Annotated in this window: 77 protein-coding genes, 1 pseudogene and 1 riboswitch; of the genes and pseudogenes, 34 read left to right on the forward strand and 44 right to left on the reverse strand. The window is 41.3% G+C overall.

The window, feature by feature from the left end:
- Positions 1-173: 173 nt before the first annotated feature.
- The 3 genes from FD724_RS20595 (at position 174) to FD724_RS20605 (ending at position 4,067) form a co-directional block, all read left to right on the forward strand.
- Positions 174-1,079 (forward strand): hypothetical protein, encoded by a 906-nt coding sequence (locus FD724_RS20595; RefSeq protein ID WP_179073918.1) that lies wholly within the window; start codon positions 174-176, stop codon positions 1,077-1,079.
- Between the two features lie 14 nt (positions 1,080-1,093).
- Positions 1,094-3,016: an Hsp70 family protein gene (locus tag FD724_RS20600; RefSeq protein WP_179073919.1), complete on the forward strand. Its 1,923-nt coding sequence runs from the start codon at positions 1,094-1,096 to the stop codon at positions 3,014-3,016.
- A gap of 226 nt (positions 3,017-3,242) precedes the next feature.
- Entirely contained in the window at positions 3,243-4,067 is an 825-nt protein-coding gene (locus FD724_RS20605) for a zinc-dependent peptidase (RefSeq protein ID WP_179073920.1), read from the forward strand.
- Between the two features lie 251 nt (positions 4,068-4,318).
- Here the strand turns inward: FD724_RS20605 and FD724_RS20610 are convergent, their stop codons facing one another.
- On the reverse strand, positions 4,319-4,774 hold the full coding sequence (locus tag FD724_RS20610) for an EVE domain-containing protein (RefSeq protein ID WP_179073921.1): 456 nt from the start codon (positions 4,772-4,774) through the stop codon (positions 4,319-4,321).
- A 134-nt stretch (positions 4,775-4,908) separates the two neighbouring features.
- Entirely contained in the window at positions 4,909-5,553 is a 645-nt protein-coding gene (locus FD724_RS20615) for a class I SAM-dependent methyltransferase (protein WP_179073922.1), read from the reverse strand.
- Positions 5,554-5,690: 137 nt separating this feature from the next.
- On the opposite strand from FD724_RS20615, the gene FD724_RS20620 reads away from it, so the two are divergent.
- The 6 genes from FD724_RS20620 to FD724_RS20645 all read left to right on the forward strand — a co-directional run bounded on the left by FD724_RS20620 (position 5,691) and on the right by FD724_RS20645 (position 13,287).
- A complete protein-coding gene (locus FD724_RS20620; RefSeq protein WP_179073923.1) occupies positions 5,691-7,349 on the forward strand; it encodes a glycosyltransferase family 39 protein in 1,659 nt (552 codons plus the stop codon).
- A 74-nt stretch (positions 7,350-7,423) separates the two neighbouring features.
- On the forward strand, positions 7,424-7,891 hold the full coding sequence (locus FD724_RS20625) for a MarR family winged helix-turn-helix transcriptional regulator (protein WP_179073924.1): 468 nt from the start codon (positions 7,424-7,426) through the stop codon (positions 7,889-7,891).
- A 157-nt stretch (positions 7,892-8,048) separates the two neighbouring features.
- Positions 8,049-9,497, forward strand: a complete 1,449-nt coding sequence (locus FD724_RS20630) for an HlyD family secretion protein (RefSeq protein ID WP_179073925.1) — start codon at positions 8,049-8,051, stop codon at positions 9,495-9,497.
- A gap of 119 nt (positions 9,498-9,616) precedes the next feature.
- Positions 9,617-10,876 (forward strand): MFS transporter, encoded by a 1,260-nt coding sequence (locus FD724_RS20635; protein ID WP_179073926.1) that lies wholly within the window; start codon positions 9,617-9,619, stop codon positions 10,874-10,876.
- Positions 10,877-11,094: 218 nt separating this feature from the next.
- Entirely contained in the window at positions 11,095-12,675 is a 1,581-nt protein-coding gene (locus tag FD724_RS20640) for a DHA2 family efflux MFS transporter permease subunit (RefSeq protein WP_179073927.1), read from the forward strand.
- A gap of 48 nt (positions 12,676-12,723) precedes the next feature.
- The gene (locus FD724_RS20645) at positions 12,724-13,287 is read left to right on the forward strand and encodes a Uma2 family endonuclease (protein WP_179073928.1); all 564 of its coding nucleotides are present in this window, start codon (positions 12,724-12,726) and stop codon (positions 13,285-13,287) included.
- A 156-nt stretch (positions 13,288-13,443) separates the two neighbouring features.
- Here FD724_RS20645 and FD724_RS20650 read toward each other — a convergent pair whose 3' ends face one another.
- The gene (locus tag FD724_RS20650; RefSeq protein WP_179073929.1) at positions 13,444-14,670 is read right to left on the reverse strand and encodes a lipopolysaccharide assembly protein LapB; all 1,227 of its coding nucleotides are present in this window, start codon (positions 14,668-14,670) and stop codon (positions 13,444-13,446) included.
- 105 nt (positions 14,671-14,775) lie between these two features.
- Between FD724_RS20650 and FD724_RS20655 the strand changes: the two are divergent.
- Positions 14,776-14,880 (forward strand): annotated as a pseudogene (locus FD724_RS20655) (IS1 family transposase); the annotation flags it as partial.
- A gap of 113 nt (positions 14,881-14,993) precedes the next feature.
- Here the strand turns inward: FD724_RS20655 and FD724_RS20660 are convergent.
- Together FD724_RS20660 and FD724_RS20665 are read right to left on the reverse strand one after the other, a co-directional pair.
- Positions 14,994-17,498 carry a GNAT family N-acetyltransferase gene (locus FD724_RS20660; protein WP_179073930.1) on the reverse strand — a complete coding sequence of 835 codons (2,505 nt, stop codon included), beginning with the start codon at positions 17,496-17,498 and terminating at the stop codon, positions 14,994-14,996.
- A 204-nt stretch (positions 17,499-17,702) separates the two neighbouring features.
- Positions 17,703-18,167, reverse strand: a complete 465-nt coding sequence (locus FD724_RS20665; RefSeq protein ID WP_179073931.1) for a hypothetical protein — start codon at positions 18,165-18,167, stop codon at positions 17,703-17,705.
- 199 nt (positions 18,168-18,366) lie between these two features.
- Between FD724_RS20665 and FD724_RS20670 the strand changes: the two genes are divergently transcribed.
- From FD724_RS20670 to FD724_RS20680, 3 genes are all read left to right on the forward strand, one after another.
- Positions 18,367-19,266, forward strand: a complete 900-nt coding sequence (locus FD724_RS20670; protein ID WP_179073932.1) for a YihY/virulence factor BrkB family protein — start codon at positions 18,367-18,369, stop codon at positions 19,264-19,266.
- A gap of 87 nt (positions 19,267-19,353) precedes the next feature.
- The gene (locus FD724_RS20675; RefSeq protein WP_114081746.1) at positions 19,354-19,860 is read left to right on the forward strand and encodes a DUF4112 domain-containing protein; all 507 of its coding nucleotides are present in this window, start codon (positions 19,354-19,356) and stop codon (positions 19,858-19,860) included.
- A 19-nt stretch (positions 19,861-19,879) separates the two neighbouring features.
- Positions 19,880-20,833, forward strand: a complete 954-nt coding sequence (locus FD724_RS20680; RefSeq protein ID WP_179073933.1) for an alpha/beta fold hydrolase — start codon at positions 19,880-19,882, stop codon at positions 20,831-20,833.
- On the opposite strand, the gene FD724_RS20685 is transcribed toward FD724_RS20680, so the two are convergent.
- The gene (locus tag FD724_RS20685; protein WP_114081747.1) at positions 20,813-21,478 is read right to left on the reverse strand and encodes a class I SAM-dependent methyltransferase; all 666 of its coding nucleotides are present in this window, start codon (positions 21,476-21,478) and stop codon (positions 20,813-20,815) included. The two genes, FD724_RS20680 and FD724_RS20685, sit on opposite strands and share 21 nt — an antisense overlap.
- 242 nt (positions 21,479-21,720) lie before the next feature.
- Complete coding sequence (locus tag FD724_RS20690; protein WP_179073934.1) at positions 21,721-23,253, reverse strand: hypothetical protein; 1,533 nt, start codon at positions 23,251-23,253, stop codon at positions 21,721-21,723.
- Positions 23,254-23,983: 730 nt separating this feature from the next.
- Between FD724_RS20690 and FD724_RS20695 the strand changes: the two genes are divergently transcribed.
- The 6 genes from FD724_RS20695 (at position 23,984) to FD724_RS20720 (ending at position 30,753) form a co-directional block, all read left to right on the forward strand.
- Positions 23,984-24,169, forward strand: a complete 186-nt coding sequence (locus FD724_RS20695) for a hypothetical protein (protein WP_114081749.1) — start codon at positions 23,984-23,986, stop codon at positions 24,167-24,169.
- 378 nt (positions 24,170-24,547) lie between these two features.
- Complete coding sequence (locus tag FD724_RS20700) at positions 24,548-26,425, forward strand: NAD(P)H-quinone oxidoreductase subunit F (protein ID WP_179073935.1); 1,878 nt, start codon at positions 24,548-24,550, stop codon at positions 26,423-26,425.
- A 61-nt stretch (positions 26,426-26,486) separates the two neighbouring features.
- Positions 26,487-27,212, forward strand: coding sequence for a carbonic anhydrase (locus FD724_RS20705; RefSeq protein WP_179073936.1), 726 nt, complete (start codon positions 26,487-26,489; stop codon positions 27,210-27,212).
- 108 nt (positions 27,213-27,320) lie between these two features.
- Complete coding sequence (locus FD724_RS20710) at positions 27,321-28,817, forward strand: NADH-quinone oxidoreductase subunit M (RefSeq protein ID WP_179073937.1); 1,497 nt, start codon at positions 27,321-27,323, stop codon at positions 28,815-28,817.
- 36 nt (positions 28,818-28,853) lie between these two features.
- The gene (locus tag FD724_RS20715) at positions 28,854-29,444 is read left to right on the forward strand and encodes a CDP-alcohol phosphatidyltransferase family protein (RefSeq protein WP_179073938.1); all 591 of its coding nucleotides are present in this window, start codon (positions 28,854-28,856) and stop codon (positions 29,442-29,444) included.
- A 1-nt stretch (position 29,445) separates the two neighbouring features.
- On the forward strand, positions 29,446-30,753 hold the full coding sequence (locus FD724_RS20720; RefSeq protein ID WP_114081753.1) for a CO2 hydration protein: 1,308 nt from the start codon (positions 29,446-29,448) through the stop codon (positions 30,751-30,753).
- Positions 30,754-31,038: 285 nt separating this feature from the next.
- Here the strand turns inward: FD724_RS20720 and FD724_RS20725 are convergent, their stop codons facing one another.
- From FD724_RS20725 to FD724_RS20735, 3 genes are all read right to left on the reverse strand, one after another.
- Complete coding sequence (locus tag FD724_RS20725) at positions 31,039-36,702, reverse strand: PAS domain S-box protein (RefSeq protein ID WP_179073939.1); 5,664 nt, start codon at positions 36,700-36,702, stop codon at positions 31,039-31,041.
- Positions 36,703-37,872: 1,170 nt separating this feature from the next.
- A complete protein-coding gene (locus tag FD724_RS20730) occupies positions 37,873-38,745 on the reverse strand; it encodes a glycosyltransferase family 2 protein (RefSeq protein WP_179073940.1) in 873 nt (290 codons plus the stop codon).
- A gap of 416 nt (positions 38,746-39,161) precedes the next feature.
- Positions 39,162-39,518 carry a Rieske (2Fe-2S) protein gene (locus FD724_RS20735; protein ID WP_163928064.1) on the reverse strand — a complete coding sequence of 119 codons (357 nt, stop codon included), beginning with the start codon at positions 39,516-39,518 and terminating at the stop codon, positions 39,162-39,164.
- Positions 39,519-39,806: 288 nt separating this feature from the next.
- On the opposite strand from FD724_RS20735, the gene FD724_RS20740 reads away from it, so the two are divergent.
- A complete protein-coding gene (locus FD724_RS20740) occupies positions 39,807-41,654 on the forward strand; it encodes a VWA domain-containing protein (protein WP_179073941.1) in 1,848 nt (615 codons plus the stop codon).
- Between the two features lie 100 nt (positions 41,655-41,754).
- Here FD724_RS20740 and FD724_RS20745 read toward each other — a convergent pair whose 3' ends face one another.
- The 3 genes from FD724_RS20745 to FD724_RS20755 are packed head-to-tail and all read right to left on the reverse strand — an operon-like array spanning position 41,755 to position 44,228.
- Complete coding sequence (locus tag FD724_RS20745) at positions 41,755-42,453, reverse strand: DUF6745 domain-containing protein (protein ID WP_179073942.1); 699 nt, start codon at positions 42,451-42,453, stop codon at positions 41,755-41,757.
- Complete coding sequence (locus FD724_RS20750) at positions 42,453-42,785, reverse strand: hypothetical protein (protein ID WP_179073943.1); 333 nt, start codon at positions 42,783-42,785, stop codon at positions 42,453-42,455. Before FD724_RS20750 ends, FD724_RS20745 begins: the two co-directional genes overlap by 1 nt.
- 24 nt (positions 42,786-42,809) lie before the next feature.
- Positions 42,810-44,228, reverse strand: coding sequence for a DUF4157 domain-containing protein (locus tag FD724_RS20755; RefSeq protein WP_179073944.1), 1,419 nt, complete (start codon positions 44,226-44,228; stop codon positions 42,810-42,812).
- Positions 44,229-45,274: 1,046 nt separating this feature from the next.
- On the opposite strand from FD724_RS20755, the gene FD724_RS20760 reads away from it, so the two are divergent.
- Both FD724_RS20760 and FD724_RS20765 read left to right on the forward strand, forming a co-directional pair.
- Positions 45,275-46,348 carry a glycosyltransferase family 4 protein gene (locus FD724_RS20760; RefSeq protein WP_179073945.1) on the forward strand — a complete coding sequence of 358 codons (1,074 nt, stop codon included), beginning with the start codon at positions 45,275-45,277 and terminating at the stop codon, positions 46,346-46,348.
- 12 nt (positions 46,349-46,360) lie between these two features.
- Positions 46,361-47,146: a WecB/TagA/CpsF family glycosyltransferase gene (locus FD724_RS20765; protein ID WP_179073946.1), complete on the forward strand. Its 786-nt coding sequence runs from the start codon at positions 46,361-46,363 to the stop codon at positions 47,144-47,146.
- 1,018 nt (positions 47,147-48,164) lie between these two features.
- Here FD724_RS20765 and FD724_RS20770 read toward each other — a convergent pair.
- The 6 genes from FD724_RS20770 to FD724_RS20795 all read right to left on the reverse strand — a co-directional run bounded on the left by FD724_RS20770 (position 48,165) and on the right by FD724_RS20795 (position 58,552).
- Complete coding sequence (locus FD724_RS20770; protein WP_179073947.1) at positions 48,165-48,545, reverse strand: hypothetical protein; 381 nt, start codon at positions 48,543-48,545, stop codon at positions 48,165-48,167.
- Positions 48,546-49,268: 723 nt separating this feature from the next.
- A complete protein-coding gene (gene aroF, locus FD724_RS20775; RefSeq protein ID WP_163928081.1) occupies positions 49,269-50,357 on the reverse strand; it encodes a 3-deoxy-7-phosphoheptulonate synthase in 1,089 nt (362 codons plus the stop codon).
- A gap of 246 nt (positions 50,358-50,603) precedes the next feature.
- On the reverse strand, positions 50,604-51,557 hold the full coding sequence (locus tag FD724_RS20780) for an SDR family oxidoreductase (protein ID WP_179073948.1): 954 nt from the start codon (positions 51,555-51,557) through the stop codon (positions 50,604-50,606).
- A gap of 56 nt (positions 51,558-51,613) precedes the next feature.
- Positions 51,614-52,318 carry a DUF4386 family protein gene (locus tag FD724_RS20785; RefSeq protein WP_179073949.1) on the reverse strand — a complete coding sequence of 235 codons (705 nt, stop codon included), beginning with the start codon at positions 52,316-52,318 and terminating at the stop codon, positions 51,614-51,616.
- A 133-nt stretch (positions 52,319-52,451) separates the two neighbouring features.
- Positions 52,452-53,432 (reverse strand): hypothetical protein, encoded by a 981-nt coding sequence (locus FD724_RS20790; protein ID WP_179073950.1) that lies wholly within the window; start codon positions 53,430-53,432, stop codon positions 52,452-52,454.
- A 176-nt stretch (positions 53,433-53,608) separates the two neighbouring features.
- The gene (locus FD724_RS20795; RefSeq protein WP_179073951.1) at positions 53,609-58,552 is read right to left on the reverse strand and encodes a non-ribosomal peptide synthetase; all 4,944 of its coding nucleotides are present in this window, start codon (positions 58,550-58,552) and stop codon (positions 53,609-53,611) included.
- Positions 58,553-58,868: 316 nt separating this feature from the next.
- Between FD724_RS20795 and FD724_RS20800 the strand changes: the two genes are divergently transcribed.
- On the forward strand, positions 58,869-59,141 hold the full coding sequence (locus FD724_RS20800; RefSeq protein WP_179073952.1) for a hypothetical protein: 273 nt from the start codon (positions 58,869-58,871) through the stop codon (positions 59,139-59,141).
- On the opposite strand, the gene FD724_RS20805 is transcribed toward FD724_RS20800, so the two are convergent.
- The 7 genes from FD724_RS20805 to FD724_RS20835 all read right to left on the reverse strand — a co-directional run bounded on the left by FD724_RS20805 (position 59,094) and on the right by FD724_RS20835 (position 80,640).
- A complete protein-coding gene (locus FD724_RS20805; protein WP_179073953.1) occupies positions 59,094-66,731 on the reverse strand; it encodes a type I polyketide synthase in 7,638 nt (2,545 codons plus the stop codon). The genes FD724_RS20800 and FD724_RS20805 overlap by 48 nt on opposite strands.
- Positions 66,732-66,874: 143 nt before the next feature.
- Positions 66,875-72,472 (reverse strand): type I polyketide synthase, encoded by a 5,598-nt coding sequence (locus FD724_RS20810; RefSeq protein ID WP_179073954.1) that lies wholly within the window; start codon positions 72,470-72,472, stop codon positions 66,875-66,877.
- Positions 72,469-74,460: a long-chain-fatty-acid--CoA ligase gene (locus tag FD724_RS20815; RefSeq protein WP_179073955.1), complete on the reverse strand. Its 1,992-nt coding sequence runs from the start codon at positions 74,458-74,460 to the stop codon at positions 72,469-72,471. Before FD724_RS20815 ends, FD724_RS20810 begins: the two co-directional genes overlap by 4 nt.
- A gap of 145 nt (positions 74,461-74,605) precedes the next feature.
- Complete coding sequence (gene hutH / locus FD724_RS20820) at positions 74,606-76,297, reverse strand: histidine ammonia-lyase (RefSeq protein WP_179073956.1); 1,692 nt, start codon at positions 76,295-76,297, stop codon at positions 74,606-74,608.
- 1,055 nt (positions 76,298-77,352) lie between these two features.
- Entirely contained in the window at positions 77,353-78,522 is a 1,170-nt protein-coding gene (locus FD724_RS20825; protein ID WP_256874327.1) for an MFS transporter, read from the reverse strand.
- A gap of 186 nt (positions 78,523-78,708) precedes the next feature.
- A complete protein-coding gene (locus FD724_RS20830) occupies positions 78,709-79,485 on the reverse strand; it encodes a thioesterase II family protein (RefSeq protein ID WP_179073958.1) in 777 nt (258 codons plus the stop codon).
- Between the two features lie 567 nt (positions 79,486-80,052).
- Positions 80,053-80,640 carry a hypothetical protein gene (locus FD724_RS20835; RefSeq protein ID WP_179073959.1) on the reverse strand — a complete coding sequence of 196 codons (588 nt, stop codon included), beginning with the start codon at positions 80,638-80,640 and terminating at the stop codon, positions 80,053-80,055.
- Positions 80,641-80,989: 349 nt separating this feature from the next.
- Between FD724_RS20835 and FD724_RS20840 the strand changes: the two genes are divergently transcribed.
- Positions 80,990-82,978 (forward strand): S8 family serine peptidase, encoded by a 1,989-nt coding sequence (locus FD724_RS20840; RefSeq protein ID WP_179073960.1) that lies wholly within the window; start codon positions 80,990-80,992, stop codon positions 82,976-82,978.
- Positions 82,979-83,187: 209 nt separating this feature from the next.
- Here FD724_RS20840 and thiC read toward each other — a convergent pair whose 3' ends face one another.
- From thiC to FD724_RS20855, 3 genes are all read right to left on the reverse strand, one after another.
- A complete protein-coding gene (gene thiC / locus FD724_RS20845) occupies positions 83,188-84,561 on the reverse strand; it encodes a phosphomethylpyrimidine synthase (RefSeq protein ID WP_179073961.1) in 1,374 nt (457 codons plus the stop codon).
- Positions 84,562-84,568: 7 nt separating this feature from the next.
- Positions 84,569-84,665, reverse strand: a riboswitch (TPP riboswitch).
- Positions 84,666-84,989: 324 nt separating this feature from the next.
- Positions 84,990-86,255 (reverse strand): calcium-binding protein, encoded by a 1,266-nt coding sequence (locus FD724_RS20850; protein WP_179073962.1) that lies wholly within the window; start codon positions 86,253-86,255, stop codon positions 84,990-84,992.
- A gap of 906 nt (positions 86,256-87,161) precedes the next feature.
- The gene (locus FD724_RS20855; protein ID WP_179073963.1) at positions 87,162-87,641 is read right to left on the reverse strand and encodes a beta-lactamase hydrolase domain-containing protein; all 480 of its coding nucleotides are present in this window, start codon (positions 87,639-87,641) and stop codon (positions 87,162-87,164) included.
- 288 nt (positions 87,642-87,929) lie between these two features.
- Here FD724_RS20855 and FD724_RS20860 point away from each other — a divergent pair, with 288 nt between their 5' ends.
- From FD724_RS20860 to FD724_RS20870, 3 genes are all read left to right on the forward strand, one after another.
- The gene (locus FD724_RS20860; RefSeq protein ID WP_179073964.1) at positions 87,930-88,094 is read left to right on the forward strand and encodes a hypothetical protein; all 165 of its coding nucleotides are present in this window, start codon (positions 87,930-87,932) and stop codon (positions 88,092-88,094) included.
- Between the two features lie 42 nt (positions 88,095-88,136).
- Positions 88,137-88,694 carry a GNAT family N-acetyltransferase gene (locus FD724_RS20865; RefSeq protein WP_242060630.1) on the forward strand — a complete coding sequence of 186 codons (558 nt, stop codon included), beginning with the start codon at positions 88,137-88,139 and terminating at the stop codon, positions 88,692-88,694.
- Between the two features lie 121 nt (positions 88,695-88,815).
- Positions 88,816-89,445 (forward strand): TetR/AcrR family transcriptional regulator, encoded by a 630-nt coding sequence (locus FD724_RS20870; protein ID WP_179073965.1) that lies wholly within the window; start codon positions 88,816-88,818, stop codon positions 89,443-89,445.
- 131 nt (positions 89,446-89,576) lie between these two features.
- Here the strand turns inward: FD724_RS20870 and FD724_RS20875 are convergent, their stop codons facing one another.
- Complete coding sequence (locus tag FD724_RS20875; RefSeq protein WP_179073966.1) at positions 89,577-90,290, reverse strand: gamma-glutamylcyclotransferase; 714 nt, start codon at positions 90,288-90,290, stop codon at positions 89,577-89,579.
- 163 nt (positions 90,291-90,453) lie between these two features.
- On the opposite strand from FD724_RS20875, the gene FD724_RS20880 reads away from it, so the two are divergent.
- A complete protein-coding gene (locus tag FD724_RS20880; RefSeq protein ID WP_179073967.1) occupies positions 90,454-91,236 on the forward strand; it encodes a hypothetical protein in 783 nt (260 codons plus the stop codon).
- Between the two features lie 73 nt (positions 91,237-91,309).
- On the opposite strand, the gene FD724_RS20885 is transcribed toward FD724_RS20880, so the two are convergent.
- On the reverse strand, positions 91,310-92,059 hold the full coding sequence (locus FD724_RS20885) for an SDR family NAD(P)-dependent oxidoreductase (protein WP_179073968.1): 750 nt from the start codon (positions 92,057-92,059) through the stop codon (positions 91,310-91,312).
- A 50-nt stretch (positions 92,060-92,109) separates the two neighbouring features.
- Positions 92,110-93,549 (reverse strand): DHA2 family efflux MFS transporter permease subunit, encoded by a 1,440-nt coding sequence (locus FD724_RS20890; protein ID WP_179073969.1) that lies wholly within the window; start codon positions 93,547-93,549, stop codon positions 92,110-92,112.
- Positions 93,550-93,900: 351 nt separating this feature from the next.
- Here FD724_RS20890 and FD724_RS20895 point away from each other — a divergent pair, with 351 nt between their 5' ends.
- Positions 93,901-94,350 (forward strand): hypothetical protein, encoded by a 450-nt coding sequence (locus FD724_RS20895; RefSeq protein WP_179073970.1) that lies wholly within the window; start codon positions 93,901-93,903, stop codon positions 94,348-94,350.
- Positions 94,351-94,412: 62 nt separating this feature from the next.
- Here FD724_RS20895 and FD724_RS20900 read toward each other — a convergent pair whose 3' ends face one another.
- Complete coding sequence (locus FD724_RS20900) at positions 94,413-94,838, reverse strand: ester cyclase (RefSeq protein ID WP_179073971.1); 426 nt, start codon at positions 94,836-94,838, stop codon at positions 94,413-94,415.
- Between the two features lie 455 nt (positions 94,839-95,293).
- Here FD724_RS20900 and FD724_RS20905 point away from each other — a divergent pair, with 455 nt between their 5' ends.
- Together FD724_RS20905 and FD724_RS20910 are read left to right on the forward strand one after the other, a co-directional pair.
- Complete coding sequence (locus FD724_RS20905) at positions 95,294-96,313, forward strand: Npun_R2821/Npun_R2822 family protein (RefSeq protein WP_179073972.1); 1,020 nt, start codon at positions 95,294-95,296, stop codon at positions 96,311-96,313.
- Between the two features lie 70 nt (positions 96,314-96,383).
- Positions 96,384-97,331 carry a glycosyltransferase family 2 protein gene (locus tag FD724_RS20910; protein WP_179073973.1) on the forward strand — a complete coding sequence of 316 codons (948 nt, stop codon included), beginning with the start codon at positions 96,384-96,386 and terminating at the stop codon, positions 97,329-97,331.
- 239 nt (positions 97,332-97,570) lie between these two features.
- Here FD724_RS20910 and FD724_RS20915 read toward each other — a convergent pair whose 3' ends face one another.
- Positions 97,571-98,287 carry a chromosome partitioning protein ParB gene (locus FD724_RS20915; RefSeq protein WP_179073974.1) on the reverse strand — a complete coding sequence of 239 codons (717 nt, stop codon included), beginning with the start codon at positions 98,285-98,287 and terminating at the stop codon, positions 97,571-97,573.
- Positions 98,287-99,663 carry an AAA family ATPase gene (locus tag FD724_RS20920; RefSeq protein WP_179073975.1) on the reverse strand — a complete coding sequence of 459 codons (1,377 nt, stop codon included), beginning with the start codon at positions 99,661-99,663 and terminating at the stop codon, positions 98,287-98,289. Before FD724_RS20920 ends, FD724_RS20915 begins: the two co-directional genes overlap by 1 nt.
- A gap of 227 nt (positions 99,664-99,890) precedes the next feature.
- On the opposite strand from FD724_RS20920, the gene FD724_RS20925 reads away from it, so the two are divergent.
- Positions 99,891-100,262 (forward strand): zinc ribbon domain-containing protein, encoded by a 372-nt coding sequence (locus FD724_RS20925; RefSeq protein WP_179073976.1) that lies wholly within the window; start codon positions 99,891-99,893, stop codon positions 100,260-100,262.
- A 67-nt stretch (positions 100,263-100,329) separates the two neighbouring features.
- On the opposite strand, the gene nblS is transcribed toward FD724_RS20925, so the two are convergent.
- The 4 genes from nblS to yidD all read right to left on the reverse strand — a co-directional run bounded on the left by nblS (position 100,330) and on the right by yidD (position 106,999).
- Positions 100,330-102,276, reverse strand: a complete 1,947-nt coding sequence (gene nblS, locus FD724_RS20930) for a two-component system sensor histidine kinase NblS (RefSeq protein WP_179073977.1) — start codon at positions 102,274-102,276, stop codon at positions 100,330-100,332.
- Between the two features lie 287 nt (positions 102,277-102,563).
- Positions 102,564-104,735: an aminodeoxychorismate synthase component I gene (pabB, locus tag FD724_RS20935; RefSeq protein WP_179073978.1), complete on the reverse strand. Its 2,172-nt coding sequence runs from the start codon at positions 104,733-104,735 to the stop codon at positions 102,564-102,566.
- A gap of 628 nt (positions 104,736-105,363) precedes the next feature.
- Positions 105,364-106,380, reverse strand: a complete 1,017-nt coding sequence (locus FD724_RS20940) for a sulfate/molybdate ABC transporter ATP-binding protein (protein ID WP_179073979.1) — start codon at positions 106,378-106,380, stop codon at positions 105,364-105,366.
- A 94-nt stretch (positions 106,381-106,474) separates the two neighbouring features.
- Positions 106,475-106,999, reverse strand: a complete 525-nt coding sequence (yidD, locus tag FD724_RS20945; protein ID WP_179075568.1) for a membrane protein insertion efficiency factor YidD — start codon at positions 106,997-106,999, stop codon at positions 106,475-106,477.
- A 204-nt stretch (positions 107,000-107,203) separates the two neighbouring features.
- Here yidD and chlP point away from each other — a divergent pair, with 204 nt between their 5' ends.
- The gene (gene chlP / locus FD724_RS20950; RefSeq protein WP_179073980.1) at positions 107,204-108,424 is read left to right on the forward strand and encodes a geranylgeranyl reductase; all 1,221 of its coding nucleotides are present in this window, start codon (positions 107,204-107,206) and stop codon (positions 108,422-108,424) included.
- A gap of 243 nt (positions 108,425-108,667) precedes the next feature.
- Here chlP and FD724_RS20955 read toward each other — a convergent pair whose 3' ends face one another.
- On the reverse strand, positions 108,668-110,179 hold the full coding sequence (locus FD724_RS20955) for an FAD-binding oxidoreductase (protein ID WP_179073981.1): 1,512 nt from the start codon (positions 110,177-110,179) through the stop codon (positions 108,668-108,670).
- A 30-nt stretch (positions 110,180-110,209) separates the two neighbouring features.
- Between FD724_RS20955 and FD724_RS20960 the strand changes: the two genes are divergently transcribed.
- Positions 110,210-111,544 carry a pentapeptide repeat-containing protein gene (locus tag FD724_RS20960; protein WP_179073982.1) on the forward strand — a complete coding sequence of 445 codons (1,335 nt, stop codon included), beginning with the start codon at positions 110,210-110,212 and terminating at the stop codon, positions 111,542-111,544.
- A gap of 205 nt (positions 111,545-111,749) precedes the next feature.
- Here FD724_RS20960 and FD724_RS20965 read toward each other — a convergent pair whose 3' ends face one another.
- The 4 genes from FD724_RS20965 to FD724_RS20980 form a co-directional block, all read right to left on the reverse strand.
- On the reverse strand, positions 111,750-112,364 hold the full coding sequence (locus FD724_RS20965) for a Uma2 family endonuclease (protein WP_179073983.1): 615 nt from the start codon (positions 112,362-112,364) through the stop codon (positions 111,750-111,752).
- A 145-nt stretch (positions 112,365-112,509) separates the two neighbouring features.
- Entirely contained in the window at positions 112,510-113,130 is a 621-nt protein-coding gene (locus FD724_RS20970; protein ID WP_179073984.1) for a Uma2 family endonuclease, read from the reverse strand.
- Positions 113,131-113,371: 241 nt separating this feature from the next.
- On the reverse strand, positions 113,372-114,148 hold the full coding sequence (gene map / locus FD724_RS20975) for a type I methionyl aminopeptidase (protein ID WP_012410086.1): 777 nt from the start codon (positions 114,146-114,148) through the stop codon (positions 113,372-113,374).
- Between the two features lie 20 nt (positions 114,149-114,168).
- Positions 114,169-115,164: a Gfo/Idh/MocA family protein gene (locus FD724_RS20980; protein WP_114086236.1), complete on the reverse strand. Its 996-nt coding sequence runs from the start codon at positions 115,162-115,164 to the stop codon at positions 114,169-114,171.
- Between the last annotated feature and the right edge of the window lie 179 nt (positions 115,165-115,343).

Genomic DNA, 115,343 nt, shown 5'->3' on the forward strand with positions numbered 1-115,343 from the left:
TCTCAACTATATACAAGATTTCTACATAACATTGAGCGTAATTTTCCACTAACAAAATGCTGGAATCACCAACCTAGATTAATTACATCAGTCATCATGTGATTACAGGTTGAAATAAGCAGTTGTCTATTTATTTCACTCCTATTAATAACGTTAAAGTCTTAGTCAACGCAATGAAAACAATCACCTCACTTTTTAGCGAAGAACGCAACCAACTCCAGACAGATATTGATAACACAACCAACATCGATGAGATAGTTAAGTTGGTTCACAATCGACTTGATAATCTCGAAAGAGTTTACATTGAAAAGCTTAATTTAGCTCAAGTTCGTCTCGCTTCCTTTTTCCTAGATACCTTGCGGCAGTCCATCGCCACTCTCGCTGCGGCTAACTATTCTCAAATTGCTCCAACAGAGCGAAAGCAATTTACTAACTCAGGTACAAAGTTTTTTTCCAGCAGATTAATTCTAAAACTGCTAAAGGGACTAATTTATATAGGCATCTTAGGTTCGTTATTCTCTTTAACTAAAATTACCCCAGGTGCATGGATGGCTATCTTACTAACCTCTGTACTTCTAGGGGTAGAAATTGTACTTCAACTCGACTTAAAGAATCAGCAAAATTCTATATCTTCAGAGCTATTGGAATTACCCAAACCTCTGCTCCGGGTTGATAGCAAAGTATTTTTAGATCATCTTGGTGATGCCCTCAACACTATCGACCTAGCAGTAGCTAGAGTAGAAGATGGGAATAAACATGAAGGCGATTTAGCAATAGAAGAACTACCAGAGCTATTGAATTTTCTGCAAAGGCTAATGGGCGCATCAAAACTTGATAAACCCCAAATGGCTTATGAACTTGCAAAACTTCTGCCACAGATTTTAATGTCTCAGGGAATTAACACTCAAATTTATCGACCAAATGACCCTCACAGCGATCGCAATTATTTTGACTTTGAGCCAAGTATCGACCCCGATACTAAAGAACACGTGACTCTAACTCCCGCTTTGTTAAAAGGCGATCGCTTAATTAGGCGCGGTCGAGTAATTGAGCCAGCATATTCCGCTTCTAGAGAATAATAGACAATAAGGGTATGGAAATTTTAGAAACAATCGGTTTTGATTTGGGACACGGTGAAACGGCTGTAGCTAAAGCGATAGTGGAAAGCATCGACCCTCCCCAGATGCTGGAGATTAATAACAAGAAGAACCAAATTACAGCCCTGGGTTGGCATCCTAAACTCGGTTATCTTGTCGGCGAACAAGCATTAATTCAAGCTGGCGTTACCCAACTGACAATTTCTTTTAAGCAAAAACCCAATAACGATCCCAAATATCGGGAAACAATTAGCACTTTTGTGGCAACATACTACCGCCTTTTGAAAGAAAGCAAACAACTTGAAGGTGGGAAAGGTAGCTATTTTTACATAGGTTGCCCTTCAGGATGGTCAGTTAGCGATCGCACCGAATACCAAAAGCTACTTCAAGAAGCTGGTATTCCCCAAATAAATGTTGTACCCGAATCGCGGGCTGCTTTCATGCAAGCCAAGGAAGCCGGGAAGTTGGAGTATGACAAACTTGTTGCATCGGTGTTAATTGTCGATATTGGTTCTTCAACCACAGATTTTACTTTGGTTAAAAGCTTAGAAGAAATCCCGATAGATTTCGGGAGTAATACTTTAGGTGCATCTCTAATTGACAAAGCTATTTTTGCTCGGACTCTCGCCAACCACGAGCAAAAAGCATTACTCGAAAAAGTATTTAAGGAATATCCCCATCACCAAGCTCGTTGTGAACTTGCTTGTCGCAAAGCTAAAGAAGATTACTTTTCTAATGAACAGCTATATAGCGATCCTGAATCCTTTGCGCGTGGCTTCGAGTCGATCAACGAACAGATTTATTTTATTCCCCAAGTAAATAAATTGATGATGGAGGAAATTTTAAACCAGCCCTTACCTGAATTAGAGCATCATAGTTGGGTGCGATCGTTTAGCGACTCTTTAACTGAGGCGAAAGAAAAGCTGGAAAAACTTGGAATCGTGCCGAAACTTTTGCTGATGACTGGTGGTGCATCTCGCATGAAGTTTACGCACTTGCTTTGTCAGGAAATGTTTCCCGAACCAGAAACGCTACTTCGCCCCGATCCAGAACCGGAACGGTGTATTGCACTGGGTTTAGCACGAGTAGGACGATGGGATCTGCGTGCTGCTGCTTTTAAAGAAGAAGTCAACAAACTATTTACCTCGAACAAACTTAAAGGTTTGATTGAGAGGCATATCCCGGAGTTAATCGAATCATTAACTAAGCCTTTGACAGACGGCTTGCTCGTGAATGCAGTTAAACCAGCTTTAAAAGATTGGCAAAAAAACAAAATACGGACTTTAGCCGATTTGGAAACATCTTTAATCAGTCGGGCAGAACAGTGGCTCAAAAGCGATCTAGCTGTGCAGATAATTAATCATCAATGCGCTTATTGGTTTAGCAATAAAATCCAACCAGATTTAGCCGCACAAACCGATCCAATATGTCGAAAGTTTCAGATACCTAGAAGCAGCTTAAGGTTCCAGGATAGTATTGACCCAAATTTTGTTAACCCAGAGTTACGAATTGGAGATGCTATTTTGGCTGAGACAGTGGGCTTTATTGTCAATGTAGTAATTGGTGGAGGCACTGTAGCTAGCATCATCACTCTCATCCTAACTGGACACTTAACCTGGCCTATTGCATTAGTATATGGGGCTTCGGTTATGGCAGCAGGAATGGAGCTAAATCGTAAGAGTGTTCAAGAAGTAATCAAGACAAATGTAGACGTACCTAGTTGGGTTCGTTCTAGTTTTTTGAGTGACAAAAAAATCGATGATATGTGTGAGCAAATAAAGCCTGAGTTAGAGAAAGTTCTTCAAGAACAATTGACAGCAGATCGAGAGGCTTTTGATAAACTGATTAGCAAAGTTGAGCAAGGGCTTCAAAAAACCCTTTCTACCAAGGTTCAATCTTGCATAATTCTGATTCAATAGCAGTAAATATAGTTTTTATAATCTCAGCGTTCTCTGTGCCTCTTCGGTTTAAAAGGAATTTATTTAACCGCAGAGGCACAGAGAACACAGAGAGAAGAGGTTAAAGAATAATTTATAGACTAAAATTTTCACCCACCTTGAAATGGCTAGTTTTATAACAGTAAAAAAAGAGGTGAGCTTAGAGACAAAAGTCAGTTAATTAAATATATAAATCACTAAAAATTCAATGATTCAAACAATAGTTATTTTTCTCATCATTGGACTAATTATAGCTGGCATTTTAGCCAATCCCATCCTAATCAAAAGGCGAAGAAACCGTCTTAAATACCGTCCTTTTCCTCCACTGTGGAATGCAATTATTGAGAATAATCTTCCTATTTATCTGCGTCTCTCTCCCGATGAAATCAGACGACTTCAGGGACATATTCAAGTATTTTTAGCAGAAAAGCAATTTATTGGCTGTAGAGGATTACAGGTGACGGAGGAAATGAAAGTTACTCTTGCTGCGATCGCCTGTTTACTTTTATTAAATGAACGTGGGCAATACTTCCCTAGACTTCGTTCAATTCTGGTGTATCCCAATGCCTATTTTGTTCAAGAAACAACTTCCATCGGAAAATATGTTGTTGAAGAAAGGCGTGTGGCAAGACTAGGAGAATCGTGGACAAATGACCAATTAGTACTGTCTTGGGAACAGGTAAAACAAGATATTAATAACTGGAGAGATGGACGTAACGTTGTGCTTCATGAATTCGCCCATCAGTTAGATCAAGAAGATGGTAAAGCTGAAGGAGTTCCGATACTGCAAAGCAACTCAGACTATGCTATTTGGGCGAAGGTGATGACAGAAGCATATCAGCAACTTTGTAATGATGTTCTACAAGGCGCAAAGACGGTAATGGATAGCTATGGGGCAACGAATCCCGCAGAATTTTTTGCCGTAGCGACTGAGACATTCTTTGAGAAACCACACCAATTGCTGTCTAAGCATCCGGCACTTTATGAGCAATTGCAACGTTACTATCAATTAGATCCTTTGCAATGGGTATAAACTAAATAAATAGGCAAGAATCACATTATGTCCCAATACGTTTGGGTTAAACGCTACTTGTACAAAATTGTGGGTTTTGAGACGTGATAAATTGCCGTCTCTACAAGTGTTTTGGTTTTATCTGAACTGTATTGTATTATGTCCAGCTAATCAATCTTCCTTTCAAAATATTTAACGAATTACAAATTACGTTAGCGTTCGCGTAGCGTCTCGTAGAGAAGCGGGGCGTAGCCCATTACGAATTATTTCAACTAGGAGCCTTTCATTGCTAGAATTTTTAAAGCTACTGCTTCAGGGACGGGCATAACTGATAATCGATTTCCTTGTCTCACCAACATTAAGTCTTCGGCGCTAAACTTTTCTTTGAGTATTGATAGCAAGATAGGGTTAGAAAAAGTCTCAACGAATTCTACTACAACTGTTTGCCACCGAGGTGATTCAGAAGTTGATTTCGGATCGTAATATTTACTTTCTGGCTCAAACTGGGTCGGGTCAGCAATATCTTTTTTCACTACACGCATTAACCCAGCAATATTAGGAGGATTAGCATTCGAGTGATAGAAAAAAGCTAAGTCCCCTTCCTCCATTTGGCGCAAAAAGTTGCGAGCTTGATAATTGCGAACACCGTCCCAGATAGTCTGGCTTTGTTGTTGAAGGTCAGCAATGCTATAGGCTTCTGGTTCTGATTTCATTAGCCAATAATTCATCTACAAAAATTATCTATGTACAAAAGCATTTTAATTTTGAGCAGGTAACTAAGTTCGTAGTAAGGACTTTAGTCCTTATTTTTTAAGCACTAAAGTGCTTACTACAAGCCTTCTTGCACTAGTGAATATTTGGCTTAACTACGATAAGCTATAACGGCATAAAATGGATCTCCTCCAGCTGCACCCAACCACTGAAATAAATTCGGTAATGTTGATTTATGAGCTATAACTTCTGCGGTTGTAAATCCTGGGACTGAGGCGAAGTAAGCTTTGACTAATTCCACTCGCTGTGATTCTGAAGCCTCCCGCCAAGCTTGAATCGCCTTTTCAAAAAACATTCGGTTAGAAAAGCTGATAATTGCAACACCACCAGGTTTCAGGATGCGGTAAATTTCAGAAAATATTGCTTCTGGATATTGCATATATTGCACAGATACGCAATTGAGAACAGCATCAAAATCTCCATCTGCTAAAGGCAGCTGGGGATTTTCGTTAAGATTTTGCACAAAGTAATGATTTAAGCGGGGATTTCGTGCTAATTCCTCAGCGTTGAGTCCGTGTCCTTCCACATGGTCAAACTGCATCTCTTCTGGCAGATGAGACACCCAGCTGCTCATCATATCAAGAATGCGGGTGTTCGGTTTGAGGCGATCGCGGTATAAATCCGTTAGCTGTTGAATAAATCCTTCATCGACATGGGTTACAAAGCGGGGATAGGCATAGAACAGCTTATCGTCTTTGTCGTCTAATTTCTGGCGTTGATTCGGTCTTAATTGCATAAATCTCTGTTTTGGAGTACTTTTTTCAAAAAATGCGGCAATTTCAGGTATTGTTCAAAAAACAGTATGTAACATATTTTAATAACAGCAAGACACATAGACGAGTCTAAATAGCAGCATTCAATTTTATCAATTCAATGTTTTATAAATTACATATATTGCGGCATATTTGGCGACAAACGCGCCTAGTGGGATTATTACCATATTTGAGCTTGTTACTTTGGATACTTCCCTTATTATTATTTACTTCTGGGCACAATAGCCTGATGGCACATGATGAAGCGCTTTACGCTTCGCGTGCGCGTCTGATGTTTGATTCTGGTAATTGGATAACTCCTTGGACAACGGCACATCATAAAACCCCTGGCCCTTATTGGTTAATTGCCAGTTTCTACAAGCTGTTTGGGATGAGTGATACTAGTGCGCGTCTTCCTAGTATGATTGCTAGTATTTTTAGCTTATGGCTTGTGTATGAAATCGGCAAAATTATGCTGGGCAAAAAATTAGCTTGGCTTGCTGCTGCTATTTTAAGTGTGGAATTTCTCTGGCTGCAATACTCTCGCTTAAGTACACCTGATATACCGATGGTTCTATTGGTACTTTTAGCTATTTTGTCTTTAATAAAAACAGAATCATATCCTAAATATCGCTATTTTTGGAGTTTTATAGCTGGTTTAAGTTTAGGTTTAGGCTTCTTAGTCAGAAGCTTTATGATTTTTTTGCCAATCATCGCTTTATTCCCTTATTTAATTTGGGAACATCGCCGTCATCATCATCTTACTAACCCATTTTTGTATTTAGGCTTTTTCGTCGGTTTAATACCTACTGGTGTTTGGCTGTGTTTAAGCTGGCTGCACTACGGAAATCAGAGTTTTGAAGAGTTGCTCAAGTTTGTTATGCAGCTAGGTTCTGAAAATAATTATAGAAATGATCGGCTGTTTTATTTATGGAATATTCTTTTAAAAGCATTTCCTTGGGCTTTTTTCGGACTTTTAGGTTTATTTTTAACTGTACGTCGTCCTATTCCTCGTTATCAGTTAATATTAGTTGGCTTTCCACTTATCCTATTTTGTGAGCTTAGTCTTTTTAGCACTCGTCTCCCTCATTATAGTCTTTGCCTTTATCCGTTTATAGCTTTGTTTGCATCTGTGGGTTTAAACTGGTTAGGTAGTATTTACCAGACAGGAATTACCCCCCCATTACCTCTTGAAAAAGATAAAATAAATGTATTAAGCCTTTTTGCCAAAAAAAATCTTCCTCGAAATCTCAGTTATGGCTTTGGTGGGTTCGGTGTTTTACTTGTTATAGCGAGTATTGGCATTTTTAGTTGGGGTAGTTTTGATTTTCGCAAGTATGCAACTATTGGCTTGGCTATGGGCTTGGGTTGGTTAATTTTACCTGTAGTGTGGATTAGTCGTTACCACTTTGGCAAGAAGTTTCTCACAGTGCGTTATTGGATTGCAGGTTGGTTAATTCCCTGTTGGCTAGCTTTGGCGACGATTGGTAGCATAGGTCTGTTAAGTGACTATAACCATGTTTTGAAAACTTTTTTACAACAAACTGCGATCGCCTCAACTCTCCAATCTCATCCTACCTACTATGTGGAAATAGACCAAAAAACCGAAGTATTATTTGAGTTCTATCTTCCTATCCATGCCCAGCAAGTAGCCTCTATTTCGCAAATACCAGCTTTGAGCTATGCTTGGATCTATACTGACCAATCCCTTAAATTATCTAGACCTCACCGTATTCTCGGCACTGTCAAAGAGTACCAGTTGATCCAATTTCTTCCCTAAGATAGATGCAAAGTACCTGTTGCTAAAAAATGTTGATTTATATATAATAGTACGTACACTAAGTATTTTGCTAAATGGTTTCTACATCTAATCATTCCCCAGCTTTAGAGTCGTGGCAGCAAAATCTGGCACCATACAATTTGGGCTACAGAATCAAATTAGTTTCACAATTGCTCAGTCGCAAGTTTACAGATAAGCTAGAACCCTTTGGACTTACACCATTTCACTGGTTGGTGTTGTGCTGTTTGTGGCAAGAAGATGGTTTACCTACTTCTAGTATTGGAGACAAACTCAAACAAGTGGGAGGGACTTTAACAGGCGTACTAGATCGGATGGAAGAACGCGGTTTGGTGCGTCGAGAACGCGACACTCACGATCGCCGCATCTGGCGGATCTGGCTAACGGATGCAGGTAAAGAACTAGAAAGTATTTTACCCCCAATCGCCGCCGCAGTGCGGGATGAAGCAATGGACGGTATTTCTTTTGCTGACCGAGAACTGTTTTCCCAAATCTTAAATCGGGCGATCGCTAACCTCTCCTAAAGATAATCTCACAATCACCCGACTGGGGGAGGTACTGTGAAGATTTGTTTTGAGATAATATTACGCATACTAAGGAAATAAGATTTTTTTCAGTAAATACTACGCATTCTAAATAAAAGACTATCAATCAAATCATCGAACAAGTGAGTTAAGAATCATGAAAACCAATACATTTAACGGACGCAACCAAAACAAAACCATAGTTATCGAAAAAGAATTGATTCCTAATTCCGAGACTTTAGAAGCTGTAACCGCCGAAGCGCCTGTTGTAACTCCTGAGATCGAGAAAGAAGTTCCACCGAAGCGGAAAAAACCAACTGGTTTGATTTTGGCAGGATTAGGTGTGGGTGCGATCGTCGCAGGTACTTTTGGTTATAACTATTGGCAATACGCCTCCACCCATCAGGAAACAGACAACGCCACTGTTGCGGGAAATATTCACCAAGTTAGTAGCCGCATTCCCGGAACTGTAAGTCAAGTGCTTGTGAATGATAACCAACTGGTGCAACCGGGACAATTGTTAGTGAAGTTAGATCCACGAGACTATGAAAGTAAGGTGCAACAGGCACAAGCAGCCTTAGAAAATGCACGTGGACAGGCCCAAGCTGCCCAAGCAAATATTGCTTTAACTTCACAAACCACCACTGGTAAGACAACTCAAGCGCAGGGAGATGTTAGTGGTGCGGTAGCAGCAATTTCCACAGCCCAAGCAGCAGTACAAGAAGCGCAAGCTGGGATACCAGCCGCGCAAGCTGAAGTCAGATTAGCCGAAGCAGGGATTCCCGCCGCCCAAGCGCAGGTAGCGCAAGCAAATGCGAATTTGGAAAATGCCCAAGCAGATTACAATCGCTACAAGGAATTGTATCAATCAGGTGCGATCGCTCGTCAGCAGCTAGACGCAGCCAAGGCCGCTTTTAATGTAGCGACGGCACAAAGAAACGCTGCTGTTCAGGGAGTAGAACAAGCTCAAGCGAAGTTAGCCTCTGCGAGAGTTGGTGTTGCGAAAGCCCAGTCTCAACTAGCACAGGCACAAGAAAATGTCACCAACGCCCAAGCGAAATTGGCAGCATCCAAGGGCGGATTGCAACAAGCTACCGCAGGCGGACAAGATACAACAGTAAAACGTAGTCAATACGAAGCGGCAAAAGCTGCGATCGCGCAATCAGAAGCATCGCTCAAAGACGCGCAATTGCAACTATCCTACGCCAATGTTACCGCCCCCAGTGCCGGACGAGTCGGTAGAAAAAACGTCGAAGTTGGCAACCGAGTTGCAGTAGGAACACCATTAATGGCGATCGTGGATAACGAGTATTGGGTAATTGCGAACTTCAAAGAAACCCAATTAGAAAAGATGCGCCCAGGCGAGACAGCAGAAATCAAGCTCGATGCTTTCCCTCATCATACCTTTGTCGGTCGTGTTGAAAGTCTTTCGCCAGCTTCCGGCGCTCAGTTTGCCTTATTGCCACCGGATAACGCTACAGGTAACTTTACCAAAGTTGTCCAACGCATCCCAGTTAAAGTAGTTTTTGACCAAAAGAGCATTCAAGGGTACGAATCGCGGATTACTCCGGGGATGTCTGCGGAAGTAGCTGTGGAAGTCAAGTAATACCAAGTTGTCTGCAAACCTCTTTCTTGTTATGACATTCTCATACATCTATAGAGAGGCGTACAAAGATGAGGTGAAATGATATTTGTGAGAGCAGATTGGTATAAAACAAACCTGACATGAAAAAACCATTACTACCTGCTTTAAGGTCAAAAAACTACCAGTTGTTTTTTGCCGGACAAGGTATTTCCCTAATTGGGACATGGATGACGCAACTTGCGACGATTTGGCTAGTTTATAACTTGACAAACTCCGCATTAATGTTAGGAGTTGTGGGATTTTCGAGTCAAATTCCGAGCTTTTTTCTAGCTCCCTTTGGTGGAGTATTTGTAGATCGATTTTCTCGATATCGTACCTTAATTGGTACACAAGTCTTGGCGATGATTCAATCATTAACATTAGCAGTACTGGCACTGACTGGTGTGATTGAGGTATGGCACATCATCGCCTTGAGCTTACTCCAAGGATTTATTAACGCCTTAGATGCGCCAGCCCGCCAAGCATTTGTCCCAGAACTGGTTGAACGCAGAGAAGATTTAGCCAATGCGATCGCCATCAACTCTACCATGATCAACGGTGCTAGATTGATTGGCCCTGCGATCGGAGGTTTACTAATTGCTAGAGTTGGAACTGGTTATTGTTTTTTAATAGACGGTTTAAGCTACATTGCTGTACTCGCTGCTTTATTGGCAATGAAAGTTAAGCCTTGGAAAAATGTGGTGACAGACGGTAATCCCTTACAAAAAGTCAAAGAGGGATTTGTATATGCCTTTAGTTTTCCACCCATTCGCTCGATTTTATTGCTATCAACTTTAGTCAGTCTCATGGGGCTGCAAAACACTATTCTCGTACCAGTTATTGCAGAACAAGTACTCAAAGGTGGTGCAGAGAGTTTGGGTTTTTTGATGGCTGCATCTGGGGTTGGAGCTTTAACTGGTGGAATTTATCTCGCTACGCGCCAAACAATCTTAGGAATTGGTAAATTGATTGCTTTAGCTCCAGCAATTTTAGGAGTTGGTCTAATTGCCTTTTCTTTATCTCGATATTTACCACTTTCTTTATTTACAATGTTATTTGTTGGCTTAGGTACAATTCTCCAGATTGCTGCTAGCAACACATTTTTACAAACAATTGTTGATGATGACAAACGTGGGCGATTGATGAGCTTATACACAATGTCATTTTTGGGGATGATTCCCGTGGGCAACTTGTTAGGAGGTGTATTAGCAAGTCGTATTGGCGCACCCAACACTTTAATTATTGATGGTATAGCTTGTATTTTAGGTTCTATAATTTTTAGCAGACAGTTGCCTACTTTAAGGCAGATAATGCGTCCAATTTATGAGCAAAAGGGCATTGTAATAAGTAATAAAGCTTAGGATAAAAAGACGCAAAGAGATGGTATAAATTGGAGAATAATTCCTAACACAGAAAGACGTTCGCGATTCGCTATCAGAACCAAGACGCTGTTTGTTTATTTGCCAGTTGCACAAAATTAATTCTGTAGCTTGCTTCCCTGAAAGGGATTCTGGCTCCAAAGTCCTGAATTCTGTTTGATAATAATTTTGTTACTTAACCTTGAAACTGGAACAACACTATGGCTAATACAGGTGTAATTCATCAGCAAGCACCACCAGAACGCGTACCGTTAAGAACTTGGATTGGTGTATTAGCCAGTATGCTTGGTGCATTTATGGCGGTATTAGATATTCAAATAACTAATGCTTCACTGCAAGACATTCAAGCAAGTTTAGGAGCAACTTTAGAAGAAGGCTCTTGGATTTCTACCGCTTATTTAGTAGCAGAGATTGTGGTAATTCCTTTAACAGGATGGTTGTCGCGAGTGTTTTCTCTGCGACGTTATCTGTTAGTGAATACTGCACTATTTATTTTCTTTTCTATATGCTGTGCTTGGTCATGGAATCTCAATTCCATGATTTTATTTCGCGCCTTGCAAGGTTTTAGTGGAGGAGTCTTAATTCCCACCGCTATGACAGTTGTATTAACGACTTTACCCCAATCTAAGCAATCAATTGGACTGGCTGCTTTTGGGTTTAGTGCAGTTTTTGCACCATCAATTGGCCCAACATTAGGAGGTTGGTTAACAGAAAATTTTGGTTGGGAATACAACTTTTATATAAATGTAATTCCAGGCGCATTAATGCTAGCTGGAGTTTGGTACGGAATTAAGCAAGAAAAACCCCAAATTAATTTACTGAAACAAGGTGATTGGTGGGGAATTATTGCAATGGCAATTGGGTTAGGTTCCCTGCAAGTTGTTTTAGAAGAAGGTAGCCGCAAAGACTGGTTTAGTTCAGCGCTGATTCTGCGGTTAAGTGCGATCGCAGTAATTTTTCTGGCGATATTTTTCTTTATAGAATTAACTCGTAAGCAACCATTTATTAATTTACGACTTTTGTTTAGGCGGAATTTTGGTTTAGCTAGTATTGTTAATGTGTCCCTGGGGGTTGGATTGTATGGTTCAATTTATATTTTACCGTTGTATCTTGCCCAAATTCAAAAATACAATGCGCTACAAATTGGTGAAGTATTAATTTGGGCTGGTATTCCTCAACTTTTTATTATTCCACTCATCCCCAAATTGATGCAACGCATTGATGTACGGTTAATGGTAGCTATTGGCGTAACATTGTTTTCCATTAGTGCGTTTATGAACTCTGGAATGACTAATCAAACTGGATTAGATCAGTTACGCTGGTCGCAATTTGTGCGTGCAATGGGACAACCCCTAATTATGGTACCCCTAACTTCTATTGCTACTGCTGGGTTGAGTCCACAAGAAGCAGGTTCAGCAAGTGGTTTATTTAATATGATGCGGAATATGGGCGGTTCTATAGGAATTGCATCTTTAGCTACTTTATTAACTAACAGAGAGCAATTTCACTCGAATAGATTGGGTGATGGGATATCTTTATATAACCCAGAAACTCAACAGCGAATTGACCAAATGACACAGTATTTTGTCAGCAAAGGAGCAGATTTGAGTACCGCGCAAAATCAAGCGATCGCATCCATATCTAATATAGTCCGCCGGGAAGCTTATGTAATGGCTTTTAATGATTGTTTCTACTTTATTGGCATTGCATTATTACTCAGTGGACTTGCCGTTTTATTCTTCAAAAAGGTGAAGCCAAGTGGTAATACTGTCGCTCATTAAATTTGTTGTATGAGTTAAAATATTTGATAAAACTACTAAGGTACTAAAATGGTCATCAGCCAAAGTGAGTACTATATCTCTCCAGAAGAATATCTAGAAGGCGAGAAAGTAAGTGAAATTAAACACGAGTATATTGATGGACAAGTCTACGCGATGGCAGGGGCAAGTGATGCTCATGTTACAGTTAGCATGAATGTATCTATGCTGTTACGAAACCATCTCCGGGGTAGTGGATGCCGTGTCTATATGTTGGATATGAAAGCACAGATTGATGTCATCAACCGCTATTTCTATCCTGATGTCATAGTAACTTGCGATACACGAGATAGAGAGTCTGAATATTTTAAGTCCTATCCTTGTTTAATTATTGAAGTACTTTCTGAGTCAATAGAAGGCTATGACAGAGGCAAGAAATTCGCTAGTTATCGGCATTTAGAATCACTACAAGAGTATGTGCTAATTTCATCAGATCGAATGAGTGTAGAATGCTTCCGCCGTAATGAACAAGGACAGTGGGTACTTTATCCTTATGAACAAGAACAAGAAGTGCATTTAGCTAGCGTTGATTTTCGGTGTGCGATCGCCGAAATATATGAAGATGTATTAAGCTGAAAAGCATCTAAGTTGAATAAGTAAGTGAGCGTAAATAATTGTCGTTGGGATAAGGCAATAGGCAATAGGCAATAAGTATAAGGGTTTTAGCCTAGTTGATTTTTCCTTACATAGTTTGATTTTATTGTGCCAACTTCCTTAATCAATTAATAGGTATTATCGATTAGATGATATTTTTTCAATTTGCTTAGTAAAGTATGCTTCTTCATGTTTTAGTTGTTGTGCTATTTCCAACCCTTTTTTAAAAGCTGTTAATGCTTGAGGAAAATCTTTCTGTTCTAGATACAATTGCCCAATTTGGTCATAAGCTTGCATTGTCCCGTAAAAGTTAGCAGATTGCGTCTGTGTCTGTACAAGGATTTGGCTAGCCTGCAAAGCCTCGTCTATTTGTCCTTGAGAACGGTACAGTGCAATTAACTTCTGCAAAGCGTCGCCAGCACGAACATACTCGCGTAATTGCCAAGCAGTGGTATAAGCTTCTTGATAATTTTGAAAAGCTTCTAGCAGTAAGTTAGGATCTTTCTTGGCTAGAGATTCGTAATTTGCAGCGATCGCTAGCTTTAATTCTGGGATTACAGTAAGATTATTTTCTCTAGTGTAAATTTCTACTAGTTTATTAAGTACATTCAATGACTGCTGGGGTTGTTGTGTCTGCTCATAAATGTAAGCCAGCCTTTGCAGATATGTTACCTCATTTACACGTTCACCTTGAGAAGTAGCTAAACTCAATAATTCCTCGTAGACTGGGGCGGCTTTAGTATAATCAAACCAAGTTAAATGCAATTCCCCAATTGTCTTAAGGATTTCTACTACTGCTGCTGTATTTTTTTGCTGCCGCACCACTAACAAAACTTGGTCGTAAGCTTCTACAGCTAGTTTAATTGATCGCACATTTTGGTAAGCTTGGGCTAGCGATCGCCATAATTCCAGATCAACTTGGGCAGTTGTTTTCTGAGATTGTGCCTGATTTTGAATTGCTTGCAATCGCTGCGTAATATATTGTACTTCTTCCCCATCATTTTGCTTCCAAGCGATCGCCCCGACTCGTGATAGTGCTTGCACCTCTGCTAAGGAACCTAAAAAGCGCCGCAAGCGAAGTTCTCGGTTCCAAATTTCAAACGCCGCCACCTGCTCCCCTGCTTGCAATTTCGCTGCTGCTTGTTGATTTAAGACATCCAGCGCTGGTTCTAAGTTTTGCTGTTCTTGGAGAGTTAATGGCTGTTTATCTTTGGGCAAACGTGGTAGCAGTGGATCGGGTGTGGTAATTTCTAAGGGATTAGGAGGGAATTTATCCGGTGGTTTGGGCTTTTTAGTCTGTGCCAGCGTTAAGGAGTTGCTAAAGAGAATAGCGGCAGTAACAATCATAATTAAGCGCCTGAGCATGGGTACTTTACCTTACCTTGAGTTATTTGCATGAGTTAATTATCCCCATGCCCTATTATTTTTACCTTATTTCAGCAATTCCGAGGCGTAATACTAATTCACGAGCATCGCAAAACACTATGTTATTCTAAGTCCTTAGAAATGCTGAAATACTCTATTCGATTATTACTTCACTACTTGAAGTATCGTTTTATTCTGGTGTTCAATTAATTCATACCGCACTCAGCAACGCCAGCATTAAGGACTTCCAAATAAAAAAATATCCCATTTTGTGTTTACACCGTAGCCTTAAAGGAGAGAGGTTTTTAGTATGCTCACGATTTTCACAACATTCTCAAAGTGTCTAAATATGTGATTGTCATTGTTTTGCCATCAGACGCAACACTGACAATAATTTTGCTGTTGGGGCTGAGTACAGTATTACGAACTAATCCATGAATATCTGTAATGTCTTTATTATTTATCCAGTCCCAAAAATGGGCTTCACAACAACTATCAAAAATAACTGTTTTAGCATCGGGGCTGAGAATTAATTTGTAGATTGAACTAGAATTTCCTTGTAATGTTTTTAATAGTTTTAAGGTTTGAGCATCCCAAACTTTTACCATCCAAATATTGCTCGAAATTCCACCTTGACTTATTAGGCTATCTGTCCCACCACTTACTAATAATTTGCTATCTGTACTAACAGCAATCGCATCGATTTCACGAGAATGAGCAGCTAAATTATCTACAAGTAATTTACGATCTAAATGCCAAATCTGGAGTGTGCCAAACAAGCCAATATAGATAGTTTGGCTATCTTGACTGATTGCTAAAGACAGAATATTATTAGCACCAGTATTAAGAGTATGTTGAAGTTGACCCAGGCATAAATCCCAAACTTTTACCACTGAATCATTCCAACTCCCACTAACTAACTTTTGACCATCAGAACTAATTCTTAGTGCGATGATATTTCCCAAGTGGCCAGGAGAAAGTATTTTTTTAATTGTGCCATTTTTATAATTCCATACTTGAATTGTGCCTTTTGATGTGCCAATAACTAAAGTTTCTTTGTCTGGACTGACTACCAAAGATTGAATTTTACCAGAACCAAAAGGCAGGCTGATAGTTTTTTCCAGGCTTTGATTGCTCAAATTCCAAATTGTGATAGTTTCATTTTCATTACCACTAATTAGGCTTTGATTATCGTATGCAATCGCTAATACCCCTATATTTTCTGGCGCTACTAAAGTTTTTCCAATCTGTTTATTACTAGAATTTTCTATTTGAGTTTGTTGCTTAAGTTCAGCATACATTTGAGGGAGTTGGAAGACTGGCGCAATCATGAATGCTATAAGTAAATTAGCTAAAAATCGAATCAAGTTTTTCTTGATATTACGTAGGGTTTTAAATTGTATTTTTTGATGATTAGTTGATAAAATACTGTAATTACAATTAATTAACTCTATGATTTTAGGCAGTTGTGTAATTAAGTTTCTGGCTGCCTGCTGTGTAAGTTGAAGAGGTATTTGATTAGTCAGTTGGAGAATTTTTAATTCAAATGGTAGTCTATTGCGATTAACTGGTGTAAAACCCAATCCAGTAAAAAACTGCCTATTTGGACGTGGGCAATTGAAGTATAAAGGTAGTGCTATCTGGCGGCTGAGACGAGCTAACAACAACTTACTAAAATTGTCTAGCTGCTCTTGTGGTTCAACATACAAATTGTATAGTATGGAACACTCTGCTTGTTGAGAAAAGTGAATGTAGCCGATCGCACGACCATCCTGTTCAATAATCCACTCTTGCCATCTGACAGAAAACCACATCAAAATCATCAGTTCTAAATACAACCAGACAGCTATGGTAATTCCTAAAAATTGAATACCCAAAAAATAAAAATCAAAGTTAGCTAACCATGTTAAGCCAAATATTGCTCTGAGACTGCCAAAAATTACGCTGACTAAGACAAAAGCACTGCTTGACACGAAGGCGATTAAGCTAAAAACATAAAGCCGAGAGTTTCTAAATTGTTTTCTGTGCCAAAAACTATTGTAAAAATTGAATTGTTCTTCAAAGTTTTGGAATGGGCGAATTAAAATCCCAGATGGTAAAGATACATTAGCTGATGGCTGGTTGGTGATCGGTATTGGTTTACCCAATAAACCCATACAGGGTATTTTAGACAACCGCATTTCTTTAGGCACTTGCTCTTTGAGAAGCGCAACAAAGCCAAATCGAGCGTAAAAAGATTGAAGTTGAGGAACACAGATCAGATAGGCTGGTTGCCCAATATTCTTTAAACAATTCAAGATTAGATATGAGCCAACACCCCGCGATCGGTGTTGGGAAGTAATATAAAGTGTAGAAAGTATAGTGTAGTTCGAGCGTTGTAAAAGTATTGCCCATCCAACAATTTGCTGTTCATATTCAGCTACCCACACGGTGCGATTGGGAGATTCTGATGCTAACAACCTGGGAATTAGATGCTTAAGTGTAACTCCAACTAAAAATCCAGTAATAATTCCAGATCCCATTACCAAAATAAACGACCAATTAACTTCGTTTAATGATGGGAGAATATATTGCAAATCTTGAAAAAAGATATTATCTGGTAACTTTCCATATTCAAATAAATAAGCTTTATGAATGATAGATAATTTATTTAGCCACGCTTCCAGAAGTGAACGGATGCTAATAACTAGCCACAAGAAAGCTATAGCAGCAATCCAAAATGAAGCATTAAAGTTATACGATTGGATATCTTGTAAAGTGCCACGCCGTAACGAGTAACCCGACGGTGGTTGGTAGGATTCAACAGGTGGTTCTCCAGATGAGGACATTGATTAATGACGCTTTGAGTAAAGTGAAAGCATAAACACTACTTTGTTAATGCTCCTAGCTTTTCACGCCGCTTAAATTATCGAGAACCGCAATTACACTGAAAACAAAGCTTTAGTCGTTGGGCGATAAGTAGCTCAACCTTATATAGCAGTCCTAAATCAACAAGAACCCTGGTTTCTTTAAGAAACCGGGGTTTAGGCGGGTCATTGACTTTCTTTTTCTCCTTTGGCTCGTTCCTGTGTCAAACTGTCAATTGCATCACCCAAAGCAGTAGTAAGGCTATTGCGGGTTTGGCCATGATTATCTTGCTCAGTTTTCAAAGCTTGCAAAAGGCGATCGCGTTCTTTGATTAGGGCGATGAGTTTAGTTTGTAACTCCTCCACAGATTTTAGTTGTTCTATCTCTTGTTGAATCGCTGTTAGTGGTGTCCCAGCAGCCAGTGTCTCGACCTCAAGACCCCGGAGTTTATGCAAGTCTGCCTTGAGTGATGCGATCGCCTGTTGGGACAGTTGGGCATCTGTGCGGCGTTGTTCTGCCTCTGTGTTGTAAAGCTGTCGCCATTTTTGGGCACTTTCCCAAGCCGTATCGCGATCGCTCTGAAGTGCCGCCATCTGCTCTCTGAGTTCCTGGATTTCTGTCAACCACTGTTGTGTAAAATCTTGATTCATAAATTAAATAGTCATTTGTCATTTGTCATTGGTCATTAGTCATTAGTCATTTGTTATTCTCCCCCTGCCCCCCTGCCTCCTCTGCCCCCACTCTCCCCACTCTCCCCACTCGGTATTATTGCGGTAAAAAGATAAATGCGATCGCTACGCAAAATTTGGCACAGTAGTTAAGAAACCTAACCAGTTTTAACTCTAAATTATGCCAAAGCCTCGTTTTTTTCGCTTTTTTTACTACCTCAATTGGCGCACGCTCAAAAAAACTTTTGCTAGGACAATGGAAAGACGACTTTTGGGACTAGCCTCAGAAATCGCCTTCAATGCGATGTTATCGCTGTTTCCAGCGATTCTTGCTGTCCTCACAGCCATTGGTTTATTGGCAGAATCTTTACAAGCTACCTTTAAACAACTAGCGGCCCAACTTAGTCAAATTCTACCCGAACAAGCCCTGGTTCTAATTCGTGATTTTGCTACCACAGAAATTACCAATTCTAGAAACAGTGGCTTATTTTCTTTGAGCTTTGTATTAGCAATTTGGACTGCTTCTGGGGCGGTGAATACCGCTATGACAGCCCTCGACCAAATTCATCAAATTCCTTCAGAAAATATGCGCCCCTTTTGGAAAGCCAAGCTCGTCTCTCTGGGATTAACAGTTGGTACTATGTTGCTTTTAGTGCTGGCTTCTTTCTTAGTGTTTACCAGCGATTGGCTTTTGGGAATGGTAGTACGCGAAAATGGTTCCTTGATCGTCTTATTACATCTTTGGCAGCTGTTACGCTGGCCTTTAGCTTTAAGTATTGTTGCTGTTGCTTTTGGCTTTGTCTATCGCTATGGGCCAAGTGTATGGAACTCAGGCACGCCAATGATGCCTGGAGCAATTTTGGCAGCTGTTTTCTGGGCAATATTATCTGCCCTATTTCGGCTTTATGTGGCGAATTTTGGCAATTATAATAAAGTATATGGTGCTGTAGGGGCTGTGATAGTTTTAATGCTCTGGCTGTCGATGAGCGCTGCTGTACTGTTAATCGGCGATCAGTTGAATGTGACAGTCGGTGAAGATATGCGTCTAAAAGCGCAGTCACAATCTAACGAAAAATATTAATTTGTAAATCCTTGAGAAAACTTTTGCAAAAGCTCAGTAGGGGAGTAGAATATCTAACGATTCAATGCAAAATTAGCGATCGCCTTCATGCCAGATTCTCCTACTCGGTTTTCTATGATTGAACCTGATGCTAAAGCACCCACCTTGAAGCGCCTGCGTCAGTTAAGTCGGCTGCTAGATAATGTTATTACCATTCCTGGTACGAAGATTGGTTTTGGTCTAGATCCAATTTTAGGACTTATACCTATTGGTGGTGATTTTTTGGGAGTCATGTTTTCTAGCTATATCATCCTAGAAGCAGCGCGGCTGGGTGTCTCTAGAGCCACTTTAGGTAAAATGGTTGTAAATGTGATCGTTGATGGCTTGGTAGGCACTGTCCCCGTTTTGGGAGACTTTTTTGATTTTGCCTGGAGAGCTAACACTAATAATATCAAGCTATTGGAAGAATACTTAAAGTTTCCTAGCGAGCAAAAGAGTGCAGACAGGTTATTTATCATTGCTCTTTTGGTTGGATTGTTGCTGATATCCATTGTTTTAGTAGCATTACCCGTGATCCTAATTAGAATATTCTGGAACGCTTTAACTGGTGGTTAAATTATTGATAGATAATGGAATGAAAGATTGGTGGCAAGCTACTTTTCCCAAAGGACGACAAACTTTAATTATTACTGATGCTAAAGGCTATCCTGTACAAATTTCTTATGGCGAAAAAGGTAGAGGGAAACCGCTAATTTTATTACATGGCATGGGTAGTTGGAGCTATAATTGGCGACACAGTGTAACAGAATTATCTAAATATTTTCGGGTAATTTGTTTTGATGCCAAAGGTTTTGGCTTTTCTGAAAAACCATTGTCTCGTCGAGAACACAACGGTCATCAAGTTATTGAGTTTCAAAGAATTATTCAGGCATTATGTAATGAACCCGCAGTGATTGTAGCGGAATCTCTGGGGGGATTAGTTGCCCTTGCTCTTGCTCAAGAAAATCCGCAGTTAATCGGGCAGCTTGTAGTAGTAAACGTGCCTGTTTTTGCCCAACGTCTACCCCATTGGGCTATGGGATTACTTGCCCAAACTCCTCTAGAAATCATCCAAACAATTGACTCCTTACGTCTGGCATATTTGTTTGCACCTCTATTAAGAGAAATTATGGCAATAGAAAGACGTGGGGTATTATTTGATCCGTCAATTTTGACAAAAGAAGATGTCTATTGGATAACTTATCCGTTTGTTCAATTTCCTGGTACGATTGTCAAAGTTGCCGAAGAGTTACAAATAGCAGCGCGAGAAATTGAGAATTGGCAAGCAAATAAGCCAAATATGCTTACCAAAATTCAAAATAAACTAAGTGCAATTAAGTGTCCTACACTAGTTTTGTGGGGCGATCAAGATAGTTGGTTTCCTGCTACTCATGGTGAAAAATTACATCAGCATATCCCAAATTCCAAATTAAAAATTTTGTCTAACTGCTATCATGATGCTTCAAGTGGTGCTTCTAAGGAGTTGAATGCAGCGATTCTGGAATTTTTACGGGATGGTGAAACTGTACTAAGACCGCTTGATGGCTAAAGTAAGTCCATCGGCAATGGGGACAAGGGAGAGTGTTACCCGTTCATCATGATGTAACTTCTCATTGAGTGCGCGAATTGATTGGGTGCTTTCATCTTGATTTTCCGGGTCAGCAACTTGTCCTGACCATAAAACATTATCAATCGCAATCAATCCACCTGGACGCAATAATTGCAGCGATCGCTCATAATATCCATCATAATTTTCTTTATCAGCATCAATAAAAGCAAAATCAAATGTCTCGCCTTGTCCAGTTGCCAACAGCTGATCTAAAGTTTCTAAACCTGGGGCCAATCGTAGATCGATTTTATGGGCAACTCCGGCTTCTTGCCAATATCGGCGAGCGATCGCAGTAAATTCTTCACTCACATCAGCAGCAATAATTTTACCATCATCAGGAAGTGCTAAAGCCACTGAAAGCGAGCTATAACCTGTAAATACACCAACTTCTAGGGTTTTCTTGGCTCCAATCAGCTGTACTAGCAGTCTCATAAACTGCCCTTGTTCTGGTGAAATCTGCATTGTGCTTCTGGGATGATTGGCAGTTTCTTGGCGCAACTTCAAAAGAATCTCTGGTTCCCGCAATGAAACGGATAAAAGGTAATTATAGAGTTGATCGTCAAGACCTATAGACTGTTTTGGCATGGTAGATGAGAGAATTTCAATAATCTACAGTTATACTATCGCCTAAAAGTGGTTTATCAAACATCAGACAAGAGGACTTTTAAAATATCCTCTAACCCGGATTTCTCACGCATAGTGTAGGCTTCAGGGGAAGGGGAGTGTGGGGAGTGTGGGGAGTGTGGGGAGTGTGGGGGGTAAGACTTCTTCCCCATCCTCCCACACCTCCCACACCCCTTGGATTTCTCACTTGTGAGAAATCCAGGCTAAATTCTCACTGCGGAGTCTTCCTTCAAGATATACCAAATACCATTATTATCTTGAAGTAAAATCTGATATTTTTGCTCAACAAATTCCAGTAGATTTGGAAATTTTTCTTTGATTATAGCCTGCGGTTCGTAATCAATAAAAATATAAGGAGGCTTTGATGAATCCAACTGCTTTATCAGTGCTGACCATTGCTCAGATAAAAAATATTCAAGAGCCCAACCACGTAGTATTGTAGCTTGATTCCGACCAGAAAAATAGTAGATAGATGGATCGCCAGCTACATAAATATCACCAACAATATTTCCTGGTTGAGATATAAAATTAGCTTCTGAACGAAGAGATGGATATTTTGGTCTAAAGACAGCCTGATATTGCAATCGTGTATCTTCAGTTAAAGCAAAATTATTATTAACCAAAGTAATACTCTTTTTTGCGAGAGTGAAAGAGAAAGGTAAGAACAATAAAAATACCAGCAAAATAGTTGGGATTCGAGACTTTAATCCTTTTAAGGAATCCCACAATATATCTAATCCCTTAGTTGCTAAAATACCTATAGGTACAAACAATAGTAAATAATGGTATTCCCACAATGCTGTTCCCTGTAAAAGAATAACAGACAAAGCAAAAATACACCAAACAACAAGTAGCAAAGTCAATATATTCTTAGACTTATACAATGATACATATACTGCAACAGCAGTCATTAAAATTAAAGAATAAAAATTCTGTAATAACCATTTTATTCCCAAAACAAAATTAGTCTGATTAAATGCAGCATTAGCAACAATCATCGGTGGATATATAAAAAATGTCTTCAACACTATCGCAAAACTATTAACCGAGATAAAGTAGCTGGCAACAACCAAAAGAGGAAATGTAACTCCTATAAAAATTGGGATAAAAATCTCAATGAAGTTTTTTTGAATACTGTGGCGTTTTATTAGTATAGAATACATCAATATAGTTAGCCAGAATGAAACCAAGATCAGCAGAAATAAGAATTTAAATAAAAGAACAATTCCGCCTAAAAAGCCTGACATTAAAAGCAGGTAAAATCTTTGCTTTCCTTCTTTTGTAAAAGATTTAAAAGTAACCCAAAGACAAAGGAATAAAGGAAAACCGACCAGTGCTTCTACTTGAGTCAGATGCCAAGCACCGGAAACAATATAGTAAACGCCAACTGTTAACAAAGGTACTAGACTTGCAATTATCTGATGTCGAAAATAGCTTTTTAGAGTCAGCAGCAATATTATCGAAAAAAATACCATGTAAATAAGTTCAAATACATGGATACCAATCTCATTAAAACCAAACAAACTTCCTGCTAAAAAATAAAATGAAAAAATCCCCGGTTGTTTAATATCCCAAAAATCCCGATAAAGTACTTTTCCTTGTTGCATCTCCAAAGCACCTAGCCTAAAAAATGCTTGATCTCCGTCAAATGGAAAAGGTAAATGTATCAGACCAATAATGACAATAGCAATCAAAACTATAAAGTCAATTTTATTTAATTTAGCAATACTAATCATGGAAATTTAAATTTATATTTAAGTGACTATTTCGCAGTAGTTAATATCCTAATAAGATAACAGAAATTCTGTCTTTTTTTATTACTCATAATGACTAAAAACTGTAATTAAGAAAGATTATGAGTCTATTAGCACTTAATTTTATGCTTAAGTTTACTATGTTTTTTCATACCTTTTAGAGTTTGCAAATGTTTGCATTGCAAGCAAAACTCTATCTTCATATATGATTGCAATAAGTAGGTGGGTATGAAACAATTGAACTATGTAAAGATACAGTATTTTGCAAATAATTTAGGTACAAATGCAGAACTCACGCATCAGATAAATTTTCTATCTCTTGCCTTCTCCCAAGGGGAGACGCTAAAAGCGATCTGTCTGCTGCCGTAACGCTGCACTATCCTGCCTCAAAACCTGTAGCTCTAAAAGAAAACTGCTGTAAATAGGTAGGTGCAACGTACTAAATTATTGCTTTGAACAACTATGAGTATATCGGTAACTATGTGGTGTGTATGTGAAGTATTAATGTAGATATAGGCTAATACGTTTGGTTTCGTAATATTTTGTCCAACCCAGACCACTCATTTACTTGAATTGGAGGAACCTCTGACTTCGCAGACTCACTAACGCTTTTAACGTCTTCTCTTTTTAAGGAGGATTAGGAAGATCAAGCCTTAACTAGAACTTATTGGGATATAGACCAGCACAATAACTTTAAATATAGGAAATACTGATGGAACGTTCAAAATTAATTGCTATTCTTACAGGTGCGATTTCGGTTATTTTAGCGATCGCTTACTTGATCTTAGTCCAACTGCTGGACTACCGAGACATGAAACCCGCCCCTATCAGCCAATTTGACCAAGCGCCTGCGATTATTTCTGTTTTTTGGCAGATTGACAAAATTACCGAAGTGTAATTCATATTTTGTTTTGCTGACTTGTAGAGACGCAATTGATTGCGTCTCTTGTCATTTATGTCAATAAGTAAAAACTCATGATGATTATTGATCAAACCAACGATTGATTCATAGATAAAAAACAATAGCTATTATTCATTACTCAAATGGTTGATTATTATATAAGATTTTTTTAGAGCATTTATCTCAGATTTGTTTAGATAAAGTAATTCCTTTTTGACAGATATAACGGTAAGCTGTTTCTAACAAGATTAAATAAAGATAAATTTGTCTTATCTGCATAGGCGTAGCCTGTCGTAGATATCTCTGGGTTAACAGGGATCAACGCAAGTTGAACTAAAACCCCAAATTTTTGATGAAAACTATAGAGGTGAGTTGATGGCTCAGTTTCTACTTGAGACTGTTTGGCTAGTTCCTTGCTACGCCTTAATAGGTGGCTTGTTAGCAGTGCCTTGGTCGCCGGGAATCATTCGGAAAACGGGGCCAAGACCGGCGGGTTATATAAACTTGGTGATGACATTTTTGGCGTTTGTACATAGTGCGATCGCCTTACAAGCAACTTGGAATCAACCAGCCCAAGAAGTATTTATTCCTTGGTTATCTACAGCTGGTTTAGACCTCACTATTGCTTTAGAAATATCCTCAGTGAGTGTCGGCGCTTTAGTTGTGATTACTGGTTTGAATTTGCTGGCGCAGATTTATGCCATCGGTTACATGGAGATGGATTGGGGTTGGGGACGCTTCTATTCCTTATTAGGATTATTTGAAGCAGGACTATGTGCCCTGGTTCTGTGTAATAACTTGTTCTTCAGCTATGTAATTTTGGAAGTCCTCACACTGGGAACCTATCTACTAGTTGGCTTATGGTTTAGCCAGCCGTTGGTAGTCTCAGGTGCCAGAGATGCTTTCTTAACCAAGCGGGTAGGAGACTTATTCTTGCTGATGGGCGTGTTGGCATTATGGCCCCTAGCTGGAACTTGGAGTTATCCAGAACTAGCTAAGTGGGCGGCGACTGCTAACGTCAACCCGACAACAATGGCACTGGTAGGTTTAGCCTTAATTGCCGGGCCAATGGGTAAATGTGCCCAGTTCCCACTGCATTTGTGGTTGGATGAAGCGATGGAAGGCCCAGTTCCCAGTACAATTTTGCGGAATTCGGTAGTGGTTGCTAGTGGGGCATGGGTGCTGATTAAACTGCAACCAGTGTTAAGCCTGTCGGCCATAGTTTCCTCCGCTATGGTGGCCATTGGGGTAGTGACAGCGATTGGTGCTTCTTTAATTGCGATCGCTCAAGTTGATCTTAAACGCTGCCAATCCTATTCTGTCAGTGCATACATGGGTTTAGTATTCATTGCCGTGGGAACGCAACAAGATGAAGCAGCACTGTTGTTAGTACTTACTCATGCTATATCCGCAGCCCTATTGGTGATGAGTACCGGCGGAATTATTTGGAATAGCATCACCCAAGATGTCACCCAATTAGGCGGATTGTGGACACGTCGCCCGATTTCAGCAATAGCCTTTATCGTCGGGACTTTGGGATTAATTGGTTTTCCACCATTGGGTAGTTTTTGGGCGTTAGTGAAACTAGCAGATGGGTTGTGGGAAACGCAACCTTGGTTAGTGGGAGTAGTGATAACGGTGAACGCTTTGACAGCCGTGAGTTTAACCAGAGAATTTGGTTTAATTTTTGGTGGTAAAGCTACACAAATGAGTCAGCGATCGCCTGAAGCACACTGGCCAATGATTTTACCAATGGTAATTTTACTTGCCTTTAGTCTACATCTTCCTTTAGTGTTGCAAAGCTTATCACTTTTACCTGATTGGGCAACTTTAAACAAAGATGTCGTACTACTTTTAATTTGGTCGAGTATTTCCGGTTGTAGCATCACTGGTGTGGTTTATTTAGGCAATATTCCTAAACCAATTCGCCTCCCTTGGAAAGGTCTACAAGACTTGTTCGCATACGACTTTTATACCCCCAAACTCTATCGAATAACCATTATTTTTGGCGTTGCCAAAATTTCTCAACTTGCCGATATGATTGACCGCTTTGTTGTCGATGGCATCGTTAATTTGGTTGGTTTATTTTCGCTATTAGGTGGCGAAAGTTTAAAATACAGCACCTCTGGACAAACCCAATTTTACGCCTTAACTGTCTTACTAGGAGTGAGCATTTTAGGAATATGGGTAGCTTGGCCATTTTGGGGAGTGCAGTTTTTAAATGTGATTTCTCAAATTTCGACAGTTGGGTAGCTAAACACCCTTTGATTACAAGCAAACAGACAGTTTAGTTTAATATTTACAGGAGAATTTCATGAGCATACGACATCCCCAAATCAATCTTTCTAGAAGGGGTTTATTGAAGTTTGGTGCAGGTGCGATCGGTACAGGTGTACTGACAGCCGGACTTGGTTCAAACTTACTTGCAGCCGAAAAAAAAGCCCCAGTAGCGCCAGCAGAAGATGATATTACCCCCGATAAGGCACTACAAGAATTATTAGACGGGAATGACAGATTTGTTAAAGCAAAACGTCGCAATCCTCACCAAACACATTCGCGTTTAGTCGAAGTTGCCAAAGGTCAAAAGCCCTTTGCTTCTATTCTAGGCTGTGCAGATTCACGAGTACCTTCAGAGATTGTCTTTGACCAAGGACTTGGAGATTTATTTGTCTGCCGAATAGCTGGTAATATTGCCACAACACAACAAATTGGTAGCTTAGAATTTGGCAGCTTAGTATTAGGCTCCAAAGTCATCATGGTAGTGGGACATGAAAGATGTGGTGCAGTAGATGCAGCAATCAAAGGCGCTCAAGTACCAGGACAAATTGGAAGTTTACTTGAAGCAATTAAACCAAGTGTAGAAAGCTCCAAAGGAGCATCAGGAGATAAGTTAGAAAACGCTTGTAAAGCAAATATTTTGGCACAAGTTGAAAAATTGAAATCATCCACAGTTTTATCTGAACTAATCAAGGCAGAAAAGCTGAAAATAGTCGGTGGATATTACGATTTAGATACTGGGAGAATCAGTGTAGTAGATTAGTTTTTTATCCTTTGTCATTAGTGATTGATCATTGGCTAAGAGTAAATCATAAATGACAAAGGACAAACGACGAAGGGCAAAGGAAAAAGGACAAAGGACAAAAATACCATGTTAAGTGTTTTGATTTGGCTCCCTATTTTAGCCGCCGCTCTGATAGCAATATTACCTGCAAGTTTCCCTAAGCATCGTATTCGTTTAACAGCATTAATTTTATCAGGTGTAGTTCTTTCTTGGAACATATTTATCCTGCTAAAGTTTGATATTGTCAACCCAGGAATGCAATTTAAAGAGTATTTGCCCTGGAATGAAACCCTGGGTTTGAGTTATCAAATAGGTGTGGATGGGCTTTCTATATTAATGTTAGTGTTAAATAGTCTACTCACCTGGATTTCTATTTACACCAGTAGTAAAGAAACTGAACGTCCCCGGCTGTTCTACTCCATGATTTTATTAGTGAGTGGAGGGGTTGCAGGTGCTTTTCTCGCGGAGAATTTGCTGCTATTCTTCCTATTCTACGAATTAGAATTAATCCCTTTCTACTTACTAATTTCTATTTGGGGAGGAGCAAAACGGGGTTATGCTGGGATGAAATTCCTGATTTATACTGCGGTTTCAGGAGCATTAATTCTGGCGACATTCTTGGGTATGGTATGGCTGAGTGGTTCTACCAATTTTGCTTTTGATTCAGTCTCTACAGAAAATCTGTCAACAGCAAAACAAATCCTTTTACTAGCAGGAATAGTCTTAGGTTTTGGGATTAAAATTCCCTTAGTTCCCTTCCATACTTGGCTACCCGATGCTTACGTTGAGGCTTCAGCACCAATTGCCATTCTTCTCGGTGGCGTGTTGGCAAAGCTGGGAACTTATGGATTGCTGCGATTTGGGTTGGGGATGTTTCCCCATGCTTGGAGCATTATTGCACCGACTCTGGCAATTTGGGGAGCAATCAGCGCTATCTATGGGGCAGTAATTGCGATCGCTCAAAAAGATATCAAGCGCATGGTAGCATACAGTTCCGTCGGCCACATGGGCTATATTTTGTTAGCTGCTGCTGCTAGTACTCCCTTAGCACTCGTTGGTGCAGTCGCCCAAATGTTTAGTCACGGTATCATCCTGGCGATTCTCTTCCACTTGGTGGGAGTTGTAGAAGCCAAAGTCGGAACGCGCGAGTTAGATAAACTCAATGGTTTGATGAGTCCCATACGCGGCTTACCTCTAATTAGTGCCTTACTAGTTTTAGGCGGGATGGCTAGTGCAGGTATTCCCGGTTTAACAGGATTTATTGCCGAATTTATCGTCTTTCAAGGTAGTTTCTCTGCCTTTCCCATCCCGACAATTTTGTGTGTAGTGGCTAGTGGATTAACCGCAGTTTATTTTGTCATCCTTCTCAACCGCACCTGTTTTGGCAGACTCGATAACTTCGCCTACTATCCCAAAGTCCTTTGGTCTGAGAAAATCCCAGCTTTAATTTTGGCAGCTTTTATCATCTTTTTGGGAGTACAACCCACTTGGTTAGTGCGTTGGAGTGAATCTACAACTACAACAATGGTGGCTGCAATTCCCTCTTTGGAAAAAACCGTAATCTCTGAAGTAGCGCTGAAGTAATCAATAAGAGAGTTACGCATCGATAAAGGAGGAAGGATGAATCTCACATTAATTCCCGGTGGTCTTGTTCTATTTCGCTTTTTGATATCTCCATTCCTCCTGTTAGATGCCTGGGATGGCAAAACCAGTATTTGGTTCATAGTCGGTTTTGTTGCAGCCTTTCTCTCAGATATTTTTGATGGCATTATTGCGCGAAAACTAGGTGTCAGTACTGCCCAATTGCGCCAAGCTGATAGTTGGGCTGATGTCTGCCTTTTTAGCTGTATCTTTGTGAGTGCGTGGATAGTTCATCAAGATATTCTCGTTACTTATAGCGTACCTTTGCTAATGATTGTTTTTGCTCAATTGCTGTGGTGGGCGGTGAATTTAGTGAAATATGGTAAACCCGCTAGCTATCACACCTACTCTGCAAAATTTTGGGGAATCACTCTTTTTATTGCGATTATTGCCCTGTTTGGCTTTGATTACGCTGGAGTTACCTTATGGCTGACTTGTATTGCTGGCACAATTCACAGCCTTGAAGAAATTGCTATGACGCTAATATTGCCAGTTTGGACACATGATGTTTTAAGCATTTTTCATGCCCTGAATATTCGTCAAGAATCACTAACACCAATTACTAAATAATATGACAGCAATTAAAACAGCAATTAAATTACCTCCTTCAACGCACGAATTTGCCGATGTAATTCATCGCTTAGAAGCAGGCGGTGCAATGTTACCCGATACTCCAGAAAATTTGATGCAAATCATCGGTTTATATAAAGCTTATGCTGTGCCGATGGATTTTTACTGGCGCGACCTACTTTATATTGCTGAAAACGAGTTTTTAAACCCGGTTCCCTTCTTTAAATACTTCTTACCCAAAGAGTATTTAGAACTGCATAATCATTATGCTGGTGATGATGCTGATTTACGAATTTGGCGCGGCGAAGCTACTGCACATCCAGAACTTTTGGCATTTATGGAGAAGGGTGAAACCTTCAAAATGCCGAAGTTATTGCATCACTTGTTCCACGATCGCATTAACATGGAGTTTGCTGAAGCTTGTATGCGGGCGATGTTATGGCATAGAGGGATGGGTGGACAATTTGACCCTTACCTAGATTCAGACGAATACAAAGCTAACGCTGACCGAGCAATAAAAGCTTATTTCCAAGGAAACCCAGTAATGCTGGGGCTTTACAAGCTGTTCCCCGATATGTTTTTGGAACAGTGCCGCCAGATGTCATACTACGCTAATCTGGGCTTATTCTGGGAAGTCATGGCCCCGGTATTCTTTGAAATGTCCGATCGCTACGATGAAGGTACAATTAGCACCGTCCCAGAGGCAATGAGCTTCTTAGTTAATGGTATATTTGCGATCGCAGGTCGTCCCATTTACCATCACGTTTATATTCGTGGTGAATGCTACGAAATTATCCCCAAATCCAAGGGTTTCATGTGGCTATACGAAGCCGCATTACCTTACGTAGAAGCTGTTTTCTACCGCACCGCACCCTTCCGAGGGACAAAATCTTATAATGCTCAAGCGCGTCAAGTGCCAGAAGACCAGAAAGACTTTCACTTTGGTATTCTTTACGCTGATGTATTTCCAGTGGGTACTGCTGGCATTCCACCGACATTATTAATGCAAGATATGTTGCATTTTTTGCCCCCGTATCTTGTTGATTATTACAGCCAACATTGCCGGGGTGAAGAAGATATGTTGATTCAGTTGGGAGTTAGTTTTCAACGCTCAATGTACTGTGTTACTTCTGCGGTAATTCAAGCTTTGAGAACTGCACTTTTATATCCTTTAGATGACCAAAATCCCAAACATTTACAAGCCAATCGAGATTTTTTTGAAATGCAGCTAAATCGCTTTACTCGATCCGACTATAATATTCGTGATGCCGCTCGTTTAGGGAGTATTCAAAAGCAAGATTATCGATAAGAGATCCCCCCAACCCCCCTTAAAAAGGGGGGCTTTTTCTATCATTTTTTTGCTATTAGTGTATTTACTGTTTCAGGTTACAACACTGTGGACTAATATCAATGATATTTTGCCCCGGAAGAAAGAGCTTGCCACCCCCTCGATATATTTGGGTACAAAAACCCTCAAAGTCCTCATTTTTAAGGAGGATTTAGGAGGATCTACAACATTTTGGTTTTGTAGAGAGATGTGTGTAACCTTAGCTTTTTAAAGGGTATCTTATTACTACTCAGTTAATAATTGTTATTAACTAGATAATACTCCTGCAATACTCGTCAATTCCATAATTTTCTCAAACTGGAAATTATGAGCTAAATTCTGAATAAAATTGCTCAATATAGCATTTTCTGAAGGAATTTGTTCAATCAATTCTAAAATTAAGTCATCACTACATTGGGCTGCGGCAGTATACACCTGTTTCACCCATTCAGGCGACATTTCAGACAATAGAGGAACTAAATCTGTAAGCTTCAAGATTGATTCTGTTAATTGTTGTTTTGCATTCTTTATCTGATAGTTATCTTCTTGATAAATATATTGAACTTCTAAATATTCACTCAATTTTTCTAATAATTCTTCTTCACGGAAAGGCTTGTTAATATAATCATCACAACCAGCTTTGATTGTTGCCTCTCGCTGTTCTTCAAAGGCGTTAGCAGTTAAGGCGATAATAATGGTTTTGCGATTTGGAATTGAAGTTTCTTCTCTAGCTTTAATAATTTTGGTGGCTTCGTAGCCGTCCATAATTGGCATCCGCATATCCATAAAAATTAAGTGTGGTTGCCATTGTTGCCAAAGTGCGATCGCTTCCGTGCCATTTGCCGCTTCCTGGACTGCAAAACCGATAGATGTCAGGATTTTTACTAGTACTAAACGGCTGTCTGTGGAGTCATCAACCACCAAAATGCGGTATTCGTTTTGAGCAGGCGCTAAACTCAGAACTTGTCGTCTAATTTGTTGGATCTGGATTTCGCTGGCTGCGGCTAGATCAATTTGAATATCAAAGGCAAATGTACTTCCCTCACCAATAATGCTGGTAACGCTAATGTTTCCTCCCATTAGTTCCACATATTTGCGGCTAATTGCTAAACCTAGTCCAGTTCCCTGTTGCGATTTCCTTCCAGTTTCAGTTTGCCCAAATGCTTCAAACAGCAAGTTAATTTCCTGTGGCGCAATACCGCGACCAGTATCTGTAACCTCGAAGAAGAGATGAGGAGGATGAGGTAAAATTTTATCCCCCATATCCTCCATCGCTACGCGTAACATTACTCTTCCAGTATCGGTAAATTTGATTGCATTTCCCAAGAGGTTAAGCAATACTTGACGCAGTTTACTTTCATCAGCTTGGATATACTGCGGAAGGTAAGATGTATATTCAAAATTTAATTCTAAGCCTTTGGAAGTGGCGCGGAAACGCAACATCTCTTCCAGGTTTTCTAAGAGGCGAATTAAGTCAAAACTGTTGAGATTTAATGTTATTCTACCGGCTTCAATTTTAGACATTTCCAGAATGTCGTTGATTAAGTTGAGAAGATGTTCGCCAGCACGATTGATGATTGCTAGATTTTGCTGATGTTCAGTAGATAAAGCATGATCGTGACTCATGATTTGGGTAAAACCGAGGATGGCGTTGAGTGGGGTACGCAGTTCGTGGCTCATGTTGGCGAGAAATTCGCTTTTGGCGCGGTTGGCAGCATCAGCTGTGATCACGGCCTCTTGCAATGCTTGTGACTGCCTTTGAGTTTGCGCCAGTAATTGTGCCTGCTGTAAAGCCACACCCAACTGATTGCCAATTTGAACTACGATGTTGATTTCTCCTGGTTTCCATTGACGGGAATCGGAATTTTGATAACTCGCTAGTAATCCCCAAATCTGACTACCATATAAAATGGGGACAATGATGTAAGCTTTTGCCTGAAAGCGTTCTAAAAGGCTGATGTAAGAGGAATGAAACTCAGCATTGTAAATGTCTGGGACGCAGCGAAAAGTTGCGCCTTGTGCGTAAATGCCATCTTGAATTGCTTGCATATCAGCATCTTCCGCTTGATTATCCTCGCTATCCAAAATTTTTGTTAGGCAACGTCCCTCTTGTAAGACACCTTCTGTAAGATTAGGATCGTTGTTATGTTCTTCTATCAGAGAAATCCAACCATTACCTACAGACTCAGAGACAAATTCGCCACTCCATTGGGGATTGAAACGATAGACAACAACCCGATCGCAATTGAGTACTTGCCGTAATTCTTGGGTTGTAGCCGCAAATATAGTCTCTAAATCCAATGTTTGGCGCATCCTTTGAATCACTTGAGCGATCGCTCTTTCCCGTTCTGCACTCTCACGCAGGGCTTCTTCTGCCAATTTTCTCTCGGTAATATCTGTAATCGTACCGATATAACCTTTTATTTCTCCATCATCTCGAAATTCTGGCAAAGCCTGACAAATTACCCAGACAACTGTACTATCATCACGCAAAAATCGATGTTCGTACTTATACGCTGTTTTAGCAACTCTTGCTTGATTCCATGTCAACAATAGCTGCTCGCGATCGTCTGGATGTACGGCTTTTGTCCAACCTGTTCCTAGAGATTCTTCTAAACTGCATCCACTAATTTCACTCCAGCGTTGATTAAAATATAAGACATTACCATCCACATCAGTGTGAAATATACAAGCTGGTGAGGTTTCTGCTAGCAGTTGATATCGCTGCCGACCTGCTTGTAAAGCTAATTCTGCGAGTTTAGCATCGTTGATGTCTGCCCAATAACCGACACATTCTATAGAGTTTCCAGCTTCGTCACGAATTAACCTCATCTTTTCGTAAAACCAGTGATAAGTTCCGTCAGCGTGTAACCACCGATATTCATAGGAAGTGTATTCTTGCTCAACCAACTGGGAAAATTTTTCTGAAATCAGTTCAATATCTTCTGGGTGGACATGATGCAGCCAGAAATTAGGATTTTCGACAAATTCCTGGGCTTCGTAACCAACCATTGCCTTAACGTTCTTACTAATAAAGGTAGTGCTAAAATTGCCTAATGTTTTTTTGCTGCTATAAATCACCACAGGGCTAGAAGTAAGCAGATATTGAAGGCGCTCGTTAGCTAAACGTAGTTCTTGTTCGACATGTTTGCGTTCGCGTAGCGCGGCTTGCCGTTCGCGTAGTGCTGCTTGCAGTTCGCTAATTTCTACTAAAACCGCGCCCACACCAGAGAGGCGATCGTCCTCACCAGGAATCGGAAAATAAGAAACTAAGAAGTGGCGGATAATATCTGGTTGTTTAATTGATGCGGCGCTTAATTCTTGATTGAGGATGGGTTCACCTGTCAACAGAACCTGTTGATAAAATGGTTCTACGACACTGGCCATTTTGGGTAAGGCTTCATGGATGGTCTTACCAATATGAGCTTCCTGGGATATTCCATTAATTTCCGCTAGTACTTGGTTGATTTGCACAAACCGCAGTTGGTTATCTACAATATTCATACCAACGGGAGCCCCCGTAAAAAAGGCATTGAGACGAGCTTCTCTGAGTGCTAATTCTTGTTCTAGGGTTTTGCGCTCAATCAACCCACCTAACTGAGCAGCAACGGCATTTACTAGCAAAAGCAAACGTTTATCTACCAATACTGAACTACGTTTAAAAAACACTAAAACAGCTAATACTTCGTTTCCAGCCAGTATGGGAACACCAAAACCAGCTTTTAATCCTACCTTTGCTGCTTGTTGCGATCGCAAAAAAATCGGCTCTGTAACTTCTGAAACATCTTCTATCCATTCTGGTTCCTGATTCTGCCAAACTCTTCCTGGTAGTCCCACTCCCAGAGGAAATTTCACAATTTGACTGTGGCGGCAAAATTCTTCTAAATTGCTTTGTTCACCATACCAGCCCAGGCTGTGTTCTAAAGCAGCACTATCTTCATTAGGTATCCATGCTTCACCAAAATCCCAGCCAATAGTATGACAAATTAAGCGCAAGACCAGTGCTAAAGAGCTATTGACATCATTGGCGCGAGTGATGGCTTGGGTTGTCAACAGTAACAAACGGCTTTCATTTTCTGCCTGCTTGCGTTCAGTAATATCTTTCGCTGTGCCCAGTACGTACCATTTCCCATCAATCTCGATCATTTCCGCACTCAACAAGGTTGTCCTGATTTCCCCTGTGGACGTGCAGACATCTACCTCATAGTTACGAATAGCTTTCGTTTTTTGCAGCATCCGGGTGAGAAAGTTATATTCTTCTGGATTCGCCCAAATATTCAATTCTTGATCGGTGCGATCGATAACTTGAGAACGAGAATAACCAAAAAACCGACAAAAACTGTCGTTAACTTCGACGAAGCGTTTGTTAGGAACAGTAATTAAGGCAATGGGATCGGGAGATGATCGAAAAGCTGATGCTAACTTTTCTTCAGAAGCCCTCCGCGCGGCTTCAGCGCGTTGGCGTTCTTTTGCTTCCAGCACTAAGGATACTAAATTGCCCAGAGAGCGAGCGAAATTTTGGTCTTCTAGCGTCCAATGATGAGCAACTCCCACAGCCTCCAAACATAAAACCCCTACGGTTTTTCCCTCCTGTCTAATGGGTGTATCGAGTATAGAGGTAATATTTAATCTTGAGTAAGATGGAGAAAATTCTCTAATTCTGGGATCGGTATGGGCATCATCTGCGGCGATTGGTTGATCTTGTTGCAAAGCTGCGAAATAAGCTGGATAGTCGGCCTCTGATAAAACAAATCCTTCGCTATGTTGATTGCGACTGCCCTCAAATAGGTCAAAACACTCGATTTTCAAGCCTGTTTCGTCATACAACCAAACACTGGCTCGTTCCATCCCCATATTTTTGACAGCTGTTTCTGTAATTTTGCCCAAAGCTGCTTTCAAGTCACCCTGATAAAGGATTTGATTTTGTGCCAGTTGGGTTAGCACTAGGTTATGATTGCGGAGCTTAATCGCGCTTTCTTGTAGTAGTTTTTCTATACCTCGGCGCTGTGTAATATTACTAGCAGTGCCTGTCATACCTATGACTAAACCCTCTTCGTTGCGTAATGCGATCGCATTAAACATTAAATAAAGTAAAGTACCATCTTTAGCTACACAGGTAGTTTCATGTTGAAATATCGGCTTTCCCCGGAAAACACGCTCAAAGGCTACTTTATCTTTAGCAACTTGCTGAGGTGAGATAAAATCAGTCAAGGTACGCCCGATCATCTCCTGGGGTTCATAGCCATAAATCTGCTTGACTGCCGGATTAACAAAAGTAATTAGTCCATCAATATCTACCGACCAGATCATATCCTGGGATGTCTCCACCAGGTGGCGATATTGACTTTCACTTTTCTTGAGAGCAGCTTCGACTAAAAGGCGTTCGTTTTGGTAAACTTCTCTACAAAAGGCTTTGCTAAGGCTAACAGGAATTTCTGTGAAAATTTCTTCTATCTGTTGGTTCCGAAGATTTAACTCAACAGCAACCCGTTGACGTTCTTTAATCTCCTCTTGCAGTTGGGCATTTTGTTCTTTTAACTGTTTTTTCAGCCTTTGGAGAGTTAGTTGATTTTGTATGCGTAATAAAACTTCTTTAGCTTGGAATGGTTGAGTAATATAGTCAACATCGCCTAAATCACAAATATTTACTTCTTCCGATAATTCATCTAAAACACCAAAAAAAATTATCGGAATCTCTTGAGTTTTCTGATGAGATTTTAAATTTTGATAAACCTCATAACCATTCATTTTTGAAATGAGAAAGTTTAGTAAAATCAAATCAGGAGGAAAAGCCAGCGCCCTATTGATTGCCAATTCTCCAGAAAGGGCACTTTGTACCTGATAAGCTTGATTGTGAAGGATGTCTGATAAAAAATGCAAATTTTCTAGCTTATCATCAACTAATAAAATTCTGATTTTTTGAGCATCCATATCAGTCACTAAGCTAATTTTGAATCAGGAATAAATTGTTGAATCAAACTGAACATGAAATCAGAAAGCAAAACCTTATTAAAAGATTGTAAATATAATGATCTTTGCTTACCACCATACTTCACCTTAGAATCTAGGTGTGTCAAGTTAAGGCAATACTCTCTGTAACTGTGGATCAAACTCTGTAAGAACAACAATTACACTGTAATACAGAAAGTAACTTTTATACAAAAACTATTTGGAAGTGATTATACTATGGCTTAACCTCAATTCTGCATCAGGATTCTAAAATACATGAATGAGCGCATTGTAGGTGATACCAAACAAAACTGCACGACTCAACTCCCCTCTTTTTAAGGCGAGAGTACGCTACAACGTGGCTAGAGTATTTTTTTACTCACAAATTTGAAATCTGCTGTAAGTAAAAAGTAATTTTATCAGGTTCTACTATACTTGTAAGGCTTACGTAAAAATACATACGATAGGGACAAATACCCTATGGGTGATGCTTGAACCTATCTATTATGACCAAGGTTGGGACGGTCTAATACTATTTCTAAGATACAAGGTTGGGTGAAGCGGAGCGCAACCCAACATATATCAGAATGTTGGGTTACACAAAGCCTCCACCAAACCTACAATTTTTTGCTAGCAATTCCTATTGGTCTCGGTCAGGTTACTGGAGTATGCTTTACTCATCGTTCTCAATGGTGCTGTCTATACGTATTTACAGCTTATGTATGCCCTGAGAGCTTTTTTACTCAACTTGAAACTTTTCAAACATCCTCTTAACTCGACTTTATCCATTTTTTTTGCAACGTGAACGCTATAGCTGAAACCTTTGTGGAATCGTAGTTTTACTTTTTTAACTTCATCCATAATCTGTGACGTGGAAAAAGTATTTGCCAAAAAGCCAGGGTTTTTGCCGAATAAAGAAAGCCAAGTTTTTAATTTTGGATAAAGTCGAGCTTAAGGGGGATCTCAAAATGCCTAAAGTCACAGCAAAACAGTGTTCAAACAACCTCTAAGAAGAAAATCAAGCTTTGGGCTATTTTTTGCGTAATCCGGATTTCTCACGATACTGTAGGCAGGGGAGTGTGGGGAGTGTGCGGGGTCAGATTTCTTCCCCATCCTCCCACACCTCCCACACTTCCCACACTCCTGGATTTCTCACTTGTGAGAAATCCAGGGTAAGTCCTGTTGAGCTAATCGCTGCTTAATAGATTCAAGCAATCGTTCTGGATGATTGGAAAAATAAAAGATTTTTAAGAAGGTAAAATTTATATTCCTAGCTAACCAAATTTTCCATTGTTCCATCAAAGATAGCGTTTTAATATAATCATTAAATATTTTTTCAATTCGCGCTGAATTGCTTCCTGTTGCAGAATCATCAAATGTTTTAGTTCCTGGATAATATCTAAAGTTACCCCAAGCTTCATTGAAATATTTAACATTAGATGAACAAACAGCTTTTAAAAGGAAATCTATATCCATTGAATAATGATCTTCTACTTTATAGAGTCCAATTTTTTGATGTAATGATTTATGATAGAAGTAAGCAGATGGATTTACTGGAAAAGAAGCATCGATAATTCCATCATCATTAAGTCGTCTTCCTAATAGTAAATCTATTGTTCGTAATTGGCTAGGTTTATTAATAAACATTAGCTGCTCTTTCTGATTAATGATATTACAGTTACCAACAATCAAGCTATGTTTTGGTAAAGTTTGGAAAATCTCACAGATGCGGTTAAGAAGATTTATCTCATAAAAATCATCAACATTTAAAACACCAATAATCTCTCCTCGTGCCATAGCAATTCCTTTGTTCATAGCGTCAGATTGTCCTTTGTCCTTTTCACTAATCCAACGTATATGGGGATATTGATTGGCTTTATCTTTAATAATGTCTACTGTCTTGTCACCTGAACCTCCATCAACAATGATATGCTCTACTTCTAAACAATTTTGGTCAATGACAACTTGAAGGCAAGATTCTATAAATTTCTCACCGTTATAAACTGGTGTAATTATACTAATCATTAGCAAGGGTCTTTTATGCGTATTGCAAACAAAAATAATTCAAATACTTGAATTGATCTCCGATCATATAGTTCCCAATTGGCACAAGTCTATAACGTGACTAGCATCAGTGTAAATACGTAAATTGTGTTCGCGTATGTAAGTGATAAATGGAAATTTGTCTAAGGGTATTTCTGATCAATGACAAGATACAACTATTTGATGAAGTGTAGCGATCAATAGAATTCTTGAGATTTAATTGAGGCATTGAGAAGGTCATAGAAACGGAGGTTGTTTTTTGCCAATCCTCCGTTTCTGATATTTCTATTGTCACTCAAAAATGAATAGGCAAAGTGCTGCAAAAAGTTTAGGTAACATTTTGTAGCCTACTGGCAACTTCTGATGTTTGTCCAATGGTATTAAATCGAGAGAGGGTGCTATTCCTCTTGTACATCAACCCAGATACTACCTTCTTCCACACGAAGAGGAAACACTGGCAACGCCTTTGGTTGTGAAACCAACGAGAGTACCTTGCCTACACCAGGTGGCCAAGAACACCAGTCTTGTACTTCACCAGTCCGCAGGTCAAAAGCACTGTGATGAAAAGAACAAACAATTGCTCCATCTTTTATTTTGCCACTTTTCAGAGGTAATTTTAAGTGAGGGCAGGTGTTATCTACAGCATAAAGCTGATTTTCGTGATTCAAAAGCAGAATTTTACGGTTGCCAACTTTCACCACTTCTCGCGTACCTGGGGAAAGTGCTTCGACTGCAAGAACTTTAGTCCAGCTCATTAGGTTCTCCTCTCCTAATATATCTGCTTTCAGTTTCTCGCAATTGTGACCAGTGCGATCGCCTTTCAGTACCAAGGAAAAGTCAGTAGATTGCAAACTTCTCCCGAAAAAGCGATATCTACGATGAGCTTTGCTAACCTTGGCGACATAGAACCGCTATAAAATCTTACAGTAAAATTCATTTACACACTGAATAAACTGGTTTCTGGGTAAACTAAAAAAAGCACTTTCTATCCTTGCGTCATCAAGCTTGTAGCTCATAACAGACAATATTGAGGGATATAAAAAATGATTAAGACAAGTTACGAATTTGACCAGTCTATTCTTCCCGCCGGATTTTCATTAAAGACTAATATTCTGCTACGTTTTCGTCCTGATATAGCTGAATCTCCTCGACGAAACCTTAACCTTTCTCTTGTAATTGACCGTTCCGGCTCTATGGCAGGTGCTGCCTTACATCATGCACTCAAAGCTGCTGAGTCTGTGGTAGATCAACTTGAGCCAGATGACATTCTCTCAGTAGTTGTTTACGACGATGAAGTAGACAGCGTTGTACCACCACAAGCTGTAACTAACAAAGCCACACTGAAAGATTCTATCCGCAAAGTTAGAGCAGGCGGTATTACCAACTTATCGGGGGGATGGCTCAAAGGCTGTGAACACGTCAAAACGCGACTCGATCCGCAAAAAATCAACCGTGTTCTCTTACTTACCGATGGTCACGCCAATATGGGCATTCAAGACCCCAAGGTACTAACGGCAACATCAGGGCAAAAAGCTGAGGAAGGTATCACCACAACTACATTAGGTTTTGCTCAGGGTTTTAATGAAGACCTGCTGATTGGTATGGCAAGGGCCGCCAGGGGAAACTTCTATTTCATTCAAAGCATCGATGAAGCAACTGAAGTGTTTAGTATTGAGCTAGACAGTCTCAGAGCAGTAGTAGGACAAAACCTCACAGTGAAACTTGAGTTGGCTGAAGGTGTTAGTCTTGTTGATACTTTAAGTCTTGCAAAAGTTAGCCAGAATGACGCTGGTCAGGCTGTTATCAGCTTAGGAGAGCTTTATGAGGGCGAAGACAAACTTCTCGGTTTAAGTTTGGTGATATCAAGCGCTCAAGTTGGTGAGTTACCTGTGATGAAACTGCATTACAGCGCTGACGTTATCCAAAATGACCTCATTCAAAACGTTTCAGGCACAGCAGATATCATCGCCAAAGTTGGCACTGTTGAGGAAGCCGCTTTTGCCTCTACAAGCCATATCACTCTTGAACTGAGCCGCCTCACCATCGCTAAGGCTAAAGAGACTGCACTTGATTTAGCTGAACATGGCAGACACCAGGAAGCGGAAGAAACCCTGCGTACCCTGGTGAAAGATTTGCGGGATAAAGGGTTAAACGAGAATTTTGAAATTGCTGAAGAGATCGATCAGCTTGAGTATTTCGCAAGTCGAATCGCCCAAAAAGCTCTAGGTAATGCTGGACGTAAAGAATTGCGAGATCAGTCTTACCAGACAATGAACCGTAATCGCAATGATCTGGTGGGGCGCGGTGTTACTGCTGGTGATGAAGTGTACGCAATGCCGGTTGTCAATGAAGTTGGCTCAGGTGTTGAACTTTATTGCGTTCGTGAAGGGGGTAAACTACGGGTCAAAGTCATATCTGAAGGCTACGATTCAGCCAAAAATGTCCAGTTTCCCCGGAGTATTCGGGCTGAGGGAGCAAGGTACGTTGTTGAAGGGCTGGAACTCTCAAGCGATCGCACTTTCTACCGTGTACGTGGCAATATCACTCGTTTTGCTCAACCTGGTGAAGCAGATATCTTCGTTGCCCCTAGACAATCGAATATAGCTTATACAGGCAAAGCCTCTAAAGGCCCTGCCAGTGCTGCCGATCTTCCCACAACTGATGTTGTAAAAGACGGCATTCTTGTTCAGTGTGTCAAAGATGGCAGCAAGCTACGCGCTAGAGTGGTTTCCGACGGCTATGAAGCAGATTGGAATATGCGTTTTCCGCGATCGGTTCGTGAGGAAGGAATGCTTTATGTTGTTGATGAAGTCAAAACAGCACCTGATGGAAAGTCTTATATTGCGTGTGGTGAAATTAAGCGATTTGTCCAACCCACTACTACCAATTAATTCATAAAATCTCTGCGATCTCTGTGCCTCTGCGGTTCAATAAATTGCTTTTAAACCGCAGAGGCGCAGAGTACACAGAGAAAAGAGGAATTAAAGCTAACTATGCCTCGATCGCAGGGTGATAATCATCTGGGTTATTAAAGCCCGCAATCCAAGCGGCTGCTTGATGGCAACTCCGCATATAAGGGGGAACCCGCAAGATATGAATATGTCCTGTGGATGGACAGGTGACTTTCAATACCATAAGCGGCTCGTCATCCTCAAAAGGGATGTAGACTAGTTGACGTTCTCCACCAGCATCACGATCGCGATCGCGGATCAATCCTCCCACTTGCTGCAAAAATGTCTCGTATCCCAGACGCTCAATCAGCACACGGCGCAACTCAACATTCTCTATATTGAGAATATCTTGCCCTGTTAAAGACTGGGATTCAAAGGCAATTTTATCTGTCACTTCCACGCCTCGCCAGCGCCAGACAAAACCATGTCCCGCAGATACACTAGTAATCCCACTTCCGGCTAACTCGATCCAATAAGTAACGTGGAGTCCTGTGGGAAGAGTTGTGAGGTTTACACAGTCGCTGATATCAAGACTTTCACAGGTGAGATTTTCAGGTAGATTATAAAGATCCAACGCACCCCTTAAATCCAGATGGCCTAAAACGCGCATCCCATCCCAGGCGCGATGCTCAAGGATGAGTTTTCGAGCATATTCAGCCGATACAGGCTCATGGCTTTGGTTTGGGCGCTGCTTAATTGGTTTATTCGGCACGCGTCCATTAGACATGATCTTGAGCATTAGTCTACTACCTCCACGTAGGCATCAGGGCGATATTCGCGTTGTCTCCAAACGCGGTAAAGCCCTTGTGGTAATTCAATCGCTCGATGTTCTTCATGAACTAAAGTGGCACTTGGTTCTTTAACCTCTAGAAAAAGTTCATTACCATGTACCCACAACTGAACAGCATAAGATTGCTGAATGCGATGGCTATGTCCTGTAATTTCACCATGAGCCAAAGTAGCACCTACACGCTTCTGAGCGCCGACAGGTAAGCTAGCAATGTGTCTAATTAAAACGTCGCCATGTCTGTAGAGAATACTAGCTTGGGAGTTATTGCTGTTGTTAAACATCTTTTTTATAACTAAATCCTATAGTCAGATTAGATCCTGTTGTAGCGTTTTCGGCTCTATTTGTTTAGTTTGAACTTCTATCTGTGCATTTGATTCATCTCCATTTTGAGAAACTTTTTCTGTGCCGCATTGTACCGGGGTTACTCCTGTACCTTGAGTCAGCCCGTGCTTAGTTGTGGTGTCGTAGGTATTGTTATCAGTATTAGCTTTAGTATAAGTATCGTTAAAAATTGTGTCAGCTGCTGAGGTTATTTTGCCAAGCAGCTTTTTGTGTAAATCTTTAAAAGCCTTCTCGTCAATACTAATGTGCCCATTTTCGTGCTGATCCAGAGCGCTATAAAACCTTGCCCATTCTGTTTTAACGGGTTCGCATTGTTTGTCAAGTTCAGTCCAGACGGGCATTGCTTTAGTTTCTGTGACTAGAACGTCTGCTTCATAGATAATTTCAGCAGAGCGATCGTCAGCTTGGTAAGTTTTGACACTTTTCTCTGGGGCACAAGTAATACTGCCCGCTTCGCCCTTTCCTTGTGATGTTAAGTTTGTAATTGCTTCGGTGATGTTTTTCCCAGAAGCGGTAATTGTAGTATTCTTGTGGTCAATTTTGGTTGTACCTGTTTTGGGCGGCATACCATTAGATGCCTGGTCAAGAGGGACTGGTGCTGTGGATGTATCGCTTTGTTTTTGCACCTTGCCTGTTTGCTGTACTACATGGGTTAATTCATGGGCTGTCAACTCGTTATTACCAGGCGATTTCCCTGCACCAAAGTAAACATCACTACCATGAGTAAATGCCTGCGCTCCCAACGACTGACTCATCTGCATAGCATTAGAGTCAGTATGTACTCGCACATTGTTAAAGTTACTACCAAAGCGTGGTTCCATAAACTCTTGCACTTCGGCAGATAACGGGCTTCCCCCACCCTTACTACTATTTAACTGACTCTCAATGTTATTCTCACTCTGGACGCTGCCATCAGTCGCCCGTTGTAGTGATAGCTTAGTTTGTACTTCCTCTTGTTGCTCACAAGCTGCACATTTTCGTTGCATGATATCTTGTGAACCCATCTCACCCAAATTTATCTTTGGCTCAGGCTTAGTCATCCACATGATTTTGTTAGCAACCGAGTCGGCTTCCTGCTCGTACTGATCTCCTGGCTGGCTAACTGTAAGTTGTGGCTGTGGACGACGCAAAGAGATGCGACTAATGTCGTGAACAAGAGGCTTTTCTTTGATAGCTTCTGGTTCTAATGATTGCTCATCAGCAGACTGGGCTTCTTGAAGGTCGCCCGCTACCTCAGTGACTGTTTCGAGTGGAGTATTATTTGTTGGTAAACCAAAACCGCGTGTCGCATTTGCCAATGTGGGAATAGTTGATGAGACAAGCGATGGATTTGTAAAATTTGACGTACCTGCGTTGTGTTGCCGAAAAGTGCGATCGCTCATTTCTCACTTCCTACATTAATTTAGCTAAAACCAATTCCCTGAGAAGCAGCGTGGCATTAAGGAATTTTTCTTTCAAGCACCTTCTAAAATCACCTTGACAACTGGCTTTGTGAGCAATGGGCAGTGGTCATTGTGGAGCATCTACCGAAGTTAAAGAAGTTAAGCTAACTTCTTTAACTTCGGTTGATACAGAATTGAATATATATGAAAGTAAAGTTATGGCACTTATAGCCATTGATAAATAAGTTGTTCATTTGTTGCTGTTCTTCTTTTAGCTTTGTCGGAGAACCCACATTAACCGACATCACGCGAGGCGAAATGTGATTAAATATCTAAATATTATGAAGCTTGAGTATTACAAACAGTACTTAGATGGGGTAAATCTAGCAAGCGTGTCATGAGGGGCAAGTAGTACAAAATCTGAGTTTGTAATATGAAAGGATATGGCTAAAAACCTTCTTATCCTTTCGTTTCCCCCCCCTTGTGGTAACTTTGGGCAGATGAGCGCGAACTATGTCTAGAAAATTCAATAGACACTGATAACTTAAAAGCATATACAGCAAGACTTCCAGCTTATTTTGCCCCTCATAACATACTCACTAGATTTACCCAATCAGTTTCATTTAAGCTTTTGTTTACGTATAAAATTACGTATAAAAAAGGATGCATTTATAGAAATCGAAGCCGAAATTTGGCTCCAATTACGAGATTCAGGTTTAGCTCCAGGAGTCTCCTTCTTTTTGTCAGACCTTAAATATACAAAAACAGCAGGTTTTATCAACTTTAATATCGCAGGGAAATCGAAACGGAGATATTTAGGAGTTACGCCCTCAGGAGGATGATTTATCCTCAAAAATTTAGATCCTTTAGAATATGCATAGTTCAGATTTTTGTCACAGCTTTGTAATACCTCTGTCAATATAATATCTTATCCTAAAACTTGAGTTTAAAAAATAGGCTTACTCCCTACTATACTAAACCCACGAACCAGGGCGTTAGTTTGAGACTTTAATTATTCTTTAAAAAGAACGCAGAGGTTAACGCTCATGAAGCAACTACAGGTATTAATGCTAGGGCCTAGTTTAGAACAAAATGGAGGAATAGCAACGGTTGAAAAACTGATAATTAAGCATAATCTTCCTCAGTTCAAAATACAACATATAAGCACCCATGATGAAGGCTCAATTACCTATAGATTAATTGTTTTCGCCAAAGCTCTAGCTACATTTTTATGGAAATTATCAAGTCAAGAAATAGATGTTGTACACATTCAGATTTCTGATGGTGGTAGCATTTTCCGAAAAGCGATTTGCTGTGTTATTGCCTTTCTCTTTGATAAGCCCGTCTTGATGCACACTCATGGTGCCGAATTTCATCTAACTTACGCTAAACTTCCTCAAATAGTACAGCAAGTTTTAAGTAAAGTATTTCAGCACTGCCAAGGGTTTGTTGTTCTTTCAGAAAGTTGGCAAGATTACTATGTGTTAAATCTAGGTTTAAATCCCAAGCAAGTTATTGTCTTGCCTAACCCATGCGAGTTACCTACAGAGGTTCCTGAACGAAAAAATCGGACTCAAATAAGTTTGGTCTGTTGTGGGCGAGTTGGTCAACGCAAGGGGACATTTGATTTAATTAAGGCATTTGCTAACCTGCCAAATCATCAAAAAAAATATACTCAGCTAATTCTGGCAGGAGATGGTGAAATTGAAAAAGCGCAGCAGTTGGCTGCTAGTCTCAACCTTTCAGACCAGGTAACTTTTCTGGGTTGGATTAATTCCGAAAAACGGGATGAAGTTTTGTCACAAGCAGATGTGTTTATTTTGCCTTCTTACAACGAGGGTCTGCCTCTGGCGATTTTAGAAGCTATGGGTTGGAGTTTACCCGTGATTGCAACCCCTGTTGGAGGGATTTCTGAACTAGTGATTTCAAATCAAAATGGTCTGCTAGTTACCCCAGGAAACATCAAACAGTTATCCTCAGCGATGGAATTGTTGATTGAAAATGAGAATTTACGACTTTCTTTGGGCAGTAATGCTAGGAAAAGTGTCGAACCTTTAGATATTAAAAATTGCTCCATTCGTTTAGCCGATATCTATAATTCACTATCACAATTTAATTAAGTTTAGGTATTGATGAGAATTAATATTTGTGGAGTCGAAATTGACAAATATAGTTTTGATGAAGTTGTGGAACTAATCATTAACCATGCGCTTTCCCAAAGGAAACCAGAATATGTCGTTACTCCTAATGCCATGCATATTGTTACCTTACAGAAGGATGTCGATTTTCAAGAGATTTATCGCAAGGCTTTTTTAGTAGTGCCAGACGGGGTGTCACTGCTGTGGGCGGCTAAGTTTTTACAAACTCCCCTTTCCGGTAGAGTGAATGGTACAGATTTGTTCGAGAAACTCTGCGCCATTGCTTCTGAAAAAGGATTAAAGGTATTTTTATTAGGAGGTCGCCCTTGTTCTGCCGAAAAAGCGAAAAAAACTCTTGTTGCTAGACATCCAAGTTTGCTGATTGTTGGAACTTACTGTCCTCCCTACAGGTTTGAGTCTCAGCTAACAGAATTAAATTCAATCAACTCAACAATTATAGAGGCGGCTCCCGATATTCTATTTGTAGGTTTGGGAGCACCTAAACAAGAAAAATGGATAGCTGGCAATTATTTGTATTTAGGTGTGCCGATTTCTATAGGTATTGGGGTTAGCTTTGAGTTGGTTAGCAATATGGTGACAAGAGCACCAGTTTGGATGCAAAAAGCAGGTTTTGAATGGTTATTTCGGCTTATAGTTGAACCCTCCCGCTTATGGAAGCGTTATCTATTTGGTAATTATACTTTTATTTGTTTGCTAATCAAACAGCGCATTGGATTGTTTAAGAGACTTTCAAATACAAAAAGATCGGATCGTTTTTAAAGGATGTTTGTTAAGTATTTTTCTTAACATCAAAACTTGAGAACTTTGATAAATTTTCGTTTTTCCCGTAGGTTATAATACATATCAAATGCTTATTCGACATTCTCTCGTTGATAGTCGCACTACTCAGAAGTTATTGTGAATAACTATCAATTAAGAAATACCTCCATCTTGGCTCAATGCTAAATAGTTAGTCTGCGATGCCTGCGGTGTTCTCGTTGCGATCGCAGTTATTGTCCAAGCTATGACTGAAAATTAGCTGTATCTCTGACTGCGTTAGAACTTTGGCGCTAAGTGCCGATTGATTTTCATTGGCAGACTGTTGACCCTGCGATCCACAGCCTACAATGATTTGACACCTGATAACCTGAAGTTAGTGAAAAAATAAAAACACGCTTTCCAAGGAAAAATTCAAAATGTTTTTTGTAATACAGTAAAAATACTGAAATTATTACGAGAAACTCTTGTCTTCTAAACGCGATCGCACTTTCCCCCACTCGCATCTCCATGCCTTAATATTTTGCTGTTCCAAGCTTCCCGACTATGCCATCAAGAATTTTAATTCTCTGCTGGACATAGATAATAGTTGGAAGGATAAGAAGTCAGGCAATACGATGACATTTTAACCCTATTGTTTCTGCTTGTTAAAAATAAAGTTCCCCTGCATACTGCACTAATTGCAGGGGAACTAAAATTTGTTTTGTTCTCGAACTAGAATATCTCGTATTTTTAAAAGTTCTCATAGTGCCTTTAGGTAGATATGACTGTTAAGTATTTATGTAAGTATAAACACATTTTAGTGCCGTCTCGAACTATCCCCTAGGATTATCCAGATATCCCGCTGTAGTTGTTTAATCCGTTTCAAATCCTTTTCTACAATCTAAAAGTCCGAAAAACAGCACATCTCACTACACCTAAGCCCTGCAACCACATGTGAGGTGTTTACAGGATTTTTTAATATGCCCAACCCATATCCATTGACCCCCATTTTTTGAATTTCAACTTACGAAATGGTAAGCTATAAGTTTTGAGATGAAACTCTAATTGCCGGCTTGCCATCTAGCAAAGTTAGGGTCAAACAACACTTTCCGATTAAGTCAGAATTCCAACAGTAGATTGGAACTCCTCCATAACAGCAAGAAAACTCTTTAAGCGTTTGTGGTAAGTCTTGAAAAGTAATATTTGTTTGAACTGAATTCACTGCCGAAAGAGCTTCTGCTAGTATAAATATTGAACCGATTTCACCTAATCTTCTGTTTTCTAGCGAAATAGTATTGCCAAATAGAAGTTGATCTAGTTCCAATTCTGTAATCTGTAATCCTATAAGTTTCATCCCTTTCTGAACTTCGCTTGTTTCTAGACATTTTTTTAATTGTGTTAACTTAGATAAAGTAGACATAGTTTTTAAAGCTGTAATAATAAAAAATTAGGTTTATAGGTTTGTATGCTTTTGAAAAGCATGGGTTTACATCTGTCATTGTGCAAATAATTTTGGCTCTTAGTAACTTTTAGTAATTATGAAAAATTACGCAGTTTAATGCAGGAAGCAGTTCGTGCAAGCTTTGCTGAAAGCTAGGCAAAATAATTTTAAACCTGATTCCCTATGTTCGTGGAACTGGTAACAAAGGCTAAAATTCAACTTCAAGACAAGATTGTAATGTAGATTTTCTATAACCTTTGCACCGCAAGAACCTAAAGTTTTATATCTCTCTAAATCTCCCATTTTTAAGGGAGATTTAGATTTCGGCTCCTCCTTTTTTAAGGGAAGTCTAAAATTGCTTAAAGACATAAAGAAATACTTTTCAAACAATCTCTTAGAGTGCAAGTATTTAGATTTATGCTTCTATTTTTTCTATTGCTAAAGCTGGCACCTGGATTTGTTTTTTTGGTTTGAATTCCCTATTTTTTGGTGCAAAAAGTAGCCATTTTGACAACTCATTGTCTTGCTATCTTTGCTCCCCAACTTTATATCTAGTGCTTTCTTTTTGCTAAGTTGACATCAATGAAAGCTACTAAGGATTCTACTAGGGCTTGAGCGTTCAAATTTTTTATTAGCAACAGGACAGCTAAAGATTTAAGGAAGTCCTAAACCACTACTAACTTTAGATGGAGATGAATATGTTTAATAGCTCACCAATGAGATAGCTTTTGGCTTTAGATTTGTACTATTGTTGTGAGACGAACGACCAAAGAATTTACTTAGGGCAGTTATTTCGTGCATTAATTCCTTAAATCCTTCCAATGTAAGTGATTGAGGTCCATCTGAAAGTGCTTTAGCTGGATTGGGGTGAACTTCAATCATCAAGGAGTCTGCACCAGCAGCTATTGATGCCATTGTCATAGTTGGCACAAATTCGGACTTACCTGTGGCATGACTAGGATCAATCATGATAGGTAAGTGGGTCAGGGTTCGCAAAACTGGAATTGCAGATATATCAAGCGTGTTTCTTGTAAACTGTCGGTCAAAGGTGCGAATTCCTCGCTCACATAGTATAACGTTTGGATTACCTCCGGCTAAAATATATTCTGCTGACATCAACCAATCTTCGATAGTGGCTGACAGTCCCCGCTTCAGTAGCACTGGCTTAGTGGTAGCTCCTAGTTTTTTGAGAAGTGAAAAATTCTGCATATTTCGGGCTCCAATTTGCAACACATCTGCTACTTCGATGAGCTTGTCTAAGTCATCTGTGTCCATGATTTCTGTAATGATTCCTAAACCTGTAGCTTCTTTAGCTTTTGCTAACAAAGCCAGAGCGCTCTCACCGTGACCTTGGAAAGCATAAGGTGATGTACGGGGTTTATATGCTCCACCACGTAAAAATTGTACACCGCATTCTTTTACCGCTTGGGCTGTCTCGACGATCATTTCTTCGTTTTCTACCGAGCAAGGGCCTGCAACTACAACTACAGGATGGTTTTGCCCAAAAGTTATAGGCCCATTAGGTGTTGGTACTACAACCTCACTATGTTCTCCGTAACGAAATTCTAAAGAAGCTCGTTTGAAAGGCTTTTTAATCCTAATTACTTGCTCTATAAAAGGGTTCAAATTTTGAATCTGGCGTGGATCAAGTTCTGATGTATCTCCCACCAAACCGATTACTACTTTATGATGCCCTACACAGATTTCTGGTGTAAGTTCATGGCGACGAATTTCTTCATTTACTTGTTCTATTTCCGCAGATGGGGTGAAGGGTTTCATTACAATAATCATTAGTTTATCTACTCCTTAAATAGTGTAAAAATTGATAATTTTTAGCGAAAAGTTGATCCAAGTTCGCTGATTTGTTGTTAAATATTAATCAGTTAAATATTGTAAGTTTATGCAACTAGAGAAAAATTATTTTTAGGTCAGGTTCTAGGTCTAGCGTTCAAAAGTTCCCTTCCCTTATAGTCATAAATATTGCCATAAGGGAAAAGGAATGAGATAGTCTAACCTTGACAGAGCTAACCTTAACTTTTACGTTTTTAAGGTTTTGAGATGTTCGCTATACCATGTCAAGGTGTGCCGGATAGCTTCACGTAAAGGGGTAGCATGGTTGCCAAATGCTTGAACGTATTTATCATGATTTACAACAAATGGCTCATCAAACTCATACATCATTTCGACGGTTTCACGAGCTTCTGGGATAAAAATCCCGCCTAGTCGCATCATGAATTTACCCATTTTACTGATTTTTGGTGGGTGTCCAGCTTCCTCAAAAGCTATGTTGATAAATTGTCGAGTAGTGAGAGTCTCAGCATTAGGTACGTGCCAAATTTGACCCAATGCTTTATCCTGTTCCCCTAACACCACCAATGCCTTGCCAAAGTCATCGATAAAGGTATAAGTATGAGGGAGGTCAATTTCACCGATCGCTGATGCAGGCTTCCCAGTCAATACAGAGGGAAAAATGCGATCGCCCATTACAGAATCAAGTACTAGTGGCCCATAGAAGTCCGATGCTCGACCAATAGCAACTCGTACAATACCTCTACGGTGTGCATCCAAAAGCGCCTCTGCTATCTGCCCACGGACGCGCCCTTTGCGGGTGGTTGCAGCATTTGGCATATCTTCTTGCAACGCACCATTGACAGGGCCATACATATAGAGATTATCTCCCACAACGAGCTTTGCGCCACTGGCGGCTACGCCTTCGACAATGCTAGCTTGCAATGAGGGAAAAAACTCTGGCCATTGGGTGTAGGCTGGTTGCGCGCATTGGTAAACGACTGTCGCCCCAGTAGTAACCGCTCGTGTATTTTCGGAATTATAAGCATCGCTGGCGATGATTTCCACATTAGAGGGTATGTCTGCTTTACCACTGCGGTTAATCATACGCACCCGTTTGTTCCGAGCTAGCAGTTCGCGCATGACGGCTTGTGCTAGGGGGCCAGTACCAAAAATTACATGGAGTTCTTCTGTTGTGTTCATGGGTTGATTTTGATATTAGGAGAATTATTTTTTTAGATAATAATGCCAGGCTTCATTTAAACTTGGACGTTTTTGTGTCTTAATAAGGTTATACCTGCGGCCAAAAACCAGAGTTGGAGCATAGTTACTGACACGCTAATAAATGCTCCTAAATCCACCCCAAATAGTTCTATTAATTGAGTTGCCAAAAACAGAGCAGCGACGATCCCAAAGATTCCTAACCAACGTGGTAGTGTTCTTGAACGCAATAAGTAAATTGAGATAATTGTTAACCACAATACGGTAAACAGGCTAACACCTAATACTTCACCGACCGAGCCAGCGTAGTCATTGAGGGTTTTATAGACAACAGCGATCGCTTCACGAGTTTGTGCAGAGATTGAAGGATCAGCATAAACTTGCGCTAAAGCTGGCATTGGTACTAACCAGCGAATAATGCCCAGGCAACGAGTGACAGTAGATGCGATTCCAAAACCTGTTGCCACTTGGAGCCATACAGGGTTGGTTTCCCCATTGCTAACGACACGAGCAGTTAATAAAGCTACTACCCAAAAAAGTAGTGAATAAAGAAGATAAATCAGATAACCAATTCTGACTGGTTCAGCTTTTTTAATTAATAGTGGCAACATGATGCTAGCAGGTTCACCAAGGCTAGCTGGCCAGTTGATTGCTGCACCAAGAATAAAAACCGGCACAAACAGCAGTAGACTTTCAACAATTAATACCAGACCAGCAGTCCGGTAAAGTGCTTTGATAGACATAAAGGAATTTATTTTTGACATGATTACATGAGATGAGGAACACATGATTGGGTAGTAGAGACGTTGCAATACAATGTCTCTACTTGGGAAAATTGGGATAATTTTGATAACTAAAACTAATTATGGATAATTGTCAGTTCTGTAGTTTCTTGCGCTGGGACACAGCAACCAAAACTCCAAACATAAATATTCCCCAAGAGAAAGAAGCTTCTGGAACTGCTTTTAGCGCAACTGCGCGAATTTGCATCGGGTATGGCAGAAGTATCATATCGTATCCATTGCCGCTTGCAAAATTAATATCCAGTTCTCCAAAGTTCTCGTTAACTATCTGCACTCCACCACCAGCAGCATTAACATCATTTAAGAAAGCTGTGGCTAAACCTGCCAGCAATGGATCTAAGTCAGATGCTTTTTTTGCTGCAATTGGGTCGGTAAAACTACTTTCAAAATCATCATCAAATGATGGTGTAGAACCATAATCGACAATTGAATAAAAATCAGAATATCCAAAGTCGACTATTTTAGTATTGCCACTGTAGAGTGCTATTTCAACATCATTTGGATTAGCTTTATAAATTCTTTCCTCAAGCGGTGTATTAGGATCAGCGTACCAATCTTGACCGAATATATCTGCACCTAAATTCCAAGTTTGGTTAAAATCGCGATCGCTCTTTTGACCAAACACAAAGCCAATATCATTGAGTGGGATGCCATAATTTGTCAGATATTGACCAAAGGTAGGGAAGCTATTAATGCTAATCAAACTTGTCATTCTGGTAGCACCGCTAGCAGGTTCTTCCGGACTTCCTTGGCGACCAGTCCCGTAATATGGGGCATTGTTGAAACCTGGGAAATCTCGGCGCGAATTTAGACCGATTTCCTTATGACCGTGATCTGGAGCCGAAGGATCTGGATTATAGAAAGGCACAAAACCTTGATTTTCAATCGGTGATCCATTTAACCCCAGAAAATTACTAGATGCTGTTGGTCGTGATTTAATAAATTGTAGTTGGTTGTAGTCAAAGCTTAAGTTTGCGGCTTGAGCTGGTGCAGTTGCAGATAAGGCTACAGAGGTGGCGAGTCCAATAAATTTAGACAGTTGATAAGTACGCATATTTGAGGTTTTAACGAAGCTTTCTTGACATTTTCAGCATCATATTATCACTGGTGTGATATTTTGTAGAGATACCGCAATCTAGCTTGAAAATAGGGAGTGCGGAAGGCTTACAGACGCGATTAATTGCGTCTGTAATGGCGAATAGGGGAAAGACTGATGGAAAGTTTGCCACCCTAATAGGATTTGTGAAAGTGATTTGTCACTTCTACAACATTGCCTACTAAAGGTACAACGGCTAGCATCTCTGCCATAAGTTCCAAATAGCGATCGCCAAGTCTACGAATAGTTGCAGGTAGGTGGAAATTGCAAGAGTATTCGATTTCTAAGTGAACAGTGCCATCGGTGATGGAGAAGAAAAACTCTAGTAACACTGTACGTTTCTGGTCAGGGGAGGACAACCGACTATCTCTATCTTCCTCAATAAACTTAAACAGTTCTAAGGCGGGAGCAGTACGATTTCCTAAGTAGTTAGCTCTGACTGGAGTGAGATTGTTATCGGGATAAACATGATGAGGAAGTTGCTCAGAAATCCAATCAAACGTTACTCCATTCATCGGCAACTCGTTAAATTTGGCTTGGATTTCCTTGGTGGTATGCTCCCACTTGATGGAACGTCCTACATTAACCCCGACAGGGAAATTCATCGCAAAGTTACCAACACTATTTAAAAACGTGTGCGTGCTATCTAGATTTCTGCCGTGGCTGCGATGGCTAACTACTACCCAATGTTGTCCACTCCACTCAGCCATCAACCGATACAAGGTGGAAAGTAGCAACGTGTAGACATTACATTTGTAATACTGTTTAGCTTCACGTAAGAGAATGTTACTACTGTTTTTGGACAGGGTATATTTTTCGCTGGCGGCGGAAGCCTCTAAATTAGCTCCCTTTTGATGGTCACAGGGAACTTGGAAGGTATATTCCTGAGAAGGAAATTGAGATTTCCAATAATCTACATGACTTCTCAAAGCTCCTTGTTGTTCCGCCTGCATCAGCACACGCACATAGTCTATATAAGAAGGTATCGAAGGGAGAGGCTGAGAACTCAGAGTTCGGTTCCCCAGCAACTCGCTGTAAGTCAACCATAAGAGATTAAAAATCACCCCAGTACTCAGCAAATCACCGATGATATGATGTCCAACCAGCGAGATATCGTAGCAGGATTCATTCACCTTGATCGCGATTACTTTCATCAACGGCCATTGGTCGATTTGAAACTGTTGAGCTATTTCTTGTATCCGGTTGTGGATTTCACTGTCTCGTTGTGCAGATGTAAGATGACTACCATCGTAGAATTCAGCACTCAACTTTTGCTCTGGGGAAATTAACTGTTGCCACCATTGTTGATCTCGTTGCACAAACACAGTCCTTAGTGCAGGATGATTTTCCAGTACAACATTGAGAGCTTGGTTAAATATCTCTGCGTCTAATGGTTGATGGAAAAGAAAACGTGTGTAGCCATTCCATTGATATGGAGGCTCAAAGTATTTCACTAACCAACGTTGAGCAGGGCCTAGAGGTAAGTATTCTTGGGATACTGTTGGCTTTTCTTGGGTGATAGCTGCCAAAATAGCCTTGCGGTCTAGCTTACCATTGTGGGTTTTAGGTAAACTGGCTAGCCATTCCCATCGGTGAGGAATCATGTAATCAGGCAAGCGTTGAGCCAGGAATTCCTTAATTTGTTGATTGTCTACTTGAGAACCAGCCAAGCAAGCTATTAACCGTTTTTGACCATTTTCGTAATCTACAGCTAAAACGGCAGCTTCATTAATCGCGGGATGGCTATTGAGAACACTTTCGATTTCACCCAGTTCTACACGGAAACCACGTATTTTAATTTGGTGGTCAATACGTCCATGATACTCGAAACTGCCATCGGGCAATTCCATAGCTAAATCGCCGGTTTTGTATAAATATTCCCCTGGAACGTGAGAAAAGGGATTCAGGCGGAATGCGTCTGCTGTGCGTTGTGGATCTTTGAGATAACCTTTAGCCAATTGCACACCGCCAATCCAGAGTTCTCCCATTTTTCCTGGGGCTAATGGCTGCATCTGTTCATCCAAGATTAAGATATACACATTATCTATAGCTTTACCTATAGGAATGCAGATTTCTTGTTCGCCTGGACGTTGACGAATAATGTGTGCGGTGACATCGATGGAAGCTTCAGTGGGGCCATAAAGATTGGCTAAACCAACACTCATGCCATACTTATCAATCCAACGTTGTACAAAAGGTACAGGTAAAGCTTCGCCACTAAAGACTAACCAACGCAAATCGGGAAAAGTCCATGATTCTGATTCTAAAGCGTTACAAAATTCTCCAAATAGGGAAGGAACAAAGTGCATGACATTGATTTGGTTATCTTTAATCCACTGTGCTAATAGCCAAGGATTTTTGACTGTTTCTGTTTCCACAGAATAAACAGTAGCTCCCACCATCAAAGGCCAGAATATTTCCCATACTGATATATCAAAACAGCAAGATGTTTTTTGAGCAACGCGATCGCCATAACGCAATTGAAAAGCATTCTGCATCCAAACCAGGCGATTCATGTAACCCCGATGGTTGAGCATCACTCCTTTAGGTTTACCTGTAGAACCAGAGGTGTACAGTACTGTCATCAAGTCATCAGGAGTATTAACATTGGCAGGAGCTATGTCTGAACAACGCGCCCAAGTCTTTTTGTTTAACTGTGTCCAAGCTTTACCTTGCTCAAAAATACCCTCGTCTAAGAACATTAAAGTATTTAACGGTAACTGCTCAGTCAGACATTCTGCTAACTTGTTTGTCAAGCGATCTTCTGTTAGCAAAATTCCGATTTGGGCGTGTTCTAGTATGTACTTAATCCGTTCATAAGGATATATAGGATCTAAAGGAACGTAAGTTCCGCCTGCTTTGAGAATACCGAGAATCCCCACAAACATCAAAGGCCCGCGTCGTGTCATGATTCCCACAAACACGCCTGGTTTCACTCCCTGAGCCTGCAAATAATTAGCTACCTGATTGGAAAGACGGTTTAACTCTGCGTAGGTAATTTGAGTTTCCCCATCTGTCACCGCTATGGCATTGGGAGTACGCTTGGCTTGCTCAATAATTTCCCAGTAAGGAATTTCTTGGGGTTGTTGATTGTTGACAACTGATTGGTTTTGTAAAGAAGATGATTGTTTCTTCCCAAGTAGCACAGCCATTTCTTGGAGGCTGCGACAAGAAAGCAAGGCTTGACGATTTACTTTGCCTAACCGTTTTTCTAACCTCGTAACAATGCGGATGAGTTCTAAAGAATCCATTCCCAATTCTGCTTCCAAATCCTTAGCCATATCATTGTCAGTAATCTGGGAATGGCAGATTTCTGTGGCGATTTCTTGCAGAAGCTGCACTATATTTACATCTGTTTGTGTCTTGGGCAGTGGCTGCGTTAGTTGCTGAGATGGGATTTTTAGTGAAGCTAATTCTTTGATTTGGGTAATGTATTCCTGCATCAATTCATCGATAACAGACTCAGGGAAAAAGTTACTGTCGTAGCTAGCGAACAAATGTAAACTGTCGTCAAATATTTCTTGCAATATATCAATTGTTCCCGCAGCATTAATACCACCTGCGCGATAATCGATTACATCTATGGGGCCATATTTGTTTTTAATATTAGTCTGTCCTGTAAATGGACAGTATAAATTTGATTTCAGTATGCGGCGATACATAGGTAACATCCGCTCAGGGATTTTGCCATCTTCTAAAACAATATTGTCTCGGAAAGCGATCGCCATTTGACGAGTTTGGGCACGATCATAACCGTTAACTAACCCTTGTTGAATTTCCTGATGAACGCGGTTTAACAGCCGTTGCCAATCTTCATTCGGTGCTGGTAAGTCTAGGCTAATGGACAAATTCTGAGCAAAACTACCCACCACATCAGAAGCATCTATGCCAGGATAAACCCGCCCACTGGTGGGAACTTGAACCATAATCGGTTCGTTTTTAGACTTCTCAAACTTGGCAACAGCCCGCACAAACGCACCCACTAGTAGGGAGTTCAGTGGTAATCGCCATTCACGAGTTTGGGCAATTAATTGATTAGTAATGGCCTTTCCTAAAGAAAATCTGCGGTTATGGAACTTTGGACACAGGGATGTGATGGCATTTCCTGTTGGGTTCCACAAGTAAGAATCTTTACCTCGCCGATTTACATACTCGACCAGTGCTTTATCTTCTTCTGGGTCTTGCCAAGCATTAATTGATTGCACCAATTCGCTGTAATCTTGGACGGTTGTAGGCGGCTGCAAATTAGGTTGTTCACCACAGACATGAGCGCGGTAAATTTCCATAAATTCGCGTAAGATAACATGACATCCTAGGGCATCAGAAATGAGATGCTCGTTAGCTAACACCAGTTGATACACTGAATCTTCCAGCCGAAAAACAAAAAATCGATGTAGTGGCCACTCTGTCATTTGCCATTCATAATTGAGGCAGCGATGCAATTCATCATTAATTAGTTGTTCTTGAGCCTCACTATGAAGATGCCTGATATCAGTAACGGGTATATCAGGAGGAGTGGGGTTTTCCATAACTACCATTTCGTAATCCTTGAATCTGGTAGTATCGGGAGGAATGATAAAGCGCGATCGCAACATCGGATGACGATTCAGCAAGTCTTTCCAAGACTGCCAAGCAACGTTTGAATCAAAATCACCTCGTAAACGGAGAGTGGAAAATAAGCTAATTGAATTTACTACCCAATGACCGAGTAAATGAAAATATTGTCCAGAAAGAATCTCAACCTTCTCTGTTTTCTGCTCCTTTTGATTGATAATACTTGCAGATGGCGAAGAATCAGAATTATCTATTTGGGAAACTAAGCACTTATCAGCTATTTGCACGACATCGCCCAAAGTTTGCAATTGCATCAAATTTTGCAAAGGCAATGTCTCCATAAATCTGGGTTGCCTTTCTTGGGGAATTAGTGCTACTAATCCATTCAATAGTTCCATCATTTTGATGGAATCTAATCCTAAGTTACCCTCCAAAAACATATCTCGTTCTAATTCTTCTGCATCATGTCCAGTAATTTTGGCAACTAGGGAGAAAATAGGCAATTCTAAGCTCTTAGTACTCATTGCATCCTCTAAAAAAATTAATGTTCGCAATAAAAATTTCCAACATCTTACCTAATTAAGTAAGTATTGTTTTTAAGTCTAGTTATTCATACAAAACTAAATTTGAATGGATAAGAATTACGAGAAAAATTAATCTTCGCTCTTGTTATGTTACTTATCGCCTTGATCTGGGCTATTTATGCAAAAAGTTAGGAGCAATAAAACAAAGGGTTAGCTTTCTTTGTCTATTGCTTCCTAACTAATTTTGGAAGTTTTATTGCTCTGTGGGTGTTAGTGGCCAGTTATTAGCTGTTCTGCCACTGACTACAGACCTCTGATGAAACTTTACCCACAAGCCCGGATTTCTCACGATAGTGTAGGCAGGGGAGTGTGGGGAGTGTGGGGGGTAAGACTTCTTCCCCATCCTCCCACACCTCCCACACCTCCCACACCTCCCACACCTCCCACACCTCCACACCTCCCACCTCCCACACTCCTAGATTTCTCACTTGTGAGAAATCTAGGACAAGGGGGTAGAGTTTTTTATACTAATAACTTCAGCCTATTTACCAAATCTCTGCAAATCCTGAGCCAGCTTGATGTAACTTGACTGGCGTTGGCTGTCCGTGAGTGGAGACAATTGTTCCATTGGCAACAGTCGAGTTTGGGCTACTGCTACCGGATTCCTCGGCTGTTGGCTAATGTCCATAATCTTCAAATCCTGAGCCAGCTTGGCGTAGCTTGAATGGCGTTGACTGTCTGTGAGTGGGGATGGTTTTTCTATGGGCAATAGTCGTGGCTGTTGGCTATTGTCCACAATCTTCAAGTCCTCAGCCAACTTAGCGTAACTTGACTGGCGTTGACTGTCTGTGAGTGGAGATAGTTGTTCTATAGGCAATAGTCGAGTTTGGGCTACTGTTACTGGATGGGTTTCCAAAACTTTGGCATTTGACTGATGCTGATTGTCTAGGCGTGGTGGTAATAATTCAGCCGCAGGTATGGAGGTTGCTTGATTTTCCTGAGTGCTATCAACTAATGATACTCTGTAGGTTTTGCGCTCGAAAGGATAAGTAGGCAGCAGCACCCGACGTAGACCTTGAGGAAATAAGGGTATGCTATTAAACCTTACCCCAGCTACATAAGACCTAGCCAGACTTGTCAACACACGTTCCACCACTGGTTGTCCTTTATCTAGATATATCCAGACTCCCAGTTCATCCAAACTTGCTAATTTTTGTTTGAGAACTAATGAATCTCCTAAGTGTAGGTAAACACTTTCTTTGGAGATGACATCTTGACACACATCTACATTTAACTGTTCAGATACTTGCACCAGGGCTACCAGTTGAGCCGTGGAAATTGTGTCAGAATGGCTGAAAATTCCTTGTGAAGTCACTAATGGGCAAGTCCAGGTTGATACTAACCGTTCTTTTGCGGACACATTATGAGCAATAAGACCTTTTTGTCCTTCTATTTGTAGAAGTAAAGCGATCGCCTGCTCTAATGTCAACATTCCCCGCAGTGTAGCTCCTACTAGAATACCGGTTTTTTCTACTAATAAACTAGTGGGTTGTAATTCCAAAGACATCAACAAGCGTCCCCAAGCGTACTGCACCGCAAATATATGTGCCTGTTCGCTCATCTCATTTAATCCGGCACGCACGCTATTGTAAGCTACTTGGAATTGGGGGAAACGTTTACTTAAAGTTTCTACTTCTGCGGGAGCGATCGCACTAGTTCCATCTAATATTAAGTGAAACGGTGTTGTGCGCTGGGGGTTAGCTCGACCTGTATATATATCTGCTGGTGTTTGTGCCGAACAGATAGCCTCCAGGTAATTGAGCAGATGTTGGCGGTTATTGACTACTAAAGCCGCCTTGTAAGGTAATTCCTTCTGGGCATTATTCTGAGTAAAACAGATTTGGGAAGATTCTTGTTCAGGATGATGAATGATGTGTTCGCGTAGTTGTCTAGCTACTTCTTGCAGTGCTTGTTGATTCCGTGCAGTCAGACATAACAAATCAGGAGCAGAACTTGTGACCTGGGACTGTAAATTAGCTGCTAGTGGGGATTCCTCAAGAATAACGTGACAATTGGTGCCGCCAAATCCAAATCCATTCACACCTGCACGTAATGGGTTGCCATTAGGCGACCAGGGTATACTCTTACCTGCCACAGCAAAAGGTGTGTCCGCAAAATTGATGTGGGGATTAGGCTCCTCAAAACCTACAGTTTGGGGAATTTTGCCGTGCTGCATGGCTAGTACCACTTTGATCAGGCTGACAATCCCGGAAGCAGACAGCAAATGACCAATGGAGGACTTAACCGAACCAATGGTACAGAATCCCTTTTCATCAGTAAAGCTACGGAAAGCTTTTGTCATCCCTTCTACTTCTACTGGATCGCCCAGGAGAGTACCTGTACCGTGGGTTTCAATGTAGGAGATAGTCCGGGGGTCTACGCCACAACTGTTGTAGGCTTGGCGGATGGCTTCTGCTTGACCTTTGGGATTGGGAGCAGTTATCCCTTGAGAATGACCGTCATTATTAACTGCGGAACCTTTAATTACAGCATGAATCAAATCCCCGTCAGCCAAAGCCTGTTTTAAAGGTTTAATAATTAACACGCCTGCACCTTCTCCTAAAACGATGCCATTAGCACGGCGGTCAAAGGGATAGCAGGTTCCACTGAGGGAAAGAGCCTGTGCCTTACGTAAAAAAGTGAAGGGACTAGGACTGAGATTTAAATTAACCCCGCCGACTATTGCCATGCCAGTTTGACCAGAACGCAGGCTTTCGCAAGCAATATGTAATGCCACCAGAGAAGAAGAACAAGCTGTGCTAACTGCCATACTTGGCCCCTTGAGGTTTAGGCAATGGCTAACTCGTGCCGCTAATTCGTTGACCTCGTTACCTGCTGCTGACTCAGGGAGAATTTCACTTGGTTGCAGTACTTGTGAGAGGGTATTGAGCAAATGCTGACGATCTTCAGCAGGAAGGTGATCAAACCAAGAACTCTCTTGCAAACGCTGACGTAATTCCTCGTAATACTGATAATTGGTGAAGTGTTCGATGTAAGTATTTTGTCCACAACCAACAAACACACCGATATTGTCTGGGCGATATTTACCGCCGTAGCCTGCCTGTTGTAGAGCCTGCATAGAAAGCTCTAGGAACAACCTCTGTTGTGGGTCCATTGCCGTAGCTTCCTTGGGGGAGATGCCAAAGAACATCGGGTCAAAGTCGAAGGGACTGTTTACAAAGCATCCACGTTTGGATATTTTTGCTTGCGGAGAGTTTCCTTTGGCTTCAAAGTAGTGTTGGTTGAACCAACGGTCTTGAGGCACATCTTGAATGACGGAGCGGCCTGCATTGAGTAAATCCCAATACTGTTCTAAGTTATCGGCTCCTGGTATTTTACAAGCCATGCCGATGATAGCAATGTCTTGTTCGGGAACGTCTTGGTATTTTTCCTGGGTGGCGACATTTGGGGGCGCTGATTTTTCGGCTTCCGGGCTAGATGTTTCTTCTGGAGCGATCGCGCTCGTGCTAGTCTTCACAGAATAACCGTACTTGCTTTGTAAATAATCTACCAGGTCATCTGGTGTTTGATATTCAAATAGTAAAGTCGGAAATAATTCCTCACCCAGAGTTGTCCCTAAATGTTGGACAACTTCTACAGTCCCAACAGAATCTAACCCCATTTCTTGGAAAGTTTTGTGTCCTTCCACCTGTGCTTCCGGAATACGTAAATGTTGCAGCAAAACTTCTCGGACAAGCTGTCGCAGATTGCGAGATTTAGTTGGTGGTTGGCTCGTGGAGGATTTTGGTGCTACCTCTGTGGTGGCTTGAGCAATTAAATCAATGATGTGAATTACAGGAGAAGCATCCAAAGATAGAGCCTTAATAAAGGCATTAGCAGCTGGCTCTGGTTCCAGAGGATTTAAACCTTTGGATTTTACCATTAATAAAGTTGATGCTCCTAAAAGAGCGCCCATACCGCGATCGCTCCATAGAGAATAATTTAGAGCTAAGGAGCGTCCTTGACCACCATGCTGTGTCCGGTAGACAGCATAACTATCGAGAAAAGTGTTGGCTGCGGCATAATCGCCCATGCCGGTTCCCCATTCGGCTTTGGAAGCGGAAACCGAGGACAACAACACAAAATATTTTAGGGGTTCGTTGCGGGTAACAGCATCGAGGATGATGGTTCCCTGGACTTTCGGGGCTAAAACTTTGGTGATTGAGGCAGGTTGTTTTTGCAGTAGTTTAAATGTGCTGTGGTCAACTGCACCCGCCGCATGGATGACTCCATCCAGATTACCAAAGCGAGATTTGATGTTCTCAATTAATTGCTTCATCCCCAAGGCATCTGTCACATCCACAGCCTGATACATAACTGTGGCTCCGAGTTGCTCTAGTTGCTCAATTGCTTGGATACGTTGCTGCGTTGAGGCATCATGACTAGCAGATTGCCATTCTTGTTTGGGGGGGAGGGGATGGCGACCTGTTAGCACCAAATGGATGGGTACTTGATGAACCAAAGCTAAGGCTATTTCTGTCCCGACAGCACTTGTACCACCAGTAATCAACCAGGTTTCTCCAGGCGACAAAGGTAGAGAATTGTTATCTGTAGGGACATTAATTTTTTCCAGGGTACGACTCAACCGTTGACCATGACGGATAGCAACAATACCTTCACCAGTAGGGGCTACCTTCATTTCCTGGAACAAAATATCGGCTAATTTTTCTGGCAGATAAACATCTTGGTTAAAATCTACGACTTTGGCTTGAATCTGAGGATTTTCTTGTGCCACCACCTGCGCCAGTACACCTGCCATAGATTGATGTACACCGTGTAGGGAATCATTTGGAGATATTGGATAAGCACCTTGAGTTACCACTAAGAAATTGAGGGGAGAGGCTGGGTAATGTTTGACTAGCGCCTGTGTCAAAAACAAAAGACTGTAAACGCGTTCATTGAGCAGGCGGTCATTTTCTAGTAGTTGTTCTGGGGATGTTGCCCACAAACTATAGTTCCACAGATGCACGGCTGCGGTGACTGTAACACCGTCTGTTTTGATATTTTGAATCAGTTGTTCGTAGTCTTCAACGGATGCCGGATTAATAGTGAAATGTTGTGCTGTTTGCTTAAAGCTCTCCCCTGGGGTGACAAAATATGTCGTGTACTTTTTAGAGTCGAACAGCTTTTCTAAATTTTCTCCTACTTGGTGGCGATCGCTAAAGATCAAAATTGCCCCTGAAGGAATATCTTGAGATTGGCTTGACACCTCTGGAGTCCATTGCCAACTATGAAACCAATTCGATGGTACAGCCAAGGGAATTATTGGCAAAGTTTGGACTTGGGGAATAGCTGAAGTAAAACCTAACCCCCCAGTCCCCTTCCCTACAAGGGAAGGGGGAGAATTCAAAGCCTCTCTCCTCGTAGGAGAGAGGTTTTCCACCCAGTAGCGTTGGCGTTGAAATGGGTAGGTTGGTAGTGCCAGGCGGCGACGCTGATAACCTTGGTCAAATGCAGCCCAATTAATTTTTATACCCCTGATGTACAACTCACTTAAACTAGCAAGCAATTGTGACCAGTCTGATTGTCCTTTTTTCAGAGAAGTTAGCCAAGTGCCTGTACCTTCTGGTAAGCATCTTTTACCCATGCCTACTAATGTGGTACTCGGTCCCATTTCTACAAAGATTTCATACCCTTGTTCATGTAGCGTCTTGATGCCGGCATAAAATCTTACTCCTTCTCTCAAATGCTGTCGCCAGTAAGTTGCATTGGGAATTTCTTGGTATTTAAGTATTTGTCCAGTCAAATTCGAGATTAGGGGAATACGCGGCGCTTGAAACTGCACCGAGCTAGCTATCTGCTCAAAGGGATCGAGGATACTAGCCATTAAAGGGGAGTGGAAAGCGTGAGAAACCTGCAATGGTTGGGCGTTAATTCCTTGAGTTGCCAATTCTTTCAGCACGGCTTGGACAGCTTCTCTGGCTCCAGAAATAACGATATTTTCTGGGCCATTAATCCCAGCAATTGCCACTTGCCCAGTGTAAGCAGCTAAAATGCCATTCATCCGTGCTTCATTGGTGAACACTGCCGCCATCATGCCATTTTGAGGTAGAGATTGAATTAAACGCCCCCGCTCGGCGATTAATTTCAGCCCATCTTCCAAGCTGACCACTCCAGCAACACAAGCGGCTACATATTCACCCACGCTGTGACCCATAACGGCATCTGGTACAATTCCCCAAGATTTCCACATTTGGGCGAGTGAGTACTCTAAAGCAAACAATGCTGGTTGAGTATATGCTGTTTCATTCAAGGGGGAAGCAATATCCAATGTGGGGTAAAGTACTGACAACAAAGGTTGCTGGAGATAGGGACGCAGAATTTCGTCGCATCGGTCTAAAGTCTTACGAAACATCGGCTGGGTTTCGTAGAGTTGTCGTCCCATCTCTACATACTGAGAACCTTGTCCTGTAAATAGAAACACAACTTTGGAACGCTTCTTCTGTGCTTGACCACTGACTAATGTACTGGTCTGCTTTTGGCTAGCAAAAGCTGTTAGTTGTTCGCGCAAGTCTGTGTTAGATGCAGCGACAATAGCCAGACGGTGTTCAAAATGCGATCGCCCGGTGTTGGCTGTGAAACAAATATCTGCTAAAGATGTTTCTGGATGGGATGTTAAAAAAGATTCATAACGGCTAGCCATTGCCAGTAGTGCTGCCTCAGTTTTGGCCGATAAACTCAGCAGGTGGAGTGGACGCTCAGTTTTCGGCGGCTCTAATTTCAATTTTGGTGCTTCTTCGATAATCAGATGGGCATTAGTACCACTCATACCAAAAGAACTAACCCCAGCCAAGCGTTTCCCGTTGACTGCTGGCCATGGAGTTGGCTTAGTTGGCACAGCCACCGCAAGTTTGTCCCAAGGAATATGAGGGCTGGGCTGTTGTAAATGCAGATGTGGCGGTATCTCTGCGTTTTGTAGAGCCAGCACCACTTTCATTAAACTGGCAACTCCGGCAGCTGATTCTAAATGACCCAACTGAGTTTTTACGGAACCAATCAGCAAAGGTTGCTCTGGAGAACGTCCTTGACACAACACTGAGCCTAAAGCTCTCACTTCAATGGGATCTCCCAAAGATGTGCCTGTACCGTGGGTTTCTACATAACTAATTTGTTCTGGTGCTACCTTAGCGTTGGTGAGTGCCTGATTAATCAATTTCTCCTGAGCTAGCCCATTGGGTACTGTTAGACCACTGCTAGCACCGTCATGATTCACCGCCGAGCCTCGCACTACAGCCAAGATATTATCATTGTTAGCGATCGCATCTGATAAACGCTTGAGTACGACTATGCCGCAGCCTTCTCCACGTACATAACCATCGGCTTTGGCATCAAAGGTCTTACAACGACCGTCTGGAGCTAGCGCCCTCATTCTACTCAGACCAATAGAGGCTTCCGGTGCTAATATCAAATTGACTCCACCAGCTAAAGCCATATTGCACTCACCTGAACGCAAGCTCTGACACGCCAGGTGAACCGCTAGCAACGAAGAAGAACAAGCCGTGTCTAACTGCATCACAGGCCCTTGCAAGCCCAGGACATAAGCTAGGCGACCGATGGCAATACTCCGAGCATTTCCTAAACTGCTGTAAGCATCAATGCGGTTATGATCGCCAGAATATAGGTTAAATCGGGAATAATCTTCCATAAAGAGTCCCATAAAGACTCCCGTCTGGCTGCCGTTTAATTCCTCTGGGGATTGTCCGGCGTTTTCGACGGCTTCCCAGCCTACCTCCAAAAGTAACCGATGTTGGGGGTCCATGCTGGCTGCTTCTAGAGGGGAAAGTCCAAAGAAATGAGGATCAAATTGATCTACCTGTTTAATAAAGCCACCATAGCGGGTGTAAATTTTCCCCAGAGTGTTTGGATTTGCATTGTAATACTCATCTACGTCCCATCTGTCAGCCGGAACTTCAGTGATAGTGTCTACCCCATTGTGGAGTAATTCCCAGAATTTCTCAGGGTAGTCGGCTCCCCCAGGAAAGCGACAGTTCATCCCAATAATGGCGATTGGTTCTGTCTTGGCGTTCTCCACTGCGTCCAACTTGGCACGCATTTCTTTTAAGGCTAAAACTGAACGTTGTAATGGAGATAATTGGTTGATGTCTGAAGTGTTACTCATTTTAAGAAATTGCGTAATTAATAGACAAAGAAATTGAGTCTGAAGCCAGACTCATTTAGCTGTGTAAATAAATAGATGAATGTCTTTTGTAGACTTATCAGAGTTAAGCAGGTGATTTACGCAAGTTCACAAGTAAAATTACTTCAGACACCCAGCAAAGCCTCTAATTCTTGGTCAACTAATGCTGCTAATTCGTCTTCAGAATATTGCTGAATATCTATTAACAAATCATTTTGCACTTCAGTCTCTATTTGCGGCTCCACCACAACTGGCTCTGCTACATTCAAGGAAATTACATTGTTGAGCAGATATTCAGCCAAGGATTCAATTGTGGGATATTCAAAGGTCAAAGTCGAAGGTAGAGAATTTGCTACACTGGTTTCTAGTCGGTTCTTCAACTCGATGGACATGAGAGAGTCCATCCCCATATCGAAAAAGCCCTGTTGCGGATTTGGTTGATAAGCTGCTTCAAACCTGAGAACTTGGGCAACCTCAGTTTGAATGTAAGCAATCAAAACATTCTGGCGATCGCTAGCAATAGTTTCCTCTAATTGACGCAGAAGTTCAAGTTGTTTGGCTGATTGTGCGGAATTTGTTTGTGGCTGGGTTTGGGGAGCTAAATCGGAAATTAAAGGTGCTGCACCTCCTGGTGGGAATTGCTGGAGGAATTTCGCCCAATTGACTGACATCACGCCAACTTGGGTAGCATCTTGTCTCAATAAATCTCCCAGTAGTTGCAATCCTAATTCTGAGGACATGGTAGCAAAACCACTCTCAGCTATGCGCTGTTGGCTACGACTATCTAAATCTGCTGCCATCCCAACTTCTGCCCAAGGCCCCCAGTTAATGCTCAAACCTGGCAAACCCAAACCTCGACGATAATGAACTAAGGCATCCATGAAGGCATTAGCGGCTGCATAGTTTCCTTGGCTGGGTGAACCAAGTAATGAGGCGACCGAGGAGAAGCAGACAAAGAAATCTAAAGGTAGGTCTTTGCTCAATGTGTGCAGATTCCATGCCCCTTGCACCTTGGGAGCAAGCACTTTAGCAAAGCGGCTCCAATTTTGTTGCAGTAATACCCCGTCATCTAAAACACCAGCCGCGTGAAAAATACCCCGTAGAGGTGGATAGTTAGCTTTGATTGCCTCTAACATCTGAGCCACATCTTCCGTGTTGGACACATCTGCTGTGACAACTAGAACTTTTGCCCCTGCTTGCTGTAGTTGATTGATAGCTACTTGAGTATCACCAACAACTCCACGCCTGCCAGTTAAAACTAAGTTTTTCGCTCCTTGTGATACCATCCACTGAGCAACTTGCAGCCCTAGCGCCCCTAGACCACCTGTAATTAAATAAGTCCCATCTTCACCAATAGCCAGTTGATTCGCCGGGGTTTGAGCTTGGCGACGCACCAACCGGGAGACTTTCCGCACTCCTTGACGAAATGCCACTTCGTCTTCTTGGTCTGGGAACAACAACTCTGCTAATAATTCTTCAATTTCGTTCCCATTACCAACTGGGTCTAAATCCAACCGCACACACGACAATTCTGGATGTTCCAAGGGAATAACACGTCCCAAGCCCCACAAAGCAGCTTGATTTATGGCTAAAGCATCGGACATTGGCTCTACTGGCTGGGTTCCTCTGGTAACTAACCACAAACGGGGAGACTTAGACCAAGTTGATTTTGCCAAGGCTTGAACCAAATGCAGCACATTACCACAGCCAGTATTTAAAGTCTCCAGCGTCTCCTCCAGCCCCCACAGGTATACTACCCCACGGCAGGGAGGTTGGTTATTACCTAAGCTTGCTTGAATTAACCTCTGAAAATCTTGTGGTTCTGAGGGATTGATGTAGTAATGTTCTGTATCGGCTTGATATTCTGCACCAGGAGAAACTAAGATAGTGCGATCGCCACGTTCTTTGAGTAGTTTTGCTAACTTAACCGCCGTTCCTTGTTGGTCAGCAAATATCAGCCAACTTCCTTCTTGTGCCTGTGCCAATTGATGATTTTGCTCACGAGGTTTTGATTGCCAAGCTACTTCATACAGCCAATCACCTAAATCTTTTTGCAGACTTTGCAGCAAAGTTGCCCGACGAACTTTCCTCACTTCAAAACCGATGATTTCGGCGATTAACTGCCCATTTTGGTCGAACAGATGTACGTCACCAGTTAAGCTTTGCTGATTAGATGTTGGCGTTTTTTGACCATGACACCATAGTTGATGACCAGAATGGGAACGACCATAGAATCTAAAGCTACCGATGCTAAAGGGAATGTACATATAGTCATTCTGGACTTGCTCGGCAGGATTAACATCCCAGCAAACGTTGAGTAGTTGCAAGCATGAATCAATTAATCCCGGATAAAGTTGATAGTTATCGAGTTCGTCTGGTAATTGAGGCAGTTTCATTTGACATACAGCTTCTCCATCCTGATGCCAAATATTTTCTAGCCATTGAAATGAAGTTCCCCAACTGTAGCCAACTGCTTGAAAACTAGAGTAAAATTGCGTTCCCGATAAAACTTGAGAACATCTAGCCTTGACTTCTGCCACATCTACGAAATTGGGTACTGGCGAGAACAGCCGGACTTTTCCTGTGCCATGTGTTTTCCAATTAACTTCGTTTTCTGCTTCTCCACCTAAAAAACTAATAATTTGGAAGGAAGTCTCTTCTGTTGTTTGGGGTGTCAAAACTAACTGAACTGTTGTACTGCCGTCATCTGGGCAAACCAGCGTATTTTGAAACAACAAATCTTCGATGATGCAAGATTCATTGGGGAAAGCCTCCTTAACTGCGGATAGAAGCATCGAGATATAAGATGCACCAGGAACTATTCTGACTTCGTTTAATTGATGATCTTCTAGGTAAGCAGGCAAATTGGGGCTAAATTGGGTTTCAAAGCGAATTTCTGGAGAAAATGGTAATTTTAGCCGTTGACCGAGTACAGGATGGAGAGTTTTGCTAGCCTTGGCGGGTAAAGTCTGTTGGCGATGGGATGTCTCAACCCAGTAACGCTGGCGCTGGAAGGGATAATTTGGCAGTACTAGGTGATGACGGGGATAATCTTGATCAAAGCCAGACCAGTTGATTGATGCCCCACGCAAGTATAATTCCTGCAAGCTTTGAAGTAGCTGTTGCCAATCCGACTGTCCTGAGCGCAAACTAGGGAGCCACACTCCTACTCCTTCAGGGAGACACTTACGACCCATTCCCAGTAAAATTGGTTTTGGCCCGACCTCTAGAAAAATTTCACAACCTTGCTGCTCAAGAGTTTCCATCCCAGAAGCAAATCTCACTGACTGGCGCAAATGTCTGACCCAATATTCCGCATTGGTGATTTCTGTGGTAACAACTGTGCCGGTAACATTAGAAATCAGTTTGATATTAGGTAATGAAAAGCTGACTTCTGCGGCAATGCGCGCAAATTCCCCTAACACTGGTTCCATTAAAGGAGAGTGGAAGGCGTGGGAGACGTTTAACTTGACACTATTAACGCCTTCGCTTTGGAGAGTAGACATCACGGCTGCGACTGCTTGATGCTGTCCAGAAATAACAACACTTTCGGGGCCGTTAATGGCAGCAATCGAGACTTGATGAGCATAAGGTTGAATAGCTGCCAATACTCGCGCTTCTGAGGCGAATATATTGACCATTGCCCCATCTTGAGGTTGAGCCTGCATGAGGCGAGCGCGGGCAGAAACCAATTTTAGTCCATCTTCCAGACTAAAAACTCCAGCTATACAAGCGGCGACATATTCACCCAAACTATGACCCATAACTACTGTAGGTTCTATGCCCCAAGATTTCCATAACTGGGAGACTGCATACTCTAGGGCAAATAAAGCTGGTTGGGTGTAGGCAGTCTCATTGAGAGGGCTAGTCCCAGATTCAGGATAGAGAATTGATAGCAAAGGTTGTTCTAAATAAGGACGGAGAATTTCATCACAACGATCTAAAGTTTCCCGGAATGTCGGTTGGGTTTCGTAGAGTTCTCGCCCCATACCTATATACTGAGAACCCTGTCCGGTAAATAGAAAGGCAATTTTCGGGCGCTTTTTGTTGTGTAATTGTCCGCTCACACCTGGAGTTTTACCTGCTGCAAAAGCCGCCAATTGTTGACGTAAGTCCTGAGTAGATTCAGCGACAACAGCAAAACGATGGTCAAAATGCGATCGCCCTGTATTCGCGCTGAAACAAATATCTGCTATATTTGCTTTGCTATCACCTGCCAAAAAGGATTCGTAGCGGCTGACAAGTGAATGTAGTGCTGATTCAGTTTTCGCCGATAAACTCAAAAGATGAAGCGGACGCTCAGTTTTTGCCTGTAATAATTTAATTTCTGGTGCTGCTTCCAAAATCAGATGGACATTTGTACCACTCATGCCAAAGGAACTGACCCCAGCTAGTCGTCGTCCATCTGCCCCTAATGGCCACTTGGTGGGCTGAGTCGGCACTACAAGCGACAGTTTTTCCCAAGGAATATAGGGGTTAGGTTGTTGAAAATGTAAATGTGGTGGTATCTCTGCGTGCTGGAGAGCTAATACAACTTTCATTAATCCAGCAACTCCGGCGGCTGATTCCAAATGACCAACCTGAGTTTTTACCGAACCGATAGTTAGGGGATTGTCTTGGGAGCGACCTTGACCTAATACTGCTCCCAAGGCTAACACCTCAATGGGATCGCCTAAAGGTGTACCAGTCCCGTGAGTTTCCACATATTGAATCTGATGGGCTTGGACGTTGGCATTTTCTAAGGCTTTGCGAAGTAATTTTTCTTGAGCAGAACCATTTGGGGCTGTCAAACCATTACTAGAGCCATCATGGTTATATGCTGAACCCCGAATCAATGCCAGGATAGGATCGCCATCAGCTAAAGCATCAGATAAACGTTTGAGTACTACTATGCCACATCCTTCTCCACGTCCGTAACCATCGGCGCTGGCATCAAAAGTTTTACAACGACCATCAGTAGATAAGGCTTTTAATTTACACAGACCAATGGAAGGATCTGGTGAGAGAATCAGGTTGACACCACCAGCTAAAGCCATATTACATTCTTGAGAACGGAGGCTTTGGCAAGCTAGATGCACCCCTAACAGCGAAGACGAGCAAGCTGTATCTAACTGCATGGTAGCTCCTTGCAGACCCAAGACGTAAGCCAAACGCCCAGCTGCCATACTTCTGAGAATACTTAAAGTATTGTAGGCATCAATTTGAGTGCGATCGCCATAAAAGCTCAGTTGTGCGTAGTCATCCATAGACAGCCCGACGAATACCCCAGTAAGACTGCCATTTAACTTTTCTGGTGCTTGTCCAGCATTTTCTAGCGCTTCCCAGGTTACTTCCAAAAGTAATCTCTGTTGAGGGTCGAGGCTGACGGCTTCGCGGGGAGAGATGCCAAAAAACTGAGCATCGAACTTGTCTACTTCATTTAAAAAACCGCCGTGCTGGGTGTACATTTTCCCCAATACATCGGGGTCTGGATGATAAAACTCATCTACTGGCCATCTTTGTGCAGGAATTTTGCTAATGGCATCTACCCCATTATGTAATAGATTCCAGTAATCCTCTGGGTTATTGACACCCCCAGGTAAACGGCAAGACATCCCAATAATAGCGATGGGTTCTTTCTGTAATTGCTCAACAGTATCAACTTCAGACCGCATCCGCCGTAATTCTAAAATTGCATTTTCTAGTAACAAGCGGTAATTTGTGTTCTCTGAATTAGGAATCATACTAATCTCCTTTGCTTAACTGTGGCAATTTCTCTGGTAAGTAATTCAGCTATTTCCGCGTCTGAGAGTGCTTTTAAGTCTGCTGATTCGGCCAGTTCTGCTTTGTTTGCAGGCAATTCTACAGACACCAATAGACTTTCTGTGTGCAAATTAGACTCTGGCTTTGTCTTGGCTAATTCTGTCGGTTGGGGAATTTTTTGACTGGCTAGGTGGCGTGCTAAAGATTCGATGGTGGAGAAGTTCCAAACTATAGTTGCTTCTAAGGGATATCCCAACCATTCACTCAATTCTTGGGCTAACTTGACAGCCCTAACGGAATCTAATCCATAATCAGCAAATGACTTACTTTGGTCGATTGACTGGGCTGCTACTGCCAATTTTCTCACGACCCAATCCATAATCCAGTTTTCAATCAATTCGGCAGTTTGATAAGAGACTTTTACCGACGCAGATGTCTGAGTTTTGCTAACCACAGTACTATGGGAAGGTGTAGCAGAATTTTCTTGCCTTAGTAGCCGCTTGAGTATTTTGCCAGTCGGGTTCTTGGGGATGGAGGAGACAAATTCGACGGCACTAGGAACTTTATATTTAGCCAGTTTCTGGTAACAGAAGGCAATTATTTCTTCTTCTGTAACTACCTGGTCTGGTTTGAGGACAACGCTAGCCTTAACCTGTTCACCTAGTATTGAATCTGGTACACCGTAGACAGCTACCTCTGCAATACCTGGATGCTGGTAAATAACATTTTCAACTTCGGCTGGGTATACCTTTAATCCACCGTTGTTGATCATATCTTTGAGGCGGTCAACGATGTAAAAGTAGCCCAATTCGTCTATTTGACCAATGTCACCGGTATGAAACCATCCGTTCTTAATGGCTTTGGCAGTTTCAGCCGGGCGATTCCAGTAACCTAGCATGACATTGACACCGCGAATAACAATTTCGCCGAGTTCACCAGGGGCAACTTCGCAACCATCATCGAGGCTGACAATCTTCATCTCGACATTTTCAATTGGTGAACCAATAGAACCCAGTTTGTACCTCAATTCGTGGTTATAACTAGCTAAGGGTGATGTTTCTGTAAGGCCATACCCTTGGTTGATGACTTTACCAAACTTGTCTTGCCAACGTTTGGCAATTTCTACAGGCAAACCTGCGGCCGCAGAGAAGTAGTAACGCACTGAATCCAAATCGCGGATAGATGCTTTATCGCATAAAAGAATAAAAGTAGTGGGAACACCAAAAAAGATTGTAATATTATATTCGCTTATAGTTGTCAGTACCGTTTCTGGGTCGAACGATCGCTGTAAAACGATAGTTGCACAGGTATTAAGTCCACTATTGAGAACTGCATTCTGCCCGAAACAGTGGAACATCGGTAAAAATAGTAAAATTTGATCATTAGGGCGCATTTCGCAACAGTGATTCATTGAGTGCATATTAGAAATCACATTGCCATGAGATAAAGTAGCGCCTTTAGGGAAACCTGTTGTACCAGAAGTATAAAGAATCGCCGCCGGATCATCACGTTCCATCTCCACAGCACGGGCGCTAGACGAAGCGTTTGCCATGAATTCACTCAATGCGATCGCGTCAGCTGCTTTCCCCTCAGCAATTAAGATGTGCTTGAGGTGCGGTAAATCCTGCTTGGGCAATTTTTCTCGCAGCGTTTCTGTGGTTACGAGTACAACTGCTCCACAGTCATTGAGAATAAACTTGAGTTCATCGCTTTGCAGACTTGGGTTAATGGAAACTGCGATCGCCCCAATCTTGAGAATCCCCAGATAGGAAATAACAAATTCAGGAATGTTTGGTAATAATAATGCTATGCGATCGCCACGCTCAATCCCTAACCCCAGTAAAGCATTGGCAAAGCGATTTGCCATTTCATTCAGTTGTTTATAAGTAAAATATAAGCCTTCAAAAATGAGCGCTGGTTTGTTAGGAAAAAGGCAGCAACCACGCTCCACATTTTGGGAAATATTCATAAAAGTTGTTGCAAGATTTAAGTTGTAGCTCTTGTTATACTTATCGCCTTGATGTAGAGAATTTATGCAATAAGTGGATAAAATTAGTAAACAGTCAACTGATAATTGTTGACTGTTTACTATTCATTATTGGCTAAAAACTCTGTTAACAGATATCTTGAACTGCTTTCACAATCAAACCACCAGCCGCGATATCAGCAGAAATCCGGGCAATATGCTCATCCAGACCTTGCTCATTATCATTCCAAATATATGGGCGATCTGAAGTTGGTTTTTGTCCAACTACGTGGCGGACTGCTGAATACAACCGCTCAGTTGCAGGTGATAGACAGACGCGTGCATCGTAATGACCGGTCTTTTTATATGTGCGGAGGTCAACAGCTTGGACTCCAAACATGAGAGCGATCGCCATATAATTCTGGAATATATCGACAGAACGGCGGGCTAGATTCGCTGAAGTGTATCCTTGACTGTTGATGTTCTGATTAAATTGTTCCGCATGGGTAGGAAAGCGATCGGCGATGGAATTTCCATAGAAGGTCAACAGTGGCATAATTGAGTTACCGCATATTTGCAGACCTTTAAGTCCCATATTGACTTTACGTTCTTGGTTGCCAAGTAAAGATGGTGGTAGTCCATTGCTAAACTCTGGTGAGGCGAGGAGGGCAATTTGCACATCCAAATGTTTAGCCATTAGCCCAATGTAGTAACGCAGGTGATCCATTCCCACTCCCACGTACTGTCCGAGAAAATTGCCTCCATGATAGCTAGCTTGGTTATCAACATCAATTAGTGGGTTATCAGTCACTGAGTTGATTTCGATTTCAATTTGTTTGGCAATCTGGGAAATCCCATCAACAATAGGCCCCAAATACTGGGGAAGGCATCGGAGTGAGTAACGATCTTGAATCAATTCGCGATCACGATAATCGTGTTTACCATCTAACTCATCACGGACTAACTGGGAATTTGCTAGCAAAGAAATCATCTGATCTGCTGCCCATAATTGACCAGGATGTGGTTTGGAATTATGGATAAATGGGTGGAATGATTGATTGGTTCCGTTTAAAGCTTGGATATCTAGAGCGTGAACGCCCATAGCGATCGCAGTTAAAATTTGAGTATCGTAGACGCAGTTTGCTGCAATGCCCGTCATTACTGAAGTGCCGTTCATCATCGCCAAGCCTTCCTTCGGCAACAATGTCAGGGGTGACAAATTCAGCTGACTTAGGGCTGTCGGTGCATCCATCTCTTTACCGTTGAAGTCAACCTTAAAACTGGGATCTAAGCCTATCAGTGAACCAGTAATGTAGGATAGTGGCACTAAATCACCACTTGCACCAATTGAGCCAAACTCATACACATACGGTGTAACACCAGCGTTGAGAAAAGTTTCCATGCGCTTGATAAGTTCCAGCCTGATGCCAGATGCACCGTGCATGTGAGAGTTTGCACGCAAGAGCATAGCTGCACGCACATCCGCCAAGGGTAATTTGTTACCTGCACCTGTTTTCAGGAACCAAACTAAGTTGGTTTGGAGTTCAGATGCTTGTTCACGGGATATGGCAACATTGGCCATACCGCCAAAACCAGATGTCACTCCGTAAATTGGTTCCCCAGATTCAACAGCATTATTGATGTAGTCACAAGATGCCTGAATACCCTGCAAAACATCAGTGTTATTGGTTAAAGACACTAAGGTGCCATTACGCGCTACCCTTGCAACATCATTGATTGTGAGTTTCTGATTACCAATAACTACATTGGTAGAGGAATTTCCAGTGAAAGAAAATTGTTGAGATAAGGTTTTGCTTTGTGCTTGAGATAGTGTCTTCATACAGGGATTATGTTTAACTTGTAGTAGGTATTGCAATTAACTTAACTTTTGTTTTTTGCTGAGAGTATTTGACATAATATTTCAGCAAATACAAATTGATATTTAGCTGGCATCAGTGTTTTAACGAAGCAGTAATTCTCCATGATTGAAACTTTCGAGAATAATTTTTGGAGAAATTCACGTAAAAATTAACCAAAAAATTAGCCATTTGTTTCATTTTTTTTGCTCATATATTGATGACAGAGATTCCGTTTGTTGTGTTTTGAAATTACAACATGAGAGAATAAAACTTGTAATCGTTTGTTCTGTAATTGAACTGTTATATATTTATCTGGAGTAAGTAAAAGATTTATGCAACTATTCCATAAATTTTACTTTATTTATTTTACTTACTTGCATTCTAATATATTAAAAGCTTTATGTGGAATAGGTTTCGCCTATTTCGGTCTCTACAACACTGATACAGCACGGTATAAACAGCACAATCATTTAAAATCCGTGAAAAGCTCATATAGTAAACTTTTCACGGATTTTAAATGATTAGATATTTTCTTACTCGAAAATGCCTAACAACATAAATAAGTTGGCGTTAAAAAGCTAAGTATATTTACGAAACGTAAATATGCTTAAAACCCTTACTAATGACCAATGACAAAGGACAGCCTTAGCCAGTTAGCTTTAATTTCGCCGACCTACTTAGCTCAATCAAATCAAGCCGCATCCGACAATTATGTAACTCGATATTAGTAGGTAGCAAAAGCTTGGTTAACTTTCTGTTTCTGTAACTTTATGCTGAAGGCTATTATTTACCTTTAACTCACTTTTTCATGTTGTTCCCTATAGCGCCGATTCAGTAAAGCACTTACTCCACCTGTATCTAGACTAATCAGCGTTATTAAAGTATTAGGTTCTGGAACAGTAGGGAAAGTGCCATTCACTATAATCTGATTTGGCTCAGGAACATTTGATTATAGATCAATTATGACGCTTCCAAAAAGGGATAATATGCCATTAACATCAGTGAATCTTTCCTCTTCACCAGTGATATTGACGAGTTAAGTAATTCGGAACGGAATTTTTTTATTCTGTCTGCCCACATAAAACAAAAATATAGCAAAGATGATTATTGTCAAGCTAAATATATAACCATCACCAAAAAATTTGATAGCTAAAGATGAAGCAATAGGCCCAGCAGTACATCCGAAACTATATATAGCTGTGAACAAAGCACTTCCAGAAGATAGTTCATTTCTAGAAAGTTTTGCTCCAATTAATGCCATTGCTAAGGGAAAAATCGGACTGATACTAGCTCCAGCAATAAATGCAAATATCTGGGTAGCAGTGGAGTCTTGAATCAATGAAAGAGATAAAAACGACAATATTACGATAGACACGCTCATAAAAAGAACTTTGAGTCTGCCGAATTTGTCTGCTATGTGAGTAACTGGAACAGTAGAGAGCAAGCCGCCAACAACAAATACAGCAAAGGTATAGCCGATCTGCTCTATATTGTAATTTTGTCGTAGCAGATAAACAGGATATAAAGAAACTAGCGTTGATTCGGCAAAACCATAGGCAAATGCGCCCTGAAGAGGAAGTTTCAGCTTGTTGAAAATTCCGGAACGTGAAGATTGTTGAAAAACAACTGCTTTATCTGGTAGAGCTATCCATACCACAATTACGCCGCTAAAAATTAAAGCACTACCCAACAAAAATGACAGTTTTGGTGAAACATTATACAAAGCAGAACCAATTACTGGGCCAATACCAAATCCAAAAGTAAAAGCTAGAGCATTCAAACCATTGACGATCGCTCGATTACCTTCATGACAAAAGTGATTCAATGCAGTGTTTCCACTGACTAGATATAAACAACAAGCAATGCCCATAACAGCACGTATAATAAACCACAAGGGCATTGATGTAGTCATAGTGAACAAAGGAGCGCTAATACCCATCATTGTCAAGCCAAGCATCATAGTTTTACGAAGCCCCAACTTGGGTAATACTTTTACTACAAACGGTGTTCCCAAAGCTATGACTAGAAAATACACCGTAGAATTTGCTCCTATCCATAAATCATCAACTTGATGTTGCGCCATTAATGTTGAGATAAAGGGATTAAATAGCCCTATAGAAATACCAGACAAAAAAGCTATGCTATACAAAGCTGGTAATCCAGTAGAAAACGGGGAATTTGATTTTGTCGAGATCAATTCTGTCATAAAACTTGAGGATAATTGATAAATTACATGGTTTAAGTGCATGGGATAAATACGATGCAAGCAATCTTGTTATCGCAAAATTGCTATGCAAAATAGAAATAGCCATTTTTGCAATAGACTTATTTTTTGCACTTTATTGAAATAGATTTAGCTACTTAGTAAATTATAGATTTGTATCTAAAATTCTTAACTTTTGTTGATAGCTACTAGGTAATTTAAGTATTGGGATAATGACTGCAAAAAGAGTGATTGAGAATTATGCAAAAAGAAATGATCTCCAGGAAACATTTGCAGGTTGAAGTAACTACTAGTCTGCTCACACCAAGCTTCTAAAGCATCAACCTTAATTGCTTTATCCTGCAAACCTCCAAATACAGAGATTGGGCATTCGAGTGGCATTTCACTTTTGTAAATGTATGTCTCTAGTATCGTAAAGTCCGCTCGCAGACAAGGCAAGAAAAGTTGCAACATTTGTTCATTCTGCAAAATCGCATTGGGAATTGCATTGTAACGATCGCAAAGTTCAGCCAGGAATTTAGCTTCAGGCATTTTGTGAATAAACGGTTTGAGAATTGGTTGTTGGGGAGCAGGGCAACAAGCAGCAAATAAATGAACAGGGCTAAGATTATATTCATAACGGAGTAGACGCGTTATCTCAAAGCCAAGTGTTGCACCCATGCTATGGCCAAAAAAAGCAAATGGCATATTCAGATACGGTCTAATTTTTGATGCCAAAGTTTGAATAAGAGGTAAAAAATTGGTATATGAGGGTTCTTGCAATCGACGGCCTCTTCCAGGAAGTTGAACTAAATAAACCTCTACATCTTTTGGTAATTTGTTTGTCCATGTACTATATGTTGAAGTTGTACCCCCCGCACATGGAAAACAGAATAAGCGAAGTTGGGCCTTTGGATTAAGCTCAGGGCAGCTAATCCAAGGATCAACTATTAGTTTTGCTGTCATAAAATTATGTGTGTAATCTGAAAAATTTTGTTATAAAGCCTAAACCTGTTTCTTTATCAGACTGTGGTAACTCTGTTCATAGCAGCGATTAAAGGTAAATATTATTTCTGTACATATACACCGTTAATTAACATGAGTAAGTAAATCTGACTATGAGTAAGAAGAATTACAGCCAAGACTTCTAATTTTAGTAAATATTTACAGCAAATAATACTATCAAATTAATTAATAAAAATGTTAATTTTTGTCTACTGTTAACTGCTATTAAATAGAGATAACTAAATAGTAAAAGCATAAAATTTTAATGCCTGAGAAATTGCCAATCATATTTGATTCTTCCTGTCACTTTGATAAGTTATTAAAACTTAAGAGTTAATTTTTTGTTTGCTCTCATAGTACTTATCGCTCTTCTCTGGGTTATTTATGCAAAACACCAAAATCCCCAGCCAATAAAATTTGATTGGTGAAAAAATGACATGAACTACAGCATTAGAAGCAATGGGCTACGCCCCGCAAAGAAGCGCGGGTACGCCATCGCTATTCCTTAGTGTGACCCATTTCGAATTATTAACGCCCTAGTCTCAAACCTCTTTCCATAAGCATCTGAGGTTCGATATTCTCAACTTTTGGTATCGCTTCTAGCTGAGGAATCTTTGCGATCGCATCTGCAATATTATCTGATTGGGCACGCAACCAAGCGGTATGAGGCGCATAGTCAAGGATTTGTACTACTTCGTAACCCGCTCGATTAATTGCCTCGTGCTGAGACTTGACATCAACGCCTTCAGCAAAGCGGATGAAAACCAGTCCAGTTGGTACTGCTAAAGAACCATTGGGTTCTATTGTGTAAACTGGACTCAGTTTACCCTGCTCTGATTGATTGGGTTCGCCTGGAAAAACTGCGTAGGCGTAGCCCGTCGTAGACATCGCACCATCGTTAAGTTGTAAAATTGCTCCTGGTGCTACCGTCTTGGGTTGATTATTATAATGTATTGCATAGTACCCAGACTTACGAGTATAAGATATAGCAGTGCTATCGCTGCCAACCCGAATTTGTTCAGGATACTCAGAAAAATAGTCGTTTTGAAATTTCACTTCAGGTATCAGGGGTAAAGAGTACACCTGTAGAAAATACTCAGCCGGAAAATAAAACATCTTTCTCAAGTTCTAATGATGTTATAGCGTTTTCAGTGGTATGGAATACAAATCTTTTATTGGGATACAAGCTATATATCCCTAGTGATAGTGAAGATTCGTAAAACAGTCTGACTTTAAATTCCTCTTTTCTGGAAAGACGAATTGAAGGCTTGTATGAACTTTAGAGAGATTAAAATCTGTTGCAGCTGGATCTTTTTAATGTCGTAATACACATATAACACATGAAATCAAAACCATCCATAAACTAAACATAAACGCACGCTGCGTATAGCAAGCTTTAAAAGTAGTGCATAATACGATTTCCCAACGCCCAATTTTCAAGACAAATATCCCAGGAGATTAAGCTATGGTTCAGGTTCGCTATGGTGGACAGAACGGTCAACAGTATGAACTTGCTATCAGTGACGAACACGTCGTAGTGCGTACCGAAAGCCGCAGTACTCTAATTGGTGCAAGACCGTTTGAAGTCGCACCTGTGTCACCCACAGCTCGTAGCATCCTCAATCAATTCGAGTTAACAATGCGGTTTCGGCAAGCGGGTGTAGAAATTTTGCGTGCGAAAGTTCCGACTCAGGGTGTTGCTTTGCGCGATCGCGCCCGTGAAATTCTCAACCAAGAGTCTGAAGTCCAATTTGCTGGACGTGTCTTGATCGATCCAGTCTCCAGTCAACCGATAATTTACACCGAAAACCTCTTTGTTAAATTCGATAATGAAGAAGAATCAAGAGTCTGCCAAGAGATATTGCGACGTTACGGCTTAACAATTAAACGCCAACTTGAATATGCGCGAAATGCTTATTTTGTCAATGCACCTACAAATACTGGTATAGCGATCTTTGACATCGCCGAGAGACTTCTGAATGAGGAATCAGTCGAACTGTGCCATCCTGAACTAGTGCGTGAATCACGCCAACGTCAGGTTTTTCCGCAGCAGTGGCACTTAAAGCAAACAACAATTAACGGTAAGGTAATTAACGCCCATGCCAACGTTGAAGCAGCTTGGAAGTTGAGCGATGGCACAGGAGCAATTATTGCAATTATCGATGATGGTGTGGATCTCGATCATGAAGAATTTCGTTCCTCTGGAAAGATTGTTGCCCCGCGCGATGTCACACGTAAAAATGACAATCCCAGACCAGGAAACGACAATAACCACGGGACAGCTTGTGCCGGAGTAGCTTGTGGCAACGGGAAATTTGGTGCATCAGGTGTAGCACCGGGTGCAAAACTGATGCCGATTCGTTTAGCTTCGTCGTTGGGTTCACAGGATGAAGCAGATGCTTTTATTTGGGCGGCTCAAAATGGTGCTGATGTGATTTCTTGTAGTTGGGGCCCAGCAGATGGGACTTGGTTTGAGCCAAACGATCCTCTACATAAGCAAAAAGTACCTTTGCCTGACTCCACAAGATTGGCTATGGACTTTGCAATCAATAAAGGACGTAACGGGAAGGGATGTGTAATTTTATTCGCGGCTGGCAATGGTAACGAAAGTGTAGATAACGATGGCTACGCCAGCTACCAAAAGGTAATTGCGATCGCAGCTTGTAACGACTTTGGCACAAGAAGCGCTTACAGTGACTTCGGTCAGGCGGTGTGGTGTGCCTTTCCCAGTAACAATGGTGATAGTTCTCAAACCCCTGGAATTTGGACAACTGATCGCGTTGGTGTACTTGGTTATAATTCCGGTAATGTAAATCTGGGTGATGCCGGAGGTAACTACACGAATGAATTCGGCGGAACTTCTAGTGCTTGTCCTGGTGCGGCTGGTGTCGCAGCATTGATTATTGCCAGAAACCCAAATCTGCGTTGGGACGAAGTACGAGACATTATTAAACGCTCTTGCGATCGCATCGATCAACCTGGAGGTAAATATGATGCCAATGGTCGCAGCCCATTCTATGGTTATGGTCGAATCAATGCTCTCAAAGCTGTAGAATTGGCCAAGCCGACGCAAACATCGCCCATTAGCATATTCAAGGCAGTACAAGATATCCCAATTAACGATTTGCAAACATCAACATTATCGTTGGCGATCGCTAATACTAGCCTGATGAAATCCATCAAAGTTAATGTAGATATCGAGCATACTTATATTGGGGATCTTGTAGTTACTCTCCTTCCCCCAGTGCAAATAGGCATACTTCCCATCGTTCTGCACGATCGCCAGGGCGGAGCTACAGATAATATCAAAACAACCTATGACGAGGTAAACACCCCAAAACTTGCTGCCTTTAAAGGTAAAAGTCCCCAAGGAACCTGGACTCTGGAAGTTGCAGATAAAGCTAGCACAGATACAGGAAAGATTCGCAGCTTTACCATTGAAATCGGGTTTTAAGCCAACACGTTTGAGTTAGGGAGTGTGGGGATGAGGGAGTAGGGGAGGCAGGGGAGGCAGGGGAGACAAGGGGACAAGGGGACAAGGGGACAAGAGGTGAGAACTTGAAAAAAGTCTTTCCCCTTGTCCCCAATTCTCCTTGTCCCCAAGTCCCTTACCCATGCCCAATGCCCCATTCCCCATTCCCCATTCCCCATTCCCCATATCAATTAGCTTTGAGTCACAGGCTCTTTCGCCAAGAACTTCTCTAATTCTGTCAGCGCATCAGCATCAACCTTAGTTTGCATTGGGCAGAACTTAGGCCCACACATCGAACAAAACTCAGCAGTTTTATAGATATCTGCTGGTAAAGTTTCATCGTGATATTCCTTAGCTCTTTCTGGATCGAGTGATAATTCAAACTGACGGTTCCAATCGAAGTTGTAACGCGCCTTAGAAAGTTCATCGTCTCTATCCCTTGCACCGGGGCGATGTCTAGCAATATCAGCCGCGTGAGCCGCTATTTTATAGGCAATCAACCCATTCCGCACATCTTCGGCATTTGGTAGACCCAAGTGTTCTTTGGGTGTTACATAGCACAGCATTGCAGTACCGTACCATCCAGCCATCGCTGCTCCAATGGCTGAAGTAATATGGTCATAACCAGGAGCAATGTCTGTCACCAACGGGCCCAAAACATAGAAAGGTGCTTCAGAACACTCTTCCATCTGCTTACGGACATTGAACTCAATTTGATCCATTGGCACGTGTCCTGGCCCTTCTACCATTACCTGGACATCATCTTCCCAGGCTTTGCGAGTTAGCTGTCCCAGGGTTTTCAATTCAGCTAATTGTGCTTCATCTGAAGCATCATGAGTGCAGCCGGGACGTAGAGAATCTCCTAAACTAAAGGAGACATCGTACCTTTTGAAAATCTCAATAATGTCTTGGAAGTGGGTATAAAGTGGATTTTGTTTGTGGTGATGTAGCATCCACCGCGCCAAAATACCGCCGCCGCGAGAGACAATACCAGTGATGCGGTTTCTCACTAAGGGCAAATGCTCAATCAAAATCCCAGCGTGGATAGTTTGATAATCTACCCCCTGCTGGGCGTGCTTTTCGATGATATGGAGAAAATCATCAGCAGTCAGGTTTTCGATTGTGCCGTGGACACTTTCTAAAGCTTGATAAACTGGCACCGTACCAATGGGAACAGGTGAAGCCTTGATGATGGCGGTACGAATTTCATCCAAATTACCGCCGCCTGTGGACAAATCCATCACGGTATCAGCACCGTACTTCACCGCCAGATTCAGCTTATCAACTTCTTCTTGAAGATTAGAAGAGTTGGGGGAAGCGCCGATATTAGCATTTACCTTACATTTAGAGGCGATACCAATAGCCATCGGCTCTAAATTAGTGTGATTAATATTAGCGGGGATAATCATTCGCCCCCGCGCCACTTCATCACGAATGAGATCGGTAGGGAGATTTTCTCGTTGGGCGACGTAGTGCATTTCTTCGGTGATAACACCTTGGCGGGCGTAGTGCATTTGAGATACATTACTTTGCCCACGTCGTTTAGCAACCCATTCTGTCCGCATATTATGATTCCTCAATAAACAGCTTCCCTCCGCTGGTATTACCCAGACTCAGGTGTTAAGGGTGTGATCTCAGCCTGGTTATGTAGGCACCCCTAGCATGGATGTAGTGTATCACTTTCGTTATATCTAGGAGCAGGGGTGTTAACAATTTATGAGGTGAGGGTGGTGTTAAGCTGTTTTTTCTGAGTCTAATACTACTTCATGGATTTCTTCTGGAGTCATTGAGGCGGAATAAGGCGCTGAGGGAAGTTTTACCGTCACAACGATCTGCGTGGCAGGTTTGAAAGGTTTACCATCTCAGGAATTATCGAGAAACTTTTATAGCAAAAGCTTCTCGATAATCCCAAAAAGGCGATCGCATCCTTTACACCCTTCAACTAAAAACTTTTAACCACAAGGTACTATGCGATCGCTTTGACTTTGTACAATTAAACAACAACAAAATTAGTTGCACTTAGTGACAATCCATCGCTGAGTTGCGCGAATTGTACCTGAGTAAATGTGCCACCGCTACCATCTTGGTCAAAGAACAGCGCACCTGTACCGTTGTCGTAGATAAATCGTTGAGCGTCCGTTGTCGCGGCTGAACCGATGGTAAACTCACTAGTCGAGAGTGCGCCTGTTACTAAAGATCCGCCGAAACCAGCAGCCGAAACCTGAATAACTTCAGCAATCGGGTCGAAGTCATAAAGACTATCAACACCTTCATCGTAATTATTGAAGGCAAATGTATCAGTGCCCTCTCCCCCACACAGACAATCATTGCCTCTCCCTCCAGCCAGGAGATCGTTGCCATCATTTCCGAAAAGGAAATCGTTACCATTACTGCCTAGAATAGTGTCAGTGTTAGCTGTACCAGAAATATCTAATTGTTCAATATTCTTATAGCTAACTTGATACGTCCCAGCCGTAATTGAACCTTGGTTAGTGACTGTATCGAAAGTTGAGGTAATTCCCTCAGTAGTAAAACTACTATAATCGATAGACAAATAGTCGTCGCCCGTACCTCCATCTACCGTTTGAGTCACTAAAACAGAGGGAGTGACAGAGGGGGCGCTCAAATGGAAGGAGTCGTTGTCACTCCCTCCTTTAAGGGTGTTGTTGCCAGTAGCACTGTAAGCATAAAGTTGATCGTTCCCCAAGCCACCGTCTAAAAAGTTATTTCCAGAAGAGGAAGAAATATCCAACACATCATCCCCAGTTCCTCCCTTAAGGGTGTTGTTGCCAGTGGTGTTAGAAGCATAAAGTCGATCGTCCTCAGAGCCACCCCTTAAAAGGTTATTTCCAGAAGAATGATAAATGTATAGATAATCATTTCCCTCTCCTCCATTAAGGGTGTTGTTACCAGTGGTATAGGAAGCAGAAAATGAATCATTCTCAGAGCCACCGTCTAAAAAATTTTTCCCAGAAGAATTGTTTATATTAAAATAATCACCTCCAGCTCCACCCTTAAGGCTATTGTTGCTAGTGGTGTTAGAAGCATAAAGTTGATCGTTCCCCAAGCCACCGTCTAAAAGGTTTTTCCCAGAAGAAAAGGAAACATCAAGAATATCGTTACCCAAATCACCGTATAGGCTATTATCTCCTTCGCCACTATATAAAATGTAATTACCATCTCCTCCAGAGAGGCTATTATTGGTATATTTATCTGTCCTAATGACATCATTAGCATTAGTACCATTGACATTTGCCATAACTTCTATTGACCTAAATTGACTTTTCAGAGACTTGCTGTTTTAATGCACATAAACTATACCAAGAGTTGACACTTTCGGTATAGTTTATGTCGCGATTGAGAAATACAACTTTCGACTTTGACCAGCCTTTTGACAGGCTGAAAAGGACTTTTTGGCTAACTTACTGACACAATACAGTTGATTAATCTAATCACTATAGTGTTTGTTTAGTTGAGTGTCACTACTTGGAATAGCATTTTTTTACTGCTTATATTTAGTATAAAAATCTTCCAATAATTAAGTATTTATATCTTGAAAATCGAAATAAGTTACTGCTGATAAAAGATAAATAATAAAAAAGATTTTTATCATACGTTGTGTACCCAGATGAAGCATAAATCTTGGCACAGCCTACACTCTAGTCTAATACAAAGTTAATGGGTGTCCCTTGGATAAGTCAAAATTATGCCCTCAGACTGAGAGGTTGAGGGCTACTTATAAAAGTGAAATATCCTAGGGTAAATTACTTAGATGAGCTATCTATGCGTTAATTGAACCGAATTCGGATTTGACATTACAGATTAGACAACAAAAAAATTAGTTGGGTTTAGTGATAATCCACTGCTGAGTTACGCGAATTGTACCTGAGTAAAACTACCACCGCTACCATCTTTGTCAAAAGCCGCACCTGAACTGATGGTAAGTTATCAGAAGGTTGGGTTTAAAACCCCGTGCTTACTTCGGCTACGCTCAGTAACCATCCAGCACGGCTTTAAAGTAACTCGTCAAGGAGTAATGAGTAATGAGTGGATGAAAAATGGGTATTTACTCATTACTTATTACTTATTACTCATTACTCCTTCTTAAGAGTGCGTTCACGGCGGGGAGGATGTCAACAATATCCTATTATTTAGTACATCTGTTTCAGCAAGTAGGCACAGCTAATTTAGCGTGTTTGTTAACGTAGTCCACAAATAATTGCTTCAGTCGGGGACTCACGCCAACGTGTTCAAAGAATCCAAAACCCAGATTCTTAGCTCTTGCTAAGGTTTCTTCTGGTGTTAATCCTTCCTGGATAGCGATACTTAAGAGTGCAATTCCAGTCGATCGCATCCCGGCTGCACAATGCACAACTGCTGGTTTAGGAATTTCTTCGAGTGTTGTGAGGATTTTGGTAATGGCCTCTTCATTCAAGTTTTTTAAATCTACCTTGAGTGGAACATTCTTATAATGCAGCCCCAATGCTTCAGCTAATTTTTGCTCATCCTTGGAAAATCCTAGCTCATCAGGCGATCGCAAATTTAGAACGGACTTAAAACCTTCTTGGATAGCTTGCTCAAGCTGTTTTGGTATAACTTGTCCTGTTGTCGTTAAGTTTTCGTTAATCTGTATGGCGTTGATCACATTTACTCCTTTTGACTTTCTAATGGCTTCCAGCTTGGTAAATAGTCGAATCAGCAAGCTTTGAGAAGTTATTCAAATAAGCACTGCAAAATTAGCTAAATATCAAAAGATATTGCTTGATTACTTCAAAATATGTCTTTTGAAGTTGATTATTTTATTGCTTTATCCATAATATACGGTTTGTCGATAGATTTAGTGTTAATTATAGTTTATTATGATTTTCACCGATAAAATTATCAGAACTTATATATAAGCAGTCTGCACTGGTTCTCTGTTACTGGCAGATGTGTGACAGCAGGTATTGATTTTGGGCTGGCGATTCGGGGAAGCGATGTCTACAACGGACTACGGATGCGAGTCACACAGAAAATTAGACGACAAATTGTCCAGCGAGTTGTGACTCAATTGGAAACTGCTAATATCAGTAAAGCGGTTGAAGATTTAGCTAGTTGATCTGTTGCGATGTCTACGACGGGCTACGCCTACGCAACTAAAATGTCTATAACATGCCAAAAAGTCAAACAGATATGTAATCTGGATGTCAGTCATGAACCTATGAGCGCTAACGAAATATCTCTTCGACCTGCTCTAGAAACAGATGCGTGGGTGCTGAGTGCAATTCATATTGCTGCTATCAAAGCTCTGCCTGCAACTTTCTACACCGAAAAAGAACTTTTAGCTTGGCGTAATTACCGCGACAAACCGGATGGTTCAAATATCTTGAAGAGCATGAAAGTGGAAACTTGCAAAGTTGCGATTAAGGGAGATGTTGTTATAGGTTTTGCTAGCTTCATTGTTGATGAACTCATCGGGCTGTATGTCCATCCTAAATATCAAGGTAAAGGGATTGGACGTGCTTTAGTTCAAAATTTTTGTGACGAAGCAACTGCTCAAGGTATAGATAAGGTAATTACAACTGCTAGTCTTTATGCTGAAGGATTTTATTTACGACTGGGATTTACTGCCATCCAAAAAGCACCTCATTATTTAAGAAAGGGGATAGTTGTCCCAGTTACGAAAATGAGTAAAACATTAGCTACTGCACCGAGATAAATTTAAGTCGATACCAGATTTCCAATAATTTTAAAAGTACTGGTATCAAGATTATTTTTCTTTAATTTGCAACAACTTTGGAGACATAACTTATGATGAAAATAAGTACTTGCCAGTATAAATGAATAAAAGCATCCGTTCATCAACTCTTACCCGTATACGTTTGATAGAAGCCGCCTCGCAAGTATTTGCCAGTTTAGGTGTTCAAGGAGCGACTACCCGTGAAATAGCTCGTGTTGCTGGTGTGAATGAGGTGACTTTATTTCGTCACTTTGCTAGCAAAGAACAACTTCTGGGAGCAGTCATCAAAAATGCCTTGGCACTCCAGACCGAAGCCCTTGCATACCCCGAAGCGTGGACCCAGGATCTAAAAATTGATTTAAGACAGTATGCCCATCTTTATAATACTATGCTAGAAGCACAGGAGGACTTAATTCGTACATTTATTGGAGAAGCTAAACGTCATCCTGAAGAAGCGAAACAAGTGATTCAAGAAGCCGCCAAGCCTTTAAGAGAAAAACTGGTTGCTTACCTGGAATCGAGCCAGAAACTAGGTATCGTGAGAGTAGACCTCGCTCCATTTCCAGCAGTCGATATGTTTACGGGAATGCTGTTAGCTGGAATGCTATGTCGTAGTGCAAAATTTAATCAAGGCAGCTATAGCTGTGAGGACTATATCGAAACCTGTGTAGATATTTTTGTGCGTGGTATCAGTATCTCTAACAGTTCTCAATGTGGTTGTAAAATTTGAGCTAAATTAGATAATTTATGCCAATGTATTGATTAAAAATAGTTAAAATTAGTGTTTGGGGATAATTATTTTTCACAATTTAAAATCTGTTCCCAACTCAATTATTTTATTTAATTTTAAATTCACAACAGTTATTCATAATTAGTAGTTTCAGTAGAGCCGCCATTAACTAAAAGCGCTTGTTGTTTTTCCAGCACTTGTTTGCGTAACAAGAGCAATTTTCTATCTTTTATACCTTCTGCGATTAATCCATCAACAGTTTTCATGAGATAATCAGCGCAGGAACCCAATTTTCCAGATGCGGTGGCAATGCTATTAACAGTAGTTGTTAATGGTAATTTATGAGCATACCTGGGATGCTGGCGATTAGCCACAAAGGCGATCGCTTTAAATTCTTGCGTACCATCAAATACCCTTACCCAACGGGCAACGTAGACACCAGCTAACATTTCCCGTCGCCAAATCAGCAATAATTCGGATGCTACATCAGCAGCAGCAATTCGATAAACAATACCACGACAACTACCGCCGCGATCGAGTCCTAAGAGTAATCCGGGATTTTCTGGAGTCCCTCGGCCGAGAATCATCCATGTACAGAAGCGCCGATGCCAACCATAAATTATCCCAGCACGGCGCTCGACGTATGTGATTAGGGGATTCCAAATTAGGGAACCGTAGGCAAATATCCAGATATCAGAATTTGGTAGTTGGTGTTGTAGTATTTCATGGAGCGATCGCTGTAACTCATCTTCGCTCAGGGTCGTTAACTTGATTCCAGAGTGTGATGCTTCAAACAGTCTAGTCTGTGCGTTTCCGGCTTCGAGGTCGCTACGACTGAGTGACATAATGTAGATTATTTCCTTTTCTGTAACTATTCAGTAATTTCACTATAACTTTAAAATAAATTAATCTTAGTATCGTTTCCTTTTCCGTAGGATTATAGAGTAAGCCTAACTACAGGCAGCAGTATCTTGGTGATGCTAATCCACGAAATAAGGAGCAACCTTTGTGGCATCTGCGACAAATCAATTATTAAAGTTATCAATCCAATATTTACCAAAAATTGCCACTAAATTAGCAATTACAACTCTAATAGCAATTCTACCGTTACCAGTTAAAGCAGTTACATTAGTCACTAGTCGTGCTGATTTTGGAAGTAATGACGGAATTGATTGGTCAAGTTTGGGTAAAGTGTTCAATCCCTTTGCTCCCGATCCTTCGACTTTTCTGCCTAACTCCTTTTCAGCGGTATCCGAAGGCGGTTTAGCTCTAGGTGTAACCGTACCTCAAGTAAATGATTCTGGTATTACCCCACCTTTTGTTTTTCAAACTTCTTTTATACCTAAAGGTATTCCGACTAACTTCACTGATGGCGATTTTCTTCTTTTGACAGGCTTGAATCCACAAAGTGGTTTTCCTGCCATTGGCAACCCAGGCCCTTTGACCATTAACTTTGATCGGCCTGTTTTCGGTGCTGGTACTCAAATAGCTGTAGATGATATTCTAAAATTCAACGTGTTTGTCTCAGCTTTTGATAATGCCAATAACTTATTAGGTACTTTCTCTGTACCGGGAACTTCTTCAGTAACATTGGATAATTCAGCATTGTTCGTTGGGATTAGCAGTGAAACTGCTAACATCTCGCGACTGGTTTTCAGCACTTCGGAGTTAAATAGGGCTTTTGCTATCAACAGGGTGAGTATTATTGCAGTTTCTGAACCAAATTATACCTTGGCTATATTAGCTTTCGGTGTTTCATCTGCCATTTTGAAAGTACGCCAACGCAGGTAAAAATTATTGTCTAAACACTTGTAGAGACGGCGATTTATCGCGTCTCAAAACTCAAAACCCACGATTTTGTACTTTAATGTTCTTGTCCCGTTGGCCGGATAAGAATTTCGTTGACATTAACACGCGACGGTTGCGTAACGGCATAAACGATCGCAGCAGCAACATCTTCGCTATGCAGAGGTGTGATTGCCTTGCGCCGTTCTTCAATACGTTGTTTGGCAACTGGATCGGTAATTTGGTTGTCAATTTCTGTATCCACCAAACCAGGTTCAATAATGGTGACGCGGATGTTGTCCTTATGAACTTCTTGGCGTAAAGCTTCTGAGAGGGCATTAACGCCCCATTTGGTAGCATTATAAACACCGACACCCGCCCGTGCTGTCCGACCTGCCACTGAGGAGATATTGACTATGTGCCCCGATTTTTGCGCCTTCAACAGAGGTAAAACAGCGTGAGTAGCATATAGCAGTCCTAGTACGTTGATGTCGAACGATCGCCGCCAGTCTGAGCTATTTCCAGTTTCAATGGTTCCGAGTAAGGCAATCCCGGCATTATTCACCAGGATATCGACCCTTCCCAATTCTGCATTTGCTTTTTCCACCAAGTGATTTACCTGGTTTTCATCAGTCACATCAGTGACAATGGGCAATGCCTTGCCACCACTAGCTTCAATCCGTTCTGCTAATGCCTGAATGCGATCGCCACGCCTAGCAGCCAGTACTACTGTTGCTCCTTCTGCCGCCAAAGCGATCGCAGTTGCTTCTCCAATTCCTGCTGAAGCCCCAGTGATAATTGCTACTTGTTCTTTTAATTTACCTGTCATTTATTTAATTCCTTAGTGATTGGTAATTCGTAATTAGTAATTGAGATTAGTTATTCTCCCCCTGCCCCCTGCCTCTTCCTGATCCTCAACACAGATGCGACTGCTGCCCCACAAAGTATTAGGGCTGCAAAGCGAAAAGTTCCTTGAAACCCTGCAACGATCGCATCAGGAGGGGCAACAGAAACATCTGCACCCGCAGACATACTAGCGATTAATGCTCCAAATACTGCCCCGATTAAAGAAACTCCTACTGTGTTTCCTGATGTACGTGACAAAGATAGTAGCCCAGAAGCAATCCCTAGCCGCTCCCTTGGTACTGCTCCCATAACAGTGCTGTTGTTGGGCGATTGAAATAAACCCAGTCCAATGCCGTAAATAAAATAGCGTGACACATAGCCTAGTTCAGTAATCTGAGCATCAAAAGTGCTAATCCCCAAACAGCCACCTATCATTAACCCCAGTCCAATTGGGCTGATTAGTCGAGCGCCAAAGCGGTCTGAAAGTATTCCCCCTAGTGGGGCAATTAACCCACTAAGTACAGGTGACACAGCTAGTAGCAGCCCCACTTTTACCGTCGGATAATGCTTGACGCTCTCTAGAAAGAAAGGGACGATGAGTAGCGAACCGCCGATAACAATGAATGCTAGCCACCCACTTAGCAAACCCATACTCAACTGAAGATTGCGAAACAGGTGTAGTTCTAATAGCGGCTCTTTTATAACCGCTTCAACTACCAAAAAAATTATGAAACTTACGGTAGCGATCGCTAATAATACTAGTGCATTGGTACTGCCAAAGCCCTGACTTTGCCCTAGCGTCATACCCAGACCAAAACTACCCAGAGTCAATAAAGCCAATACAGCTCCAAAAAAGTCAAATTTCTGTTTACCCTGAATGCGTACAGAAGGTGGCACTACACGAGCTATCAAGAAACTAGCGATAATCCCCAACGGTACATTGATGAAGAATATACTATGCCAGCCTGATAAGCTTAGGAGCAGCCCGCCTGCGGAAGGGCCAAAAGCAATTCCCAATGATACAACACTACCGATAACGCCAACAGCGCGACCTCGCTCCGAAGATGGAAAAACTTCTGTAATGATTGCCAAACCAAGCCCAGAAATGAACACAGCACCCAGTCCTTGAAGTGCGCGAAAGGCAATCAACCACTCAATACTAGGTGCAAAACCACACAACAGCGAACTGAAAGTAAATAGAACAAGTCCCCCCTGATACAAGGATTTCTTACCCCACATATCTCCCAAGCGGGTTGCCCCCAAAACTAAACCGGAACTGACCAACTGGTAACTCAATACAGCCCATTGGGTTGTCGGAAAACTGGTACCAAAGGCTTGCACCAATGTGGGTAAAGCAACATTGATGATGCCCACATCGAGGGTAGACATGAACACCCCAAGTCCGACACCGAATAAGACCCAATTTTTTTGAGCGTCTGACAAAGCCAGAGGTTGTGTTTCCAATTGTGCCAAGATTTAGCCTCCGCCTTTGACTTTACGGTTATGAATAGTTTGCATACGTATATTCATTATCCTCACTATCTGTTCGCTGCGATCGCTTCGTTGCTCAAAAATACTCTGGATAAATTGCCAAATTCAGGTTTATTTCAGGCATTATCTTCTCAATCAGCAACACTGGCTTTTCTACTTGTCATATATTTTGGTAAATTACTTAGATACTTTTAACTCCAAGCTCCTTCGGCTATATCAACAATAGTATTTAGTAAAATACGGCAACTCGATACATTCACTGTATTTTATACTAGTTAGCAAACTATCATAGACACCTCTAAGAAGCAAGTCCTAGAGGTTTTCGTATAAGCAATGACTCAAAAAGCTGCCTTATCTCGATTTGCCTTAGCATTTATTGCAGGCTTTGTGTCTGTTTTGCTATTTCACCAAGGTATGTTGGCGTTGCTACATACAGTGAATTTCACGCCTCGCACTCCTTATTCAACTGCACCAACACAACCATTTGGAATCCCGCAAATTTGGTCAAGTGCATTCTGGGGAGGAATTTGGGGAATGATTTGGGTAGCAATCGCGCCTCGTTTTCAAAATGATAAAAACTATTGGTTAACAGCATTGGTATTTGGTGCAATTGTCCCGATGCTAGTAGCTTGGTTTGTGGTTGCACCACTCAAGGGTCAGCCCATCGCTGGAGGCTGGAAACTTGTGGGAATAGTCACAGGTTTATTAGTTAATGGTGCTTGGGGAATAGGAACCGCCGGGTTGCTGAGATTATTCTCTAGAAGACAATTGTTCAACAGCTAGATTTTTTAAGACTTCTACTAGTTTCTGAAGAGACTCGCCATTTATTCAGTAAACCAGTAAAGTTATTTCCCAGACGTTCCCGGCTCAATCCGCGCCCCAAGCTGAAGAACTCGTCCGAGATCATCAGCATTTCGCCAAGTTTCAACTATCTTCCCGTCAACAATCCAATGAATGAACATAGCCGTGAACGTCTGCTCTCGACCATGACTAAGTATTCCAAAGAAACTTTCCTGAGTGCAGGTATTAGTTGCACGCACCACAACTTTGTCACCTTCAGCAATTACGTCTTCAATTGTCCATTTCTGCTCAATAGCCCCAAATGAGCCAAAGAGTTTACGTACTCCATCCGGCCCTGGAGGAAGTCCAGGTAAAGCACCGTGCATCCTCCAAGTTGGGGCGGTCATCTCGCAGATATCTTCAATTCGATGCTCGCTAATGAGTTCAATCCAGCGTCGAGCAATTATTTTATTGTCTTCAACATTAGACATTGCTACTCCTTTTTACTTACAACTAAAAATAGTATTTACTTATCAGTGATTAATTCTGGGCTGATGCAAGTTCAAAAATAAATTTTTGCTCCGTGCATTATTGCTAATTTTTTGAAAGACAGGCACTCCCGCTTTGGGCAGCCCCAAATATTATTGCATTTTAGACAGCATCCCAAACCCTCTCATTACTGGTACACTGCCATGTACTTTAATTGAATATCCTAACGCACAGGACATTTTTGGAAAAAGCAAGGCCACAGTAGGGGTTTTGACGGTACAGACAAAAAACGAGTAATGTTAGTATCATCCAAACTAAGCAAAATCCCTTGCTCCTTGCCCCAGCATAAAGTGTAAAGATGTGTATACTAATAATGATTCGAGAATAATAGCTCAGAAAATAACGAGAATATTATTTACGTTACTCAGTCATTGCAAGAGAAAAAGGATTTATCAAAATGGATTCCTTCGGTATCTACACCCTGGCTAATGATGTGGTGTTTGACCAACTAGTAGCTTTGCTAAACAGTATTGAGGTGAATGTTAGCGCAGATATTCCTATTTGTATAATTCCATATAATGAGCAACTAGATTTAGTTAGGAAGGAAATTCAGAATCGGAAAAATGTAATCTTGTTTGATAATTGGGACGTAATTCAACACTGGGAAGAATTTGCTCATCAGGTTTGGGCAGCACATCCAAGGGAAAAAGAGACAAAATTATCACGTCCTAGTTGGTACAAAAGTCATTTACAAAGAAAGTTTGTTGCCTTTGAGGGTATTTTTGATAAATTCGTATTTTATGACGGTGATAGTTTGGCAATGAAGCCACTCAATAATGTAATTGACAAGCTAGAAACATCAGATTTTGTGTTTGATGATTGGGAACACCTTAAGGATAGAGCTGTTGCAGCGTTAAATATTTCAGTTATAGAGAAAACTGGGCTGTATACAGAAGCAGATATACGTCCTCAACTCCATTGTTCTAGTTTCTTTGGCTCTAAACGAGGATTGTTTACTGTTAAAGATATTGAGATAATGAAAGAGCAATTAATTACCCAAAAAGAAGTTGAGTGGATTAATGGACATGGATGGTGGGATGATTCCTTTTTGTTTAACTATATGACCTTGCGCTGCGATCGCCCACTTTTTAACTTTACACTTAGCCCCAATGGTGAAGATAGAACAGGCAACTGTGCCAATGCAGATCCCTTTATCAATATTAATAACGTTCTTTATAATCAAGATGGCTTAAAACCAATTCATCGTATACATTATATGAGCTATTCTTCTCGTGATTTTGCCCAGTTATCTCAAGGGCAAGATGTCAATATATGTTATGGAAATGAATTTTTGCACTATCGCTTTCTTAAAGAACCAGAACAAAGACCAAAACAGCTTAAGCCAGCAAGCATAATTACTAAAACTAATAATTTTTTTAACAAAACAATGAATAAAATTCAAAGAACTCTCCGCTAAAGATAGCTTTATTGGTGACGCGTTAAATTAGTATTCTATTTTCTATATTTTCCAGTTACTAGTATAAAATATGCCTAGAATTACTGTTTGTGTTCCTACCTTTAATCGGGTTAATCTTCTTCCTTATGCCATTGACAGTGTACTGAATCAATCTGAGCAAGACTTTGAGCTAATTGTTTGTGATGACGGTTCTAGCGATCGCACACCTGAGTTAATGTCACAGTATACAGACCACCGGATTAAATATATTCGTCATCTGCAAAATATTGGTAAAAGTAATAATATGCGCTCTGGCTTTGATGCTGCCAGTGGTGAATATTTTATTAAATTTGATGATGACGATCGGCTCACACCCGATTTTCTCGCAAGTACCGCAGCGATTCTTGCTCAAGACTCTAGCATTGATTTTGTTGGTACAGACCATTGGATAATTGATATTAACAATGTGCGGGATGAGGTAAAAACTCAAGAAAATACTCATCGCTGGGGTAGAAAGAATTTACCAGCAGGTGTTGTAGATAATTTGTTGGAAGTTGTATTTGTTAACCAAAGCTTTCAAGTTGGCGCAACATTATTTCGCCGCAAAACCTTGCAAGAATTAGGATATATGCAGCCAAATATGCAAAACTGTGAGGATAATGATTTATTTGTGCGTTTAGCTTTGGCGGGAAAAAAGGGTTATTATTTACCAAAATTATTGATGGAATATCGCACTCATGCAGAACAGCAAGGTATAAATAGAGCCATTCCTTATTTGTTTGATAAAATGCGGTATTTAGAAAGTTATAAGTTTGATTCTGAAAAAATAGAGACAATCAGGAAAAATCGTTTAACTGAAACGCAGTTATTATTAGGTTTGCGTTTAATTGAAAAGGGTGAAACGCAAAAAGGCAGAGAGCTAGTTTTAGCAGGGCAATCTTTTTCAACTCCTAAAGCTTGGACTGGTTTAGGTTTATCGTTGTTACCAGTTGGGTTACGAGGTAAGGCGTTTAATGCACTGCGGCAGGTGCGGGGTTAGGCTATGGGAATGCGTTGGCGTAGCCCACCGCAGGCATCAGCTTTTTCCTATCAAGTACGTGGTGAATAACGTATCATACATAGGCGCAGAGAAAGCTATACAGCTTTTTACACCGCGAAGAACTTACAGCACTTACGGCGGCTATGAGGTACATCCTCAAAACTGAAAGCTATGATAGCAGAGGGGTAAGAAGAAAACTGTATTGCATAATAGCCGGAAGCGCTGTATTTAAATAACTACTAACTTCTTGACCACTCATCAATAATAGTCAAAATTGTTTTATCACCCAAGTTTTTAACAGATTTTACTACATCGCGGTAATCTTCAAACTTTTGCTTCGGTTTCTTACTTCGAGCATCAAATATCCCTTTTGCAAGTTTTTCAGCCCCAGGAATCCTAGAGCGTTGTAACTTTATAGATAACTCGTCTTTATCCAAAGAATTCAATAAACTAAGTGGATTACTCTGTTCGCTCTTTTGAGGAATAAGGTTTTCAAGTTGCTTTAACTGACTATCTATCCTCTGTCTTTCTTGTATAAATTCTGACTTAAATTCATTGAATTGCTTCTCAAGACGTAATTCTAGATTTGCTAGACGTGGTTCTAACTTTGTTATTTCTGGCTGTGGTGTTACTTGTTTAGTAGAAGAATCAATTCCTTTGAGAGATACAACTTGCTTTACTACTAAAGCCTCTAATTTTGGGGCAATGACACAAGCATTAACCATTTCACCTTGTCGAGGATTTTTTTCTCTTGCCCTGACAGCAGCATAATATTCAAAATGTCCATCAACTACCGTATAGCTCTCTACACCTGTTACTTTCAGAACTAATGGTCTGATAATTCCTCCTGTTTCTATAATTATGTCTGCAAGGTTCTCTAAATCAGCTTCTGCAAAATTTGAACGAGGTTCATTAGAAGTAATACTTTTTACATCCACCAAAGAAAAATTAATCATTAATCAATCCCCAATTTTTGGATAACTTCATCTGCTAATACATTAAATTCTTCAGCAGAAATTTGAGCAGAAGTTTTTAACTCGGCAAATTTTATAATAGATTTAGGGTCAGGATATTCTAAATCTCCAACTGAGATAGTCTGATTCATACATTCTGATAACGCTGTTCTGTCATAAATTACAGCTTCCATCAGTGGCAATTGGTAGCGCTCTGAAATTACTTCTCTCTGTTTAGGGAAATTGTATTGTAAAAATTTAGCATTTGTTGAGATTTTAGAAGCAAGAACGCCCATTATACTAATAGGCGGTTTACCCATCATTTCTCTAGATTCATTAATTTGATTAACAAAATTTTTGACCGTTGGTAAACCTTGGTTAGCAAATGGTTTCAAGTCGGATGGAATTATTAGGTAATCACTAGTAATCAGTGCAACTTCAGCATACAAATCTCTAGAGGGAGGAGTATCAATAATTACAATATCATAGTTATTTTCTACCCTTTTTAGTTTTGTTACTAGCCTGCTTCTACTAGCTAATATTTTATTTAGTTTATCCTGATATTCAATTAATGTAATATGTGAGGGAATAACATCAATTTCTGGATTGTTGAAATAATCAGATGTACGCACTACTTCTGGAATAAAGTTAAAATCTCCTGATTCTAATAAATGATATACGTTTAACTCTCTTAAATTATCATCTTCTTCAAATTGAAATTTGATTAATCCTGTAGCAAAAGTAGTATTTGCCTGGGAATCTATATCAACTAAAAGTACATTTTTACCTTTTTTACGTAATGCTGCTGCCAGGTTGACTGCAACAGTAGTCTTTCCAACGCCGCCTTTATTGTGGTAGATTGCAATCGTTTTCATTGAATGTTGCCTGTTTGTTTCAAAATTTGAATTATTTTCGATCTGAACTTTTGATTTATCTACTAGCTGTCCTTCTTTCAAGCTTTCTCTACCAATTAGAGTTTTAATTTCATCTATCTTTATCTCAACTTCTTTCCCAGAGCATTGAAATATTAACTGAATATCAGTCTGTAATTTTTGATAAATTCTAATCTCTTTGCCATTAGTCAGCAATCCATACCTGACATTCAAGCTGGTTAAATAATGCCTGAGTCGGGGGACATGATTATTTAAGTTTTGTTTGGGATGCTTTGCCTCCATAACGACACTCAGGGGTGAGTTGGCATCTAAAACAAAAGGAATCACCTGTGCAGCAAATGCTAAAAAATCTAAGCGGATGCTACCAACGGCAACTTCTTGATGCCAGGTGTCAGGAGTATAACCTAGCTGTGGTAGCAAATATTGCACTATGAGTTTGCTTTCAACTTCGCTTTCGTTACGGCACAGCTCAGGATTAAAAGGCAATATTTTTCTACCTTTAAATAATTATTGGACTTAGCACAAAACCTCATACTTGCTAGATTATGGCATACCTTTAATTATTCTGAGTGATATAAATCACTTATAAAAATATCAATAATCATCATAAAAGTAGTACTTTTGCTGATACAGTAACAACTTTTGAGAGCTATTTTCCCATTAAACTTGTAAATGGCTAGAATCAAAGTGTTTACCTATTTGCGCTAAAGGTTTTGGCTACTGTATCTTGTCCCCACTGCCATCAACTCGTTGATAGTCAAGCTATTAGTTGTCCCTATTGCCGGACTACACTCAAAGCTTACGGTCATCCCGGTATTCCATTGCACCGCGCTACTGGGGATGGGTATCTGTGCGACACTTGCACCTATCACGCTGATGATACTTGCAATTTTCCTCAGCGTCCCTACGCCAAAGACTGTACCCTCTACCAAAATATTGAACAGACAAAGTTAGAGTTGGAACAGCAGCGTTACACTAACAGTTTTGTTGTAACTGTGAAAACTTGGGTAAAACGCAATCAGGCTTTGCTGTTGCTATTAGGTTTATTATTGGTCTGTTTGTTGTTCGTGATATTAAGGTCTTGATTAGTGTTTACTGGGGATTGGGAATAGGAAATGGTCAAAATTAACAACAATGCCCAATCCCTGAACTTCAGACTGTGGTGATTTTGGATGCTTCAGTTATAGCTTCAACTTGTATCGGTGGCGCTTTTTCCTCAAAGGCGGCTAAGTCGAACCAGAAAGTTGTGCCAATGCCAACTTCACTCACTAGATGGACTTTACTACGATGTCTGTCGATGATATTTCTGACAATCGATAATCCTAAACCTGTGCCTTCTAGGGTGTGAACTCGGTTTTCTACACGAAAGAAGCGTTCAAAAATTGAGTGCTGGTCTTCTGTAGCAATGCCAATTCCAGTATCGGAAATTTCAATCCGCACTGGAGAAGATTGGCTGTGATTGGGTTTGAAATCTAGTTGGTAAGCGCGGATTGCTACTTTACCACCGGCTTTGGTAAATTTGAGGGCATTACCAATTAGGTTGCCAAAAACTTGTACTAACAGATCGTAATTACCCATTACCAGGGGTAAATTAGCATCAACTTCTTGAAGAAGTTCAACACCTTTATCTTTTGCATTGAGTTGGTAAGTACGCAATGTTTGCTCGATCGCTTGGGCTAGATCCACTCCATCGAAATTATACTGACGACCAGATTCGAGTTTTGATAAATCCAATACATCGTTAACTAGGCGGGTTAGGCGATCGGTTTCATTGTTAACTGTTTGCAAAAACTCTTGCCGTTCTTCTAATCCTAAGTCTTCGCCGTAGTCATGCAGGGTTTCAATATAGGTTTTGATGTTAAATAAAGGCGTTCGCAGTTCGTGAGAAACGTTGCTGATAAATTGACTTTTTGCATCGTTTAATTCCACCTCACGGGTTATGTCTTGGACAGTAATCGCAATGCCTTTGATGCTTTCTCTTTGCACGTTGAGTACTGTAGTCAAGAGAATACGGATCGTCCGAGGGGTGGGTTGGTTAATAAAAATACGGAATTCGGCGCTTTCGCATTCACCTGCTGCCATTTCGTACAATGGGCCAGTGATTTCCATTTGTACTGCTGGCGGCAAGTGATGCAATACATTGCAGCCGACCACATCAGCCGTTTCCCAGCCAAAAATTCGCCGCGCCGTGGGGTTGACTAATATCACCTGCATGTTGTTATCAATCAACACAGCACCATCTGCGATCGTGGAAACTAGGGTTTCTAGCTTGGCTTTTTCGGCGGTCAGTTCTTCAATATTCTGTTCTTCATAGCGTTCTAATCGCTCCGCCATCTCATTAAAGCTTAAAATTAACTCCCCTAGTTCGCCCCCTAAAGGTAAATCAATGCGCTGCTTGAAATTCCCGGTAGCAATTTCCTTTACCCCCACCAGGAGTTCTTTTATTGGTTTAGTGATGGTCAAAGCGTTTATTACTCCTGCCAAAATCACCATTACCCAAATTGTGATAAAAACGGCAATGGTGACATCGCGGGTAAAATTGGTGGAGATGACAGCAGTCTGATTGGGGTTGATACCGATCGCTAATACACCTAAGTATTTCTTATTAACGATCAGAGGAATAAATACATCGGTAACAACTCCATCTGGAGTCATGTGTTGCCGCACCATCGGCTTTTCCCCATCACCAGGGTAATCTTCTGGCAGTTGTATTCGCCGTTTAATGGTGAGGGAATTTTCTACCTCGGCTTCCCAAAAAGGTATGCCAAAGAAGATTTCCCCGGTTTCATCAGCGTAAAGCATATAACGCACGCTAGAGGTGCTGCTGTAGAAGCGTTGAGAAAATTGGGCAACCTCTGTGAGATTATTGTCAGCAACCAGGGGGGCAACATTGGCAGCAAGCAGCAAACCCAAGTCACGCCCGAAGCGGGTGTCATTCATCCGCGCGTCCTGCTGAATTGTATTCACAGCCCAGAAAGTCAAACCACTCATCACCAAGGAAACCACCAATGTAGCCACAGCCAGCAGCTTAGTCTGGAGGGTGAACTCAGACCACCAACTTGCGATCGCATGTCGAATTGTTTTTAACAGGGTTAGCATCTTAAATAAAGTTGTTAGTAGTCTTTGTTATAAAGCCCAACAACTAAAAAATTAACAGTTAATTTGACAAATATGTTAGAGAACGGGAATGGAGGATTATCAGAGGGTATCTCTGTTAAGGTTGTCTTAACGAATTTACCTCATTTGGGCGATCGGAGTTGATATCCAATTGAGGATTAAGGCGTTAAACCCCATTTTTTTATATTGGTTACGCACAGGTGAGTAGTCTAACAAAAATCCCACCTGTTGGGATTTTGAGCGAGTTACCCGACTGAAGTTAGCGGTGGCTAGGAAACTGCTCGCACTTTTTTATAGCTATCAAAAGCCTCTGTTTCTATCCCCTGGATGTAATATTGGTTAGAATCAAAGGCTCCATGCGTGGCGATCATTATGGCATGAATCAATGCCTTTGCTTTTAAAAGTGTTTCTTGAAACTCCATTTCAGGATCAGAAAGCGCCACAATGCCGCCGCCAACGCCAATTGAGGTTTCCTCTGGAGTCAGCACAGCAGTACGAATGACAATATTCAAATCAGCCGAACCATTCAATCCCAAAAAGCCGATCGCTCCTGAGTAAACTCCCCGTGCTTCTTGCTCTAATCGATCGATAATCTCAAGGGTTCTGAGTTTGGGAGCGCCTGTCATCGAACCGCCGGGAAAAGCGTTGCGAATGCAGTCTGTAGCGCTCATCTCAGCACGTAAATGACCGCGAATAGTCGTCACCAGTTGATGTACCGTAGCATAGGTTTCCACATCCATCAATTTGGGAACATGGACAGTGCCGACTGCACAAACCCGTCCTAAATCATTGCGAAGCAAATCCACAATCATCAGATTTTCAGCGCGATCTTTTTCACTGTTCCGCAATTTTTCACGCAGGATAAAATCTTCGTTGGGTGTTTTTCCTCGTGGTAGCGTTCCCTTAATGGGCTTTGTTTCTACCCAGCCTTGACAATCAATGTGCAGAAATCGCTCTGGAGATGAGCAAGCGATCGCCACATCACCAAAGCGCAAAAATGCAGAGTATGGAGCAGGATTGATGCGGCGTAATGAACGATAGAACACCAGGGGATCGGGTGTTGTGTCTGTGTAAATCTTGTTTGTTAAACAAACTTGATAAGTTTCTCCTTCGTGAATTTCTTGCAAACACATCTGAATATTATCAAGATAAGTCCTTTCAGACCGACTTAATCGGAAAATAACAGGTGTCTGAACTTCTGGTGGAACAATAGGCGATAGGGGAAGAAGATGGTCAATCTGGTGTTTTATCCATTCAAACCAGGCTTCTGCTAAGTCGTATTGTCCGTGCTGAATTAGGCAAAGCAGATAGAGGGTTTGCTCCTGGTGATCGATTGCAATCATCCGATCGGCCAACAGAAACATAGCATCAGGTAAGCTAGAGGCGTGATTTAATTTAGATCCGCACTCTGCCTTTAATTCATAGCCAAAGTAACCCACAAACCCGCAGTTGAAATCGAAGGGTAAATCATCTGATGGGCAATGTCGTCGTTCAATTTCATCCTGGAGATATTCGAAAATCCCCTTTGTCTTACAGCTTATGGTATCAGACTGCGTAATGGTGAGTTCCTGCGATCGCGTCTGATAGCGAATTAGCAGACTGTTTTCGCCACTGCTATCTCCCATAAAGGAAAAGCGAGAAAGACCGGATTCAACCAGACTGCTGTCTAGCCAGAAGGTATTTGGTGATTTGCCAAACAAATGCACAAACATTTGCTCGGTATCGGGATACAGATTCAGCTTGTGCGTACAAAGTTTAAATTCCTGTTGCTGTTTTTGGGAAGAAGAACTTGCAGGTATGGGAGCAGTCCCGCTATTTTCTATCCAATAGTGTTTTCTTGGACTATTGCCGCGCTCTTGGGCAAATTTTAGGGTAATCTCTCTAAAATTCTCGAATAAGATTTGTCCATATTGAGTACAGATTGACTCTGGATGAAATTGCACACCCCATAACGGCAAGGATCGATGGCGCATTCCCATCACCAGATTATCCTCTGTCCACGCTACTTTTTCTAAACAGTCTGGTAGGTCATTTGCAACCAGCAAAGAATGGTAACGCACAACAGAGAAAGGAGAAGGAATTCCCGCAAACAAACCAGTACCATTGTGATAAACTTCACTGATCCGACCATGCTGAACTTCAGGTGCATAAATAACTTTTCCTCCATACTCATTACCAAGTCCTTGATGTCCAAGACAAACACCTAGAAGGGGCACTTGGGTATTTTGAATAGCTTGACTACAAATCCCAAAATCTTTTAGATTTTCAGGACGGCCTGGCCCTGGTGAAATCACAATGTTGTCAAATTCCCAATGTTGCAGTTCATCCCATGCAAATCGATCGTTGTAAATCACAGTGGGATACTCTGCATTTACTTCTGCAATTAATTGATAAAGATTAAAAGTATAAGAGTCATAATTATCAATAATTAGGGTTTTCATCTTGTAAGTCTCGATGTTGTTATGCTTGTTGGTCTATACAATGGCACAAAGACAAGTACAAGCAGCTTTATTCCAGTCTAAATCAACGGTTGAAAATCAGTTTATTTATCTAACTGAGCAACCTGATTTTCGCTAGATATTTCAATGCTGTTAGTCGATTTATTTAACGTTATCTAATACCCAAATACAGATTTTAATTTAAATGAAATAGAAATTTTATTTTCAGATTTTGCCGAAAAAATACTTACGTTACTATAACTATGTCAACTAAACATTTTCTATATTTCTTATACGATTAATTAATTAACTTTTTATTCATGGGCTAATCAATTTAATTGTTCTGCTATTTTATTTCATTACAGTTGTAGATAATTTTAGCATTGTAAAGTGATGCTCTTTCTAGCCTAAGTAGGACGGCGGAAATAATTAAAGGTTTGTAGTAAGGACTTCAGTCCTTCTTTTAGGACTGAAGTCCTTACTACGAACTAAATTACAATAATTTTACATTACTTAACATAGTTTGAATTATTCACACCGACTTACTTACGTAAGATTAAAACCCCTAGCCAATAGCTGAATTAGACAGCGATTAACTAGGGGTTTTGACCATTGGGAAACTGGCAAAAGTCTAAATTGAATAAGACACCGGGAAGGATTTCGCATCCTTTGGCTTGACATATATACGCTGTTTCGGTTCTAACTCTAAGTCATTAAAGCGATCGCGTGTTAAATGCGCCATCACCACTTGCCCATCATCGAAAGTTAATTCCACCTGAATTTCCCAACCCAAATGTATCAATCGGCTCACTGTCGCAACGGTAGTAGTACCGTTAGCAACCTTTTCTAAAATCACATCTTGCGGGCGCAAAAATACTTGTGGATGTGGCGCATCAAACCCGCTACTTTGAAAAATCTTCGAGTTGCTGGGTAATACATTTACCGGGCCGATGAAACTCATCACAAATGCGGTGGCAGGATTATCATAAATTTCCGATGGTGTCCCTACCTGTTCCACGCGCCCTTTATTCATGACCACAACTTCATCGGAAACCTCCATTGCTTCCTCTTGGTCGTGGGTGACAAAAACCGTGGTAACATGAACCTCATCATGGAGGCGGCGTAACCATGCCCGTAAATCTTTGCGGACTTTAGCATCAAGTGCGCCAAAGGGTTCATCTAGGAGTAACACTTCAGGTTCTACTGCTAATGCCCTTGCTAAGGCTACCCGTTGTCTTTGACCACCAGAAAGTTGTGATGGATAGCGATCGCCTAATCCACTCAATTGCACTAACTCTAGTAATTGTTCTACCTTTCCCTTAATCTTCTTTGGCTGTACCTTGCGAATTTCTAAGCCAAAAGCAATATTCTGCCTGACAGTCAAATGCTTAAATAGGGCATAGTGCTGAAATACAAAGCCAATATTGCGCTGCTGCACGCTTTGGTATGTAGCATCCTTACCGGTAAGCAGGATTTTGCCGCTATCTGGCATTTCTAAACCTGAAATTAACCGTAGTAGCGTAGATTTACCCGACCCCGACGGACCAAGCAACGCAACTAGCGAACCACTCTTAATTTCCAGGCTAACCTCATCAACAGCCTTGAAACTCCCGAATTGTTTGGAGACATTCTCAACTACTATGCCCACTGCTGCTATACCTCTGCAACTAAATCTACAGATCCTTGGTAGGATTACTGTGTCTTACATATACCATACATAATTATTTATAGATGAACAAGATTTAGCTACCGCAGCTGCCACAGTCGAGAAAGCTACAATCAGCACCACTGCAATCTAGGAAACTACAATCAGGGGCACCACAATCAGGAGCGATATTAAGTATCTCGGCACAATTGCAGCCCAAATCGGCACAATCAAAACATTCAGTATTGTTGCTGTTAATAAATGAGGATGTTTGACCAACTTTACCAGATGCTTGTTTTCGTTGCTGTGTTTCTGCTTCTTCCTCTGTAGATTCTTCGGAATTTTCGATTGACATAGACACATAGCGGAAAGCTACTGCGCGTTTACGCAAAATATGGTTAGCTTCTTTACAAGCTTGAAATCGTTCACGACTATTGACAAATGCTACTTTTAACCCTTCCTTAGCAATTACCCGCTTGAAGTACCCAGAGCAAGATTCGCCGCCATATAGTATTCTGTGGGCACAAGCAAAACCTTTGTGTGGGGAAATGTGCTTTTGATATCCGGTAATTGCGGCGGTACTAACTTGTCTGGCAAAAGAATCGAACAAGGAAATCTGCATATTTTGGGATTGGCGACTAGGCAATATTCTTCATTCTTCCCAATACCTAATTCCCAATTCCCAATGCCCTATTCCCAATCTCAATTCGTATCGAAACATTAAGGAATATTGCATTTAAGCAGAAACCTAGAGGAAAAGCGCCAAATCACTAGAAAGACCGTGGTAGTATGCTCTCGGTAAATGTGAAGATTGGGAGAAAGACCTTTGACACTACGGGTTGCTGTTATTGGGTCAGGCCCTGCTGGTTCATCTGCCGCTGAAACACTGGCAGCCTCTGGGATTGAAACCTACCTATTTGAGCGGAAGCTAGACAATGCAAAGCCTTGTGGGGGCGCAATTCCCCTATGTATGGTGAGTGAATTTGACTTACCACCAGAGATTATCGATCGCCGGGTACGGAAGATGAAAATGATTTCACCTTCTAATCGGGAAGTTGATATCAATCTGGTAAATGAAGATGAATATATAGGAATGTGCCGCCGGGAAGTGCTGGATGGCTTTTTGCGCGATCGCGCGGCAAAATTAGGCGCAAATTTAATTAATGCCACTGTTCATAAACTTGATATACCAGGAAACAATACTGATCCCTATACCATCCATTACGTTGACCATACAGAAGGTATCTCACAGGGGATTGCCAAAACCCTGAAGGTGGATTTAATCATTGGGGCGGATGGGGCTAATTCTCGCGTTGCCAAAGAAATGGACGCTGGGGATTACAATTATGCGATCGCTTTCCAAGAGCGAATTCGCTTACCCGAAGACAAAATGGCCTACTACAACGACCTCGCCGAAATGTATGTCGGTGATGACGTTTCGACCGATTTCTACGCTTGGGTTTTCCCCAAATATGACCACGTAGCTGTCGGTACTGGCACAATGCACATCAACAAAGCCAGCATCAAACAGTTACAAGCTGGTATCCGCGCCCGTGCTTCTGAAAAATTGGCAGGCGGTAAAATCATCAAAGTCGAAGCCCACCCCATTCCTGAACATCCCCGTCCCCGTCGTGTCGTTGGTCGCATCGCTTTGGTGGGAGATGCTGCTGGTTATGTTACCAAGTCTTCTGGTGAAGGTATTTATTTTGCCGCTAAATCTGGGCGGATGTGTGCCGAAACCATTGTAGAAACCTCTAACGGTGGTAGCCGTATTCCTACAGAAGGCGACCTCAAGATTTACCTGAAACGTTGGGATAAAAGATACGGACTCACCTACAAGGTGTTGGACATTCTGCAAAGTGTGTTCTATCGTTCCGACGCTACCCGCGAAGCGTTTGTGGAAATGTGTGATGACCTCGATGTACAACGGCTAACATTCGATAGCTATCTCTATAAAACGGTTGTTCCAGCTAATCCCATCACCCAATTGAAGATTACTGCCAAAACCATTGGTAGTCTAATTCGGGGTAATGCCCTTGCACCTTAATTGAGGGCAAAGGACTGGGAATTCCAACAAATAAATTACTCAATTTTGTGGGGTGGATATCTTGGACGCTGATTCATTTGGGCGGGCAAGATGCCCACCCCACAATTAGGTCTTTCAATGTGGCTCATAAAATCTCTTATTTCTTCTCAGCGATCTCTGTGCCTCTGCGGTTTAAAAGTTTTTTAACCACAGAGGCGCAGAAGACGCAGAGTAAAGAGCTTAAAATCATCGAATACACTTCATTTATTTGCCGTATTTCAGGTAAAAATAATTCTGAAAAATCCCATTGGGGTCATACTTACGCTTGAGGGCGAAAAATTTAGCAGATTGTGGATAAGCTCGACGAAATTGTTCAGGTGTGGCATGAAGACGATAGGGTAGATAATACCTACCGCCAACTGCTAGGGCTGCCTCAATCAGTTTCTGAGTCATTACCTCCATCTTTGCCTCCCCCTCTTGGCTACGTTGCTGATGAAACAGCATCACCAATCCAAAAACTTCCCCATCGGCATATCTAAGAAAACTGTCGTTATCTTGGTGAACATTTCGCACCGTGACATTGAGCAAATCCCCTTTGGACTGAGGAATAATCACGCGACACTTCTCTAAAAAAGCTTCCAGAGATTGAGGAGGAATAAAGTACTCATGCAGGATGTCAGTCTCTGCCTGATGACGATTTTCAAATAAGGTGGAGGGACGATTGAGAATCTGGTTTCTCAAAACCCAGCTTCCGGCTTCTCCCCCAACAATTTTTTCTAGTTGCCAGCGCAAGTTTTTGCCATAGTCACTGCCAATGCTGCCCCGGAAAACCGTCCGAGGTAATCCAGAATCTGGCTGTTTTTCTAAAGAGACAATAGCCTGATTTCCTTGGGGAATTTGGCGGTAAGTGGTGAGAATAGCTTCTTGTAAAAAGCTTTCCGGGGCAACAGAAAGTCTACCGTATGCCATACCAATATTGGCTGCACCATCTACCCGTTGCCGATAGGTATCAATATAATTCTCGCTCTTAATCACGAACCGTTCTGCTATATACGTCTCATTGGGTACTACTCTCAAATCCACGTCAAGAATGATCCCGAATAGCCCGTAACCGCCTAAAACGAGAGAAAATAACTCTGGGTTTTCCTGTCTGGAACACTGTACAACCTTCCCACTTGCCAGCATTAACCGGAAACTTTCGACCGTGCTAGCAAAGGGAGGACTATTATGTTGCCAGCCATGAGCATTAGCACTCATCGTACCGCCAACAGAAAAATCATTGTTGGACTGCATAACAGCGACAGAATAGCCACGTTCATTTAGGTAGGGAATAATATCAGACCATTTAGCTCCTGATTGTACCGTCAGAATTTTAGTCGCCGGATTGAATTGCATCCGGTTGAAGTTAAGCATCGCCAAGGAGATGCCTTTAGCATAGAGAGTGTGACCACCCATCGTATGGCGTGAACCAGCGATCGCTACCTTCTTACCTTGACGTAAAGCATCTCTAAGTACAGACTGTAGTAGCACCTCAGCAACTCCAGGCTGACTTTTAACCTGCTTAATAGTCACCTGTGTCTGATTCAGGTGACTGGCATCATCAACCGTGCCAGGAGGCAGGGGTTGACGATCATCGCGATCGCTCCAAGCTGTTAAAGTCAGGTGAGCAACCGGTCTGGCGATGACTGTTAAGGCAATAGTGGTAGTTGCCACTAGGACAAACAGGATAATCTTCAGCCTATTTTTTAACAATTTACTCCGGTAGAAACGCTGCATAACTTGGATTGAGAGGGCAAAATAGAAAACATGACGATTGAATCCGATTCCTCTAATCCACCAACCCCAGAACCAATACCTGAAAACGACTTGCAACCGGATGACTTTGATGGTAGTTCAACTGAGAAAAACCTAACCTCAGAAGTACTGGCGGCGATTGGGTCTTTACAATCTCCGCAACATACAATTGCTTTACAACAAGCCCGTTCTGACTTCAAGCAACCCATTACTAGCCAATTCACAGTTAAGCCAAGGGCATTGCTAATTACTCTAATAGCGATCGCCATCACATTCATCGGAATTATCCTCAATAACTGGATCGTTGGCATTATCGGAACGCTGATAACTTTGCTGTTATCCTTAGCCATATTATTGCCTTGGTTCCAAGAAGTTTTAGATGAGTGGTTTTCACCCCAAGAACGCACCCTGTTTGTGGCCTTTTTGGGATTACTAGTAGCCATCATCGGTTTGATCAGGTTCACAGGTGTGGGCGATCGCTTACTTGCTTTAGGACGCAAAATTAACTGGGACATTGCTGGAACCCTAGCAGATTGGTTTGGTGCTTTGGGGCAAATTCTGATCGCCATTATTGCTGTTTATGTAGCGTGGCGGCAATATGTTATTTCCAAAGACTTGACAATTCAGCAAAACCTGCTCACAGTTCAGCAAAATATTATCACCCAGCAACAGACAATTGATTCTTATTTCCAAGGCATTTCAGACTTGGTGTTAGATGAAGAAGGATTATTAGAAGATTGGCCCCAAGAAAGAGCGATCGCTGAAGGACGCACTGCGGCAATTTTGAGTAGCGTTGATGGTAGTGGTAAAGCAAAAATTCTCCGCTTTCTCTCACGTTCTAAGTTGCTGTCACCCTTAAAACGCGATCGCCTATTAGGTCGAGCCATTCTCGATGGGACTGGCGGATACGCAGAAGACCGTCTGGAAGGTTTGCGTGTCATCGATTTAGGTGTAATGCTAGCCGCAGCCGACCTTTCCGGTACTGATTTACGTTGGACTGACCTCAGCGAAGCTAATCTTGTCCGTGCTAATTTGACCGGTTGTGACTTAGTAAAAGCCAACCTCTCCCGCACAATTTTATATAATGCTAATCTCACTGGTGCCGACATCAACGGCATTCGCCTATTTTACGGTTTAGTAGATAAAGCATCACCCCGTAGTCGGACTGAACCGCCAGATTATGAAACCGGTGAACAAACTGGCGCTGTAGTGGAAAATGCCGATTTCAGTAATGTGCAACGGATGTCTGAGTCTGCACGTTGCTACTGTTGTACTTGGGGTGGCGAAAAAACTAGAGCTACTATTCCAGGTGGTTGTGAAGGTATTCCTAATAAATTGGGAAGATAGTTATAAAAAGGAGTCAGAAGTCAGAATTCAGAATACTCTAACTATAAGCCGATGATTCGGCTTGATTTTAAACCAATATTCAGACGTTCGCGGACTCGCTCTAAGCGCAGCCATGCCGCAGGCTTTACGCTGCGCTATCCGCTTTTTCGGTCAGGATTCATGCTGAATTCTGACTCCTGACTCCTGAATTCTGTTTTATAAAAAATTAGTTAGCCGCATTAAAAATCTGTTGTGCAGTTAAATTTAATTGGGGAAAAGTAGGTGATAAAATCACTGTGTTACCTTGAAAAGGTGTCATTTGATATTCACCATCAACTAATTCGCATATAAAAATAGTGGGTTGTTTGGGATTGCCGATGAACTTTCTTGCACCCAATGCAGCATAATCAGCAATCCAATATTCGGGAATTCCCATTTCTTCATAATCCCCAAGCTTATTGTAGTAATCATCTCGCCAGTTGCTTGAAACAACTTCTATAACTATTGGAACTGATGCTGCTTGGCTTACTGTTGACTGTTTTTGAAAAAGCGGTTCATTGTCGAGATTATCAAGATTTAGCAGCAATACATCAGGCGAATAAGCGGATTCGGCAGAAGGAGTTTGGATAAATGAAGTTTTGGGTATAGTGTAGGGAAGATTCAGGCGATCAAACTCGACAGTTAGCTTATGGGCTATAAATCCCACAACTTTTTCATGCGCTCCGGTTGGGGGTGGCATTTCAATAAGTACTCCTTTGTGCAATTCATAGCGTTTAGCGTCATTGGGATACCATTCAATAAATTCGTTGAAGGTGAGTAATTTGGGCAATGATTGAGTCATAATCTTACCTCCATATATGTTTTACTTTATCATTTAATAAATATTGATTTTTCGGTGATGAAATTCGCACTTGTGTTTTTTATTAGCTTTAAAAAGTGTAAATGTTTATTCCCAAACAATACGACGTGTTCCTCAATCTTTAACTCTAGCGACCCGCAAGAAATATCTGTTCTGCGGTCAGATTCAAGTCTGGAAACGTTTGGGACATGAGGCGTTCTGTTCCTCTAAACTGTTGTGCTTGATAAGTTCCATCGACTAACTGATAAATCGTGATTACGGGTTCTTTGGATAAGCCAATGTAGCGTTTCCCTCCTAGCCCTAGATAATCCGCGATCCAGTACTCCCCAATACCTAAAGCTTCGTAGTCTTCCACTTTCCGAGCATAGTCATTCTGCCAATTAGTACTGACAACTTCTACTACTAACTTTACAGACTTGCCTAGTGTAATAACTGGCTCAGTTTTCCATAATGGTTCATTTGCCAAACTCGTCTGATCAAGAATCACAACATCGGGTCTAAAGGCTGAATTTTGACCTAATGGCTTAATTAGGCATTTCATAGGAATAAACCAAGGCAAGTTGAGCAGATCAATTGCTACGTTAAGCTTACGATTAATTAACCCAGCAACCTGTTCATGAAGTCCAGTAGGTTCCAAGTCGATTATTTCTCCGTCAATTAACTCGTAGCGTCCATCATCCAGATAGCCAGCAACGAATGCCTCAGAGTTAATATTACCTGTATTAACAGTGGCTAAGACCATAGACATTTGTCCTTCCAAGTTAAGAACAAGAGCAGTAATACCTGCTCTTAATTATTCTAACTATCTTTGATTAGGCAATTGACTAATATGCTTCAAAATCTGGAGTACACTATACAACTCATTGCTCCGGTTATAGACATCAAAAAAACTCTAATCCATAGAACAATATTACTTGCTTTAGTGTGATATTTTCCGAAGCAACAGTTAGAGCCATTATGTTAATTCAATAGTAGAAAAACCTACCAGTTTAGTAATTCTCGCCTTCAGGTAGGGTGAGGATTTCAACACCATCTTCAGTTACAGCTAAGGTATGCTCACATTGAGCAGAAAGCTTGCGATCGCGCGTTACCGCAGTCCACTTGTCGCTGAGAACTTCGACTTCGTAAGTACCTTCATTAATCATTGGCTCAATAGTAAAAACCATCCCCGGTCTTAGGCGCTTGCCTTTACCGCGAGTACCATAATGGGGAACATCCGGCGCAGTGTGGAAAATGTTACTGATGCCGTGTCCAACAAAATCTCGCACTACAGAAAAGCCTTGCCCTTCAGCATACTCTTGAATAGCTGCACCAATATCGCCAATCCGTCCCCCCGGTTTCACTTCAGCAATACCCAGACGCAAACACTCCTCTGTCACCTCTACCAGCTTTCTCGTTTTTGGGGAGGGAGTACCAACAAAAAATGTCTTGGATGTATCGCCGTGATACCCTTCAACAATGGGCGTTACATCAATATTAATAATGTCACCGTCTTTGAGAATCTGCTTGGCGTTAGGAATGCCATGACAAATTACCTCATTGACACTGGTACAAATCGATTTTGGATAACCCTTATAGCCAAGAGGTGCGCTTTTTGCTCCATGCGCTTGCGTCCAACGTTCGGCTTCATCGTTTAGTTCGAGAGTACTAACCCCAGGCTTCACAAACGGTTCGAGATGCTGGAGAAGTTTGGCTGCTAAACGCCCAGCTTGACGCATTTTCTCTATTTCTCGTTGGGATAAAATGACAATTAGTTCAGTTTTCATTAACTTTTATCTAGACAAATTTACATAAACATAGTGAACCCTGTCTGTGCAGCTCTTTGAGCAGCATCAGCAACCTTTAAGGTATACAAACTCTGCTCTGGGGTAACGTACAAAGGAGTGCCATCAAAAAGATGGTCTAACACCATAGCTGTGTCTTTGGCAAACAAACCCCGGCGAGGACCAACCTCTATAGATGTTGTTTCCCCTGGCTGGATGAAAATTCCTGTGTCCCCATCAAAGACTAAACCACCTTTTTCTCCGTGAACTTCAAACTTGCGTTCTGATTGCCAAATACTTTCGCCTTTGCCATAGACTACTTGGGCTAAAAGTCCACTGTTAAAGCACAGTTCACTAGTGCAGAAACAGGTTTGGTAATATTCCGGTTCTATTTCCCAATATCGCTGATGACAGTTAACAGTAAATACTGTACCAAATAAATCGATGAGGCGATGTAGGCGAGACAGGGCCCCAATTAAGGGAAAACCGAACAACTCGTGGTTATAAGTCCATTTACGGGGTGCAGGATTTTGGGGATTGATAGTGCTGTAGCGAGCATAAAACACTTCACCAACTTTGGCTAAGTTTTGCTTCAAGGCTTGATGCAAACCACCCAAAAGTTCTAGGTGTTCTACGTGCAAGAGTTTTTTTTGTGCTTTGGCTAGGGCAATCAGTTCGTCTGCTTCGACTACATCCAACGAAAGGGGATACTCTATAATTACATGTTTGCCATTGGTAAGTGCTGCACGAGCGATCGCACCATGATCTCGATTAACAGTGCAAATCACTACTAGGTCTACATCTTCACGCTCTACTAGCTCTTGCCAAGAACTTAATGCTTTAATCTGGTACTCTCTGACAAAGGCTTCTGTTTTTTCTGCGGTATGACCAACAACCGCTATCAACTGCGATCGCTCATCATGGAGCAATGCTTCAGCCCGGAACTTTGCCGCATACCCAGTACCTACCAAACCTACACGCACTCTTGCTTTTTCCAAAGCTGCTCCTGAATTATACATGATCATTTTATATAAAAACTTGGCACAAACTCATTATGTGACCTGCTTAAAAATCGGTTTTTGTTAGTCTTGAAATTTTCGGAGTTGTTGCAGGAAGTTTCTTGATTGTCTTGACAAAACTCCGAGCTTATGGATGATAAAACCTTGCTGCAAATTTAAATAACATCAAATTTAATCAT

Source organism: Nostoc sp. C057 (assembly GCF_013393925.1).
GTDB lineage: Bacteria > Cyanobacteriota > Cyanobacteriia > Cyanobacteriales > Nostocaceae > Nostoc > Nostoc muscorum_A.

Bases quoted from the DNA above. Each gene is read 5' to 3' on its own strand.
- FD724_RS20805 (WP_179073953.1), bottom strand. From the start codon at position 66,731: ATGAGTAACACTTCAGACATCAACCAATTATCTCCATTACAACGTTCA.
- FD724_RS20780 (WP_179073948.1), bottom strand. From the start codon at position 51,557: ATGAACACAACAGAAGAACTCCATGTAATTTTTGGTACTGGCCCCCTA.
- FD724_RS20915 (WP_179073974.1), bottom strand. From the start codon at position 98,287: ATGATTAATTTTTCTTTGGTGGATGTAAAAAGTATTACTTCTAATGAA.
- FD724_RS20690 (WP_179073934.1), bottom strand. From the start codon at position 23,253: ATGATTAGTATTGCTAAATTAAATAAAATTGACTTTATAGTTTTGATT.
- nblS (WP_179073977.1), bottom strand. From the start codon at position 102,276: ATGCTAACCCTGTTAAAAACAATTCGACATGCGATCGCAAGTTGGTGG.
- FD724_RS20600 (WP_179073919.1), top strand. From the start codon at position 1,094: ATGGAAATTTTAGAAACAATCGGTTTTGATTTGGGACACGGTGAAACG.
- FD724_RS20760 (WP_179073945.1), top strand. From the start codon at position 45,275: ATGAAGCAACTACAGGTATTAATGCTAGGGCCTAGTTTAGAACAAAAT.
- FD724_RS20730 (WP_179073940.1), bottom strand. From the start codon at position 38,745: ATGATTAGTATAATTACACCAGTTTATAACGGTGAGAAATTTATAGAA.
- FD724_RS20870 (WP_179073965.1), top strand. From the start codon at position 88,816: ATGAATAAAAGCATCCGTTCATCAACTCTTACCCGTATACGTTTGATA.
- aroF (WP_163928081.1), bottom strand. From the start codon at position 50,357: ATGATTATTGTAATGAAACCCTTCACCCCATCTGCGGAAATAGAACAA.
- FD724_RS20645 (WP_179073928.1), top strand. From the start codon at position 12,724: ATGGTCATCAGCCAAAGTGAGTACTATATCTCTCCAGAAGAATATCTA.
- FD724_RS20620 (WP_179073923.1), top strand. From the start codon at position 5,691: ATGTTTTATAAATTACATATATTGCGGCATATTTGGCGACAAACGCGC.
- FD724_RS20885 (WP_179073968.1), bottom strand. From the start codon at position 92,059: ATGACAGGTAAATTAAAAGAACAAGTAGCAATTATCACTGGGGCTTCA.
- FD724_RS20675 (WP_114081746.1), top strand. From the start codon at position 19,354: ATGCCAGATTCTCCTACTCGGTTTTCTATGATTGAACCTGATGCTAAA.
- FD724_RS20900 (WP_179073971.1), bottom strand. From the start codon at position 94,838: ATGTCTAATGTTGAAGACAATAAAATAATTGCTCGACGCTGGATTGAA.
- FD724_RS20740 (WP_179073941.1), top strand. From the start codon at position 39,807: ATGATTAAGACAAGTTACGAATTTGACCAGTCTATTCTTCCCGCCGGA.
- FD724_RS20665 (WP_179073931.1), bottom strand. From the start codon at position 18,167: ATGAATCAAGATTTTACACAACAGTGGTTGACAGAAATCCAGGAACTC.
- FD724_RS20810 (WP_179073954.1), bottom strand. From the start codon at position 72,472: ATGATTCCTAATTCAGAGAACACAAATTACCGCTTGTTACTAGAAAAT.
- FD724_RS20835 (WP_179073959.1), bottom strand. From the start codon at position 80,640: ATGTTTTATTTTCCGGCTGAGTATTTTCTACAGGTGTACTCTTTACCC.
- FD724_RS20615 (WP_179073922.1), bottom strand. From the start codon at position 5,553: ATGCAATTAAGACCGAATCAACGCCAGAAATTAGACGACAAAGACGAT.
- FD724_RS20765 (WP_179073946.1), top strand. From the start codon at position 46,361: ATGAGAATTAATATTTGTGGAGTCGAAATTGACAAATATAGTTTTGAT.
- FD724_RS20865 (WP_242060630.1), top strand. From the start codon at position 88,137: ATGTCTATAACATGCCAAAAAGTCAAACAGATATGTAATCTGGATGTC.
- FD724_RS20670 (WP_179073932.1), top strand. From the start codon at position 18,367: ATGCCAAAGCCTCGTTTTTTTCGCTTTTTTTACTACCTCAATTGGCGC.
- FD724_RS20715 (WP_179073938.1), top strand. From the start codon at position 28,854: ATGAATCTCACATTAATTCCCGGTGGTCTTGTTCTATTTCGCTTTTTG.
- pabB (WP_179073978.1), bottom strand. From the start codon at position 104,735: ATGAAAACCCTAATTATTGATAATTATGACTCTTATACTTTTAATCTT.
- FD724_RS20875 (WP_179073966.1), bottom strand. From the start codon at position 90,290: ATGTCACTCAGTCGTAGCGACCTCGAAGCCGGAAACGCACAGACTAGA.
- FD724_RS20660 (WP_179073930.1), bottom strand. From the start codon at position 17,498: ATGTCCTCATCTGGAGAACCACCTGTTGAATCCTACCAACCACCGTCG.
- yidD (WP_179075568.1), bottom strand. From the start codon at position 106,999: ATGCAGATTTCCTTGTTCGATTCTTTTGCCAGACAAGTTAGTACCGCC.
- FD724_RS20720 (WP_114081753.1), top strand. From the start codon at position 29,446: ATGACAGCAATTAAAACAGCAATTAAATTACCTCCTTCAACGCACGAA.
- FD724_RS20625 (WP_179073924.1), top strand. From the start codon at position 7,424: ATGGTTTCTACATCTAATCATTCCCCAGCTTTAGAGTCGTGGCAGCAA.
- FD724_RS20605 (WP_179073920.1), top strand. From the start codon at position 3,243: ATGATTCAAACAATAGTTATTTTTCTCATCATTGGACTAATTATAGCT.
- FD724_RS20970 (WP_179073984.1), bottom strand. From the start codon at position 113,130: ATGTCTATGGTCTTAGCCACTGTTAATACAGGTAATATTAACTCTGAG.
- FD724_RS20640 (WP_179073927.1), top strand. From the start codon at position 11,095: ATGGCTAATACAGGTGTAATTCATCAGCAAGCACCACCAGAACGCGTA.
- FD724_RS20735 (WP_163928064.1), bottom strand. From the start codon at position 39,518: ATGAGCTGGACTAAAGTTCTTGCAGTCGAAGCACTTTCCCCAGGTACG.
- FD724_RS20770 (WP_179073947.1), bottom strand. From the start codon at position 48,545: ATGTCTACTTTATCTAAGTTAACACAATTAAAAAAATGTCTAGAAACA.
- hutH (WP_179073956.1), bottom strand. From the start codon at position 76,297: ATGAAGACACTATCTCAAGCACAAAGCAAAACCTTATCTCAACAATTT.
- FD724_RS20710 (WP_179073937.1), top strand. From the start codon at position 27,321: ATGTTAAGTGTTTTGATTTGGCTCCCTATTTTAGCCGCCGCTCTGATA.
- FD724_RS20955 (WP_179073981.1), bottom strand. From the start codon at position 110,179: ATGCAGCGTTTCTACCGGAGTAAATTGTTAAAAAATAGGCTGAAGATT.
- FD724_RS20685 (WP_114081747.1), bottom strand. From the start codon at position 21,478: ATGCCAAAACAGTCTATAGGTCTTGACGATCAACTCTATAATTACCTT.
- FD724_RS20840 (WP_179073960.1), top strand. From the start codon at position 80,990: ATGGTTCAGGTTCGCTATGGTGGACAGAACGGTCAACAGTATGAACTT.
- FD724_RS20630 (WP_179073925.1), top strand. From the start codon at position 8,049: ATGAAAACCAATACATTTAACGGACGCAACCAAAACAAAACCATAGTT.
- FD724_RS20650 (WP_179073929.1), bottom strand. From the start codon at position 14,670: ATGCTCAGGCGCTTAATTATGATTGTTACTGCCGCTATTCTCTTTAGC.
- FD724_RS20850 (WP_179073962.1), bottom strand. From the start codon at position 86,255: ATGGCAAATGTCAATGGTACTAATGCTAATGATGTCATTAGGACAGAT.
- map (WP_012410086.1), bottom strand. From the start codon at position 114,148: ATGAAAACTGAACTAATTGTCATTTTATCCCAACGAGAAATAGAGAAA.
- FD724_RS20895 (WP_179073970.1), top strand. From the start codon at position 93,901: ATGACTCAAAAAGCTGCCTTATCTCGATTTGCCTTAGCATTTATTGCA.
- FD724_RS20745 (WP_179073942.1), bottom strand. From the start codon at position 42,453: ATGCTCAAGATCATGTCTAATGGACGCGTGCCGAATAAACCAATTAAG.
- FD724_RS20830 (WP_179073958.1), bottom strand. From the start codon at position 79,485: ATGACAGCAAAACTAATAGTTGATCCTTGGATTAGCTGCCCTGAGCTT.
- FD724_RS20755 (WP_179073944.1), bottom strand. From the start codon at position 44,228: ATGAGCGATCGCACTTTTCGGCAACACAACGCAGGTACGTCAAATTTT.
- FD724_RS20795 (WP_179073951.1), bottom strand. From the start codon at position 58,552: ATGAGTACTAAGAGCTTAGAATTGCCTATTTTCTCCCTAGTTGCCAAA.
- FD724_RS20980 (WP_114086236.1), bottom strand. From the start codon at position 115,164: ATGTATAATTCAGGAGCAGCTTTGGAAAAAGCAAGAGTGCGTGTAGGT.
- FD724_RS20905 (WP_179073972.1), top strand. From the start codon at position 95,294: ATGGATTCCTTCGGTATCTACACCCTGGCTAATGATGTGGTGTTTGAC.
- FD724_RS20700 (WP_179073935.1), top strand. From the start codon at position 24,548: ATGGCTCAGTTTCTACTTGAGACTGTTTGGCTAGTTCCTTGCTACGCC.
- FD724_RS20695 (WP_114081749.1), top strand. From the start codon at position 23,984: ATGGAACGTTCAAAATTAATTGCTATTCTTACAGGTGCGATTTCGGTT.
- FD724_RS20960 (WP_179073982.1), top strand. From the start codon at position 110,210: ATGACGATTGAATCCGATTCCTCTAATCCACCAACCCCAGAACCAATA.
- FD724_RS20725 (WP_179073939.1), bottom strand. From the start codon at position 36,702: ATGGATGCTCAAAAAATCAGAATTTTATTAGTTGATGATAAGCTAGAA.
- FD724_RS20825 (WP_256874327.1), bottom strand. From the start codon at position 78,522: ATGACAGAATTGATCTCGACAAAATCAAATTCCCCGTTTTCTACTGGA.
- FD724_RS20910 (WP_179073973.1), top strand. From the start codon at position 96,384: ATGCCTAGAATTACTGTTTGTGTTCCTACCTTTAATCGGGTTAATCTT.
- FD724_RS20680 (WP_179073933.1), top strand. From the start codon at position 19,880: ATGAAAGATTGGTGGCAAGCTACTTTTCCCAAAGGACGACAAACTTTA.
- thiC (WP_179073961.1), bottom strand. From the start codon at position 84,561: ATGCGGACAGAATGGGTTGCTAAACGACGTGGGCAAAGTAATGTATCT.
- FD724_RS20790 (WP_179073950.1), bottom strand. From the start codon at position 53,432: ATGCGTACTTATCAACTGTCTAAATTTATTGGACTCGCCACCTCTGTA.
- FD724_RS20750 (WP_179073943.1), bottom strand. From the start codon at position 42,785: ATGTTTAACAACAGCAATAACTCCCAAGCTAGTATTCTCTACAGACAT.
- FD724_RS20635 (WP_179073926.1), top strand. From the start codon at position 9,617: ATGAAAAAACCATTACTACCTGCTTTAAGGTCAAAAAACTACCAGTTG.
- FD724_RS20610 (WP_179073921.1), bottom strand. From the start codon at position 4,774: ATGAATTATTGGCTAATGAAATCAGAACCAGAAGCCTATAGCATTGCT.
- FD724_RS20705 (WP_179073936.1), top strand. From the start codon at position 26,487: ATGAGCATACGACATCCCCAAATCAATCTTTCTAGAAGGGGTTTATTG.
- FD724_RS20965 (WP_179073983.1), bottom strand. From the start codon at position 112,364: ATGACTCAATCATTGCCCAAATTACTCACCTTCAACGAATTTATTGAA.
- FD724_RS20800 (WP_179073952.1), top strand. From the start codon at position 58,869: ATGAAACTTTACCCACAAGCCCGGATTTCTCACGATAGTGTAGGCAGG.
- FD724_RS20595 (WP_179073918.1), top strand. From the start codon at position 174: ATGAAAACAATCACCTCACTTTTTAGCGAAGAACGCAACCAACTCCAG.
- FD724_RS20785 (WP_179073949.1), bottom strand. From the start codon at position 52,318: ATGTCTATCAAAGCACTTTACCGGACTGCTGGTCTGGTATTAATTGTT.
- FD724_RS20815 (WP_179073955.1), bottom strand. From the start codon at position 74,460: ATGAATATTTCCCAAAATGTGGAGCGTGGTTGCTGCCTTTTTCCTAAC.